Consider the following 115,343-nt stretch of genomic DNA (forward strand, 5'->3'; position numbering starts at 1 on the left):
CAGTATTTCTGTCTTATTTGATTGTTCCTTTTGGACAGAATATTGTCATTACTAACATAGGTACAGGGATATTCTTGTGGATTGCTTTATCTAGCATCCAACCCATTGGCTTGTTAATGGCTGGCTACTCTTCCAATAACAAGTATTCTCTACTAGGGGGTTTGCGAGCAGCAGCGCAATCAATTAGTTATGAAATTCCCTTGGCGCTGAGTGTGTTGGCGATCGTCATGATGTCTAACAGCCTCAGTACTGTAGACATTGTTAACCAACAATCTGGCTACGGTATTTTGGGCTGGAATATTTGGCGACAACCCCTTGGCTTTCTCATCTTTTGGATAGCGGCTTTGGCAGAATGTGAACGTTTGCCCTTCGACTTACCAGAAGCAGAAGAAGAATTAGTAGCAGGCTATCAAACTGAATACTCAGGGATGAAATTTGCGCTGTTCTACCTCAGTTCCTACGTTAACTTAGTCCTGTCGGCTCTTTTGGTAGCAGTATTGTACTTGGGTGGTTGGGATTTTCCCATTCCCATCAATGTTTTGGCTAATTTGGTGGGAGTCAGCGAAGCAAATCCTGTATTACAGGTGGTCAGCGCTGCCTTAGGTATCACCATGACCTTAGTCAAGGCTTACTTTTTAGTATTTATCGCCATCCTCTTGCGTTGGACAGTACCACGGGTAAGGATTGACCAGTTGTTAGATTTAGGATGGAAGTTTTTGTTACCAGTTGGCTTAGTGAACCTACTTTTAACCGCAGCCCTGAAACTGGCTTTTCCCGTCGCCTTCGGCGGGTAATCGGTGATCGGTAATCGGTAATGGAAAAATCATTACCAATTACCTGTTACCAATTACCAATTACCTCAAAAGAGTAGAGAGACACAAAATGCTAAAGTTCCTCAAGCAAGTTGGTGATTACGCCAAAGAAGCAGTACAAGCCGGTCGTTACATTGGTCAAGGGCTATCTGTGACTTTCGACCATATGCGCCGCCGTCCTGTTACTGTACAGTACCCCTACGAAAAACTCATTCCTGGTGAACGCTTTCGTGGTCGGATTCACTACGAATTTGACAAGTGCATCGCTTGTGAAGTTTGTGTAAGGGTTTGTCCTATCAATTTACCTGTAGTTGATTGGGAATTCGACAAAGCTACTAAGAAGAAAAAACTTAACCACTATAGTATCGATTTTGGTGTCTGTATTTTCTGCGGTAACTGTGTTGAGTACTGCCCAACAAACTGTCTATCAATGACAGAAGAGTACGAGCTGGCGACTTACGATCGCCATGAACTCAACTATGATAGTGTGGCTTTAGGTCGTCTCCCCTACAAAGTTACCGACGACCCGATGGTGACACCACTCCGGGAACTCGTTTACCTACCTAAAGGTGTACTTGACCCCCACGACCTACCCGCCAATGCGCCCCGCGCTGGCGCACGTCCAGAAGACTTGGTAGAAAAAACAGAAGCATGATAGTAGTCAATAGTCGGTAGTCAGTAGTCAGTGGCAAAAAATATGAAATAGCGACTGACAACTGACAACTGACAACTAACAACTGACAGAGGAAAAAAAAGTGAATCTAGCGGAAGGAGTACAGGTTGTTTCCTTTGGCATACTAGCTACGATGTTGATTGGAACCGCCCTTGGTGTGGTGCTAGCATCCAGCATCGTCTATTCTGCCTTTTTACTGGGAGGTGTATTCATCAGTATTGCTGGAATGTACCTGTTGCTAAATGGTGATTTCGTCGCCGCCGCCCAAGTGCTGGTTTATGTTGGGGCGGTAAACGTGTTGATTTTGTTCGCTATTATGTTGGTGAACAAGCGGCAGGATTTTATACCTTATCCTAGCGCTGGCATACGGAAAATTTTGACGGCGATCGTCAGCGTCGGATTATTCGCGTTGTTAAGCACTATGGTGTTAGCTACACCTTGGGCTTACTCGACCACTCCTAAAGTAGGAGATGGTTCGATCATTGTGATTGGGGAGCATTTCTTTAGCGACTTCTTGCTACCTTTTGAACTGGCTTCTGTTTTGTTGTTAATGGCGATGGTGGGAGCAATTATTTTGGCACGTCGTGAGTACCTGCCTGAAGTAACACCATCTGACTTACCTCAAACCGTGTTGACATTACCAGAACGCCCCAGAGAATTAGTAGGCGCTGGTAGCGAAACTCAAGAGTAACAACAAGCCAGATTTTCACAAGGAAGACAAAGATTCATGCAACTTCAGTACTTTTTATTACTCGCAGCAGCTTTATTTTGTATTGGCATCTACGGTTTGATTACCAGCCGTAACGCTGTACGCGTGTTGATGTCAATTGAATTACTGCTGAATGCTGTTAATCTGAATTTAATGGCATTTTCCAACTATCTTGACTCAACATTAATTAAAGGTCAGGTTTTCACAGTGTTTGTGATTACCGTGGCAGCTGCTGAAGCGGCGGTTGGTTTAGCGATCGTGCTGGCCATTTATCGCAACCGCGATACCGTCGATATGGAGCAGTTTAATCTCCTGAAATGGTAATTGCGTGTGCAACTCAAGCAGGTAATCATTGCTTATAAGGCGCGAGATTCCCAAAGCAAACGTTGGGCAGAACTCTGCGCCAAGCAGCTAGAAAATCGCAATTGTCAGGTCTTAATGGGACCTAGCGGGCCAAAAGATAACCCTTATCCGGTATTTTTGGCTTCAGCTAGTCAACCAATTGATCTGGCAATTGTCTTAGGTGGTGACGGCACTGTCTTAACTAGTGCCAGACATTTAGCCCCAGCTGGTATCCCCATTCTTGGTGTCAATGTGGGGGGTCATCTGGGCTTTTTAACTGAGTCAGTTGATGAATTTCAAGACACAGAGAAAGTTTGGGATCGTCTATTTGAAGACCGCTACGCTATTCAACGGCGGATGATGTTGCAAGCGGCGGTTTATGAAGGACACCGAACGAATTTGGAACCAGTTACGGAACGATATCTTGGGTTAAATGAATTTTGCGTCAAACCAGCCTCAGCTGATCGCATGATTACCTCTATTCTAGAAATGGAAATTGATGGTGAGGTAGTAGATCAATATGTAGGCGATGGATTGATTATTTCCACACCCACAGGTTCAACTGGTTACACCGTTTCTGCAAGTGGCCCCATTATGCACGATGGTATGGAGGCAATTACCATCACGCCTATTTGCCCTATGAGTCTTTCTAGTCGCCCTCTCATACTTCCCGCAGGTTCTGTTGTCAGTATCTGGCCTTTGGGAGACTATGATTTAAGTACCAAATTGTGGATGGATGGGGTTTTAGCTACTTCAATTTGGCCTGCACATCGCGTTGATATCCGTATGGCTGATTGTCGGGCAAAATTTATTGTGTTACGGGAAAATAATTCCTACTATCAAACGTTGCGAGAGAAATTACTGTGGGCTGGTACTAGGGTTCGCTACACTAGTACTCAACACAATTGAGTAATTTATTTTGTAATTTTTAATTCGTAATTCGTAATTAATCATGATATTACGAGTTACGAATTTTACTGAATCAGAACTTACACAATTGGCACAATAGTAGGGTGCATCAGATGTGAAAAATTCCTTAATTTATACGAAATTATTGGGTCTGATGCACCGTACAGTTAGTTTGATTATGACACTTGCGTTAGCCCTATGAATATCATTAGAGGGTCAACAGTTATCTAAACTTGATATTCAGAAAATTCTGTATCCTAGTGCCAGATTTTAATGATAATTTGGGTGCATAATAAAACGACATTGCAACTTTTAACCTTTTGGAGCAAGTTGTTTTCCAAAACTGCATGAATGTCGCTTTGACACGCTAATACATAAAATGCTCTGTTTGTATAGCAAGTAAATCACAAAAGTTAGTATATTTTCACATCTTTAAGTTGGAAGACAGATGGAAATTTCATATCACCACATCAAGTACCCACTTCGTCCTCCCACTATTATCCAAGATTTTCCTATCCTAGAAACTGATAGATATATTCTTAAACTTGCTGAAACCGAAGAAGAATTAGCATCAATTTTTTGCTTAAGGTTTGAAGTTTTTAATGTGGAGTTAGGTTTAGGTTTGGCTGATTCTAATTTGACTAAAATGGATCAAGACGAATTTGATACAGTTTGCCATCATTTAATGCTAATTTCCAAACTTACGGGAAAAACTATAGGTACTTATAGAATGCAAACCTATAAAATGGCTTCTCAAGGATTAGGATTTGATGCTGCTGATATATTTGAACTGAAAACTATACCTGAATCTGTATTAAAGGTTTCTGTAGAGGTGGGACGCGCTTGTATTGCTAAAGAATACCGCAGTTTTCAATCTCTTTTATTATTATGGAAAGGGTTAGCAGACTATCTTATTTTGAATTGCAGTAAGTATTTTTTTGGATGTGCTTCATTACTAACACAATGTTCTTGGGAAGCTGCTTGTGCTTATCACTATTTTGAAAAACATAATTTGATACATAAGGATATTTTGGTATTTCCTCATGCACAATTTTATGTAGATATTCCACACAAATCCTCTGATGTTTGTCGTGTAGATATTCCCAATATTTTGCAAGCGTATCTAAATGTTGGAGCAAGGATTTGTAGTTTACCAGCAATAGACCGTGAATTTAAAACTATTGATTTTTTGACTATAGCTAACATTAAAGAATTTACCAGATGGAATTATCCAAATATATTAGATAAATAGGCTCCAACAATTCATAAATAATTCTTGAGAAATATGCGGCATATAAAACTCGTGCCGAGTTGGTTGCGGTTTTTAATGATTTTACTTTTAGTAATGTGTATACTATTCCGATTTGTATATGTTGAGAGGAAGGTATATTCTTTAGATGAAAGCTATACTTCTCTAAGGATCTCTGGCTATACTTTAGCTGAAGTAAAACAGCAATTATTTAACAATCAGGTAATCTCTCAGGAAAGCTTTACAGAATTTCAAAGCCCCAATTTGAATAAAAATATTAGTGACACAGTGATGTCTCTCATAATTGAAAGTCCAGAGAAATCACCGTTATATTTTATAATAGCTAGATTTTGGGTGGAAAGATTTGGCAACTCTGTAACTGTAATTAGATATTTATCAGCACTAATTAGTTTATTAGTTTTCCCGTGCCTTTATTGGTTTTGTCGAGAGTTATTTAATGTAACTTTATCGCTGCCTAGTTTAGCGATCGCTCTCATGGCTAACTCACCCATGCACCTAGTATACGCCCAAGAAGGCAGGGAGTATATCCTTTGGTTAGTGACTATCATACTTGCTAGCACTGCATTACTAAGAGCGATACGTCTGCAATCAAACCAGAAATCAGATCCCTTCACAACCTGGGGAATCTATGTGATTACACTGACACTGAGTTTGTATACTTGCTTGTGGACTATCTTTGTGGCGATCGCTCATGGTATTTATGTAGTGTTAGTTGCTAAACTACGCTTGAACGAAACTGTTAGATATTATCTGATAGCCACGATTTTCGCTGTTTTCGCATTTTTCCCTTGGTTATTGGTCGTTTTTGCTAAGTTCTTTCAATTTGTCCTCTCATCAGATGGTACAAATAATTCAGACCCAAATATCATACCCCTAATTCCTTTCTTACTCGTACAGATGAGTAGGAGTTTTTTTGATTTAAATATTAGTTTAGATAATCCAATTAATTATTTAATATCCGCTATTTTTTTAATTTTAGCCGCATATGCTATTTATTTTTTATGTCGCACAACTAACTACCAAGTTTGGCTATTTATCATTACTTTGATTGTAGTACCTGCTTTGCCATTAATCTTACCAAATTTGGCTTCTGGTCGCATTAGTCCGGGTTGCGAACCCTATTTACTACCGTCTTATTTAGGCATACAAATTATTTTTGCTTACTTACTCGCTACACAGATGTATAACGGTAAGGTGTCACATCGAAGAATCTGGCAAATAGTTATTGGACTATTAATTATTTGTAGCTTAATTTCTTCCAGAGTGTATTACCAAGCAGACACTTGGTGGAGTAAGGGCGTAAGTTCCGGTAATCCTCAAATTGCTAGATTTATTAATCAAAAATATCGTCCATTATTAATTACTAATTTTTCTGAGATTAATTATGGCAATGTTGTTTCTTTAAGTTATCTTTTAGAACCAAAGGTGAGATTTCAATTAGTACCGGATCAAACTGTGCCTATCATACCTAATGATTTTACTGATATTTTCCTACTCAACCCCACAAATGCTTGGCGGTTGCAAATAGCTAGAAAGTATCAGTTAAAGCCAAATCTTGTCTATGGAGATGACTATTACTTAGTTTGGAAATTAGTTCAACCTACCTCGAACGGGGAGTTTTAAATTACGCTTTGTAGTACTAATTCCTCGTGCTTGGTTCTTGTGGAATAATCTCTGTAACTACACGATCGCCAGAATTTCCACCTTTAACCACTATATTTTCCGTATCCAGATTACCGACGGCTGTTTCACCTTTAAATGTTAGGGCTGGATCAACTTGTCGATAAACTACATTGTCTTGGGCTTCCACAAGTTTTCTGTCAAGATACCATGTTAGTTTTTGAGAGTTGAGAGTCTGACGACGTTTCCCCACAGCGTTAACATTTCCTGTTAAATAAGCTGTTTTTTGCGGTATTCTCATTTCTCCCTGATTGGCTGTCACCGTTAAGTTCTCCACACGTTGGAATATACGGATAGGGGATTTGGTCGTGACTGTTTCCGTGTTCATATTCCAATTCATGGAATTACTAGTTATTTGGGCTGGTGGTTCTAGTAAATCTATTTGGGCATTTTTATTAATTGTGGCAATCTTGGTTTTTAAGTTTACTTCAGCCGAGTTACCCCGACCGCGATCGCTAATTTGGTTGTTTTTGTAGCGATCAATTTGAATTGGGCGATCGCCTATTAGTTTTTGTTCTTGAATTTGCCAAATCAAATGTTCAGTACGCATCTGCATTTGGGGATCAGCAGAGTTAGCCACTACTTGACCAGAAAACTCCATTCGTTGTTCGCGGGTTTTTACTCTGGCTTCCTGGGCTACTGCTTGTACTTGTTTGTGAGTACCATTAATTTTATTACGAACAATCAATAAGTCTTCTTGAGGTCGCCATTCCAATTCATTACCGTATAAAACAATACCATTTTTGGGATCTGTAGCCACTATTTTGCCTTTGAGAAATAATTGCTTACCATCTTGTTCGATGTCAGCTTTCTCGGCTTTGACTTGATAAACTACTTTTCCATCTTGATAAAGTTCCCCATAGGGGCTTTCGGCTTCACCTATTTGTTTTTCTTTGGTATATTGTGCCTGTTTCGCCTTAACTCTCCAAACTGGTCTACCAACTTCATCTGCTTGTTCTAAGATGACATCAAAGAAGGTCAAATTACTCTCTCGGTTAGTCGTATCAGAATTATTTGATTGGGTATTATTGGGAGATTTAACCCCACAAGCAACTAAAGCAATAATTAAAAAAATAGTCAAAGGTAGGTGATACCAATTTACTTTCTTGAATATCATGTCTAATTAAATAATTGTATGGTCTGTTGGAGTTGGTAATTGGTAATGTTTAATTTCTCCTTTACCTTACCGCAAGCTATTTTTAAAATCAAAGCAAACTGCTATCAAAAACAGAAGCGGGGGGAAGTTTTGTTGGTTCCCCCCGTTGGTTTAAGTTTATACTTTTTTGTTGTCTAGCTTGTGAAAAGGTCATTAATCCTGCATTTCTAGGTGTCCGTCGCTATCTCTGGGATCATCTAAAAAACCCATGCTAGATAAAGGTCGATAAGGATAGCTTTGGCGAGGAGTTTTCTGGATATCTTCTTTGATAGCCTCTAAATCAATATAGCGATCGCTCACATTAATTAAGCTATCACTAGTCATAGAGCGTAAGCTCACAACTTCTACCCGCACGCCACGATAACTAACAGAATTGACTGCATAAGCCAGATCCCCGTCACCACTGACTAGTACAGCCGTATCGTAAGAATCAACTAAAGCCATCATATCTACAGCTATTTCTACGTCTAGGTTGGCTTTTTTGGAACCGTCTGGCAACTGTACCAAATCTTTAGCAATCACACGGTAACCATTACGGCGCATCCACAACAAAAACCCTTGCTGCTTTTCATTAGTTCTGTCTACACCGGTGTAGAAAAAAGCCCGCAACAGTCGAGAACCACCAGTCAAACGACATAGCAATTTCGTGTAATCTATTTCAATTCCTAATTGCAAAGCAGCGTAGAATAGATTTGACCCATCAATGAAAATGGCAACCCGCCCTCGATTTTCTAAAACCTGTTCTGGTGTAAATATTGAATCATTTTCCAAGTTATTCAACATTGATGTCATACCTCAATTTTATCCTTGTTATTTCTGATACTAATTATCAATTTTGATTTTTTAGATCGACTTATGATAATTTTTCGGGGCTAAGATACAGTTCAGCCCCGTTGATTTTCTGGGAAAAGAATTAAGAAATTGAACTGAATTGGCTTTAAGCAAAAATTAAAAGCAATTAAACGTTTTTTGTTTGTTCTATGCGTTTAAAAATGGGTTGGGGTTGACCCAACTGCTGTTTATTAGATAGCAAACCCCATTGTGCATGAATCGCAAAAGGAGTAATATCAGTTTGTTCATTAAAGTTGATCCCAAAGCCCAGTTGCTGATAAATACTGCTACTTATGTTGGGAATCACTGGAGAAAGAAGATAGGCGGCAAGTCTCACAGATTCTAAAACAGTGTACAGTACTGTTTCTACTTCCTGCTGTCGGCCTTGTTTATATAACGACCAAGGGGCTTGATCATCGATAAACTTATTACTGGCTTGCACCAGTGAAAGCACGACCCCACAAGCTTGATTAAAAGCTAACACTTCGTAAGCTTGTTTGACCTTTGCTCCTAAATCTACACCCAATGCTTTCAACGTATTTTCCGCAGGAATATCTTCATTGGTAATTGATAACGCATAATTAGCGCAGTATTTTTTCACCATGTTCAGGGTGCGATTGAGCAAATTACCTAAGTCATTTGCCAAATCTGCATTCAGCACATTGATGAATCTAACTTCATTAAAGTCGCCATCTTTGCCAAATTCGATTTCCTTAAGGAAGTAATAACGAACTGCATCACTACCATACTGCTGGACTAGTCCTACAGGATCTATAGTATTACCTAGACTTTTGCCCATTTTTTGACCATCTTTAGTCAAAAAGCCATGTCCAAAAACTCTATCTGGTAAAGGTAAGCCAGCAGATAACAGCATTGCTGGCCAGTAAACAGCATGAAAACGTAAGATATCCTTACCAATGAGGTGCAAGTTGATTGGCCACCATTTTGCTAGGGCATTTTCTAAGGTTGGTTCGTCTTGTGGATCTAACAATGCTGTGACATAAGCTAGCAAAGCATCGAACCAAACATATAAGGTATGCTTTGAATCTGTGGGTACTGGAAAACCCCAATCTAGATTTACCCGCGAAATGGAAAAGTCTTGCAAACCTTGGCTAACAAAGTTGAGGACTTCATTACGTCGGCTTTCCGGCTGGATAAAATCTGGATGAGACTTGTAAAACTCTTCTAATTGAGTTTGATATTTTGAGAGACGGAAAAAGTAGTTTTGTTCGTCTCGCCACTCAACTTCTTTATTAACATGAATAGGGCAACGATTTCCTTCTAGCAGTTCCCTTTCTTCTTTAAATTCTTCACAAGATACACAATACCAGCCTTTTTGCTGTCCTTGGTAGATGTCGCCAGCCTGCCACACCCGTGCAAAAAATTCGTCTACAATGGCTTTGTGACGGACAGCCGTAGTTCGACTGAAGCGATCGTATTGAATATTCAACAATTGCCACAAACTCATAAAGCTGGGGACAATTTCGTCACAAAACTCTTGTGGTGCTTTTCCTAAACTCTCGGCTGAACGCTGAATTTTTTGTCCATGCTCATCTGTACCTGTTATCAGCAGCACATCACGCCCTAATAGCTTCTGAAACCTCGCCACTGCGTCTGCGGCCATTGTTGTGTAGGCACTGCCAATGTGAGGAACATCGTTTACATAATACAGAGGTGTTGTCAGTGCAAATGTTTTTTCTGATTTATTCACTAGATTCATGCAAAATAAAAAATTAACTTATAAAAACGTTTTATATCTTAACTTCTATCAACAAATTTACGCAATTATATGATAATAGCTCCTTTTGCTGAAATAACACTTTAATATTAGCAAATTTACCATCCAAAGTCTTATTTTGTAATATCTATAAATCCAACTAATCCCTAGATAAAAGACTGAAATCAACTACTAATAATATTGGATAATGTTTTCGTTGCATTTATGGTGATGAAGAACACAAATCTTCCAAACTACGGAATTTAGCGGCTTTTGTGGATAAAACATTTCTACCTTAAGACGGTCAACGTATGGGTGAAGAAATGTAAAAATTAAATCAAGATAAACTGCGATATTTTCCCAAAAAAATACATTGTTCAGGCATGAGTGCAAATAACCCCCTAGATATTTCTCGGATATTCTTAAACACACTCTCTACTAAAATGTTTCGCTATTACGAGGATCGCATTCCCCAAGATGCTAGTTTGTTAATAGTGAGCAATCACCGCAGTTTTATGGATGCACTAACGTTAATGGCGGCTTTATCGAATCCGATTCGTTTTGCTTGTCATCACTATATGGGACAAGTGCCAATATTGCGGGAGATTGTCACAGGACAATTGGGTTGCTTTCCTTTAGAAGAAAATCAACATCGTCAGCAAAGCTTTTTTGTGCAGTCACAAAAGCTACTACAAACAAAACAAATGGTGGGAGTATTTCCTGAAGGTGCTGATCCGATGGTGAAATATACTCCAGCCAATGAAGTAGGGGAATTTCGCAGGGGCTTTGCTCATCTAGCGTTACGTTCTCAAGTCAAGAACTTAGCAGTGTTACCAGTAGCGATCGCTTCCTTAGAAGAGAGTAACACTGCGGCTTTTCCCCTAAAATTATTGAGTTTGTTCGATCCTTCCGAACCATTATTCAATCAATATGGCTGGCATCCCCTGGTAATCTATCATCGGGTGGCTGTCTTAGTCGGTCGTCCTTATTGGATTACAGCCCAACATCACCACCAATATCACGGCAAACAGGCGAAAAATGTTGTGGCTGAACTAACTACACACTGCCATGATGAAATCGCTACTTTACTTGCTCAAGGTTGTTATTAAGTAGAGCTTACTCATGAAAAAAACAAGGGTGTAGGGGTGTAAGGGTTTAAGGGTGTAGGGGTTTAAGAATAATCAGCCAGTTGTTTAATTTACTAGCAAATCTTTTTTTATTTTGAATTTTGCGAAAAGTTCTGTAGGCGGGTTTCCCGCCGTAGGAAACTTTTCAAGACGAATTTTGAATTGATTCATTCCTAGATTAACCTCTAGGAGCATCATTAATTAATCAAAGTATCTTCAAAAAAGTTTTATACAGTCCAGGCTATGATTTTAACTGGACTATAAAGCTTTATCCTTGTATTGTCCTATCGATACAAAGTATAAGCTTGACATAGGGTAAAGTTTATAAAAACAGCAAATAAAATTTGAATTTTACAATGCCAGACGTTGAACTAAAGCCGTGTTTCCTAACTCCTAGACGAGTACGACCTGAGTATCCGTTGTTCGTCTATTTGCCGGGAATGGATGGAACTGGTCAATTATTGCGATCGCAAACGGCGGGGTTAGAAATTGGCTTTGATGTCCGTTGTTTGGCGATCCCCCGCCAAGACCTCACTAGCTGGGATGTCCTCACTAATAACGTCCTAGACTTAATTCATGCAGAATTAGAAAAAAGTTCCCAAAGAGCAGTCTACTTGTGTGGTGAGTCTTTCGGGGGTTGTTTGGCGATGAAAGTAGCCATTAAATCGCCCCACTTATTTAAACGTCTAATTCTGATTAATTCGGCCTCAGCTTTTAAGCTACGTCCTTGGTTGGATGGGCTGTCTCAACTGGTGCAATTAGTCCCCGAATGCCTTTATGATGTGGGCGCATTAGGTTTATTACCATTTTTGGCATCCTTGCAGCGTATCTCTCGGAATATTCGCCAAGAACTGCTAAAAACTATGCGTTATGTTCCTCCAGAAACGGTGCTTTGGCGGTTATCTTTATTGCGAGAATTTGATGTCAGCGATGAGCAATTGCGTTCTCTGACTCAAGCAACATTGTTAATTGCTGGTGGCAGCGATCGCCTGTTACCATCTGTCAGTGAAGCTACGCGCCTAGCAAATATTATCTCTCATTCTCAGAAAGTGATTCTACCCAACAGTGGACACGCCTGTTTGCTAGAGCAAGATGTGAATCTCTATGAAATTCTCCAAGTTAATAACTTTTTAGAAATTAAAAGCCCCAAAATTTCTCATCTCAAAATTCCCCAACAAAAAATTTGATATGTATAACGTTTTCTCTCTGTGTCTCCGTGGCGGAAATATTAAACCCTAGAGATACAGAGAATTGTCCTGGTTGATAGATGTCAAGGCTTGCAATTATCGACTACAACCAAAATAGAGGGTCTGATAAGGATGACGACAAGCAATGCCAGACAAACCACCCGCAAACATAGAAAAAAATACTAAACCATCTGTAATAGATGCTGTTGCTCAACTTGGGCAAGCAACGGTTAAGCAAACGCAAAACTTATTTGAGCAAGGTACTCAAATAACAGGTAACTTCATCAACCATCTCAGTGATAATTGGTTGATTAGAAAAATTTCCGGATTTCTGAATCTTAATTGGCTAATTGGGGCAAGTGACAATGTAGATTTAGAAAAAGTCGCAGCCTCAGTTAACAAACTCAAACAAAAGTATCCTCAGGAATCACCAAGCCAAATTGCCCACCGCATCATGATGGACAAAGCAGCTAAATCTGGTGGAGTAGGTCTAGCGAGTAGCATTTTACCTGGAGTAGCCGCAGCCTTATTTGCAGTGGATTTAGCCGCAACAATGAAATTGCAGACAGAAATGCTTTATCAGATTGCTGCTGCTTATGGGCTTGATTTAAAAGATCCTGCTCGAAAAGGGGAGCTTTTAACAATTTTTGGTTTAGGCTTGGGTGGAAATCGTCTCCTCAAAGCAGCCGGATTAGCCTTACTAAGAAATATACCCTTTGCTGGTGCGGCGATCGCTGCCAGTTCCAATGCCACACTCAGCTATTCTTTAGGGTATGCAGCTTGTCGATTTTACGAAGCCAAGTTAGACGCTGCAACATCCCTCAATTCCCCAGAAACATTGGCAAACTTAAAAGCCGAGAGCGAGAAATATTTAGAAAAGGCGATCGCTCAAGAAGCCATCATGGATCAGATATTAGTTCACATGATCCTGGCCAGCCATCCAGAGAAAACTTGGGAAGAAATCTTACCAGACTTGCAAGTTGCCAACCTCAGCCCCACATCCTTAGCAGCCATCAAGCAAAACATCAAATCACCCCAACCGTTTGAGCAACTGCTGAACCAATTAAATCGTGATTTTGCCGTCCCCTCACTAGCCCGTTGTCGCAAAATTGCCGAACTAGACCATCAGACTAAACCACGAGAGCTAGAAATAATCAATGCGATCGCCAAGAAATTCGATATTGGTCAATAGTCAACAGTCAACTGTTATTTTCCTCTAGATCAATACTTCCCTTGATCCCTGCTTGTCTGCTTCTTTATCTCTTCCCAATCCCCATTACCCCTTATCCCCAGTCCCCAATCCCCAACCCCCCTATCCTGAAACAAAATTTTTGAGCAATACTGGTACAGGAAGGCATATATACATAGATAAGACCCCAACATGGCAATTCAACTGAGTGATAAGCCTCTACTAGAATGGGCAGGCGATACTTTGGCGATCGCATTATTTGAAGATGCAGTCGAGTTAACTGGTGAACTAGCGAGTTTAGATGAAAAGTTTGCTGGTATTTTAAAAGAACTAATTGCCGAAGAAGAATTTACAGGCAAAGCCAACAGCACGGTTTTTACTCGTGTGAGTGCTAATATCCCAGTCCGGAAAATAATTTTGGTGGGTTTAGGCAAAACTGAAGCCTTCAACATAGATACCTTAAGACGTGCGGCGGCGGCTGTAGGTAAAGTAGGCAAAAAACAAAAAAGCAAAGTTATCGGACTGAGTTTTCCCTTGTGGAATAATGACCCTACAGCCTCATCCCAAGCAATTGCTGAAGGTGTGCAGTTAGCGCTCTATCAAGATAATCGTTTTAAATCAGACCCAGACGATAAAGGTTCCCAAGTCGAAACAGTAGAATTACTTGGTTTTGCCGGACAAGAAGCAGCAATTAACCGAGCAAATCAAATCGTCTCTGGGGTAATCTTGGCTCGCCAATTGGTAGCAGCACCAGCCAATAGCGTCACACCAATTACAATGGCAGAAACGGCTCAACAGATTGCCCAAGATTATGGTTTACAAATAGAAATTTTAGAGCAGGAAGATTGTGAAAAACTAGGCATGGGTGCATTTTTAGGAGTTGCCCTCGCCTCAGATTTACCGCCTAAATTTATTCACTTAACCTACAAACCAGAAAGCACACCCAAGCGGAAACTAGCAATTGTTGGTAAAGGTTTAACCTTCGATTCTGGTGGACTCAATATTAAAGGCGCTGGTAGTGGTATTGAAACCATGAAAATTGATATGGGAGGTGCAGCCGCTACCTTAGGTGCAGCCAAAGCCATTGCCCAAATCAAGCCAAATGTAGAAGTTCACTTCATCTCAGCCGTAACCGAAAACATGATTAGCGGTAAGGCTATGCACCCAGGAGACATCCTGACAGCATCCAATGGCAAAACCATCGAAGTGAACAACACCGATGCCGAAGGGCGCTTAACTCTAGCAGATGCCCTAGTCTATACCGATAAATTGGGATTAGATGCGATCGTTGATTTAGCCACCCTCACCGGTGCCAATGTCATTGCCTTAGGTGATGACATTGCTGGTTTGTATACTCCCGATGATGCCTTAGCCGGGCAACTAGAGCAAGCGGCTAGCGAATCTGGTGAAAAGATTTGGCGGATGCCATTAGAAGAAAAATATTTTGAAGGACTAAAATCTGGCATTGCCGACATGAAAAACACCGGGCCTCGTCCTGGTGGTTCCATCACGGCTGCTTTGTTCCTCAAGCAGTTTGTCAAAGATACCCCGTGGGCGCACTTAGACATTGCCGGGCCAGTTTGGGCAGACAAAGAAAACGGCTATAACGGCCCAGGTGCAACTGGTTATGGCGTAAGGTTGTTGGTTGATTGGGTATTGAGTGAATAGGGGTTTAGGGGTTTAGGGGTTTAGGGGTTTAGGGGAAGGAATAAAGATAAATTTCTTTTCCCTCACACCCCTACACCCTCACACCCCTACACCCTTACACCCCTATTCACAATGTGCTATCTTGGGCTTGCCGTTAAAACTTGTTGCAATTGTCACAAGAGAAATGCGGTGGTGAGAAAGTTAAGATTTTTCAGCCAAGCCATCTGGTAAAATTTGTAAGGTTTCTAGAAGCTTTGAGCAATGGGATCGACTTGCGTACGGATAGCAATTGACGCAATGGGAGGGGATCACGCACCCAATGAAATCGTAGCTGGCGCTGTGCGAGCAAGCGAAGAATTGGGTGTGAAAGTACTATTGGTGGGTGATCCCCAACAAATTGCATCTGCCTTGCCACCAAAAACTAATTTGGAGCGGGTGGAGATCGTTCCTGCTGAGGAAGCGATCGCAATGGATGAGGAGCCTTTGAACGCGGTAAGACGCAAGCGCAAGGCTTCTATTAATGTGGCGATGGATTTAGTCAAGCGAGAACAGGCGGATGCCATATTCTCGGCTGGCCATTCTGGCGCAGCTATGGCATCAGCTTTACTCCGCTTGGGACGATTACCAGGAGTTGACCGCCCCGCAATTGGTACAGTGTTTCCCACCATCAAAGCTGGCAAACCTGTACTGATATTAGATGTGGGAGCTAATGTAGACTGCCGTCCTAAGTTTTTAGAGCAGTTTGCTGTGATTGGGTCAATTTACAGCCAGTATGTCTTAGGGACAGGGGAACCACCCAAGGTGGGTTTGTTGAATATTGGCGAGGAAGATACCAAAGGTAACGAATTAGCCTTACGTACTCACCAACTATTGAAGGACAACCCCAACATCAATTTTATTGGTAATGCCGAAGGGCGAGATGTACTTTCCGGCGAATTTGACGTGATTGTGTGTGATGGCTTTGTCGGCAATATTTTACTCAAATTTGCGGAGGCGATCGGCGGAGTAATTCTGCAAATCCTCCGGGAAGAATTGCCCCAAGGCTTACACGGTCAAATCGGTACAGCCATTTTAAAACCCAACCTGACGCGCATTAAGCAGCGCATGGATCACGCAGAACACGGTGGTGCTTTGCTGTTAGGGGTATCAGGTGTTTGTCTAATTGGTCACGGTAGCTCTCAAGCGCCTTCAGTATTTAATGCCATTCGTATGGCAAAAGAAGCTGTAGATAATCAAGTGATGCAACAACTGCAATCCCAATATGAAATTCTACACAGCGCCAGCGATTAGCATCAGTTCTGCGGGTTATTAGTCAAAAGTAAATGACTAATGACTAATATCTACAGACGTTCTATACAACGTCTCTAATAACTGATAGCTTGGGAGACTAGGAGTGCAAAACTTAGGCATCGCAATTACCGGAAGTGGTTCAGCAGCACCTGAAACTTCCCTTCACAACGAAGAATTAAGCCAACTGGTAGAGACATCAGACGAGTGGATAAGTACCAGAACGGGAATCCGCCAACGGCGTTTAGCCCTACCGACTGAATCATTAAGCAGTCTGGCGGCGGCAGCTAGTAGACAGGCGATCGCCTCGGCTGGAATTACAGCATCCGATATAGATTTGATTTTACTGGCAACTTCCACACCTGACGATCTGTTCGGTACTGCTACTAAAATCCAAGCTGAATTGGGAGCTACTAAAGCCGTAGCTTTTGATTTAACAGCAGCCTGTTCCGGCTTCGTCTTTGGTCTAGTCACAGCAGCCCAATTTATCAGAACTGGCGTATATCAGAATGTACTGTTGATCGGGGCTGATATCCTCTCCCGTTGGGTAGATTGGCAAGACAGACGTACTTGCGTGCTATTTGGTGACGGTGCTGGGGCTATTGTATTGCAGTCCAACCAAAGCGATCGCTTATTAGGATTTGCCCTCAAAAGTGATGGGACACAAAACCATTATCTCAACCTAGCTTATCAAGGCACTGCCCAAGAAATTCTCCCCAACATCAAGATCACTCAAGGCACATATCAACCCGTAACCATGAACGGCAAAGAAGTTTACCGCTTTGCTGCTCAAAAAGTCCCAGAAATCATTGATAAAGCTTTATTTGAAGCCAATATTACTGTTGACCAAATCGATTGGCTACTACTACATCAAGCAAATCAACGCATTCTTGATACTGTAGCTCAACGCCTAAATATTCCTGCACACAAAGTGATTAGTAATCTTGCTAATTACGGCAATACCTCCGCCGCATCCATCCCCCTAGCCCTAGATGAAGCCGTGCGAGAAGGTAAAATAAAACCCAACGATATCATTGCTACATCCGGCTTTGGAGCCGGTCTAACATGGGGTGCAGCAATTTTCCAATGGGGAAGATAATCAATTAAAAATTCAAAATGCAAAATTCAAAAATTGGATTGTTCATTTTGAATTTTTAATTTTGAATTTTGAATTAGAGCGAAGCGACTGACAAATGACAAAAACCGCATGGGTGTTCCCCGGACAAGGTTCTCAAGCACTGGGGATGGGAACAGACTTACTAGATATACCAACTGCCAAAGAAAAATTTGCTCAAGCTGAAGCAATCTTAGGTTGGTCTGTAAGCGAAATCTGCCAAAACGAAGAAAAATTATCACAGACACTCTACACCCAACCCAGTCTTTATGTAGTAGAGAGTATCCTTGCAGACCTGACAAAAGAACGGGGACACCAGCCAGATTTAGTTGCTGGTCATAGTTTAGGAGAATACATCGCACTTTATGTTGCTGGCGTTTTTGAGTGGTCGGCTGGTTTAAAACTAGTCAAGCGACGAGCTGAACTCATGGATAGCGCCGCAGGCGGCATGATGGCGGCTATGATGAATTTTGACCGCGAACAGTTAGAAACAGTAATTGCCCAGACTCCTGATGTGGTGCTAGCAAACGATAATAGTCCAGCGCAAGTTGTCATATCCGGTACTCCAGAAGCTGTGCAGACAGTGATGTCCCAAGTCAAAGCCAAGCGTGCTGTCCCGTTGAAAGTTTCGGGTGCATTTCATTCACACCTGATGAATACAGCTGCTGTGGAGTTCCAAGAAATTCTGGAAACTGTAGAATTTCAACAGGCTAATGTACCCGTATTATCGAATGTCGAGCCAGTGCCAGCAGTTGATGCCACAATTTTAAAACAACGCCTCAGCCAACAAATGACTGGTTCAGTGCGCTGGCGAGAAATTTCTTTAACATTACCAGTCAACGGCATTGAGAAAGTTGTGGAAATCGGCCCCGGCAATGTACTAACAGGTTTGATTAAACGCACTACTGCTAATTTAATTTTAAAAAACATCCGCAACGCTGCGGAACTACTAAATTAGATACTGGGGATTAGTGAAATAGTGCGGCGAGAGGCTTTCCCTTTCTTCGAGACGCTACTCAAAAATTTTTTCCTTTTCACCATGCCCCTGTTCGGACTTCCCTGCGGGACGCTACGCTTTGGCGCAACCTCTATGAGGGAAGCCTGCCCCAATTCCCAATTCAAGGCAAAAGTAAAAAGGCAAAAGAAAAAATCTTTTACCTTTTTACTTTTTACTTTTTACTTTTTTATCCCCACTCCCCAAGTTCTTATGTCCCGAACCCGCGAACCATTGATTAGTCTGGCACTTTACCATGCCTTCAAGTGGTCAGTTGTTAGTCCGATGTTACACGCTTACTTTCGGGGTCGGATTTATGGTGTGGAAAATGTCCCCCAATCAGGCCCTGTAGTAGTTGTGAGTAATCATGCTAGTTATTTTGATCCGCCCATCGTCTCTAATTGTGTGCGTCGTCCAGTGGCATACATGGCGAAGCAAGAATTATTTGAAATCCCTGTTTTAGCCCAGGCGATTAAATTATATGGTGCTTACCCAGTTAGTAGGGGAAGTGCCGATCGCAATGCCATTCGTGCAGCTCTAGAATATCTGGAAAATGGCTGGGCTGTTGGTGTATTCCTGGAAGGTACTCGCACCCCTGATGGTCGTATTAGTGACCCCAAAAGAGGCGCAGCGCTACTAGCAGCTAAAGCAAAAGCGCCGATATTACCTGTATGTTTGTGGGGTTCGGAGAATATTTTACAAAAAGGTTCCTCGGTACCTCGTGCAGTGCCTCTAACAGTGAGAATTGGTAATTTAATTGATACTCCCAGTTCTACTAATAAAGACGAGTTAGAGTCAATAACACAAAAGTGTGCCGCAGCCATTAATCAAATGCACGATTTAGGGCGCTAAGTATCCACTGGGAAAAAATCTGCTGAAAGTAGGTAGCGATCGCTATTTTATTGTTGTATGTTGAAAATCAATTAATCAACTTTTTTTTACACAGTATATGAGCGGTATTGAAGCCAAAAACCTGTGGCATCGATTAAATAATTTGGCACTAGTCCGCTTTTTGCTGTTAGTTGCGGCTGGTTGGGCTATCGTACAGCTTCTGGCTTACTTTGAGACAGTAATTGTCATTTTTACGTTTGCAGCTATTTTGGCTTTTTTACTGAGCTACCCTGTACAATGGCTACGCCGTTTTCTCCCCCACAACATTGCAGTTGTTGTAATTTTCCTAATCAGCATAGTGATTTTAGGAGGATTACTGATTACTGTCGGTATAGCAATTTTATCCCAGGGTCAACAATTAATTGACAGCATATCTGCTTTCTTAACTTCTTTGTTACCTTTTTTGGAAAGAGTAGAGGGTTTATTACGTAACCGCAATCTACAAATAGATTTAAGTGTAATTCAAGAACAATTGCGAACCCAAGCTGTATCAACACTAGTTACGAGTTTGGCAATTGTGCAACAATTTCTCACTAATTTTGTGACATTTATTTTAATTGCCGTCGTAGCTTTTTTCATGTTGCTAGACGGTGAAAAGCTTTGGAACTTTACTCTCAAAATAATCCCGCAAAAACGCCGCATTAGATTTACAAATATTATGCGACGCAGTTTTCTAGGATTTTTTCGCGGTCAGTTATTATTGTGCTTATTCTTAACAAGTTCAACATTCATTATTTTCTTATTATTACAAGTACCTTTTGCTTTAATACTGTCCGTAATAGTGGGAATACTAGATATCATTCCCGGTATTGGAGCTACTCTAGGTGTGGGAACAATTACTTTAATTGTCTTATCTCAAGATGTTTGGTTAGCATTAAAAGTATTAGTTGCTTGTGTAGTCCTCCAGCAAATTCAAGATAATTTAATTTCTCCTCGCATTATGCAAGGAGCGCTAAATCTCAATCCGGTAGTAGTATTTTTTGCTTTATTAGTAGGTGCTAGAGTCGCAGGGCTATTGGGTGTTTTTATCTCTATCCCAATCACGGGAGTTATTGTATCTTTATTTGAAATTGATGAGATGAAATCTGAAGTTTAGTTATTAGTCAAGTCGCTTTTATTCAGTTCAAAATTTAAAAAAGGTCATTAGTTATTGATTTTTCCTTCTACCACGCCATACCTTTAATTCTCATCTTCCATTTAATGTAAAATCGAAAGATGAGGATAAGAATGGAGAATCATGTCAGATTTAAGAACAGAGTTATCAGAAACTATAGATGAATCAGAGTGGGAATGGCTAATTCCTCATGCACAGAGAGACGCGGTGATTTTAGTATCACTAGACTTGAACTTGCTGGATGTGGGAGAGGCGATCGCTAGTGATAATATACCTTCAGTTCAACGATGGATTGATGAGCAATTAATTAGTAAACCGTCTCCTGAGCAACTGGGAGAATGGAACATCAATCAGCAAAAAAGATTTAACACCCTGATAATACAGCCCTATGTTTTGATACAGGAAATAGCAGTATAGGTTATGTAACTCCCACTGCTAAGGCCATAAAAAAAGGTAGGTGGGAGAAAAGGAAACTATTGATTATTAACGCTTATGTTTCTCATCCGCACCCGTATAACCAGTAGCCACCCATAATAAAGCCCTGGCCCCATCACGCAAAGATTTTTCAATTGGTTCAGGAGAGTTTTCTGAAGGAACTGAGATTGGTTTAAAGGTAATTCCGCGACTACCTAAAACTATTTCGCCAATGATACAGGCGCGGCGCATATGGAAATCAGACGTAATTAAATAAACGCTTTTGATACCACGAGATTGTAACTCGTCAATTAATGTAGTAAAATTTGTTACAGTGTCTACCGCTTCATAGTCTAGATGTAATCGCTTGGTATCTATACCAGCTTTCTTAAATACCCGTTTAGTGTAGACAGGTGGACTACCTCCAGAAATCCAAATTGGTAGATTTGGGTGCTGACGAGCAAAACTAGCAGTAAACTTTTCTCTTTCTAGATTTCTAGTCGAACCACCTAAAACTATTACGGCTTGGGGTTGTGTGTAGGCGTTTTTAGCTTCTTGGTATCCAAACCACATTAATAGCGGTAAAAATAGCACCGCAAACGAAAATGATTTACCTCTAAACAATAGATTATTCTTCAAGGCTCTATAACTTTGTTTGTTGAGGGCGTTATTTTCTCTCAAAATAAGAAAAATATCTATGTAAGTTAGCAGACTTTGGCGAAATTTACCCTGGCAGGAATACCGTCAAGCTAATTCATCATTTAATGTGTATTAGCACAATGTTTCCACATAATTAGTCATTATCCTACATACAGGATTTCTGACTAATTATTTGATTTAACTATTTTGTGGTGACGGGACTGGTGCGACTTGAACGCACGACCTAGCGCTTAGGAGGCGCTCGCTCTATCCAACTGAGCTACAGCCCCAACTATGAAGCATATACAATGATAGCAGTAGTTTTAACTAGACTGCCAAGAATTGCTCCAAGAATCACCACCTATTTCTAAACCACAAAGATAACTGTGTGCTTTCAGGATGACCAGAGGATTTTTCCCTCGGATTTGTCGTAACTCTACATTCAGTTTTCCTTGCATAGTGTCTCGACAGCAGTATTGCAAACCCTGGACTGTAGGCGCACGTAGGTCTGTACCCGGTAGATGGGTAGTTCCTGTTAATTCAACCTCATAATCTGAGTTTTTCGCTTTCATTTGCCATCTACCCCAAGGCTGAATATTCCACTCTACTTTCGAGTTCCAAGGAACGAATTCGTAAAATTTGCCTTGATAATGTAACCCAATCATGGCTACAGATTCCATCCACCACAGTACACCGCGTCTACCACCACCAGCAGTTAAAGCTAAGTCAGGTTCGCCATCAAAGCTGTTGCAGTTAAGCCAAAACCATTTTTCCGGAAAAGCACCACCCCAATTTTTTTCCCCGTAAGCTGGCGCATTCTGGAATTGGTAGATTTTGCCATTCCAATCAATCCAGCCGGTAGCCAAGCCATGAGCCATCAAAATTTGCCATCCTGGTTCAAAAATCTGTAAAAAGGACAGCCACCCAGCCGTCGATTGCTGGATACTATTTTGATTTCCCCAGCCGTATATCGGTTGAATTTCGTAACGCCAACGGCAATAGTTACCTGTAGCAGGGTCAGTGATTACGCCTTGATTGAGGGTGGCTGTAGCTTGGTATCCTTGCTGTACATGGCGTTCAAACTCTGCTGGTAACAAATAAATAGGTTTGGTGTTGAGGTTTGTTTCGCCCCAATGACCCAAAGCCAGAACATCTGAGCTAGCCCAAAATTTGTTGACATTGGGAAAAGTCCGACAAATATATTCATCATCAGCACCAAGGACTTGAGCTGCACCACCACTGTAGGGTTTACCGCCAATAGGGTCTTCGATGGAATACATGAAAGCAAAGGTTTGACCACAGTCTGGTAAAGTTACACGGTAATACCAACCTTCAAAGAAACGGCGACTACTACCGTCCCAATGGTATCCGCTATGGGGAGTTTGCAGAGTTTTGAACATTGTAGGCGATCGCACTTACGTTTCGATTAGCAAATTTTTGAAAAAGTCGGGAGTGTGGTGATTCACAAACGATTTTAGAGATTTTATCTCATAAAACCTCTTGAGAGTTTAGTTAAGATAGATTTACGTAGTTATATTTTTTAGTATGCGCGATGTCTAACGACAAGCCGCGAGATGGTTTACAACTTGATATCAGTCATGCTTATGAAATTCTCGGTTTAAAACCTGGTGCATCACAAGTAGAAGTAAAGCAAGCCTATAGAAAGCTAGTTAAAATTTGGCATCCCGATCGCTTTGTTGATGACGAGCAAAAACAGCAAGCCGAGACAAAAATTAAACAAATTAACGCCGCTTACAACAGAGTTAAATCTGTAAAACTAACTGTTGAGCAGCCAGCTTCAGCTACGCCTCCACCAAAAAAGCCTGTGAAAGCATCGGTTAATCGTTGGGGTGCAGAGACTTTTTACAACTGGGGTGTGGAAAGTGTGGACAAAAAAGAATATGAAGAAGCGATCGCCTATTTTACCCAAGCAATTCGCCTCAACCCCAGCTACATTGCAGCCTACAAATACCGAGGATTCATTTGCTCTCAATTGGGTTATGAATATAGAGCGAGTTCCGATTTAAATAAAGCCGCACAGTTGGAAGGGAAAATTCCCAAAGCCACTTATGTATCATCACCAAGATATAAGACCAAGCCTAAATCTCTGCTCGCAAGATTATGCCAGAAAATCAAAAGACTACTAAAGCTTAAATAGATATTAAGTAAAAATTCAATATTCATAAAACAACAGTGGAGTATTTTTACTGTACCTTCAACATAAGTAATCAATATCACACAACCATAAAAACATTAGCTAACGGGGAAAAATTACTGGATATTTATGTCAATAATTAGAAAAATCCAGCAAAATTCCGCTTATATTCATTCTTTCGATGTATTGAGCTTTCACCTCAAGGTAGATCCGTTAGTAAAAGCTAAGAAGTTATTCTGAGGATACTTAAAACAGAGTTACAAATTGAACAGTAAATATATCAAGGGTTAGTAAGTTCTTTGATATTTACTAAAACTTGATATTGCCAATATGAAAATAAGGAGTGGAACGAGAAACTATGACTAATCCTAATGAGCGTGAAACTTATAACCAAAGCGTTAACCGTGATGTTTACACTGATAGCAATGGTAATACTCACACTAACGTAACAAGAACAACGGAAACACCAAATAATTCTTATCGTAATGGTTATGTCAATGGACGTAATATTGAACGTAACTATCAAGTCGAACGTGATAATGAAAATGCAGCTAATGGGCTGATTCTTGGTATCTTATTAACCTCCTTAGTGGGTCTGATTGCTGGCGCATTTTGGTACTTTAATCAAAACGATGCAGCCGTTGAAACTAACACACCAGTAGAAAGTCCTGTACCTGTTAACACTAGTCCTACCCTATCTCCTCAACCACAACAAACAACAATTATTGAAAGAACTAGAGAAGTTCCTGTAGTCATTCCCCAACAACAAGTCCCACCTTCAACAACAAATTCTCAGCCACAGGTTAATGTAACTATTCCACCCCAGCCGTCTGCAAGAGAGACAGCACCTACTATTACTCCTCAGCCAACTCAAACTAGCGCGCCTACTACAAATACACAACCCAATTCCTCTCCAACGACTACACCCGAAGCTAGAGACCAATCACAAAGTGGCGTGAATAGCAGTTCTTCTAGTGCTGATGATGCTAATCAAAACAGCAATCCTGGTCAATAACAACTCAATTATCGGTATTTGGGGAACCCAGTAACGTTGGCTGTATTCCTCTCCTAAATATTCCTAAGGGACTTCCAGATAAGAAAATATCCAAAATGTGGTGTGTGTCAGTGCGATAGAACCTAACTATACTCAGAAATTATTCATACTGACGCACCCTATCAAACTATCAATTTCGGATAATTTATTTTTTGGTGTTCCCTAAGACTGGGGAAAGTACTCAGCTAAGGCGGAAATTTTAAGAAAGATTTCTAAAATTATTACAGTAAATCAATGGTATTGAAGTTTAGTAAACAACTACACCACTGGAAAAAAATGGTGCTACATTAAGAGCAAGGTACAAAAAGGTTAAAAGTTCATTAAAAAATCTTAGACTTAGGGTCTGTACCTCCTCGCTCTAATGTTTTAAGTATTCGCAATTCTAAACTCGTTGGTTGCATCCTCATTGAAAGTGTTTTCTCCTTGAGTGTATTGCTTTTTATGGAGGTGTTGAACTTACAGCCAGAAATGCCTGCCTATTGGAATCAAGGATGCACGGTTTTAGAGATGTTTGATTGCGGATAATGTCCACCTTAGTTGAGTTGTTTGATTCTGTTTTTTCCTATCTTCTCTGAACAATCGTATATTTACCAAACCGCCATTTGCTAATGAGATTTTCTATCTTAGCTGATGGCGGTTAATTTTATTAGTAATAAAAATTTGAGTTGATAGAGGAAAGCAAGAGGTGGAAGCTGAAAAAGTTGATTGCAAAACTCTTTTGATCAGTCTGTTCTGGGCTAAGTTAAGGTAATTACAGTCACTTCTGGCGGACAAAATAAGCGCCCAGGACGATAAGTTCCTAGTCCACGATTAACATATAGTTGGTTGTTTGTTACTTGATGAAATCCCTGCGCCCATTCCCAATAGCGTACAACTTTTGAGCAGTCTCCTAGTAAAAATGGTACCCAACGCCGCAGTTTTCGGGGGGCTTTTTTGAGAAGCTTTTTATAATGATAAACAACAGGGCCAATACCAGGAAGAACTATATGTCCACCATGAGTATGACCAGATAGTTGTAAATCAACTCGCCATTGTTCCAATATTTTCGCAGTATCTGGGTTATGAGATAAAACAATCCGGGGCGTAGTTGGATCGAGTTTGTTCATAACCGATGCAGGATGAAATTCTTTTGACCAATAGTCAGCCAGTCCGACTATTGGTAATTCATGTCCCAAAGGATAAGCAATTTCATTCCACAGAACATTAACGCCAATACTTGTTAAAGCTTTTGTTATTAAAGTTTGAGAGTGACTGTAGTGAATATCATGGTTGCCTAGTACAGCAAAAATACCATAACGACTTTGTAAGTATTTAAGTCTTAATGCGAGTTGGTTAATTGGTGTAGGATCATCGGTCACATAGTCACCAGTTAATAGTATTAAGTCTGGTTCAGCTTCGTTAGTAACTGCGATCGCCTCCTCTAACATTTCTTCTGATAGCCGCAAACCATCATAATGAAAATCCGACAACTGTACTAGCTTTATACCTTGTAAACTTGGTGAAAGATTAGCAATCTTAACCGTTATTTTATCTACGCTTAAACGTCCTGTAAAAAACCAGTGCATAATTTGCTAGAACTCCTCATACCAGCGCCTACAGCTTATCAAAAATAAAACTAATAACTTAAAACTTAAAGAAGCTTACAATAACTCTCATTTAATATCAAAAACTAGTATCCCAGGGCATGATCTTTAATTTACAGTTAGATTTTTGCGGCAATTTTCGTCTTTTCCCAGAGGTGGCTGACTTACATCACGATGAAACGACACCCGATATCTGAGAAAATCAGGTGTTTATCATCTAAATTACTCAGCTTCCAGTGTAATTACGGTTAATTCTGGAGGACAAAATAAGCGTCCTGGTAGATATGTTCCTAAACCACGATTTACATATAGCTGGTTTTTGCCAAGGCGATGTAAGCCTTGTAACCATTCTGGATGACGTACTATAAAATAATCTTTGAAAAGTAATGGAAAAAGTCGCCGTATTTTTCTTGGTACTCTGCGGACGATTTTCTTGTGATAAGGTAACACAGCCCCAAGGCCAGGAATGACAATTTGCCCTCCGTGAGTATGGCCGGATAATTGTAAATCTACTCGCCAAGCTTGTAGCATAGCTGCGGTGTCTGGGTTATGGCATAAAACTATGCGCGGTGTGGTGGGTTCTAATTGCTTCAAAAGCAAGTCCGGATTAAATTCCCGATAGTAATAATCAACGATTCCCACTATGGGTAATTCTGTTCCCAAGGGATAGGCGATTTCATTCCACAGAACCTGAATACCAGCTTTCGTCAATGCTTGGGTGATTTCTGTTTTGGAATTTTTCTGATAAAGGTCGTGGTTACCGAGAATGGCGTAGATACCTGCATGACTTTGGAGTTTTTGCAGCTTCTTGGTTAGTTGATGAATAGGTTGTGGGGTAGTAGTGACGTAATCACCAGTGAGTAAAACTAAATCTGGTTGTATTTGATTACTAACTGCGATCGCTTCTTCTAACATTGCTTCCGACAGACGTAACCCATCGTAATGAAAATCTGATAGATGCACCAACTTTTTACCTTGTAGCGATGCAGACAAGCCTGCAATATTCACCGTCAATTGTTCTACACTCAACGGGCCAGATAAAAAACGGTGCATAGGATTGGGAATGGGGAATTGGTACTGGAGACTTGGGAACTGGGTAATTTTTAGATTTCCGACTTGGGATGAAAAAATCTAAAATTTAAAATCGCAAATCCAAAATTCACTGGGGATTGGAAGTGAGGATTTGTTAATCAGCACTTACTTTTGAGTACATACTGAACATTCTCAGTTATATTTTCAGTAGCATTGAATTGTTATGGTTTCTTCTCCTGTGTCTAATAATAATCTTCCAGTTTTATAGCTAATCAGCTACAAATGGAGTAGTGTGAGCAACTACCTATGAAAAAATCTCTAAATTCATCGAGGTATAAACTGTCTGATGTTGTAACCTGTAAAGATGACATTTACTTTTCTTTACAAAGGATTTTGAAAGAAATCGCTCAAAATCTAAAACATGGAAGCATCATTTGAAGTCACCCTACAAATGGCGATCGCTGTTTTTGCAGGCATCGGCGCTCAAGTCCTAGCGGCTTATTTGCGTGTACCCAGCATCGTCATATTGCTGTTGTTGGGCATTTTTCTAGGTGCTGATGGGGTTGGGTTACTACATCCCCAATTACTCGGTACAGGGCTGGAAGTGATTGTTGCCCTAGCAACGGCAATCATCCTGTTTGAAGGTGGGTTGAATTTAGATTTACGCGAATTAGGTAGAGTTTCTATCAGCCTGCAAAGGCTGGTCACCTTAGGGACGCTAATCACCCTCATTGGGGGTAGTATGGCCGCCCATTGGCTGGGTGAATTTCCTTGGAATATAGCTTTTCTCTACGCGTCTATTGTTGTGGTTACAGGGCCTACGGTCATCAGTCCTCTGCTCAAACAAATCAATGTAGACAGGCAAGTGGCGACGTTATTAGAAGGCGAGGGAGTTCTCATCGACCCAGTGGGAGCTATTTTAGCTTTTGTGGTGTTGGACACCATCGTTAACGGTGATGCAGACCCAGTAAACGCCATTATCGGTTTACTCATGCGCTTGGGTATTGGTGCAGCCATCGGTGCGGCTGGTGGTTATTTCATGAGTTTGATTTTCAAACGCGCCAATTTTCTTTCGTCTGAGTTAAAAAACCTAGTGGTTTTGGCGGTGCTATGGAGCTTATTTACTCTAGCGCAGATGATTCGCAGTGAATCGGGTGTAATGACAACTGTCATCGCTGGGGCAGTATTCGCTAACTCTTCCGTACCAGAGGAACGTTCCTTACGCAGTTTCAAAGGTCAACTGACGATTTTGAGCGTTTCTGTCCTCTTCATTCTGTTAGCAGCTGATTTATCCATTGCCAGCGTGTTTGCTTTGGGTTGGGGCAGCTTGTTTACTGTATTGGTCTTGATGTTTGTTGTTCGCCCTGTAAATATCTTGTTCTGCACTTGGAACAGTAACTTAAACTGGCGACAGAAACTATTTTTAAGCTGGGTTGCGCCTAGAGGAATTGTCTCGGCATCTGTTGCGTCCTTATTTGCGATTTTGCTCACTCAGCGCGGGGTCAATGGTGGTGATTCCATCAAAGCTTTAGTTTTCCTCACCATTATCATGACGGTGGTTTGTCAAGGATTAACAGCTGGTTGGGTGGCGACTTGTTTGGGCATCACTTCCCAAGAAGCTACAGGTGCAGTGATTGTTGGTTGTAATCCTTTGAGTCTGTTAATTGCCAGATTTTTCCAAGAACGGGGGGAAAATGTCGTTTTGATTGATACTGACCCAGATTGTATTGCTCAAGCAGAAACGCAAAATCTGCGGGTGATTGCTAGCAGTGCGCTGGATGGCGAGGTATTAGAAGAAGCTGGACTGGCATCGATGGGAACTTTTTTGGCGATGACTAGTAATGGTGAGGTAAACTTTGTTTTAGCCGAAAGGGCAGCCGAGGAATTTAATCCGCCCCGCGTTTTGGCTGTTTTCCCCCGCGATCCTCAGGCGAACGGTTCGACTAATAATAAAGTCCAACAAGCTTTTGTTTCTGATTTGCCGATTAAGATTTGGAACGAATATCTGAATGATGGACGGGTGAAGTTAGGCACAACTACCCTGAGCGAATCGGAGTTTACTAGTCAACAAGAACATATTCAAGAAAAAATTCGGACTGGGGTGTTAGTGCCGTTGTTAGTAGAAAGGGAAGAACGCCTACAAATTATCCCAGCAAACCAAGAATGGGAAGTAGGCGATCGCATTATCTACCTATTACATGACCCCAGACCGAACCTATTAAAACGTTTATCCGGTGCTAGTCAATCCACACCTTTAGTCTTAGAAACTTTACCAGAGGTGGAAGAAGTACCTTTAGCAAAGGCGCTTTAACTTTCAGCTAGCGACACTTGCTTGTTTCAGTTGCATAACTTCCTCCCTCGTTTCTGCGTACATTTGCCGTTCTTGCCACAATAAAGCTGACAAATGTACCACAGCAAAAATTATCGCTGCAACGGAAATAAAATAATTGTGGAGTGTGTACAGGTGCAGGACTGTCAAGCTGCTAATAGCTCCGCCACCGGTGAGGATATCTCTCAACAGTGTACCAACAGCGGGAATCGCTTCAATATTGCCCAACTCGATATTAAAACGCCAATATCCTTCTTGATTCCAATCTAAAATCATCGCCGTCCAATCCAGACCGATCGCACTCAAGGTAAAGAAAATACCACTTACCCAAGCAATCAGCCAACTCTGGCGGAATTGTCGTCCCAAAAACATGATGACTATTTGGACTAAGGCGATCGCAATCATGGCATTACCAGCAATATCATGAGACCGATGAAACAACCAGCCATAAGCCACTTGCGTATCAATCATTCTCAACGATCTATAGGCTCCGCCTGCTGTCGGCTCGTAATTAAAAGACAATAAAATTCCTGTAGATACATAAATCAGGCACAGGGAAAGAATCACGACCGATAATATCGTTGCTATTCGCCGCAAAATCCTATCAAACTGGGTGTTTTGCATAGTTCACCCCTCCTGGTTATTTGCATAGTATGTATTTTCTTAAATTTTAGCTTAAGAAATATTAATATATTTGTATTTCTCATAAAAATAATTTACTTTTCTAAACAGAAACTCCTATACCCCTACACCCATTTACAGCAAGAGTTTCACGTTTTCTTATTAACAATTCATCATTAACCCAAATACTGCGTCCAAGCCTTCAAGGGTTCTGGAGAGCCATACCAGATCCCTGGATTTCTAGGAGAATGTCTAACACCTTCAATCACCAAATTTTCTGCCCCTATCAGGTGAGCAGCCGCAATCGGCGTAATTCCATCACCCCAAGTGTTACCAGTACCGCAAGTTAACTGATAACTGCTATAAGCTAACCAGCCACCTCGCCTTCTCTCGCCAAAAACAGTCTTTCCCGCCACGCAAACGTAACGGACATTTTGGTAAAAAGCTCCGGGGTAATTGTTGTTAACAAAATCTAGATTCCACCTCGTCCAGCGTTCTTGGCTGATGTGGGGTGTACCAAGGGTGACAAGAGTAGCCACCAGAGGATGGGCATTCCAGAGAGAGGTTTGCGCCTTACCCCTGGCAGCATAAGGTTTTTCACCCAAATAGATCCGAGAAATCCAACCGCCGGCAGAGTGACCAATTAAGTTAACTTGAGTGGCGTTATGTTCTTGTAAAGCTTGTTTGACTGTCTTGTCAAGTTGTTGTATGATGGGCGCGACTGACCTACCACCAATCAAAGGCAACCAATCCCGCCTTCTCAGAGGTACTGTAACTGTGGGAAAACCCAATTCTTGTAATGAGGTGGCTAGTTGCTGATAAGCGATCGCACTTTCTAAATATCCAGGGACAATAACAGTAGGTAATGGCATCTGAGAGCGATAATTTTGGGTTTTCAAATAGGGCAGCAACAAATTTTAGAGTAACGGAAATTATGGTCAGGAAAATAGCAAATTCGGCCACAGTTTCCAGATAACCAGAGGTGATAATATATCGCGGCTTGCCAAAATCTTACAGGGACTAGGGGCTAGGGTATCTTCTTGCGGATATATTCATTTAGGTGGATGCGATCGCCCCAACAGCTAACTACCCTATGTGTAAGCTTTGGATAGTGCAGATCAAATATTTTCCATAGCTTCCTTGGCAAGCGCAACCAGACGACAAATCACAACTAATACCCACAGCATAGTAAAAAAGAAAAAATTAACAAAGTGGCTATTTTCGCCTGTTTAGTGCCAACATGGACAGTTATCATTTTTAAAAGGGCGCATTTATTGCATTCAAGATAATATTTTTCTGCTAGTCAACCGCAACCGAGCCGAGTGAACGATAACAGTTATGTCTTACGTCTCCCTGTTAAAAAATATACCAGACATCTTAGGACAGCCAACTGGGATAGCTGCAATAGCCTCTCTTGGCATCCACGGTGCCATTGCGTTGATTGTGCCATTGATGCCAGTTGATTCTAATAAATCTAATGAATCATCACCAAAATCAGTTGGTGTTTTAGAACTCAGTCAAGCAGACCAAAGCCGTTTACCACAAAGTGCAGATCCAAATCAAGTTGGTCTGCAAGCACAACTCCCTCTACAATCACAATTTCCGCAACAACCACAACTAGGTAATATTACTAGCTTTAATAATCAGACAGCTGTTTTACCTCCTTTACCGCCACCGATTACCCCACCAATTTCACTACCACCGGTTTACACAACCCCTGATAATTATCGCATTGCCTCCTTACCCAGAAGCCAACCTCTGAGGCAGTCACCCAGAAGGGATTTGCGATTTGATAACTCCGGTTTTAGCGCTATTGGAGAAAAATTTACCCCAACAACCCCTCCCAGTTTTAATGAGAGGGAAGTAATACCAGAAACATCTAGGTCTCTACCTGTAGATAGATTACCGGAATTAAATGCGGCAAAACTCCCCGATGATTTACCGCCCAATCCCCCCAGTAATACAAATCCACCAGTGGCTGATTCTGGTAGTAATGCAGCGACAGTGGCTCCAATAGAACCCCAGGTAGCTCCTATTGTCCAAGCTCCCAAAGCGGGTGATAATTTAGCTTTTGCTAACGAAAGTATTCCCCAATGGCAGCAAGGCTCTACACTCAAAACACCAGAATTACCTTGGCAGAATCCTCAACAAAGATCAGAACAAGGATTGATTGCTCAGGTAAACTCATACGAAGACCTACGTAAATCCCTCCAGCAAGCGTATCCAAATTCCCAAGAAAAAGCAGTTATTCGCAGTACAGTTGCGACAGATAAACCGGGTGTTGAAGGTACTGTTTTAGGTTTCTTGGTAGTTGATACAGAAGGCAAAGTTTTAGATATCAAGTTTCAAGACAAAACTGTTTCTCCCGACTTGCAATTAAAAGCAAGGGAATATTTTACAAAAAATGCTCCTAAGGGAGACAGACAAATTAGTCGTTATCCTTTTAGCTTGAGTATCCAAAACAACAGCAATAATACTGCGGTGACTGAAGATAAAAATCCTGGTGTGGTTATTCCCAAACCAGCTTCGACTCCGTTAGTCAATCGTACTCAACCAACAACAGCACCAATCACCACTCCTAAGCCTTTACCACAACTCCAACTGAGAGAAGCTAATCCTCAACCTTCAGCACAAGTACAAATCAAAAAAGACCAACCTACTCAGACACCAACTGTTCAGGCTTCACCTGAGATGACATCTGGCAAAAATCAGCTATCTTCAACGGTGGAATCTAGTCAAACACTTCTAGAAAAGCTGCGTGAGGCTAGAAAACAGCAACAGCAAAGACAAGAGCCTAATTCTTCAGACAGATAAGGCTGGGGAATGGTAAGCGGGGAGTGATGAGTAATTATTACTATCTCAACTCCCACTAACTGACATCACGCACCAGACTGTTAAAATCGCGGCTATAGGAATTAAGCCTGCTTCTCAGCCCGACTTACAGTTTTTCAGAAATGGTGCAAGATGTCAGCTAACCTTCTTTTTCCAGATTTGACCAGTCTTTTTCTGCTTTTTGAAAAATATAAGCAGCCACTTCTAGAATTTCTTCAGTACTTAATTTGTCTTTAAAAGCAGGCATGGCGTTTTTGCCATACTGTACCTGATGGATAATAGCCTGGATTGAGTTGGTCTCATAATCTTCCAGGTACTTTAATAGTGCTTCTTTTTTGAGTGTTTTTTCAGAAATAAGTATGTTACCACCACCAATGTGGCAGGAAGCGCAGTTATTATTAAAAATTTTTGCCCCGGTTGGTAGTTCGGCTGCTAGGGCTGGACTGATAAATGTAATTTTAAATGTAGCGATCGCCAGCAATAATAGTAATAAAATTATTCTCAAAGCATTTTCCTCTCAATCAGTCTCTAGCAAGTTATGCCAGCAGTACCAAAATCACCTATGCCCTTATGGGTAATCGATTCTGGAAATTAGGGACTCTATGGTGAGTATATACTTTAATCTCAGAGAATAACGATTCGAGGAAAATTTACCCAAAATTTACGGTGACAAGTCCATTCCTGACTGCGCTAATCCGCATTTGTAACTTTTGGCTGGATAGGACTAGCCACCACTATTAATTATGGGTTCTGGCTCTTAGCTAGTTTTGCAGGGGAGCCAAGAAAATCATCTACTTGCGTCAGCGTTATTGCTAGCTGGCGACGGTGATTTTACCGACCATACCAGCGCCACGGTGAGGTTCGCAATAGAAGCTGTAGTCACCTGCGGGTGCATCTGCTGGGAAGGTAGTGCTGGTGCTTTGGCCAGGACTCATTAACAACTGTTTGTGAGATAAAGACTTAGCTAAATCAGCACTCTTAGCCGGGTTGAGAGTAGCATCAAACACAACATTATGGGGAGGAACTTTGTTGTTTAAAAATTCAACTGTGTCGCCTGGCTTGATTGTTAATTTTGCTGGTTCAAATACTAACAGTCCTTTATCGCTGCCTAGTTTTACTGTGTATGTTTCAGCCGCCGCAGAGGGGGTAAACACAGCAAAGCTGCTAACAACTAAAAGAACAGTTAACACAGCTAAACTTAAGCGTCGCAAGCTTGCCGCAATCAATTTCATGGCGTTCTCCTAACCTGTAGTTTTATTTTTCTTATTTCATTTTAAATAAAATCGACACCAAATATGACAATCTGTCGTACTTCGGGGAAATTTTTTTTGAGATCGCGATAAATTTAGGGAAAAAGGCTCTGCGATCGCTAAAAATCACTATAATTACATGGCACTAAAAGATTTATGGCTGAAAATACATTGGTATATGCAGCCAGAGAAAAAATTAAATTTTTTATTTATGTGATGTTGCTATGCTTTATGAACTGCATTACGGCGATTAAGAGTTCAGTGAGGTACAAGACTAGGGTTTTTAAACACGAAGGGGGGCGGAGATTGCCCAATTTTATTATCTGTTTACTCAGTACCTCAGCAAAAAATCTGAGTACTGTGTTCTGAGTCCTGTATAGTCTGGGAATTAGGAATGCCAGTTTAAAAACTTACCACTCCCATTAATCTCAGCGCCCAGTACTCAGTACTCAGTACTCAGTTAAGTTCACAGGCTTTAGTAGTAGATTTTGCCGCCGCCCCACTTGTCGCCAAGAATTTTTGGTTGTAGTAGAATATGACCTGCGATAGATTCTAGGTCTTTATCTGTTAGATTTCGCATTGCAGTGAAAATATCTGCACTCTTGATGCTGGGGTGTATTTCGGAAATTTCCTCTACCCCATCGTAGGTGGTGGGGTTCTTCATATAGTCCACCAAACCTTCAATATTGTTACGGTTGGGTGTAGCTAATGCCAGAGCTTCTGGTTCAAGTCCCACGTTCTGGTTTGTTTTGGTAACACCGCCAACGTGACATTGGGCGCAAGCATATTGAAATAGACGTTTTCCTTCTTTTACTTGTTTAAGGCTAAGAGTTACAGTATCACCCTGAGCATTTAGTGGAACTGTCCGGGTAGCTTCGTCCAGTTCCAAAGCAGTTGCGCTACCGACAATCAACTGAAACGTCAGTAAAACAGTAGCCACAACAACGCCAATAAGTCTTCTAAACATGTTTCCCCTTAAAGTTTTTGACGCTCAACACAGCTAATAAAACAAGACTCAATCTCAATTGAGACAACACTTTGGCTACAGAGTTACTGTAGTCGGCTATCTCTGCGATGACGTATCCGCCAGCCAGAGGCAGTTGGCTACGCCCCATTGCAGGTAATCGCTAGGTTTACAAAACCCATAATGTTCGTTAACTGACATATGAGATTAAGTCGCTGTAATACCAATATCATGTTAGGAGTGCAATTTGTCGCCTAAAATTGGGGACTGGGGATCAGGGATTGAGAAGGTGGGGACTGGGGAAACACTGGAGAATAACTTTTGACTATAGACTCATAACTAATGTCTATCCTTTACCACCTGTAAAAGTGGCGCTTTGGATAAAGTAGCGATTAAAGAAGGCATAAATACTTAAAGCTGGTAAGGTAAACACCATAGAAGCAGCCATAATGTAGTTCCAGTAGCTGATATATTGACCTTTAAACGTGTTCAAACCTAAGGGTAGTGTAAACATTTCGGGTTCAAATAAGATCACTACTGGGAGCAAAAAATTATTCCAACTGCCCATGAAGACAAAAATAGCCTGTGCTGCGAGTGCTGGTTTCGCTAGAGGTAAAATAATGTAACGGAAAATTCCTATGGTGTTTAAGCCGTCTAATTGTGCTGCTTCTTCTAGCTCTTGAGGGAAATTGATAAAAAACTGTCGCATCATAAAAATAAAGGTGGCATTAACCATACTAGGTACAATCATGCCTTGGTAAGAATTCAGCCAACCGATCGCCTTTAAAATCAAAAATGTAGGAATTAACGTAATTTGGGCTGGTACGGCTAGCACCGCCAAAATTAAGAAGAACCAAAAATTCTTACCAACAAAGCTGAGTCTGGCTAAGGCATAACCCGCCATTGAGTTGAATAGTAAATTAAGTAAAGTGACGCTGACAGCAATTACCATGCTGTTAAACAGCCAACGTAAAAATAATGGTTCTTGTAGAAAAATTTGTCTGTAATTATCCAGGGTGAAATTTTGAGGTAAGAAATTTGGCGTACCACTAACAATTTCTGATAAGGGCTTGAAAGATGCCGAAAGCGCCCACAGAAAAGGAATTAAGGTGATAACTGCATAGGTAGTTAATAACACATATAGTAGTACTTTAGCCAACGGTAAAGAACGAAACATAGGTAAGTATAACAATGTAAATATTTGTAACTGAGATAAGCCAGGGGTTAGAAGGGAAAAACTAATCACAACTGACCAATTACCAATCACCCATTACCAAATTCAGTGACTAAGTTGACATAACTAGCAACTTTGGTTAAATCTACATTTCCACCACTGATAATCACACCAATTCTCTTTCCTTGTGCTTTGACTACATTTTCAAGTAAAGCGGCTGCGGCTAATACGCCTGTGGGTTCAACGACTATTTTCAGCCGTTCCCAGAGGAAAAACATGGTGCGAATAATTGCTTCCTCTGATACCGTCACCATATCATCAACGTATTGTAAAACTAGGGGAAATGTCATCTGTCCCAGGCTAGGAGTCCGCGCACCATCAGCGATAGTATGGGGATTTGTGACGGTTTGTAGGGTTTTGGTGTAAAAGGAACGAGTAGCATCATCAGCGAGTGTTGGTTCTACACCAATTACGCGCAAATTAGGTAAAAGAGCTTTAGCGGCGATCGCACAACCGGAAATTAATCCCCCACCGCCACAACAAACTAACAGCAAATCCAGTTCACCAATTTCTTGCACCAGTTCTAATGCGGCTGTACCTTGTCCAGCGATCACATGGGGATGATCGTATGGAGGAATTAGGGTTAAACCGCGATCGCTTGCGAGATTTTGCGCCAATTCTTCCCGATTCGTTTCTTGGCGATTATATAAAATTACCTCTGCACCGTAACTTTTGGTAGCTGTTTGCTTGATGACAGGTGCATCATCAGGCATGACAATAGTTGTGGGGATGTTGAGTAACTTACCTGCAAGGGCGATCGCTTGTCCATGATTCCCCGAAGAAAAAGTCAACACACCTTTGTGTTTTTGTGTTGGTGATAGCTGTGCTAAGGCATTATAAGCACCCCTAAATTTAAAAGCACCTGTGCGTTGAAAATTTTCGCACTTGAAAAAGACTTGATTATGAGTGCGATCGTTGACAGTTGTGGAAGTTAACACAGGTGTGCGATGGGCAATACCAGCAAGACGCTGCTGTGCTGCTTGCACATCAGTTATGGTTACAGAGTTAAGCTGTGACATCTATGGCAGTTTTTCAAGAGATTTACTCTTTATTCTCAGATGGAAGAGTATAACTGCCAATCATTCCTTCAGGAGAGAAAATCAAGAATTAGGAGACCCACTTTCTAAACATATCGCTGATTAAATTCATACATCAAATCTACCCTTCCCTTACGCAACATTGCCGGATCTAATCTTTCTGTAGTGTTACAAGTCATCAAGATAACTAAACGCTGCTTGAGATGAATACCCGCTTCATCAATGACACTCTGGTATAAAGTCCCGTCTAATAAACTTAAAATATGCTCTGTTTTGTTGTTATATTGAGCAACTTCGGAAGCACGATTTTGAGCTAAATTATCTGCTTCATTGATGATGATGCAAATTCTTTCTAAATAAGTTGGTGGGACAAAGTTGGTAATAGCATCATGATCCAAAATAAAAATCACATACCCTAAAGGTACAAGAATTTCTTTAGCTACAGCTTGTGTCCATGCGGTTTTTCCTGTTCCTGGTTCTCCGTGGACTACAACAGCTAGCTGATTTTGATTGAGAATAGCCTGTTGTACTGCATCAGTGAAACTTTGAATATCTATAGGAAAAGTCCTAATAGGAAATTGGCTATGAACTTTCCCGACACGGCTTTGATAACCACTCAGCATGACAGCTAAATCCTGAGTGGCTTTGTTTACTAATGGTGAGATATTTTTGGACATTAAAGTGTATTGTCGCCGCCCGCGATCGTAGGCTTCAACTTGTAGCCAAATATCATGCCTTGACCAATAAGCATAAACAGTATTAACGACATCTATACGTTCCCAATTAATAAACTTTTCTACAGGGTAATAAAAATCTCTTTCTGAGTAATATTGAGTTATGACATCAGGACGACCTAATAATTCTAAAAGTCGCAATACCGTAATTTCTTGTAGTCGGTTGAGAACATAATCAATAGGAATACTATTACGGCTCACAAATTGATGTATGGGTGTTTCTGTACTCAAAACATCTTTGTAGCGATGGTCTGGTGATTGAGGATCTGGTGTAATGTAATTCCAATATTTCTCAATTTCGTAGCGGGTATTTTCAGATACTAAGCTTAATAAATTAGCCCACCAGGTAAAATTCTTTCTACCTAAAACCTCAGCAAAATTACTAGCTACACTTAAGGATTTTTGCGTTAGTTCTCGTGTATCACTATGTATTAATTGCCATAAAAACCCTAAATCTAAGTCTCGATTTAATGGTCGCCAACCACTGGATAGTAAGTTTTGTCTATTTTGATTGTTATTACTATTATCGTTATTTCTAAAATAATCAAATTCCATATTTACCAAAAAAAATCACATTTGTTAGACAGGTTTAAAATTGATATTTGCTCGTAATACATACATTATTGGCTTTAAGTTAGGTTCCATATATAGTTATATAGAACTAGTATTTGATTTCTGAAATATACGTACGGTGGGTAATGCCTACCGTACCATGGTTTTGGTGGGCAATGCCCAACCTATAGATACTTAGATATTTTCACAAATCAAATATGATTCCTATACTACTGTACTCGTACATGAATAATTTCGACGGCTTTTGGTTGATTGTAATGAATAAAAAAACAAAGTGCAACATTTAATTTGCGTAGCCATCACAAAAGCGAAGGGGTAAATTCCAGTTATTAAAATCATTAATCAGCTTTTATAGGCTAATGATTTTCTGTTAGTAATTATTTATTTATACCATTGTTTGTTTTTCATAAAAATGGGCAATAACTAAAGATTAACAACGCCGAATATTTACACTCACATTTACTATTAATGAATGGAATTTGTTTCTCTTAATGTAAGCTTTTTGCTTGGTTATGTGGTAGATAAACTATCAAAAATCTAAGGATAAATAACATTTTATACTATGAAATTTTCACTAATTCTCAATAATCCATTATTTTTAGCTATGGCATATTAGTTACCTTGTATTATGTGCAAGTAATATCATATTACATATATTACATAAAGGCAATAGGCAAGTGCATATTCCAGAATTTGCTACTGGCTACAGAATGGTACCAGATAAAAGCGTTATTTTCGCTACAGTTACTTGAGTATTTATCCTTGCTGAAAGGTAGCTTTAGTTGTACTGAAATCAATAACACTAAGGATGACACAGTAAAACCGAATTTTTTATAACAAGTTATCATGAAGTTACGAAGAAATATTCCTGTAGGATTGCGTATAATCAATCGATAGATGTCTGCTCAACTGATAAAACTAAAGCTCTTACACCTGTGAGTTATCGGTCTCAACGAAAATTATAAATAGGCAATAGCAAAATATAAGCCAATATCAAAATTCAGCCTAATATATTCTTTACGTTATATTTTGTCTGTTTCCACGATATTCAACGATAAAATCCAATGGCATCTTCATGGAGAAGAAATGTATCTAACCAATTCATTCATAAGTGATAACAAGAAGCACTACTCTCAGCAGCCTTTAGTTTTGGCAGTTGAAGATCACGATGACAGTCTTTTGCTGATTAGTTATGCCCTTGAGTCAATTGGTTGTAGATTCATTTGCCAAAAAGACAGTTCTGCAACTGTATTGGTGGCAAAAGAGTATCAGCCTGATTTAATTATGTTAGATATTTTATTACCTGGTTTAAATGGGCTGGAGGTTGTACGTCATCTGAAAGAAGAACCTCTGACTCAGGAAATCCCCGTAATCGCTGTGACAGCGTTAGCTACAAAGGAAGACCAAAACAAGATTATGAAGGCAGGCTTTGATGAATACATCTGCAAACCATACATGATTGAAGACTTAGAAGCAGTTATACACAGAATTTTGTGCGGTAAATTTTATCCACATTCAGCTTATCAACTATGTCAAGATTAGGGACAGGGGGCATGAGGAAGAATATCTTATCTCATGGCTCAGCACTCCTTTAACTAGCTATTTAAGTAGAACAAGGTAAATAATCAAACGTTTGTAGTGAGAACTTCAGTTCTCAAAAAAAACTCAATTCTATTGTTATTACATTATTTAACAGATTTGTTTTTTCAAGTCGTTCTACTTAGTAGAGTAGGTGATGTCAGTGAAAAGTAATATGGTCGAAAATTGGTTTTTTAAAGCACTTACTCTAACATCATTGGTGGTAGCGATCGCCTTTTTCTTTCATACTACGCCAGTATCAGCTAATCCCGTTCCTTCTAACCCCCAGGGGTTTTTACTTGGGGCTTTGCAATGGATTGATAGTTTGGGAACAATGGGAGCGCTCGCTTTCATAATACTGTACATTATTGCTACAGTCGCTTTTTTACCAGGGTCAATTCTCACTTTAGGTGCTGGCGTTGTCTTTGGTGTAGTTTGGGGTTCGGTGTATGTTTTTCTGGGTGCAACTCTCGGCGCTACGGCTGCTTTTTTAGTGGGACGGTATTTAGCTAGAGGTTGGGTTGCTAAAAAAATCGCTGATAACAAAAATTTTGCGGCTATTGACAAAGCGGTAGGTAGAGAAGGCTTAAAAATCGTCTTGTTAACCCGATTATCTCCTATATTTCCTTTCAATTTGCTAAATTACGCTTTTGGGATTACCGGAGTTGCCCTAAAAGACTATTTCATCGGTTCCGTAGGAATGATTCCCGGAACCATCATGTATGTTTATATTGGTTCTTTAGCAGGGAACCTGGCTATGATTGGTACAGAGTCCCAGCCCAGCAACCCCACAGCACAATGGGCGATACGGATTGTGGGTTTTATCGCTACGGTGGCTGTGACAGTATATATTACTCGCGTTGCTCAGAAAGCTTTAGAAAATGAAGTTTTGTAATTTATAAGACTTATACCAATTCTCTATGAAGTTGCGCCAAATCAATGATGTAGAGACGTTCCATGCAACATTTCTACAGTCCAGAATAAAGCACCTCTTCATTAAGAAACGGTATTGCACACAGGTTGCCTGTTGAGAGCTGGTTTGTAAAGAAAATCTAAAGGAAAATTGGATGAGTTAAAGTGGATTTTAAGCTAGATCGAGTTGCGTGGTTGTACTGGATGAAGCAAAGGAAAAATTATCCCAATTAGAAGTGATCTGGGTAGGTCAAGGCTATTCTGGTAAGAATTTTGCCAATGCTGTCAAGCAAGTCTGTGGCGAGCAGGTACAAGTGGAAATTATTGCACGAACCGCCAACACTTTTGAGCAATTGCCTAAGCGATGAATTGTAGAGCGCACTTTTTGGATGGTTGAGTCGATTTCGGCGGTTGAGTAAAGATTATGAAGTCTATTCCGAAGTCAGTGAAGCCATGATTTATGGTTCTTTGCTTCGTCTCATGGTTAAGCGATTAGCTGCTTAATATTTACTTTACGAATCAGATATAACAAAGTAAAAAATTATTTTCCCTAATTAGCCTCTAAGCGTAACACCAGCATTGCCATTCGGGAATTACAACGTAATTTGAGCCAAAACTTAATAAGGGTGCAAGGGTTTTGAAAACTACACCCCTACACCCTTATACCCCTACACCCCTAATTCTAGTGATGATGGTGATGATGATGTACAGCTAATTGTGGGTTGATTGCCACTGCTTGCTCATGCTGTAACTCAGCAATCTGAGCATTTGCCCATTCAGCCGCCATTGCTAGAAACTCTGGATTGTCATTCACACAAGCCATCTGCACATAATCCACACCAGAATACTTCTTCTCTAAATCATGAATGATGTGGTGTACATCTAACAAAGTTTCGTGGTTTTCTGTAGCAAAGCCAATAGGCATAAAGATAATAACCTTGGCACCCAATTGAATCAGGTTTTTAGCTGCTTGCTCTGCGTTGGGTTGCGTCCACTCAATTAAGGGGGTGTCATGATTCAGCCAACCCACGGAAATAAGGGGATACTTATAAATTAACTCTTCCCGTACCAGATCATACAACGCTTGACTTTCGACAATTCCAGAGGTGAAACCTTTGGCTTTGTGAGGACAACCGTGATTCATCAATACAATGCCAATTTGGGAAGGTAAATAAGCTGTGGCTAAATCAGCGTTAATTTTCTCTTCAACCAGATGAGCCATTAAATGTATGTATTCTGGCTCGTTATAAAAGGAAGGTATGTAACGTAATGCTTTCAGCCAATGGTTTTCACCATCATTCGTCTCAGTTAGAGCGTTGTTAACTTGTTCAATAGCAATCCCACTGGTGAAAATGGAATCAACAACTAGTAGGGGATAAATCAGAATCTTATCAAAACCTTGACTTTTGATTTCCGCCAAAACTTGGTTAGGTAAAAAGGGAGCGCAGAAATTAAAAGCTTTGAAAACTTGTATACGATCACCCCATTTTGCTTGTAAATTTTGTTCAATGCCAGCACGCTGCTTTTCAAAGATGGCGTTGTGAGGGGAAATAAAATCGTGGTGTTGATGTCCCCATTCGTGACGGTCAAATAACGCCAGTAACTTTGCTAACGGCGGATAAATCCAAGTCGGTACAGGTGCAAATTTTGCTGTCAGTAGATTGAGAGCCTGTTCGTTATAGTTAGCAAAATCCTCGTAGCTTTCAACTTCACCATAACCCATGAGCAACACGGCTACTCGGTCTTGGGTTGATAAATGTTCCTGTGTATTTTGTAGTTTTTCCGGTGTGGCAACCACAATCAGTTCCTCGATATATACCAGAATGGCAAGCAAAATTTGTAGCTACAAAATAGCCATATTGTTTGCCCACCTAGTAAGTTATTATCCTATCCCCCTGGATGGGATAACAACAAAAGTGACAATAATATATCAAAAGACATACTGGGCTTAATACTAGGTACTGAGTAGTGAAAAATATTTAACACTATATGCTGTGAGGAAGAAATGTTGACTGTTGACCGTTGACTGTTGACTAATGACCAATGACCAATGACAAATAACTATAATTTATAAATGAGCATTATTATTTGCCCTGGAATCCATGACTCAGATTTAACTGAAAGCTTCGTGTCAGGGTGCTTGGGTGCATTCTCTGGTAGCTCAATTAGTCAAAAGCCAGTAGAGATACTTGTTGTTCCCGTTGCAGGGGTTTTGACTTTATCATCACTTCATATTTTGCAGTTTTTACACGATCGCTTGGGGAATAAGCTAAAATCGCCAGTTATATTCATCAGCTTCAGTGCTGGCGTAGTAGGAGCGATCACTGCTGCTTGGCAATGGCAAAATTGGGGGGGTCATGTCAAAGCATTTATTGCCATAGATGGGTGGGGTGTACCACTGTGGGGAAATTTTCCCATTCATCGGCTCAGTCACGATTATTTTACTCATTGGAGTTCATTGTTATTAGGAAGTGGGCAAACTAATTTTTACGCAGAACCACCCGTTGAACATTTAACCATGTGGCGATCGCCCCAAACAGTACAAGGCTGGCGCTCTGATTCATCAGTAGAGAACGCTACCTCAAAAATCCGTCTAACTGCGTCCGAGTTTTTACACTCATTGTTAAGAAACTATGAAGCAAAATAGTCCGGAAAATAGTCCAAGTATACAGGAGGGAAATATTGAGTGATGAGAAAATAAGGGATGAGAAAAGAAGCAAGGGAGTAGAGAACAGGCTTCCGCCGTGAGCGTCAGCCGAACGAAAGCAAGGGGAAAATTACGAAAAAATCCAGATTTTTCCAGTACCCAGACCCTAATCCCTAGTCCCTACTTACTCAAAACTTCTTTATTTTGAATTGATTTCTCCCCACTCTCTATTCCCCATCTACCCTAGTTAATAACCGAACTTCCCATGTTTCCCACTGAACCTGCTGCTGTTAATAATGGGTTTGGCGCACTGCTCAAAAACCGTGGTTTTATGCTCCTGTGGATTGGGCAACTAATTTCCCAATTAGCAGACAAGGTTTTTTTTGTGTTAATGATTGCCTTGTTGGAAGTGTACCCAGCGCCCTCTGGATTACCAGAAAATTCCATGTACTCAACTCTGATGGTGGCATTCACGATTCCAGCAATTTTGTTTGGTTCAGCCGGCGGCATTTTTGTAGACCGCTTGCCCAAAAAGTTGATCATGGTTGGCTCCGATATTGTGCGTGGGCTTTTGACCTTGTGTTTGCCATTTTTACCCAGAGAGTTCCTGATTTTACTCATACTCACCTTTGCTATTTCCTCAGTAACACAGTTTTTTGCTCCTGCTGAACAGGCGGCAATTCCTCTGTTAGTAAAGCGAGAAAATTTAATGGCAGCCAATGCCTTGTTCAGCAGCACCATGATGGGAGCTTTAATAGTTGGTTTTGCTGTAGGAGAGCCAATTTTGAGTTGGTCAAAAAGCTTGATGGGGGAAACTTACGGTCAAGAACTAGTGGTAGGGGGGTTGTATATCTTATCGGGGTTGCTCATGCAGCCCATAAAATTTACAGAACACAAATCCCATCATGATCAACTAACTAGCTCTCATCCCTGGGCTGAATTTACCGAAAGTATCCGTTACCTCAAAAAGAATCGCTTAGTCTTAAATGCCATGCTGCAACTCACAACCTTATATTGTGTATTTGCCGCATTGACAGTATTAACCATTCGGTTAGCCGAAGAATTTGGTTTAAAAGAGAAACAGTTTGGTTTTTTCCTAGCAGCAGCAGGCGTAGGGATGGTAATGGGTGCAGGAATTTTAGGACATTGGGGTGATAAATTCCATCACAAACCCTTACCTTTAATCGGATTTCTGATGATGGCAATGGTTTTAGGTGTATTCACCTTCACCCACAATTTGGCGCTAGCTCTAGGACTATGTGCAGTTTTGGGTATAGGTGCGGCCTTAATTGGTGTACCCATGCAAACTTTAATTCAACAGCAAACACCACCAACAATGCACGGTAAAGTGTTTGGTTTTCAAAATCATGCTGTAAACATAGCCTTGTCGTTACCTTTAGCAATTACCGGCCCTCTAACCGATGCTTTGGGTTTACGGGTAGTTTTGATGACAATGAGCGCAGTTGTAGTAGTTGTTGGTGTTTGGGCTTGGAAAAATACCCGTAGAGTTTTGCAAGATGTAATTTAGTCCCTACTAACCGTTACCCATTACCCCCTCATACTCTGTATCTATCATCGTCATACTAAAGAAAGAAATTTAATTCATAATTTGATTGAACTTTTCTATTAATATTGAAGTACTGACTACAGAATTCCTGCATTAACTTAGCTATCATCTGAGGTTTGACCGTGACTGTGAGCTTGCCTTCCCCGACTAGTCCCTCACAAACAGAGAAACATACTCAGTCTGTTAATTCGCCATCGGTGGTTGTGACACCACAACGGGTAACTGGTGGCTTCGCGCTACTTGATAGCCTGCTGCGCCACGGTGTTGAGTATATCTTTGGTTATCCTGGTGGGGCGATTCTGCCGATTTATGATGATCTGTATAAGGTGGAAGCAACTGGCAGCCTTAAACATATTCTAGTGAGACACGAACAAGGGGCAGCTCATGCTGCTGATGGTTATGCTCGTGCAACCGGAAAAGTAGGTGTATGCTTTGGTACTTCTGGGCCTGGGGCAACTAACTTGGTGACAGGAATCGCTACAGCCTATATGGATTCGATTCCAATGGTGATTGTCACTGGGCAAGTACCCCGGAAAATGATCGGTACAGATGCGTTCCAAGAAACCGATATCTACGGTATTACTCTACCCATCGTTAAGCATTCCTATGTAGTGCGTGACCCCCAAGATATGGCGCGAATTGTGGCAGAAGCGTTCCACATCGCCAGCACAGGCCGTCCAGGGCCAGTGTTAATTGATGTGCCTAAAGATGTGGCTTTTGAACAATTTGATTATGTGCCTGTAGAACCAGGTTCAATTAAATTACGCGGATATCGCCCCACGGTGAAGGGGAATCCACGCCAAATTAACGCCGCGATTGAATTGATCCGCGAAAGCCGTCGTCCTTTACTATACGTTGGTGGTGGAGCGATCGCATCCGGCGCTCATGCAGAAATTCAGGAACTCGCCGAATTATTTAATATCCCCGTCACTACCACCTTGATGGGTATCGGTGCTTTTGATGAACATCATCCTTTATCTTTGGGGATGTTGGGGATGCACGGCACAGCTTACGCTAACTTTGCTGTGACTGATTGTGATTTGTTGATTTGCGTCGGTGCGAGGTTTGATGACCGCGTTACCGGCAAATTAGATGAGTTTGCATCCCGCGCCAAAGTTATTCATATCGATATTGACCCCGCCGAAGTTGGTAAAAACCGCATTCCTGAAGTCCCTATTGTTGGCGATGTACGGAAAGTTTTACTTGATTTGTTGCGTCGTTGTAAACAAACAGGTGCCAAAAATACCCCCAACCAAAACCAAGAATGGCTCAACTTAATTAACCGTTGGCGGGAAGATTACCCTCTAGTAATTCCCCAACATCCAGACAGCATTCCCCCACAAGAAGTAATTGTGGAAGTTGGTAGTCAAGCACCCCATGCTTTCTACACCACGGATGTTGGTCAACATCAAATGTGGGCAGCCCAATTCCTCAAGAACGGCCCCAGACGTTGGATTTCTAGCGCAGGCTTGGGAACGATGGGTTTTGGTTTACCTGCCGCCATTGGCGCTAAAGTGGCCTTCCCAGATGAACAAGTAATCTGTATTAGCGGTGATGCCAGTTTCCAAATGTGTCTGCAAGAGCTTGGCACTGCTTCACAATATGGAATAAATGTCAAGACCGTAATTTTAAATAACGGTTGGCAAGGGATGGTACGCCAATGGCAGCAAGCCTTCCACGGCGAACGCTACTCCTGCTCAAATATGGAAGTAGGGATGCCAGATGTGGAGTTATTGGCAAAAGCCTACGGCATTAAGGGTATTGTAGTTACGCAAAGAGAGCAATTGAAAGATGCGATCGCTCAAATGTTAGCCTACGATGGCCCAGTTATTTTGGATGTCCGCGTCACAAAAGACGAGAACTGTTACCCAATGGTAGCTCCTGGTAAGAGTAATGCTCAAATGATTGGCTTACCAAAGCAACCACAAAGGACCAGTGTTGAACCAGTTTATTGCAGCCATTGTGGTACGTCGAATTTACCTAATCACAATTTCTGTTCTGAATGTGGGACTAAGTTGTAATTCATTTGCAGTTACATAATTGATTGTGATGACGCAGGGTTTTATGTACCCTGCGTTTTTTTTCAACACAGGGAAAACCAAAAAATAAACCATTTGTAGAGACGCGATTCATCGCGTCTTCACATTCACCCAATGATGTTTTGCCATCATTAATTGAACTGATATTATTCCAAATTTTGAATGGATTCCCCTCCCGCTTCCTCAAGCAGTACGAGGAATCCGTTCAATTTCTGCGTAGCCACTGAAAATTAACCTGTCTCCTTCCGTTTCTAATCGGTTTAGCCGCATTTTCACGCCATCAAGGTCAAAACGGTCTAAATCGACCATATTATCTAAAATCTCCGCCAATGCTAGGCTCAGGGTTTGTGATATTTCTCGTTGTGTTTCGGGAACAGCACCCAGTTCAACTTTGGGATCTTGAAAAGAAATACGGCGGCGCTTTTCGACAGCCACCGTTAGAGTCATGGTAATGGGGATCAGTTCTCCGCTACCTAAATCAGCCTGAGCTGTCAGTCTGAGGCTATTTTGGGGTAATAGTTGTATCTGAACTTCGGTAAAAGAGACTGGTTTACCATCAGATAATTCAGTTAAGGCGGGTACAGTTAAGTTGACTAGACGCTTTTGTACTAGTTCAGCTTTAAAGGCCTGATTAATTCCAGTTTCCGATAAAATTACTTGAGCGATCGCCTGTGTTGGCTGCTTGAGATTCAATTTACCACTCAAAACAGCACCAAAGTCAATAGACACAGCATCCGTCTCAAAAGACATCTCCTCTACTGCAAACTCTCTACGGATGACTAAGCCGCGTCCGCTCATTTTGAAGCTATCAATGCTACCTTGCAACAGCTTGCTAGAGGGGAAGCAGCGCACAAAGACTTCTACTGACTCGCTTTGGGAAAACAAGTGGCGAATCGTTTGGCTGGCTACTGTATTGAGCATTCTCTCGCCCCAATCAGTGCCTTTAGGATCTTGTAAACCAGTAAGTCCGCCGAACATTTGGTTGTGGGTCTCTAGAAGTTCTTTGTACTCTTGTAACAAAATGTGAAGATTTCAGCAAGTCCTTGGGGATTCATTGTGCTGATACCAAGACTTGATTTTACTGATTAATGGGCAAGAAAAAGCATTTGTGAAAGTCTCATGATTACTCAGCAAATGCAGACAAAATCATACAGTGCAAAGACGCTGCACGTTTGTGCTTTTCCCACTTAGTGGTATGCGCCTTTGCGCGAAAATAGCAAATATCTCCTACTCAGCCACTAAAAACAATCTCAGCCCTAGCGACAACCCAAAGATTCACGGGTATCAACACCAGTCTTAGAATTCACCCCACTGGCCTTAACACAGAGTTTTTTCACCTCTGTTCCATCTAAAACCGCATTAGTAAAATCTGCCCCACTGACATCAACATTATCAAAAACAGAACGTAGCATCATGGCATCAGTCAAAACAGCATCGCTTAAATCAGCATTTTTAAACCTTGCCAGATAAGCTATACCGTTACTAAAATCCACACCATGCAAATTAACCCCCTCCAGCACAGTCCCGTTAAATACACCACCACGTAAGTCAGCATTGCTAAAATTGGCATTCTCTAAATCTACATTGGTAAACTCAGAACCAATTAAACTTTGACCAGAGAAATCCTTTGCCTTCAGTTCATCACCAGCTGAACGGGTGATACTAGACGAACTCGCAGCTTGCGCTGACCCAGGAAACAGAAATAAAACCATCGCTAAAACAAAACTAGCCACTACTCGCCAATATTTCATAACGTATTCTTAATAAATCTCAACACTCCACCATTATTAAACATTAAAGGGGAATGGTGAGTAGAGAGTAGAAAATCGTGGGTAAGACAATTTCTCACTCCCTATTAATTGAAACCATCACGTAGGATATTAAATGTTGAAGTGCGATCGCATAAGCAAAACTATCTGTGGCTAATCAAAAAGACACTGCCGAAACCTTAGCGAGAACTCCTTTGTATCAACTGAGTCTAGAACTCAACGCCCGTTTGACCAGCTTTGGCGGGTGGGAAATGCCAGTACAATTCAGTGGGATTACCCGCGAACACGAAGCAGTGAGAAATGCTGCTGGGATGTTTGACATATCTCACATGGGGAAATTTACCCTCCAAGGTAAAAACCTGATTTCTCAACTCCAAGGTTTAGTTCCTTCAGACTTGAGTAGGTTGCAACCAGGACAAGCCCAATACACCGTGTTGTTAAACCCCCAAGGAGGAATCATTGACGATATCATTGTCTACTACCAAGGTGAAGACAACAGTGGTATGCAACAGGCATTTATCATCGTCAACGCAGCCACCACCAGTAAAGACAAAGCATGGATACTGTCACACCTTGACCAAAATCAGGTGCAATTCCAAGACATATCACTAGCAAAAGTCTTAATTGCCGTCCAAGGGCCAAAAGCCATTGACTATCTCCAGCCTTTTGTGCAGCAAAATTTACAACCAATCAAAGCCTTCGGACATCTAGGAGCCACAGTACTAGGTCAAGCAGGTTTTATAGCCCGTACAGGTTACACCGGGGAAGATGGCTTTGAGATTTTGTTAGACCCAGAAGTGGGAGTGGAGTTATGGCGTAGTTTATCTAATGCAGGTGTCATTCCCTGTGGCTTAGGTGCAAGAGATACCCTGAGGCTAGAAGCAGCTATGGCACTCTACGGTCAAGACATCAATGACAACACCACTCCTCTAGAAGCTGGGTTAGGGTGGTTAGTTCATTTGGATACCAAAGGAGATTTTATTGGTCGGTCAGTTTTAGAACAACAAAAGGCCACAGGAGTAAAACGCCGCCTCATAGGTTTGCAAGCCCAAGGACGTAACATCGCCCGTCATGGTTACCAAGTTCTCTCAGACGGTAAAGTAGTAGGCGAAGTGACTAGCGGTACTCTATCGCCTACACTAGGTCATCCCGTTGCTTTAGCCTACGTCCCCAGCAAACTAGCAAAAGTTGGTCAACCCCTAGAAGTCGAAATTCGCGGTAAAGCATACCCAGCCGTTGTAGTTAAGCGACCATTTTATCGTTCAAGTCAGAAGGGCTAGAAAATCACGATTAGGGTAAGCAGAGGGTCTAAAGAGCGAAAATTTAGCCTATCTCCAGCCCCCAATCTAAAAATCAATGTTGACCTACTGAATGTGTTGTAAGATACTCAATCACAGTATGGTCATTAACTAAATATGGTCTTAATTACTTTGGGACGCTAATTGTTTAATATTTCAGAGGAAAAGAAATGTCGTCGTTTGAATACCCTCAAGATTTAAGATATTTGGATACTCATGAATATGTGAGGTTAGATGGCGAAATCGCTACTATCGGTATTACAGAATTTGCTGTAGATCAATTGGGTGATGTGGTTTTTCTAGAACTGCCAGATATTGGCGATTTACTGACTAAAGGAGACACTTTCGGCACAATTGAATCAGTCAAAGCCGTCGAAGACTTGAACGCACCAATCACAGGAACAGTTGTAGAACGCAACGAAATTTTGATTGAATCTCCCGACGCAGTTGCAGATGATCCCTACGGTGAAGGATGGTTCTTGAAAGTACGTGTGAATGACCCTGACGAAGTAAATGATGCTTTGACGGCAGATGAATATCGTGCTGAGGTAGAAGGGGAATAGTTAGGGGTTTAGGGGTATGGGGGTATAAATATTTGAAACCCGTATACCCGTACATCCTTACACCCTTACACCCGGTCTCAATAGAAAATCTGGATGCGTAAGTCCTAAATTATTGATGAATCATTCAAGAGTTTATAAAATACCCCTAACAGGTAGGGGTATTTGTTGCAAAATATTAAATAGTTACTTCTGGAGTTTAATTTAGTGGTATCTTATGCCTCTATTCGTCAGTCTAGCGATGAAGCTGACTCTACCGTGGATGCTAGTCAAAAGCTAGACGCAAGGAAACAAGATTTAAATAATTTTATACAAAGACATATAGGCCCATCATCGGCAGATATTCAACATATGCTTGATGTGTTGGGATTCTCTAGTCTAGATGACCTGATTGAGAAAACAGTACCAAGCACAATCAGACTGCATAAAAAACTACAGTTGCCAACAGCACAGACTGAGTATGCAGCCCTGGCAAAGTTAAAACAAATTGCTTCTAAAAATCAGGTGTTTCGCTCATACATTGGTATGGGATATTACGATACGATTACTCCTCCAGTAATTGGGCGTAATATCTTAGAAAACCCTGGTTGGTATACTGCTTATACTCCTTATCAACCAGAGATTGCCCAAGGGCGGCTAGAAGCACTGCTTAATTTCCAAACCATGATTATCGATTTAACAGGGTTGGAAATTGCCAATGCTTCCCTACTTGATGAAGCGACAGCCGCCGCCGAAGCCATGAGTATGAGTTATGGTGTGAGCAAAAATAAGGCCAATGCTTATTTTGTCTCTCATGATTGTCATCCCCAAACCATCGACGTTTTGCAAACACGGGCTAAACCCTTGGGGATTGAGATTATTATCGGGGATCATCAGACATTCGATTTCCAAAAACCAATTTTTGGTGCAGTCTTACAATATCCTGCCAGTGATGGCACAATCTACGACTACCGAGCTTTTATTGAAACAGCTCATGCTCAAGGTGCATTGGTAACGGTAGCCGCAGACCCATTAAGCTTAACTTTACTTACCCCTCCTGGTGAATTTGGGGCTGATATTGCCGTAGGTAGCACTCAGCGCTTCGGTATTCCCTTGGGGTTCGGTGGGCCTCATGCGGCGTATTTTGCCACTAAAGAAGAGTACAAGCGGCAAGTTCCAGGGCGAATTGTGGGGGTATCTAAAGATGTCAACGGTAAAACTGCCCTGCGTCTAGCTTTGCAAACCCGCGAACAACATATCCGCCGCGAAAAAGCTACCAGTAATATTTGTACAGCACAGGTATTACTGGCAGTGATGGCGAGTATGTACGCTGTGTATCACGGCCCAGAAGGACTAAAGCAAATCGCGGAGAATATTCACCAGCTAACCGTGACTTTGGCAGAAGGACTAAAACGTCTGGGTTACAAAATTAGTTCCGAACATTTCTTTGATACTCTGCGGGTAGAGTTAGGAACAAACAATCTGGAAACTATTCTGGCAGGTTGCCAAGCCCGCAATATTAACCTGCGGATTTTTGATGAGACTGCTGTAGGTATTTCTTTAGATGAAACTACTACACCAGAAGACCTCATCGACCTCTGGCAAATCTTTGCTGGTGAAGACAACTTACCCTTTACCCCAGAAGAACTAATATCTTCTCTCAACCTCCCTCTCCGCAGCAGCAGCTATCTGACGCACCCCGTCTTCAACCGTTATCACTCAGAAACGGAGTTATTGCGTTATCTGCATAGGCTGGAAACTAAAGATTTGTCTCTAACTACATCGATGATTCCCTTGGGTTCCTGCACGATGAAGTTAAACGCTACATCGGAGATGATTCCCGTAACTTGGGAAGAATTCGGCAGAATACATCCCTTTGCGCCCTTAACCCAAACGCGGGGTTATCAAATTCTCTTCCAACAACTTGAGGCGTGGTTAGCAGAAATTACTGGATTTGCCGGGGTTGCTCTCCAGCCTAATGCTGGTTCTCAAGGAGAATATACAGGACTTTTGGTAATTCGTCAGTATCACGAAAGTCGAGGAGAAACACACCGGAATGTGTGTTTAATTCCTACTTCCGCACACGGGACAAACCCAGCAAGTGCGGTGATGTGTGGGATGAAGGTTGTAGCTGTTGCCTGTGATGCCGGAGGTAATATTGATATTGATGACCTCAAAGCTAAGGCAGAAAAACACAGCCATGAACTGGCGGCGTTGATGGTGACTTATCCCTCAACTCACGGAGTGTTTGAAGCGGGAATTCAAGAAATTTGTGCTGTGATTCATAGTCATGGTGGCCAAGTTTACATGGATGGGGCAAATATGAATGCCCAAGTGGGTATTTGTCGTCCAGGGGATATTGGCGCGGATGTTTGTCACTTGAACTTGCACAAAACTTTTTGTATTCCTCACGGTGGCGGTGGCCCTGGTATGGGTCCAATTGGCGTTGCATCCCATCTTGTACGGTTTTTACCTGGACATCCGGTATTGGGGAGTGGGAAAAACCCGCAAAATATTGGTGCTGTGGCTGCTGCGCCTTGGGGAAGTGCTAGTATTTTGGTGATTTCATGGATGTATATTGCCATGATGGGGGCGGATGGATTGACCCAAGCAACTAAGGTGGCAATTCTCAACGCTAATTACATCGCTAAGAGATTGGAAACTTACTACCCTGTGTTGTACAAAGGGCAAAATGGCCTCGTTGCCCATGAGTGTATTTTAGATTTGCGCGCCCTCAAGAAATCCGCCAACATCGAAATTGATGATATAGCCAAGCGTCTTATAGACTACGGTTTCCATGCCCCTACTGTCTCCTGGCCTGTGACAGGTACAATCATGGTAGAACCCACAGAAAGCGAATCGCAAGCAGAATTAGACCGTTTCTGTGATGCCTTGATTGCCATCCGCCAAGAAATCGCCGCCATTGAAGCAGGTAAGATGGATACCCACAATAATCTCTTAAAGAATGCACCCCATACGATTGAAAGTTTGATTGTTGGGGAATGGCTTCATCCTTATTCCCGTGAACAGGCGGCTTATCCCGTGTCTTGGACAAGGGAGTATAAATTCTGGCCCAGTGTGGGAAGAATTGATGCAGCTTTTGGGGACAGAAATTTCGTTTGTTCTTGCCTGCCAATGGAAGCTTATAACTAATTCGTAATTAGGAAAAGGGAACTGGTATGAGATGTTGCTCAATTAACTTGGACGTTAGCCAAAAATAAAGTTCTTTTGGGGTGGGTAGGATACCCACCCTAATATATTGGCTAGTAATTTAACGTGAGTCTGCAACGGGGGAAAAGTTCCGGGAAGGGCAAAAGAAGCAAAGTGAAGCCGGGAGAAGAAGATACTTAAATTATTTTTAATTATTTTTTCGTGAAAAATCATATCGAAATATGCGCCTAACACAACGCCAGTTGCTACAACGGAGGGAACCTCTGCAACGCACTGGCTCCCCTACAGAAACTTTATTTTTGTTTTATAAATAAGCTCTAAGATTAGTTTCTTTAACTATCAAAATATACCAATTCCAATAGCCTTCAATTGCAAAGTAGGGAAACCTCCACCGCCTATATGCCACCTGCGGCTTTCACCGATTTGTTAGACTGTTGACACCAGGATTTTTCAGTCAAATCTCTGATAACGCCAGCAGACGAGGCTATTCATGCTTACAAGTACCCTACTTCTCTCAAACCAACTCCCTAACCTGCAATATTCTTCTACACCAGAGCGATTCGATGAAACCTGGGAAGCCCCCTTGGCCACCCTCCTGGGTCTAGGAAGAGCAGCCGGTGCGGATTTTATTGAACTTTTCCTAGAGCGTCGCAACTATATCAGTAGTTTGGCAGAAGACGATACAATTACCAGTATTTCGCCCAGTCTAGCTACAGGTGCAGGAGTCAGAGTGTTTCGTGGCAAAGCAGATTGCTATGTCAGCACCAACGATTTATCTTTCTCTGGCTTGAAAGCAGCCTTAGAAAAAGGTCTATCTATTCTAGGCTTACAATTACCAGCCCCTAACGCTTTTATCCCAGAAATTAACCTGGAATTACTCAGAGACTATGCCACCAAACGCGGCAAAGACGCTTGGCTGCCTCTGTGCAGTTCTATCCGTGAAATGGGAGAAATCCTACTTGATGGTACAGCCTACCTGAAGCAAAAAGCCAACCACATACAATCACGCCGTGCTAGTTATTTTCGGGATTGGCAAGAAGTATTAGTTGCAGCCAGTGATGGCACATTTGCCCGTGATATTCGCCTAACTCAATCGGTAGGATTTAACCTGCTGTGTGCTGATGGTGCGAACCGTGCTTCCATTGGTGAGCGTGCAGGTAATACCAGCGATGCTAACTTCTTGAGGACTTGGGATTATCAACAAGCTGCCGAGCAAATTTCGGAATCTGCGGGAAAAATGCTCTATGCAGATTATGTGGAATCAGGTACTTACCCCATCATCATGGCGAATCACTTTGGTGGTGTAATTTTCCATGAAGCTTGTGGGCATTTGCTAGAAACTACACAAATAGAACGTAACACCACGCCTTTTGCTGATAAGAAAGGTGAGAAAATTGCCCATGAGAGCCTCACAGCTTGGGATGAAGGAAGAGCCGATAATGCTTTCGGGACAATTGACATGGATGACGAAGGTATGCCAGCCCAAAGAACCCTACTAATTGAAAAAGGTGTTTTGAAAAACTTCTTGGCAGATAGAACAGGCTCTTCCCGCACCGGACATCCGAGAACTGGTAGTGGCCGCCGTCAAAATTATACTTTTGCTGCGGCTAGCCGGATGCGTAATACTTACATCGCCACTGGTGACTACACAGTTGAAGAATTATTTGCTTCTGTAGATAAAGGTATTTACTGCAAAAAGATGGGTGGCGGTAGTGTTGGCGCTACTGGTCAATTTAACTTTAGTGTTGATGAAGCCTATTTAATTGAAAACGGTAAAATCACAAAGCCATTAAAAGGCGCAACTCTCATCGGCGAAGCAAAGGAAATTATGAATAAAATTTCCATGTGTTCCCAAGATTTGGAACTTGCGCCTGGGTTCTGTGGCTCCGTCAGTGGCAGTATTTACACCACTGTAGGACAACCACACATCAAAGTTGATTCCATCACAGTTGGTGGACGTTAATAATTTTAGATTTTAAATTTTGGATTTTGGGTTGTGAATGAGTAGGAGTTTAAAGCCAGTATCTGTAGGTCAATGTCCACCAAAATTATTTTACGGTGGGCATTACCCACCGTACTAGCGTAGCAAGCTTAATGTATTGGGTTGAGTAATCATAAAATAGTTTTATTTGGTACTAGCTAGGTTTTTTAATTCCAATGTTTTTAGGCTGATGTGCTACTACATATATTTCTTAGGCGAAAAACGTAATTCATAATATCCAAAAATCCGAAATTTGATTTACTTGTCAAAATCCAAAATCTCAAATCAAAGATTGGCTATGCCGAACATTAATGAAATCGCTACTTATGCCCAAGACAATGCTCAAAAGCTGGGCATCCAAAAATTCGATATTTATGGCTCAACTGTAGATGAAACTAGTGTACAAGTTGACCAAGGTGAGCCAAAGCAAGTCAAAGCTTCAAATCGTTCTGGTGTAACTGTACGCGTCTGGAATGAAGACAATACCATAGGTATTACTAGCACCACAGATGTAGATCCCAAAGGGCTAGAATTAGCTTTAAAAACGGCTTATGAAGCTAGTTTTTTTGGTGTCAAAGAAAATGTTCCTGATTTTAGTCCAGAGGCTACTGTTCCTCTTGCTAATACGTTAAATGAGAAAGCGCCTCAAGCTCCTGTTTCGGAACTAATAGAAAAATTGCTAGTGGCTGAAAAAGAACTGCTGGCTGCTCATCCGGCTATCAAAGGTGTACCTTACAACGGCTTGGCACAAAGAGATATTGATCGATTTTATCTCAATAGCCAAGGTGCTTTAAGAACTGAGTCTGTTTCTTTGTCATCAGTTTATCTGTACAGCAAAACTGAAGAGGAAGGGAAAAAACCACGCAGTGCCGGTGCTTACAGAATCAACCGTAGCTTAGAAAATTTGGATATCAATGGATGTATCCAAGAAACTGCTGAAAAAACTATTAGTCATCTCAATTACGACAAAATTAAAACTGGTAAGTATCGGGTGATTTTTTCACCGGAAGCCTTTTTAAGTTTGCTAGGGGCTTTTTCTAATTTATTTAATGCCCAAAATATTCTTGATAAACAAAGCTTATCTACTCCCGATGATTTAGGCAAGCAAATTGCTTCGCCTTTATTATCGGTTTATGATGATGCTTTGCACCCTGCGAATATAGGTGCAGAAAGTTTTGATGGCGAAGGTACACCTACTCGTCAGATTAGACTAATAGAAAATGGGATTTTAACAGGATTTCTTCATAGTGCTGGGACGGCAAAAAGGTTGAATACTCAACCTACAGGTAATGCTAGTATTGGGGCGAAAGTTAGTGTTAGTCCTAACTTTTATCATGTGTTTGCTTCTGGGAATTCTGAGGAGAAATTTAGCTTAGAAACAGCAGACAATGTAATTTTGATAGATGATTTACACGCTTTGCACGCTGGTGTGAAATCTTTGCAAGGATCTTTTTCTCTGCCCTTTGATGGTTGGTTAATTAACAAAGGTGTCAAAACAAGTATTGAATCAGCAACAGTTGCTGGTGATTTCTTAGAACTTTTGAAATCAATTATTTACGTAGAACCAGAAGTGGCTTTAACACCTGGTGGTGTGGCTCCGAAAATTTGGGTGGAGGAATTATCAATTACTGGTGAATAAATTATGCCAAATTGACTGTTGGTAGGGTGCGTCGGTATGAATATTTTCTTGGTACAGCTAGTTTTTTTCGCAAGTAGCGCACCCTGCTGGAATGAAATTAATAAAATAGGATATTAGACGTAGGTTGGGTGGAGTGCAGCGCAACCCAACCCAACACATATCAGGGTGTTGGGTTACGCAAATCCTCCACCCAACCTACATTTTTTTCTACATTTTAGGCTTGTCACGCCACTACTGGTACGGCAAGGCTAACTCTGTTCTTGAGGAATTTGTCCGATTTGGGCTGTGAGTTTTTCTTTATCCAATCGGCGCTTTTTAGCGTAAAGCTGAATTGTGACTGCCATAAAGATAATCAAGGCAAAAATTAGCCAAGCAGTGAGATCCGTAGGCAGATTATTCTTAAACACAGCCAGCATTACGATAACCACTAGCATCACTGTTGGTGCTTCGTTCAGCGCTCGTAACTGCTGACTACTCCAGCGACATTCATCGGCGGCTAACTTCTTCATTAACCGACCGCAGTAATGATGATAACCAAGTAATAAAGCAACACACAGCAGCTTAAAGTGTAACCAACCCTGTTTTAAGACTTCTGGTTCCGTACTCACTAAACCGATCGCCATTGCTACTGTCACCAACATTCCTGGTGTAGTGATAATGTTGTAGAGGCGCTTCTCCATAATTTGATACTGATTTTTCAGTATCGTCCGTGCTGGTTCTGGTTCCTGGTTAGCCTCCACATGATAGATGAATAACCTTACCAAGTAGAACAACCCAGCAAACCAAACCACAATCCCAATAATATGAAATGCTTTAAACCAGGAATATGCCATGAATGCAACCTGCCTTTATCTATCTGTTCTTGAATGATTGCAATTACCCTCATTATCAGGTTACGGCAAAACTCCATCCGACATGTTGGATAGATAAAGAACTTAGGAATGGAGAGAAGTCAATAGGACTTACGCACCCAGATTTTCTGTTGAGACCTAGTCTAAGGGTGTAAGGGTTTTCAACATTTACCCCTATACCCCTATACCCTTCTCCAAACCCATGATCTTTCGTTTTCATGGGTAAGTCCTAGTCAATTCCAAATGCAAACACTCCTGGGGAGTGGGGATCGGTAAATTTTATTCTCTGCTCCTTGCCTCCTAATCAGCTGTTTGCGTATCTGCTACCTTATTTGTCGTCGGTACGACTAGCACTTTGTCAACGCGGTTGCCATCCATGTCCATGACCTCAATTCGCATACCTTGCCACTCAAAATGATCGGCGGCGGCGGGAATGCGGCCAAGATGGGTAATGACGAAACCACCAAGGGTTTGATAGCTACCCCGTTCTTCAAAGTCCCACTCCTCAAGATCAAACAGTTCAAAAAAGTCTTCCACGGCTAACATTCCATCGAGTAGCCAGGAACCATCCTCTCGTTGCACAGCTTGGGGTTCTTCTTCCCCATCAGCAGAAGGTACATCGCCAACAATTTCGCTCATGATGTCGTTAAGAGTGACTAATCCTTGAATTACGCCGTATTCATCGACGACTAGCGCCATGTGAGTGATGGTTTGCTTAAATAACTCTAAAACTTTTAAGCCACGGGTGCTTTCGGGTACGAATACAGGCTGGCGCAATCCCACTGTTAAATCTAGGGAATCGCCTCTAAGACTTCTGGCGAGTAAGTCGGTGACAGGAATGATTCCTAAGACGTTATCCAGTCCTCCCTGACATACGGGATAACGGGAGTAACCGTTTTCGCTCATTTTTTGGCGATTTTCTTCGGTTGTGTCTTCCAAATCTAACCAGACGATATCAGGACGGGGTGTCATAAAGGAACTGACAGGGCGATCGCCTAGACGAAAAACTCGCTCTACCATATCCTGTTCTGCTTCCTCAAAGGTTCCCGCTTCCGTACCTTGTTCAATCAGGATTTTAATTTCTTCTTCCGTGACTTGTGGTTCTAGAGAAGGCGTAATCCCCATAGTTCGCAGTACCATGTCCGTAGATGCACTCAACAAATGCACCGCCGGAGAAGCCAAAGTTGCCAAAGCACGCATAGGAATGGCAACAACAGCAGCAATACGTTCAGGACTGTTTAAGGCCAGACGCTTTGGCACTAGTTCACCAATAATCAGCGATAAGTAAGTAATAATCAAAACTACGATACCGAAGGAAACTGGCTCACTATAAGGTGATAAAAATGGCACGAGCCTGACGTAAACTGCTAGTCTGCTGGCAATTGTCGCTCCTCCAAAAGCACCTGTCAGGATACCAATGAGAGAAATACCTATTTGTACGGTAGAGAGGAAATTATTCGGTGATTCTGCCAATTTCAGTGCAGCTCTTGCCTTGGGATCTCCTTGATTCGCAAGTTGCTGTAGCCTTACCTTCCGTGCCGAGACGATCGCCATCTCGGACATGGAAAAAATGCCGTTAGCAATAATTAGTACCAAAATAATTAAAATTTCAACAGTTATGGAAGACATGATGATGAATTGCCGCTATATAGAGCGAACTTAGCTCAATCCTTAGTATCTAGTATTAAAGGTTTTCTCATAAACTCTTTAACTATACATAAAGTAGTAGGTTTTTTTTCAAGGAGACGGGAGTGGGGAGAGAATACCTTACTTAAGAATCAGCATTTTTCATGGATTCCTGAATTTGTTGAGTATTATTCTTCCACAGAAATATTAAGAGGAGTGTTTAACACTTTTAAAATAGTTGACATAGGCTACCTCTCTATTTTCTGTTCTGCAACGACTTCCTAACTTATGGCTTTTTCTTCTATTGTGCGTGCCTTGGCGCGATCGCCACTCACCACTGAGTTACTTTCTAAGCTCAATCGCCAGCAAGATTTGCGATTAAATGGCATTCCCCGTCTGCCTAAGGGCTTGGTGGCTTCGGCTTTGGCACAAAATTCTGGCAATAATTTGTTTGTGGTTTGCGCCACTTTAGAAGAAGCTGGACGCGCTTACGCACAGTTGGAGGCGATGGGATGGCAAACAGTACATTTTTACCCCACTTCGGAAGCCTCTCCCTACGAACCATTTGACCCGGAAACGGAAATGACTTGGGGTCAGATGCAGGTGTTGGCTGATTTGGTTAAAAGTCAACCCTCCGGGTTCGGCAGTTCGCAATCGACGGTAACCGCCAAGACTGCGACTGCCTCACAGTCAACAGTCAACAGTCAACAGTCAACGGTCAATGGTCAACAAAATAAAATAGCTGTTGTGGCTACTGTTGGGGCGTTACAACCCCATTTACCACCACCAGATGCTTTTATTCCTTTTTGCCTGACTCTGAAGCGGGGGCTGGAATTTGATTTAGAGACCTTCAGTGAGAAGATTACCATTTTGGGCTATGAGCGTGTTCCCTTGGTGGAAACAGAAGGTCAGTGGAGTCGGCGGGGGGATATTGTGGATGTGTTTCCCGTTTCCTCAGAACTACCGGTACGGTTGGAATGGTTTGGGGATGAAATCGAGCAAATTCGGGAATTTGACCCCAATACTCAACGCTCGGCGCTTGACAAGATAACAGAGATTGTGCTTACACCCACAAGCTTTACGCCTATTATCACTACAGCCCTGGAGGAGAGTGCTGAGTATCAAGTCCTAAGTGCTGATTCAGAAATTAATTCTGCACTCATAGAAGGTAGTCGGCGGTTTTTGGGTTTAGCTTTTGAGCGACCTGCATCTGTTTTGGATTATTTACCGGAAAATACCTTAATTACAATTGATGAGCCAGAACAGTGTCATGCTCATAGCGATCGCTGGGTGGAAAATGCAGAGGAACAATGGTCCCTGGGAACAGGAGAAACGGATCTGGGAAGTGTACAATTACCCAAAATTCATCGGTCTTTTGAGGAATGTTTGGCTGATGCGACTCGATTTAAAACCTTATATTTATCGGAACTATCGGAAGAAAATAGCGGGGTGAATTTAGCTAGTCGGTCTGTGCCGGTAACACCCCATCAATTTGCTAAACTGGCAGACACATTAAGGCAAGAGCGCGATCGCAATTTCTCGATTTGGTTAATCTCGGCTCAACCTTCCCGTTCTGTTTCTCTATTACAAGAACACGATTGTCCGGCGCAGTTTATCCCCAATCCCCGCGATTACCAAGCAATTGACAAGCTGCAAATCAACCACACCCCCGTAGCGTTGAAATATTCTGGTCTGGCGGAACTGGAGGGTTTTATTCTCCCTACCTATCGCCTAGCAGTCATCACCGACCGGGAATTTTATGGTCAACACTCCCTAGCTACACCGAATTTTGTCCGTAAGCGTCGTCAGGCGGCTTCTAAACAAGTTGACCCGAATAAGCTGCGTCCAGGGGATTATGTCGTTCACAGGAGTCATGGAATTGGTAAGTTTGTCAAGCTGGAGAGTCTGACAATTAACGATGAAACCCGTGATTATATCGTTGTCCAGTATGCTGACGGTCTTTTAAGAGTAGCGGCTGATCAAGTGGGTGCTTTATCTCGGTTCCGCGCTACGGGAGATAAACCGCCAGAACTGCATAAGATGACGGGAAAAGCTTGGGACAATACCAAAAACCGCGTCCGCAAAGCGATTAAGAAATTAGCAGTAGACTTGCTGAAATTATATGCAGCGCGATCGCAACAACAAGGTTTCGCCTATCCCCAGGATATGCCTTGGCAAGAGGAAATGGAAGATTCTTTCCCCTACCAAGCCACAACCGACCAGCTAAAAGCCGTCCAAGATGTGAAACGGGACATGGAAAGCGATCGCCCAATGGATCGCTTAGTTTGTGGTGATGTGGGTTTTGGGAAAACGGAAGTAGCGATTCGCGCCATCTTCAAAGCAGTGACCTCTGGTAAACAAGTCGCTTTACTTGCACCAACTACCATCCTCACCCAGCAACATTACCACACCATTAAAGAACGCTTTGCCCCTTACCCTGTGAACGTCGGCTTATTAAATCGTTTTCGCACAGCCGAAGAACGGCGGAACATTCAAAAGCGATTGGCGACTGGTGAGTTAGATATTGTGGTTGGGACACACCAGCTTTTAGGTAAAAGTGTCAACTTCAAAGATTTAGGACTGTTGGTCATAGATGAGGAACAACGCTTTGGGGTGAACCAGAAGGAGAAAATTAAGTCCTTGAAAACCCAAGTTGACGTATTGACTCTCTCCGCCACCCCCATTCCCCGCACCTTGTATATGTCTTTGTCTGGGATTCGGGAAATGAGCTTGATTACCACACCACCCCCTACCAGACGACCAATTAAAACCCATCTTTCACCCAGAAACCCGGAAAGTGTCCGCAGTGCTATTCGTCAAGAACTTGACCGTGGCGGACAGGTATTTTATGTAGTTCCACGGGTCGATGGGATAGAAGAGATTACAGCCAATCTGCGGGAGATGGTTCCCGGAGCCAGATTTGCGATCGCTCACGGGCAAATGGATGAGAGCGAGTTAGAATCAACTATGCTCACCTTTAGTAATGGTGATGCAGATATTCTGGTATGTACCACAATTATTGAATCTGGGTTAGATATTCCCCGCGTCAACACCATCTTAATTGAAGATGCTCACCGCTTTGGCTTATCCCAACTTTACCAGTTACGGGGAAGGGTAGGACGAGCAGGAATTCAAGCCCACGCCTGGCTATTTTACCCCAAACAACGAGAACTATCTGATGCCGCCCGGCAACGACTACGAGCAATTCAGGAATTTACTCAACTTGGTTCCGGCTATCAACTAGCCATGCGCGACATGGAAATCCGGGGTGTGGGTAACTTGCTGGGTGCAGAACAATCAGGGCAAATGGAAGCGATCGGTTTTGATTTATACATGGAAATGTTAGAAGAATCAATCCGAGAAATTCGCGGTCAAGAAATTCCCAAAGTTGACGATACCCAAATTGACCTCAACCTCACCGCTTTTATCCCCGCCGATTACATTACCGACATTGACCAAAAAATGAGCGCATATCGTGCGGTAGCGGCGGCTAAGTCCAAAGACGAATTAACCCAGATTGCAGCTGAGTGGAGCGATCGCTATGGTACTTTACCAGTCAGCGCCAATCAACTCTTGCGGGTAATGGAACTCAAACAACTAGCGAAAAAGTTAGGTTTTAGCCGCATCAAACCAGAAAGTAAACAGCACGTTGTTCTAGAAACCCCAATGGAAGAACCTGCATGGAATTTACTTGCGGCGAACTTACCAGAACACCTGAAAACCCGGTTTGTTTATTCTCCAGGTAAAGTCACAGTCAGGGGTTTAGCAGTCCTCAAAGCCGACCAACAATTACAAAGTTTGATTGATGCGTTAGGGAGAATGCAGGGAGCGATCGCAGAAGCAGCTATTGTTTAAACAGTCAAGTTTTCAGGAACTTTTCCATAATTACGGCTGATATTCTTAGAGGATTTTCATAAAAATATCATGGTCAATTCAGAGTAAAGCCTCATGCTAGTAGAGCGCCAAATTTTAGGCCTTGCTGAATCCAGATATGAATCAATTCAAAATTCAAAATTCAAAATAAAAACCAAAAATTCCCTCTCTTTCTCTCCGCACCTCTGCGCCTCTGCGTGAAATAAATTCATCTTCTCACTCAGCAACGCCAGATTTTCCTATTTTCGACTCGATCAATGTGCATAACCCGATGACAGCAAATCTCACCCAAGAAGAACTTAGATTACAAGCAGCCAGGGATCACATAGCTCATTGGCGTAGATGGGGACCATATTTGAGCGATCGCCAGTGGGGAACAGTGCGCGAAGATTATAGTTCTCATGGGAATGCGTGGGACTATTTCACCCATGATCAAGCTCGTTCTCGCGCTTACCGTTGGGGTGAAGACGGGTTATTGGGGATTTGTGATAATCATCAACGGCTTTGTTTTGCGATCGCTCTTTGGAATGGTGAAGATTCTATTCTCAAAGAAAGAATTTTTGGTTTAACGGGAAATGAAGGTAATCATGGGGAAGATGTTAAAGAATATTACTTTTATTTAGATAACACCCCCACCCATGCTTACATGAAGGCTTTGTATAAATATCCCCAAACAGCCTTCCCCTACTCCCAGTTAGTAACAGAAAATCAGCGCCGCAATCGTCGGGATGCAGAATTTGAACTGATAGATACGGGTGTATTTGATTATGATAAATACTTTGATGTATTTGTTGAATATGCCAAGAATACTGCCGAGGATATTCTCATTCAAATTACGGTAATTAATCGAGGAACAGAAGCCAAGACACTGCACTTATTACCTACGATTTGGTTTCATAATACTTGGTCTTGGAATGGAGATACAAATAAACCTATTTTGCAATTAGTAAAATTAAGTGATGATTTTCAGACCATAGCAGCCCACCATCAAACTTTAGGTGAAAGATGGCTATACTGTCAACAACCAAATGAGATTCTTTTTACAGAAAACGAAACAAATATACAGAAATTATTTGGTTATCCTAATACATCTGCTTATGTTAAAGATGGAATTAATGACTATATTGTTAACGGCAAAAAATCAGCAGTAAATCCTGAACAGGTGGGAACAAAAGCCTCTGCCATCTATGTGTTAACAGTTGGTGCAGGTGAAACGCAGATTATCAAATTAAGACTATCTGATACACCTGATTTGATTGAACCATTTGGACAGGAATTTAGTATAATTTTCAGTCAACGCCAAAGGGAAGCAGATGAATTTTATCAGCGCGTTACGCCATTTCAATTAAGTGAAGATATGCGAAATGTGCAGCGACAAGCATTTGCAGGAATGCTGTGGAGTAAGCAATTTTATCATTACATCGTCGAAGATTGGCTAAAAGGAGACACCCACACACCAAAGCCACCACCAGAACGCCGCAATGGTAGAAATAAAGAATGGTTTCATCTCTACAATGAAGATATTCTCTCCATGCCAGATAAGTGGGAATATCCTTGGTTTGCTGCTTGGGATTTAGCATTTCATACCATCCCTTTGGCAATGATTGATCCGGATTTTGCTAAGTACCAATTAGATGTTTTAACACGGGAATGGTATATGCACCCCAACGGGCAAATTCCGGCTTATGAATGGGCTTTTGGTGATGTTAATCCTCCTGTTCATGCTTGGGCAACTTGGCGCATATATAAAATTGAACAGAAAATTTATGGACGAGCAGATAGACAGTTTTTAGAAAGAGTATTTCAAAAGCTGATGCTCAATTTTACCTGGTGGGTAAATCGTAAGGATGCTGAAGGTAATAATGTCTTCCAAGGAGGGTTTTTAGGATTAGATAACATTGGTGTATTTGACCGCAGTGCAACTTTACCTACGGGCGGACATATTGATCAATCTGATGGTACAAGTTGGATGGGAATGTATTGTTTAAATATGTTAGCCATTGCTTTAGAATTAGCCAAGACTAATCCTGTTTATGAAGACATTGCCACTAAATTTTTTGAACATTTCCTTTACATAGCTGATGCTATGAATAAAATTGGTGAAATGGAAGCTAGTTTATGGAATGAAGTAGATGGTTTTTACTACGATGTGCTGCATCTACCTGAACGACAGATTACCTTAAAAGTGCGCTCAATGGTGGGACTAATTCCCCTATTTGCTATTGAAACTATTGAACCAGACACATTAAAAATGCTTCCTGGCTTTAAAAAGCGGCTGGAGTGGTTTATCAAAAACCGTCCAGATTTGCGACAAAATGTCGCTTGTATGGAAACAATAGGCATAGGCGCTAGAAGATTATTGGCAATAGTTTCACGGGATAAACTAAGACATATCCTCCAAAAAATGCTCGATGAAAGTGAATTTCTTAGCCTATATGGTATTCGCGCTCTTTCGAGATTTCATGCAGAACATCCCTATAAATTTGATGTCAACGGTTCTCAATTTCGTGTAGATTATGAACCGGCTGAATCTAGTAGTGGTTTATTTGGCGGTAATTCTAACTGGCGGGGGCCTATTTGGTTTCCGGTGAATTTTCTCTTAATTGAATCTCTGCAAAAGTTATATTATTATCTAGGAGATGATTTTCAGGTGGAATGTCCTACAGGTTCTGGTAAGATGATGAATCTTTGGGAAGTAGCATCAGAATTATCCCAAAGATTAACTAGAATTTTCTTAAAGGATACTTCTGGTAAACGTCCTGTTTACGGTGCGACAGAGAAGTTTCAAAATGACACACATTGGCGTGATTTGATTTTATTTTATGAATATTTTCATGGTGATAATGGAGCAGGAATTGGTGCGAGTCATCAAACAGGATGGACAGGTTTAGTCGCTAAATTAATTCAGCATCTGGGTGAAAAATCTTTGTAGAGACGCGATAAATCGCGTCTCTACAAACATGAATCGTGTCTGTACTAGAATCCCCACAAACATGAATCGCGTCTGTAATACAATCCCCACGTCTTCAAGCTGGAGACCATATCAAATATCTTCCTCAGCACCCATACCAGCATAATCAGCCATTGCTTGACTACGACGGCGGCTCATTTTTTGTTCGTAAGCATCGTAGGCAATGCAAATCCAAATTAAGGTCATGAAGAGAATGTTTTTGTTAAAGCTTTCTGCACCATTGGGAAATAGACTACCTGCGGGAACAATACCAAATGCGAGAATGATGCTGAATGTCATGAGAATCAGTAGTAAACCTGTCCACCGCACCCAATAATTGAGGGCAAACAAGGCTCCCAAGACGATTTCTACTAAAGGTAACGACCAAGCATAAGGAACTGCTATTAACCAAGGTAGCGGCCCTACACCTTCCCATCCGGGGGGAATTCCAGGGCCAATCATTTGCAGTTTTTGAGTGATCACTGTTTGGTAGAAACCGTTAGGAACGCTGAAATTTAAGTAGTTGGCAATACCTGAGAGGAAGAAGAAAAAACCGATGGTAATTCGATTGACGCTAACGGCTGTGTGGAGGTTGAGTAGGTATTTCATCATAAATTTAGCGGCGGGGTGTGAGGTGATTGAGTAAAGTGGGAACGCCTGTCCAACTGAGGTTTTGCTGAAATTGGGTAGGTTGGGCTACTCGCCAAACTAGGGGGGTGGCAAAAATTAGTGCTGCTGCGGTGGTGGCGACTCCAGATAACCACGGTGTTTGTCCCAGCTGCATGGGGGTAGCAGCACGGTGACGCTGAAATAATTCATCTGTTAGCCACTCGGTTGTAACTTTCAGGTTATGAGTAGAGTTGGGTAGTAGTTGTAAATATGTTCCTTCGCGAATCAAATGGCCTGCTTGTCCTTTGATTTGCACTTTGTTGAATAAGTTAGCAACGCCTTCGTTGAGTCCTAATTTCATCAAAGTGCCACGCAGTTGGACTTGTACGGGAACGGTTGGTTTGTTTTGGCTGATTCGTTGGAGATTTTGAGCGATCGCAATTCCTTGTTGATAAGCTACTTGAGCTGTGGGTGGCTGGGGATGATCGCTATCCATAGCACAATCACCCGCCGCGAAGATTTCGGGAAAATTAGACAGTTGCAATGTGGGTTTTACCAGTAACCGCCCTCGATTTTGAGAAACGGGTAATTCCATCAGCAAAGGATTGGGTGCAGTACCAGCAGTCCAAGCGATGGTTCCTGCTGGTAACATCTGTATTTGCTCCTGTCGCCGATACTCTACACCTTCAGATGTAATCTTTGTGACAGCCGCATCAAATAAAAAATCCACGGGAATGAGGCGATTTTTCATGGCGCGTTCAACTGTGCAGCGTAAATGGCTATTAACATCGCCTTTGAGAATTTCCCGACTGCGGTTGACCAGGACAACATGAATTTCACTACCATCGCCGCCCAACTCGTCGTACCAAATGGGCAGTAAATCGGCTAAGGTACAGGCCAATTCAATACCAGCTGGTCCAGCACCAATGATGGCAACAGTTAACAGTAAACGACGATGTTCTGAGTCTGGTGTTTGAATGGCTTGATATAATTTGCGACGCAAGTGTTGGCGGAGTGCGATCGCCTGTTCCCCAGAGGTAAAGGGCATTGCATATTCTGCCGCACCGGGAGTAGCAAAATAAGTTGTTTTGCTACCGAGTGCTAAAACCAAGTTGCTGTAGTGGAAAGCTTGACCAGAGACTGTATCAACTCTCTGCTGATGTATATCAATCGATTGCACCGTGTCTTGGACAAACTTAACTTTGCTACCAGCTAACAGCTCTTGATAACGAGGATAGACCTGTTTGCTATGCAGCTCACCGCTTAGTAATTCATACAATAACGGTTTGAAACTAAAGCGATCGCGCTGTTCTATTAAAATAATCGGATAAGAGTAATTTTGCTGGCTTAAGTGCAGAGCCGTAAACAGTCCAGCAAAGCCAGCACCCAGGATGACTGTGGGATGAGATGCTTGCTGCATAAGTATTAACAGTTACTTTAGAGAACTGCTCTTAGTATTACGGCACTCACTCGATCTTAAGTGATGCAGTCCTAAAGCTTGGCTGAGAAATTCAAGGGAATTTGCAGCATATTTTTTATCCCTTTCTCAGCAATAATTTAGATTACCCAATTACTTGAGGATTTTTATATGAAATAGATTTTCGTCGAGTATTTATCTTCGTTGAAACAAAACCTCACATTTGATAACAATAAAGGGAGCAACTTTTGAGATTGCTTAAATGTGAAGAACTTTCTTGTAATACTACATTAAGAAAAAATTAGCATCTAACCAAAAGAAGTTTTTTTATCTGATATGATAATCTATCTGGAGACGAGTACCTAAAACTTGCAAACTAGCTTAGGTTAAGTATAAGCTCTGCAACAAGTATTAGTTGTCGCAAGTCATTTTCATGCCTAATATTCCTATTTCTGCATTACTACGTTTTGGAATTGTCATATTTTCTGTCGCACTGGCTTGTGCGCTAATGCTATTGTTAGACCCTTGGCTAGGGATGACCAGTACTCCTTTTTTATTATTCTTTAGCGCTGTCATGTTCAGTGCTTGGTATGGAGGTTTTTGGTCAGGAGTGTTAGGAACTTTCTTATCTGTAATACTTAGTAATTACTTCTTTTTTCACCCAAGATATACTCTCTCTATTGATACTGATAATGTAGTTATCATAGGGTTATTTGCTGTACAAGGATGGTTTTTCAGTTTTATCTGTGAAATCTTGAGAAATACCAAAAAGCAAGATGCAGTTAATTTACAGAAACTTAGGCAAAGCGAGGAGCGATTTCGATTAGCTTTGAGCAATTCTGATATCGTGGTTTTTCAACAGGATCGAGATTTGCGGTATCGATGGATTCATAATTATCAAGGTGTAGCCTCTGCTGAAGAAATCATTGGTAAGTCAGACAATGAATTGTTCCCCGCTTCAGTGGCAGAAAAACTAACAGCCATTAAGCAAAAAGTATTAGAGAAAGATGTTTCTGTCCATGAGGAAGTGTCCGTAATTTTTCACGGAAAAGTCGTTTACTATGATTTGTTAGCCGAACCCCTGACAATTGACGGTCAAATCCAGGGTATTACCTGTGCAGCAGTAGACATTACTGAACGCAAGCGCTCAGAACTAGAGAAAGCTAAATTACAGAGTAAACTCCAAAAAGCTATTGAGCAGCAAGACGAATATCTAGCATTATTGAATGCTTGGCTGGCTAGCTCCCCTGTAGCCCTAGCTTTTTTAGATACAAAACTACGTTACGTTTATACTAATGAAGCTCTGGCAGCAATTAACGGTGTACCCCAAAGTCAACACATTGGGCGCACTTTGAGGGAAGTATTGCCAGAATGGGCAACACAACTGGAGCCTATTCTCCAACAAGTAATGGCAACCAAGCAGCCACTCGTAAATCAAGAAGTATGTGGGGTAACCTATCCATCAGGAGTACATCGTTGTAGCTTAGTGAACTACTATCCAGTATGTTTACCAGATGGAAAACTGCTGGGGGTGGGAGTGACGGCTCTCGATATTACAGAACGAAAGCAGGCTGAGGACGCGCTACGGTACATTGCCCAAACCAGTAACACACTCTCCAGTTCTTTGGATTACGAGCAAACTTTGGCACAGATTGCGAAAATATCCGTCCCGCAACTAGCAGACTGGTGCAGTATTGATATTATCAACCAAGATGGCTCGATTCGCCGCTTACCTATTGCTCATGTAGACCCAACAAAAGCAGAATTGGCAAGATTATTTCAGGAATATGCACCACAATTAGGGAGTGGGAGTTTAGTTGCTAACGTATTACAAACTGGGGAACAGTTATTAGTTGCAGACTTACCTGATTCTCCTTTACCAGCAGATCAAAATGAGGAAAATCTGGAGTTGCTGCGGCAGATAGGAATTAAATCACTCATGCTTTTACCCTTAATAGCACATGAGCAAGTGCTAGGATGTATAACCTTTGTTAGTGCTGAATCAGGTCGTAGCTACAATCAATCTGACTTAAGCTTAGCCAAAGACATTGCCTATCGTGCTGCCCTAGCGATGGAGAATGCTCAACTGTATCGAGATGTTCAACAAGCTTTAAAACATTATGCTGAATCATTGGCGCTTTTAGATGCCTTGTTGGCAGGCGCACCTGTAGCAGTCTGTTTTTTGGATAAGGAATTACGATATCTCCGCATTAATCAAGTATTAGCTGATCTCAATGGCTTGAGTATAGAAGAGCATCTGGGACGAAAATTTCAGGATGTTTTACCCAAGATGGCAGAGCAATTTGAAGAGCAATTGCAACAAGTATTGGAGACGGGACAACCTCTGCTGAATTTGGAGGTTAGTGGTGAGGCGCTAGGAAGACCAGAAATTAATAGCTATTGGTTAGGTAATTATTACCCAGTCTACGACGGCATGGGCAAAACAGTAGGCATCGGGATTATCCTGGCAGATGTGACAGCTACTAAGCAAGTAGAAATTGCTCTGCGAGAAAGTGAAGAACGCTTCCGAGCCATGTTTGACCAAGCGGCTGTGGGCATTACCTTAGTTACCTTAGATGGTCAATTTCTGCAAAATAATCCGGCTTTGTGCGACATTACCGGTTACAGCTCTGAAGAATTAAGTCAGATGAAGTTTCCCGAAATTACTCACCCTGATGATGTGGAAGCTGATTGGGCATACGCCAAGCAAGTATTAGCCAAGGAAATTAATGGTTACTCTCTAGAAAAGCGTTATCTTCGCAAAGATGGCACGACTGTTTGGGTGAATCTGACTGCATCAGCCGTATGGAATGAGCAGGGAGAACCTAAATATGCGTTGGGTATTATTGAAGATATTAATGAGCGCAAGCAAGCAGAAGCCGCACAAAACTTTTTAGTTGAAGCCAGCACTATTTTAGCAGCTTCTTTAGATTATGAGGTTGCCCTGAATAATGTGGCTCATTTGGCAGTACCTACCATTGCTGATTGGTGTGCTGTAGATATTCTCCAAGCTGACTGGTCGATTAAACGTGTAGCGATCGCCTGTGTTAATCCTGCAAAACTGGAGATTATAGAAGAAATTCGCCGTTCATATCCAACCAGAACCGAGGGCAAACACCCGTTTCGAGATAAACTCCTCAAAGGAGCATCGGCTTTCTATCCTGAACTACCAAACTCAATTTTGGTAGAGATAGCACAGGATGAACAACATTTACAATTATTACAAAGCTTGGAAATGCGATCGCTGATGGTGGTTCCCCTTTACTCACGGGAGCAAATATTTGGGGTCATTTCCTTTGTTACTGGTAGTTCAGGCAGGCAACTCAAACAAACAGATTTGGCATTGGCAGAAGATATCGCCCGACGAGCAGCTACAGCCATTGATAATGCCAGACTGTATCAGGAAACTCAGCAGGCGAAACAAGCCGCCGAGTTAGCAATGAGTCGAATGTTACGTTTACAAAGCATCACAGCAGCGCTCTCCGAAGCCCTCACGCCCCAACAAGTTGCTGATGTGGTAGTAAATCAAGGATTAGCAGCTTTGGGAGCATCTGCTGGATCTGTGGTTCTGTTGACTGAAGGCGGTACTACCCTGAAAATCATTCAAGCCATCGGCTACCCAGAATCGGTGCAAGATGCTTGGGAAACTTTCCCCCTAACTGCAACTGTACCAATTGCGGAAACCGCCAGGACAGGGGAAGCGATTTTTTTAGCTAACGTCACAGAATTTGCCGCCAAATATCCACAAATTGCTAACGTCCCCTCCCTCACGGGTAATTGCGCTTTTGCTTGTATTCCTCTCATCGTCGAACAGCAGACAATTGGAGTGATGGCATTAAGCTTTGCCACAGCCCAAAAATTTAACGAAGAACAGCAAAAATTTATGTTGACATTGGGTCAACAATGCGCTCAGGCGATCGCTCGCTCTCAACTTTATGAAGCAGAAAAAAATGCCAGAGCTGTAGCCGAATCCACTAACCGGATTAAAGATGAATTTTTGGCGGTTCTGTCCCACGAATTGCGTACCCCCCTCAATCCCATCATGGGTTGGGCTAAGTTACTCCGCACGCGCACATATAAGGAAGAGACCATCAAGCAAGGTTTGGAAACAATCGAGCGCAACGCCAAGTTACAAACTCAACTCATTGACGACTTGCTGGATGTTTCCCGCATCTTACGCGGTAAGCTGAATTTGAATGTCTGCCTAGTAGATTTGAGAAACACAGTTCAAGCTGGGTTAGAAACAGTCCGTTTAGCCGCCGAAGCAAAATCAATAGCAATTCACACAATCTTGAGTGATGAACCTGTACAGGTGATGGGTGATGGCGATCGCTTGCAACAGGTCATCTGGAATTTAGTCTCGAATGCCGTCAAGTTTACACCGTCGGAAGGACGGGTAGAAGTGCGTTTAGAACAGGTGGGACGAGATGCCCAAATCCAAGTGATTGACACAGGTAAAGGCATTACACCAGAATTTTTACCTTATGTCTTTGAATACTTCCGTCAAGCAGATGCCAAGACAACCAGGGTATTCGGTGGCTTGGGTTTGGGATTGGCAATTGTCCACCATCTTGTAGAATTACACGGTGGTACAGTAGTAGCACAGAGTGCCGGAGAAGACCAAGGAGCAACTTTTACTGTCAAGCTACCCTTGCATAAAAGTGCTGATTACCAAGTGCAGAGTGCTAAGTCTGCGGTTACAGAACTAGAGAATCAAGACTCACTATTGGCTGGTGTGCAGATTCTTTTAGTTGATGATCAAGAAGATGTACGGGAATTTTTTAGCTTTGCTCTAGAACAGTGTGGGGCAACAGTAACTGCGGTAGCATCAGCCATAGAGGCATTGGAAGCCCTAGCACGCTCAAAGGCAGATGTACTGTTAAGTGATATTGGGATGCCACAAATTGATGGTTATATGTTGTTGCGGCAAATCAGAAAATGGTCGCCAGAACAAGGTGGACAAATTCCAGCGATCGCTCTGACTGCCTATGCTGGAGAAATTGATCAAAAACAAGCCATCGCCGCAGGCTTTCAAAAGCATATAGCTAAACCCGCCGACCCAGTAGAGTTAGCTGAGGCGATCACCCAACTCATCGGGCGCAAATAAACCTCATTGGATATTTTATTGTTCTTTGAGTTGCAAGCCTGCTTTTAGGAGATCAAAATTTTCGGGAAAATGAGTATTGCGATCGCAATCAGCCTTTTCTAATTTTGCACCCTGGAGGTTGGCTTGGCGGAGATTGGCAGACATTAATAATGCGCCTCGCAAATCAGCATCTTGTAAATCAGCTTGGCTCAAATCGGCAAAGCTTAAGTCAGTTCCCCTAAGGTTGGCTCCTCTAAGGTTAGCTGTACTTAAATCAGCGTAGCTAAGGTCAGAGCCTTTGATATCTACATTTTGTAAATTAGCATCGCCCAATTCAGCGCGGTTAAAATCACGCCTTCCCGCAGTGTACATCTCAATGAGAGTAGCTACTGTACTAATGGGCTGTTGATAATTGACTTCAGACATAAAACAGCCGTCTTTGTTAAATCACATAAATTTATCATAGAGCTGGTGATGTGCAGAATATTGGCAAACATGACATAAGTATTATTTTTGAACCTCACACCACTGGGGATGGCGTGATTCCTGCTTCTAGGAGCTGCGCTTGAATTACTTCAGTTCAAAATATTAGTAAAGATGTTTATTTGTAATTCTGATGAGAAAACGCAAAGCCTCATTTACTGCTGCCTCGGTAGGAAAAATTTCTGCAACATCAGGCTGTAAACGAACGGTAATCCTTTCCATCTTCTTGTGTCCATGTTCCTCTTTCCTGATACCGTCTGATGGATATTCATTCTCTGAGAAACGCTCTTGCAAAGATTGTTCATTTAATTTGTTAGCCAGTGCTTCCCAACTATTGACTTTCAAATTAAAGTGACTTTTAGCTTCACGCAATGTTTTAAACTGTTGTTTCAGAATATCAACCTTATAAATCTGCCTTGGAAAAATCTGGCTTTCTTGCTCAAGGTCTTCCTCAACCATCTCAACTACTTCGTTAATTAATCGCTCATGATTTTGCGAAATTTGAGCAGCAGCATCTAAAATACGTGATGTTGCTTTTATTTGTACCTCAGTTTCTTGCTTGAGGCGATCGGCAATACTACGAATTTGGTTTCCCAATGTTGCTTTGTTTTGTGTGGCTGGCACTGATTTTTTACCCATGAGGATACAACTTTACTCAGAAAGTATCTCTTTAATAGCAAGCCAGATGCGTCTAAATTTTTGCACCATACCGACCGGATTGCTTGCTGTTTCTTCATCAGCCGAATCAACTAAAGATTGAATCCGATCCATACGCTCTGCTACAACGTACAAGCTGTTGACAGCTTCTTCCTTACTAGCCAAAGATTCACGCAATAGCACAACCATTTCCGCAATTTCTCGCTTTAGTTTTTCGTTCTCGGCTTTACGACGAGTTTCCCAGCCTTTAATACTAGCTTTAGAACGTCGCTCATACTTGAGTTCCGCTTTGGCTTCATTGTATAAAGTCAAATACATTTCTCGCTCAGAGTTTGCTGTCTCATATTGGGTAAATAATTCATTTGCTCTAGTTTTTTCTTCGTTGTAAAGGCAGAGAGTTTGCTGATATCTTTGTTGTTCGTCAAGATAAAGCTGGTAATTGTGGGTCACACGCTCTTTGAGATCATTAGCTTCAACTTGATAGGTTTGAAGTGTTTGCTGAACATGAACTAGTTGAGATGCTGCTTCCTCATTTTGTTTAGCACGTTCTTGCCATTCATCACGTTGAGCGCGGACAGTCGTCAAGAGCTGTTTAAGCTCATGGGGTGAAGCTGGTTCTTGTTGACGTGAGCGAGGATTATTAACTGAATTGTCATGATTAGAGTCCCGACGATCCGATCTCCGCATTGCCATAACTCAGCTTCCTAATTGAGTATTTTTTATAGATAATCTTAAGAGTTAAGTATAGCTGGTATTAACTAATTCAGTATGTGATCAGGATCATCTGTTCAGAAATATTGTTGACTGCATACTTCACAAACTTTCTCTCAGCCATTTCTCATGTAAATAGCATATTCTGATGGCAGGTGGTGATAAAAGCAAGTTCAGGAATCTTTTGCTGGTTGGTTGTTGTATGACATTATCCTTAACTATTTAAAGTAACGCTGAAAACTGAGGTAATTTAATGGTTCCCAAAGAGCAGACTCGATTCAATAGGAAACATAAACTATTACTTATGGGTTTGGCAATTGCTGTGCTGATAGTTATAGCACGACAATTTAACATTCAGTCACTTTTTCAAACATTAATATTTTGGGTGCAAAGCCTGGGATTTTTTGGGCCGATCGCCTACATAATTATTTACAATCTGGCAACGTTATTATTTATCCCAGGTTCTATATTGACCTTAAAAAGTGGTTGTTTATTTGGTGTATTTTGGGGTTCAGTTTATGTATTAATAGCAGCAACTACGGGTGCAATATTAGCTTTCATCATCGGACGATATCTGTCACGGGATTGGGTTGTGCGACAGATAGACAAGTATCCAAAGTTTAAAATGATTGATCAGGCTGTAGCCAAGGAAGGATGGAAAATTGTGCTGTTAACTCGCCTTTCTCCGGTCTTTCCTTTTAATTTATTGAACTATGCTTTTGGTATAACTTGTATATCTTTAAAAGACTATATATTAGGTTCCTTGGGCATTATACCTGGGACTATAATGTATGTTTATATTGGTTCTTTAGCTGGTGATTTAGCTCTGGCAGGTACGAATCATCAAGCAGTTACACCGGAAACACAAATTTGGCAATGGATAATGCAAGGATTGGGACTGATAGCAACTGTGGGTGTGACTGTATATATCACTAAAATTGCACAAAAAGCTTTATCTCAAAAAGTGGTAACAGAGGAAATAATCAAGAGTCAGGATACGAATTGAAAATTAAGCATTCAACAAGAACTTTATAGTTAAAATTGCAGATTTGGTATTAAGTACAACAGGGTAAATAATTAAAGGTTTGCAGTGAGAACTAAAGTTCTCAAACAAGGACTAAAGTCTTTAATACGAACTGAAGCTTAGTATTTTTACATCACTTAATATGGGTTGGTATTTTCAAGTCGTTATGTGACAATACTTTGATCCCTTTTTCATGGGTTCTGGTGTACGCAGTTCATGATGGCGACTTATTTTAAACTTCGATATTCCCACGGATTGACAAATTTAGGATCTCCCCAAATTCCTATTTGTTGTTGTTGGGCTTTGGTTTCGGCTTGCTGCACGATCGCTTTGCTGGGACACTTGCTTAAATAAGGGCGATACACTTTAGCTAAACCTTCTTGTATGAGTACTTGCTGTACAAAAGTGCCATCTGTTAATCTGACTTCGGCAACTTTACGTCCATAACGATCGCTATCAGTAATATTCAAGGTAACGCGATCGCCTCCTTGTTTCACCAATTGCTGTACCCGTTCTCGTGCTTTCACACCCCAAGTAAATTGATTGCGATCTCTAGCACGTTTACTTTGCTTTTCTTTATTAGAGTGGGCAATTTCTGGCGCATCCATACAAGCAAACCGCACAGTAACTTTCTTCCCTTGGGCATCTTTCACAACTAATGTATCACCATCGCTGACTCTTTCTACTGAATCCCCACTCGCACTAAACAAGCGATCGCAACCCATCAAACATAACAAAATTATCCCTGTACTCAGTAATATCAGCGCTTTTTTAATTGACTTATTCATTACCCAATCTAACAACGGATTTCTTATACCAATTCAATTAATGATTGCAAAACATCATTGGGTGAAGACGCGACACCAGTCGCTACAACGGGGGGAACCCCCGCAACGCGCCGGCTCATGAATCGCGTCTCTACAGATGGTTTATCAGCTACCCGCTTAACGTTCTACTTCATGTACTTCCTTGGGAACTCCAGCCGTTAATACCTCATGTCCTGTAGCTGTTACCAGGACATCATCCTCAATGCGAATCCCAATTCCCACCCAACGCGGGTCTGTTTCTGGCTGGTCTTCTGCTAACTTTGTATCTGGGACAATATATAATCCTGGTTCCACCGTTAATACTTGACCTGGTTGTAAAATCTGCGGTTTATCGTCACCGTGTTGGTAAACGCCTACATCATGAACATCCAACCCTAACCAATGGCTAGTACGGTGCATATAGTAAGGTTTATATTTTTCTTCCTCAATCAATTTGTCAACCTCACCCCTGAGGATACCAATTTCTACTAAACCTTCTGTGAGGACACGCACGGCGGCATCGTGGACTGATTTAAAGGAGTTCCCTGGTTGTACTTGAGCGATCGCTTGTTTTTGTGCTTCTAGTACAATTTCATAGAGGATTTTTTGTTCTGGTGTAAACTTACCGCTTACTGGGAATGTGCGAGTAATATCTGAGTTGTAATAGCCATAAGCACAACCAGCGTCGATTAATAGCAAATCTCCATCCTGCATCTGGCGGTTATTTTCGATGTAGTGGAGGACACAAGCATTTGCACCAGAAGCCACAATCGACGGGTAAGCAGGTCCCATAGCCCCCCGTAGGCGAAATATATGTTCTATTTCCGCTTGAATTTCGTACTCATAACGCCCAGGTGCAGAGGATTCCAGGGCTTTATTATGGGCTTCAGTGGCGATCGCCGCAGCTTGACGCATCTGAATTAACTCTAACTCACTTTTGATCAGCCTCATGCTGTGGAGGATGGGGCCTGTATCTTCTATTCCTATAGGCCCTGTACCCCGCTTGGGATAAGTCCGCAGCAATTGTTGGTAATGGCTGAGAATTTTGTCATTAAAATTGCGATCGCGTCCTAAATGATAGTAGATGCGATCGGCTTTTTCTAGATACTGGGGTAATTTCTCATCTAATTCAGATATGGGGTAAGCCTCATCTGCACCATAAATTTCCTTGGCTGCATCTACCCCACACAAATAACCAGTCCAAACTTCTTTGTCTCGATCCTTGGGTTGGACAAACAGCACAAACCGATGTTCTGGATGATGCGGCGCTAATACGGCTACTGCTTGCGGTTCGTTAAAACCAGTCAAATAGAAAAAATCACTATCTTGGCGATAAGTGTATTCGACATCGTTGTGCATCACCGCCATCGGCGCACTGCGAAAAATCCCTGTACCACTACCAATCTTCGCCATTAATTGCTCACGACGCTGCCGATATTCTGCTTGCATAACCGTTAATTTTGGGAATCTTCATATATTTTTACACTTTTGGCAACTATGTATGTCTGAAAGTCGCTATCTTTCAGTAGTTGCTAATTTAAGTATTTTAACCAATATTTATTTCAACTCAAGTGTTAGTACAAAAAATCAGTCATCTTTGAGATATTTTGTGACTTACACTGCTTTATTCAGTTTTATTAAAAATTGCTGATATAACTATTAGTTTTTTTCTTTGTTTAATTGCCTGATAAACAAGAGCCATAAGATCACCAATTTCTTAAAGAAGTCGGTGATCTATAGATATCAGGACATAAAACTGATAAATGTCTAAATATGTTGACATGAAAAGTCATCATTTTAGGACTTAAAAAGTGTCCAAAATACTCTTGATATTTTTAGGAATATGTTTAAAATTAGCCACAAGAATTATCTGTAAAATCTGATATTTCCCCAAAAGTAGAACTGTAGATACAATATTTTTTTAACTTGGAATAATGTTATTAACTGACAGAAACCAACATAAATTTTCAGCTAAAACTTTTAAGACAACAAGTTTAAGAAACCATCATGCAAGAAACGCAAAGCTTTTCCAAGAGAATAGATAATTCGCTTAATACATCTTTTGCAAGATCAGCATCTTTGGTATCGAGTGCTTATGTAAGTGATTTAAATACTGAGCTACCATCATCTAGTAATAGCTCTGCAACAACACAAGTAGATTTGCCAATTTCCATTCCTGGTTTGAGTGCCAACCCAAATCCTAATCCTTACTTAACTAGCGCAGCAATTTCACCTGATTTCAACGGCGATGGTAAGGCAGATAAGGTTTGGGTTAATACTCAAACAGGTGAAATTAGAGTGAGGTTGATGAACGGAACAGTCACTCAAGAAGAAGCCTCTTTAGGAACATTTGATCTGAGTGTCTGGACTTATAAAATCGCTGACTTTAACAGTGATGGCAAGACTGACTTCCTGTTACGGAACAATGCAACAGGCGAGAATGCGATTGCGATCATGGATGGAGCTAGAGTTGCTAACTTTGTTTATCTAGACAAAGTTGATCCAGGTTGGAATGCTAGCATCGGTGATTTTAACGGCGATCGCAAAACCGACATCCACTGGAATAATACTCAAACAGGTGAAAATGCAATTTGGCTGATGGATGGCACAACCGTTGTCAGTGCCAATGTTCTGGATACCACAACCCCAGGGTTGAGTGCCACTATTGTTGACTTCGACGGAAACGGTAAGAGTGATATCTTCTGGCGAGATACAACCACAGGTGCAAACTCCGTTTGGTTTATGGATGGTATCCAAGCTACCAAGTATGATCTACAAGCACAAGACGCATCTTGGTCTTACAGCCTTGGCGATTTCAACGGTGACTTCACTACTGATCTTCTCTGGCGTAATACCGTCACTGGTGAAAACAAAATTTGGACAATGAATGGCATTTTTGTCACTGAAGGTACTTTAAACACCCTCAGTTCCGATTGGACAGCCAACATTGGTGATTTCAATGGTGATGGCCGCACCGATATCTTCTGGAACAACACTACAACTGGTGCAAACACTGCTTGGTTAATGAATGGTACATCCGTTACCAGTGAAGCCTTTCTACCAAGTAGAAGTCCAGGTTCTAAGGCGTATATTGGCGATTATAACAGCGATGGCAAATCTGATATTTACTGGCGTGATCAGGCAACCGGTACAGATGCCATCTGGACTATGGATGGTACCTTGGCTACTGAAACTCCTGTTACAGATGCTCTGACTCCAGAGTGGTACACAGCTTAGGGGTGTAGGGGGGTAGGGGTTTAGGGGTTTAGGGAAGAGACATTTACCCAGTCCCCAACCCCCAATCCCCAATCCCCTCATTAAAACTTGTAACTCAAAACCTGAACTGTACTAGTTTCAGGTAAATTACCAGAACTAATATTAATACTGTCGCTATTACTACGACGCACAGTTACGCCCTGCATTAATGTAAGAAATTCATCCAGTGGGGCAATATCGCAGGCAGCCGGATCAGCTGCTTGTGTACGGTAATGAGTAGGAATGACCAGTTTGGGATTTAATGCCTCAATTGCTTGCTTTGCTTCTTGAGCATTGTAAGCTTTATCACTACCACCTACTGGGACTAACAAAACATCAGGTCGTCCCATAAGGATTTTTTGCTCAATGGAAATGGGTGCAGCAGCCCCGCCTAAATGTAGGATATTAACTCCACCCTGTGTCCATTTCCAAGCGGTATTCATCCCGAATTGTCTACCATTTTTGCGATCGTGGGCTATGGAGATGCCTTGAAATTTTATACCTTTAAAGTCATAAACTCCGGGTTCATATACAAGTTTAGGATTACCTGGTAACCCATCCACGGCCCCTTCATCCAACAATTGACTACTAATTAATACTAAATCTGCTGTCACTTTTGGTGGACGATAACGCACTGTACAGCCAATCGTCCGAAATGGGTTGACAAGAATCCTCGCCCCACCACCAGTAAACAGAAAACTGGTATGACCCAACCACTGCACCGATAAACCGCTAGATTGTGCATCGGCTTGGAAGTTTGAACCAAGGGTAGAGACAAAAGCTGTGGCTAATCCCGCCCCAGCATAGCCTAGCAACTGTCGTCTTTTCATTAATTATTCTCGTAACTGTAACTGTTCCAGAAAATTTCGTAGTAACTGTTTTCCTAAAGATGTTAAAACACTCTCTGGGTGAAATTGGACTCCTTGAATGTGAGGATAGTTCCGGTGTCGCACTCCCATAATCGTACCATCATCTACCCAAGCAGTAATTTCTAACACTTCGGGGCAAGTTGGGCGGTCAATTACCAGACTATGATATCTGGTAGCAATCATAGGATTCTCTAATCCTTGAAAAACCCCGACCCCAGTGTGAGTTACCTGAGAAGTTTTGCCGTGCATTAACTCTGGAGCAGAGACAATATTACCACCAAATACCTGACCAATGCTTTGATGGCCTAAACATACGCCTAAAATTGGCAGGTTAGTACCGAGTTCTTGAATTAAATTTAAAGATATACCTGCATCTTCTGGACGACCAGGCCCAGGAGAAATGACGATCGCATCAGGATTTAATCCTCGGATCTCATCTAAAGTTATCTTATCGTTGCGAAAAACTTGAATATCTGATGCGACAGGGAAATCAGATGCTAGTTCTCCCAAGTACTGCACCAAATTATAAGTAAAGCTGTCGTAATTATCGATGACTATAATCAACGCTCATAGCTCCTGGTTACTAATCTCACCATGTTTAGTTTTTACCAGATTTGAGTTGCTATAAACGTCATTGTTACAAATTAGAGACTGGGGATTAGTAAATGAGGATAAAGACGATGGAATTTTACCCGCTCTTTTTTGGCTTTTGAGTGGGTTTAACTATATTAATAATAGGGATTTAATCGGGTGTCAGCACTACAAAGCTGAGATAATTAAAACTACTAAGGGTGGAAGCAACAGGGTTGCAGCAACTAGCACTGCTACCAAAGCAGAAACTAGTACTGCACCTGCGGCACAGTCCTTGGCAATTTTGGCTAACTCGTGGTAGGTCTGTTTTACAGTCAAATCTACAAGAGACTCGATCGCCGTATTCAACAATTCCATTACCAGGACTAAGCCGCTAGTGATACCAATAATGGCTATTTCTACAGCTTGCAAATGTAAGAAAATACTTAAAGCGATCGCTAAAGTACAAACACTCACATGAATGCGAAAATTTCGCTGAGTTTGAAAACTATAAGTAATTCCAGCCCAGGCATATTTAAAGCTAATCAATAAATTAGTGGCAACTTGCCAAGAAAGTTCCCGTTCTTTCATTACTAGTGATGGTAGGCTGTTTTGCGTTGGTGGCGGGGAGACTTGTTGGGACATAGGCTTAAAAATAAAAACTTGGGATAGGTTCAGTGAGAAATCTTCGCCGATTTTAATCTGCTACGTGGTTTTAGGCAATTTTCTCTTAAAGTTTTATAAAAGCATGGTTAAGGATAAATACTCAAAAAACGGCAAAACTTTAATAATTAATGTTTATCTTGATACCAACAGCATCTAGTAATACTACTTGTTGTTGCAGCATTGCTATTAAACTTTCTTCATCAGGATGATCCCAGCCCAACAGGTGTAATAAACCGTGAGCCGTTAACCAAGCTAACTCAGTTGACAAACTATGCTCTTGTTGACCAGCTTGGCGCTGCGCCGTATTGATGGAAACAACAATATCACCTAGATACAAAGGTTCTGCCACCATTTCCGGATTTTGCGGCAAATCTGCCTCTAAAGCCGCAAAGGCTAAAACATCTGTAGGTTTGTTTTGCTGACGATATTGGGCATTAATCGCTTGAATCTCTGTATCATCTGTTAGCCGCAATCCGATTTCGTAGCTTGGTGCAGGCGGAAGAGAAGAATCCAGAATTTCTAACCAGCGATGAAACCAGTCTTCCCAAGTTGCAGAGGAAACCTGACTATCTATATATCCAGAAGCCTGAGCAGCTTCCGGGGAAGACTCAAGAAAACAGTCTTGTACATCTAGTTCAACTTGTACCAAATACTCACTCTCCTCACTCAGCACTTTAGGTTTTTGCTTACGATTAGCGAGTTAAGTAAGCAAGGCCTACGAGAACAGCTAAAAGACCTATGGCTGTCAGGACAAAATGTTTTGCAGAAGTACCACCCTTACGCACCATATTTCTCATGGCAAGCTTGACGTAGCTGGGTTGGGACTCTGTGGAAGGAGAATTACTCATAATGAATAAATCACGAATGCTTTTATATATAAATGTAACAGGTGATGGTGAGGATTGGGGACTGGGGATTGGGGACTGGGGATTGGGGACTGGGGATTGGGTAAATTTTTCTTCCCTTACACCCCTAAACCCCTAAACCCTTACACCCCTAAAACCCTAATTTCTAACTAGCTTCACCTTCTACAACTTGATTCTCCTGACGTAGATAGGCTTGGATGAACATATCTAGTTCACCATTCATCACATCAGCGATCGCAGTTGTTTCTGCATTGGTACGTAAATCCTTTACCATCTGGTAAGGATGGAATACGTAGTTACGAATTTGGTTTCCCCAAGAAGCTTCTACCATATCGCCGCGAATTTGGGCAATTTCTTGAGCTTTTTGCTCTTGAGCAATAACCAACAACTTAGCTTTCAGGCGGGCGAGGGCTTTCTCTTTATTTTGTAGCTGGGAACGTTCTTCCGTACAGCGTACAGCAATGCCTGTGGGAAGGTGAACCACTCGCACTGCTGTTTCTACTTTGTTGACGTTCTGTCCACCTTTACCACCAGAACGAGTTGTAGTGATTTCCAAATCTTTGTCTGGAATATCCAACTGCACCGTATTATCTAATTGCGGCATAACTTCCACCCCAGCAAAACTAGTTTGCCGCTTGCCGTTGGCGTTGAAAGGGGAAATTCTCACTAAGCGATGAGTGCCTGTTTCTGACCGCAAGTAACCGTAGGCATAGCGACCAGTAATTTCTAAGGTGGCTGATTTAATTCCCGCCTCATCACCTTCTGACTCTTCTGCTAAAGCTACCTTGTAGCCTTGGTCTTCAGCCCAACGGGTGTACATTCTCAGCAACATAAATGCCCAATCTTGGGCATCTGTTCCGCCAGCACCAGCGTTAATCGTTAATACTGCCCCTTCCGCATCATAGGGGCCAGAAAGTAACTGTTGTAATTCCCACTGGTCAAGGTCTCGATTGAGCTTAGTGATAGTAGATTCCGCTTCTTGCAATAGTGCTTCGTCGGTTTCCAACTCCAACAACTCAACCACCGCCCTAGTATCTTCTAGATTGGCGTGCCACTGATGATATCTTTCTAAGTGGGCTTTGAGGTCATTAAGTTCTTGCAGCGTTTTCTGGGCTTGGTTTTGGTCATCCCAAAATTCCGGCTGTGCTGCAATTTGTTCTAGGTCTTGAATTTTGGCTTTGAGTGCAGGTACGTCAAAGATAGTCCTGGGTTTTACCCAGGCGGCTAGACAACGTTTCGATTTCGCGTTTCAGTTCTAAAACTTCCATAAAGCTCGCTCAGAATACAGCGCTTTGGATGATATTGTATTTGATTTTTTGATTTTAGCGGTAATTGGTCACGTCACGTCGCTTCGCTCCGAATTCAAAATTCAACCCCTACACCCTTACACCCCGTCTCACAAAAAAACCTGAACAGTTACGAGAACAAGTTCAGGATGGAATTTGTAACAATTTTTTTAATCAAAAAAATATTAAATTCGACGCTACATCTTTAGTTATCTATGCTTCTTCTGAGTTCTCGCTCTTATGTCCTGGGGAAGATTCATAGAGTGCATCCAATTGTTGGCGTGCATCTTCTACATTAATTGAGCGCATTACCAACAGAGGTTCTTTGATGAATTTACCTGCACTATCCAATAATTCTGGATGTGGAGCTACCCTTCTGCTGGAAGATAAATAACCGTAGCCTCCCTGATTTACCACTTGTGAGTTTCTGGTTGAGTAATTCCCTCGTGATCCTTCGCGATCAAAACTAAACATGATTAAGTTGCGAATTAAATTGGCAACCGCTATAACAGCAAGAATTGTAAAAGCTAGAATGTAAAGCAGGTGTAACATCGGATTTTCCTCCAGGGACAGCAATTTTTAAAAATCTATACTTTAAACTCTTTTTTTCGCCTTTTTATTACCATTGGCGAGAATAAATACTTGACACAATTGAAGTGCATTTATGTCTATGTATGAAAATTTGTCAACATTATTAGAATAATGGTAACAGAGGATACATTATTTTTTAATTAAAATAATGTTAAGGATTTAGTCGCACCACTGCAAGCTATGTAATTTTTGCCATCGATTAGGTTGGCTGCTGAGAACGAAAGCGTGCTGCCACATTCCAACATTCAGTTACTAATTGATGCCAAGGTGTCATCGTTGCCATATCGATTCCGACTTGTCCTTCAGTCGCGCTAAACAGCATTTTTGCTGTGTTTAGTTCTTCTTGGGCTTGCTTAACTCGCAACAGTAAGTCTTGTTGCGCTTGTTCATCCATAAATGAGAGCCGTTCTGTTTCCAAAAAGCTACGCGATCGCGTAAACCAATACTGGAAATCGTCTAACAACGGTTCTAGTACTGTTTTTAGCAGATCAGTTCCCGGTAAGTTCGAGTCTGACATAAATGAGAGAGATACTTCTAATTTCTTTATCAATATTAACTCTATTTACGTTTCTTAACATTACTATACGCTATCTCTCAAGAAATATCTCATGTTATTAGTAGGTATAAATAAAAAACTATACTCAGTAGCTTGGTAGATGTTGGCAGTTGATTGTTTCGATTATGTTGAATGAAAAAACCTCAGATAATCTTTAGAATTTAAAGATAGTCATTGTCATATTCCTCTGATGCAAAAGTACCTTGATGACGAAGGAAAGCTTACACAGCAGGAAGATAAGCTCATGTTATATTTGGGTAGATTTTGAAAACTTCAATTGATCAGTTACTCTTGCAGTCACTTCGCTAATGGTTCAGCAGCCAATGTCGCCTAATCAAGACCCCAACAACCAGCCAGAACAACCAGAAAAAATCTATTTACCGCGTACCAGCGAATCAGAGACATTGAAAAAGATTCGCCACACCGCTTCCCACGTAATGGCAATGGCAGTACAGAAACTGTTCCCTAAAGCGCAAGTGACAATTGGCCCCTGGATTGAGAATGGGTTTTATTACGACTTTGATAGTCCAGAGCCATTTACTGATAAGGATCTCAAAGCCATTCAAAAAGAAATGGTGAAGATCATTAACCGTAAGTTGCCAGTGGTGCGGGAAGAAGTGAGCCGGGAAGAAGCGGAACGGCGCATTCAAGAAATCAAGGAACCTTATAAATTAGAAATCCTGGCAGATATTAAATCAGAACCGATCACAATTTATCACCTGGGAAATGAGTGGTGGGATTTGTGCGCCGGGCCTCATGTGGAAAATACCAAAGATTTAAATCCCAAAGCAATTGAATTAGAAAGCGTGGCGGGTGCTTATTGGCGGGGAGATGAAACCAAAGCCCAATTGCAACGGATTTATGCTACAGCTTGGGAAAGTCCAGAACAACTGGCAGAGTATAAGCGCCGCAAAGAAGAAGCCCTACGCCGTGACCACCGTAAACTAGGTAAAGAACTAGGATTATTTATCTTTTCTGAGCAAGTGGGGCCTGGTTTACCCTTGTGGACACCCAAAGGTACCTTGCTACGCAGCACCTTAGAACAATTCCTGCAACAGGAACAGCTCAAGCGTGGTTATTTACCTGTAGTTACCCCCCATATTGCCAGAGTAGATTTATTTAAGACTTCTGGACACTGGCAAAAATATAAGGAAGATATGTTTCCTTTAATGGCGGAAGATGAAGCAGCCGCAGCAATTGAGCAAGGCTTCGTCCTCAAGCCAATGAATTGCCCCTTCCACATCCAAATATATAAGAGTGAATTGCGTTCTTATCGGGAACTACCAATGCGCTTGGCTGAGTTTGGGACTGTTTATCGCTACGAACAGTCAGGGGAATTAGGCGGTTTAACCAGAGTACGCGGTTTTACTGTTGATGATTCTCACTTATTCGTGACCCCAGAACAGTTAGACAGCGAATTCCTGAATGTTGTGGATTTGATTTTGTCAGTGTTCAAGAGTCTGCAATTGAAAAACTTTAAAGCTAGACTCAGTTTCCGTGATCCAGCCAGCGATAAGTACATCGGTTCTGATGAAGTTTGGAACAAAGCCGAGGGTGCAATCCGTCGTGCGGTGGAACAGTTGGGGATGGAACACTTTGAAGGAATTGGGGAAGCGGCCTTTTACGGGCCGAAATTAGACTTTATTTTCAGCGATGCTTTAGAAAGAGAGTGGCAACTAGGAACTGTACAGGTAGATTACAACTTACCAGAACGCTTTGATTTAGAATACGTCGCGGAAGATGGGACTCGCAAACGTCCTGTGATGATTCACCGTGCGCCTTTCGGCTCCCTAGAACGGCTGATTGGGATTTTAATTGAAGAGTATGCAGGGGATTTCCCCCTATGGTTAGCACCGGTGCAAGCCAGATTGTTACCTGTAGGTGAAGCCCAGTTAGACTTTACCAAAGATGTAGTAGCAAAATTGCGATCGCTAGGGATTCGTGCCGAAGTTGATACCAGTGGCGATCGCCTGGGTAAACTCATCCGCAACGCAGAGAAAGATAAAATACCCGTAATGGGGGTAGTGGGAGCCAAGGAAGTAGAAACCAACTCCTTAAGTATCCGTACCCGTGCTTCCGGAGAGTTAGGAGCTATACCTGTGGATGAAGTGGTGCAGAAGATGAAGGATGCGATCGCTAACTACGAAAACTTTTAGTAATTACTCAGCTGGGTATGACCCAGCTAGAAAAACTCAATCTATTAAGTATGAAAGAAGATAAAGTCCAATATCTTTTGCCGCAATTATAAACTCTAATCTGATTTTAGGGCGATTTTTCTAGGCGATCGCTCCCATAGTTTTCCAGACTAATCTAGAATTAGACTGGATGAATTTGCTACACCTTGCCACTCATATCCGATGCCTAGCCTCAAACTCTCGCTGACTGGATTGCAAATCATCAAACAAGCTCGAAGCGAAAAAGGTTGGACAATTGATAATCCATGTTGGTTAGAACAAGCAAGTCAAGTGCTTGAGCCTGGGCGTAACTGGGAAAATGCGGAGGTTTTTGCAGCCGGGGTATCTTTAGCCACCTGGAAACGCTTCCTCAAAGGTGATGCGATCGATGCGTCGGTATTTAAAGCCTTTTGTCAGGTTTTGGGATTGAATTGGCAAGACTTAGTGGAACGTCCCCCTAACTCATTCATCATTGGGACAACCCAAATCCCCAATATTCCCTTATTTTTTGGACGACGTTATGAACTGACAACACTCAGCCAAGCAATTGAACAAGGAACACGCCTAATTGCTATTACAGGGATTGGGGGTATGGGGAAAACGGCTTTAGCCACAAAGTTAGTAGAAAGCAGGTCATCTCATTTTTCTCAAACCCTATGGTTTTCGTTTCACCACAACCCACCTGCCAAGGATAAAATACCAACTTTAGTACCACAAACCCTGATGGTTTTTGATGGTTGGGATGGCATTTTGGGGGGTAATCGAGGGGGACAATATCGCCCAGAATATGAACCATACGCAGATTTTCTCCGCACAGTGGTACAAACTACTCATACTAGTTGTGTAATTATCACTAGCCGAGAACAACCAGAAGGGTTAAATATTTTAGGCGCTGGGGGTGCAGTGATTTTCCCCCTTGGTGGACTAATGGAAGGTGCTATTGAGCTTTTGCAGCATCATCAACTGACTTTTAATGCTCAACAGTGGATTACGCTAGTCAATCAATATGGTGGTAATCCCTTATTTCTCAATATGGCGGCTAATTTCATTCATGAATTATTTGCTGGGGATGTGGGAGAGTTTTTAGCTTCTGGAACCTTAGTGGCTGGAGAATTTGCCCCCCTCGTAACACAATGGCTGAAGCAGATTTCTACTTTAGAACAAATACTGATCAAATCTTTGGCTACAAAGGTGCAAGGATTCACTCGCCAAGAGATACTACTACACTTAGCAAGTCGCGCTGCCAATGGGGATATTTTAGCAGCGCTCTTATCTTTAAAGCGAAGAGGGTTGATAGAAACGATGAAAGATGGTGAATTAGAACGCTTTTATTTACAGCCTGTCATTCTCAAGTGTGTGCAGCGTTTATTTTAACCACCACCACCGCCGCCACCGCCGCCACCACCGCCACCACCGCCACCACCACCACCACCACCTCCTCCTCCTCCTCCTCCTCCATCACTGCTTCCATCACTTCCGTAACTAACACTAACACCACCACTTCCACGGAAAAAGAAAATAAAGAATAAGAACAGTAAAAATCCCCACAATATCAACTGACTCCCATCAATAAAAGATTGTGAACTTTGCCAGATAGGAGTTTTTATCTCAGTCCCCGTGGGATCAAATTTCACCTGAATTTCTAATTCTTCCCCTGGTTCCAGAGATGTTTGAGCAACAGCCTCAACTGTATTTGCATCTACTTTACGGACGTTGGCAGCTACACCAAAGCTTTGGAAATCTTTGATATTATTAGCCAATTGTTCAGGAAATTTTACTCTGACTCGTGCCTGTTTAATAGGGGCTTGACGGTCAGCAAAAATGGCTTTCCAATAGACTTGAGCATCATTATCACTTACGTGTAATCCACCTACAACGCGATATTTTAAGACAAAAGTATGGCTTTCAGGCGCTTTAAGTTGATGTTTCCAACGAATCCAAAGTTGGTTATTTTCTGTACCTGTTTCGCTGGGTAATAATTGACCATTCTCTGATACTGATACTTCGGTAATTTGGTCTACTTTATCTAGGGGAATGTAACGATAGCGCTGGTTTTTATAGTCTCCGGTAAATGTATATTTCTGAGTTTCGGTAACGTACATATCACCATTAGTTTGTACGGCGATATCAACATTCATAAATTCCCAATAGAAAGGCACTGATTGAGCTTGGACATGATTGAGAGAAAGCCCAAGACTACAAAAAAGAGCGACGCAAAATAGACACAATCTTTGGATGCTTTTAGTCCACATAGTTTGAATCATTGATTACTATTAGTTAATTTTGAATTTTGAATTGATTAATTCCTGGCGTTGGGTGGCTAAAAACTTTCATTCTTTTTGCACCTCTGCGTGAGATAAATCGCCCTCCAAATAGATAACATCCACCTGCTCAACGTGCTGTGTTTTACCATCCAGCAAACAACTAATAGTCATATCTCCCATGACATTGATTGCAGTCCGACAGCGATCGAGAAACCAATCCACTGTGATTAAGAGGGCAATATATTGAGTCGGCAATCCTACCGCCGTAAATACCAGAGTCATTGTCACCAGTCCAGCTTCAGGAATCCCCGCAGCGCCCACAGAAGCGATAATGGAGGTGAATACCACCATCAATTGTTGGGGTAGATTTAAATGGAGTCCCAACAGCTGACCAACAAATAAAGCAGACATGGCTTCATATAAAGCCGTCCCATCATTATTGAAATTGCTACCTACCAAAGCCCCCAAAGATGCGGAAGATTCCCTCACGCCGATTTTCTGCATCAAAGCTTGGAAGGTTACAGGCATGGCGGCTGTGGATGAAGCGGTAGAAAAAGCTGTTAACAGTTCATCGCTACCACCACGGAGAAACCTTTGGGGACTTACCCAAGAACCAAATTTAACTCGGAGTGTATAGTAAATTCCTTGGAGAAATAGCCCAATTAATACGGCGACAATAAAGGCAGCTAAGGAGATGAATGGTTTAAAACCTTGTAAAGCGATGGTTTTGGCGACAATCCCAAATACGGCGATGGGAACTAGAGCAATTACCCATTTCAACACTGCCATCACAGCCTCAAACAATAAGCCAATTAGTTGTTCAATGGGTTGATAATCGTTCTTTTTTTGGGCAACCTGCTCAGTTTTGATGGCGCGCAAAACCACTCCAAAAGCCAAGGCCACGAACACTAGTTGAATCACATTGTTATCCACTAGGGGCTGTAGTATGGAAGGGGGAACTATATCTTGCAGTAATCCCCAAGGGTCTAGGGTTTTGTTTGTCGGTGCAGCGCCAAAGGATGCAACTGACCACCAACGCCCAGGCTGTAACAAATTGGCAACCAATAGTCCGATGATAATTGCCATGAGGGTATTGCTCAACAACAATATTGCCAGTTTTCGTCCTGAACGCCCCGGAATATGTACTGTCAGAAAGGCGTGGAGAATGGCGAGTAAAATTAACGGTGTGGCTAAAGCACGTAGGGCTTTGAGGATTAAATTGCAGGGGATGGTGAGATGATTGATTAAGTCGATGAAATTGGGATTTGGGTTACCTGCACCAAATAGGATTCCTACGACTACGGCTAGAATGAGAGCGATCGCAATCTGCAATGATAGAGGAAAGGTCTTCGAGAACACAAAGCCTTTGGAGTCACTCATAATCTTATTGATAAATTGTGGATTACTTTAAACTGTTACTGTTGTCTCACCGCAGATATCGACTACATTGACAATCCAAGCAGTATTTGGGAGCAAACGTTTCATGGTTTTCTCGATTATGCTTGTGTATGTTATCAATATCCTTGAATTAGTTGCTGTATACTAGTCAAGTTTTAGCTCACCACACAACTGATATAAAATTGAGCTTGACAAATTAGGGGTATAGGGGTGTGAATTTTTGAACCTCTTACACCCTCACACCCAATCTCAATAGAAAATCTGCGTGCATAAGCCCTAAAGTAATGGAAAAGGCTTTTTTTAACAGGTTGTAGTTTTAAAATACGTATATTGTTTGTCGGCTTTTTGTCTTTACTTTATGGCGTACTGCATCAATCCCGATTGTTCGCAGCGAGAAAATTCTGATACTAGTGCAGTATGTCAAAACTGTGGAACGCCACTCATACTTCAAAATCACTATCGGCTTAGGCATCTGTTGCAAACTGATAGACGTAGCTATACAGAAGTATTTGAAATCGAAGATTTAGTTAACCGAGATCAACCTAAAGTTCTCAAGTCGCTGAAAGAGGTAACGCCGCAACTAGAACGACTTTTTCAGCAAGAAGCGTCGATATTGCAGACTTTGCGGCATCCTGGTTTACCTATTGGTGAAGCACTATTTCCCCTGGTTTTAAACACAGGTCGTCAATTATGGTGTTTTGTGATGGAGAAAATTCCTGGTGAAGATTTACAGACTTGGTTATCTCACCATCAATATGTGACATCCTATAAAACAGCATTAGATTGGCTCAAACAACTAATGCAAATTCTCCAATTCGTACATCAGGAAAAGTTTTTCCATCGGGATATCAAGCCAGCGAATATTATGGTTTGTCCTGATGGGAAACTGGTATTAATTGATTTTGGTGCGGCGCGTAAAGTGACACAAACCATTATCAACCGTGAGCCTGTCACTATAATTAATTCCCTTGGTTATACTGCACCCGAACAACGTGATGGTCATGCCGTTGTGCAGTCAGATTTTTATGCACTGGGTCGGACTGTAATCTATTTACTCACAGGTATTGACCCAACAGGCGATCGCGTCCAAGATTTACTCAATTGGTCTAAATACATTCAAGACCCAAAAACTCCTAAAAAATTCATCTCTTTGCTTCAGGCGATGACGGATTCTTATCCCCACCACCGTCCGCCTACAGCACAAGCAATTCTCGCAAAGATTGAAAATATTGAGCAGCATTCGTACCCATGGCCAAAATTATTGTTGGGTGCGGCTTGTGGTCTGTTGTTGCTGTTCGCGGGGAAATCCTTATATCAGGAAATTACATTACCTCGGACTTGTGACAATATACTCAATGATTATCTGAGTTGTGGAGAAGAAAGCCTCACTCCTAGTAGCTTTTGGGGTAATAGTCAGCCGCCACCAGCAAAGCAATTGGGAATGGAAGAGTATCGCCATCAAAATTTTGAGGCAGCTGTAAAATTCTTAGAAACTGCTTTCCAGCAAGAATCAGATCCAGAAACCTTAATTTACCTAAATAATAGCAAGATTCACCAGCAATTTCCCGTAAATCAGATTCATACTATCGCTGTTGCAGTCCCTCTAGAACGACGCACTGATATAGGTCGGGAAATACTCAGGGGTGTCGCACAAGCTCAAACTGAGGCACTAAAACAAGGTCGAGCTTTACGCATTATCATTGCTGACGATAGTAATCGGGAAGATAGCAGAACTGGCAATAATGCCCGTAAAATTGCCCAGCAGTTAGTCAAATATCCTGATTTAATCGCTGTTTTGGGTCACTATAGCAGCGAAGCCACCAAAAATTCCTTACCGATTTATCGCCAAGCCGGAGTAGTGTTAATTTCTGCCACTAGCACTTCTCAAAATCTCAAAGACCCTTTTTTCTTTCGTACTGTCCCCAGCGATCGCATTGCAGCCCAAAAAATGGTAACTTACTTGCTGTCTGAATTGAAACAGAATCAAGTAGCTATCTTTTATAGTCAAGGTAGTGAGTATGCTGAATCTCTTTCCCAGGCTGTTCGAGAAAGCACAAAATCTCTTCCTTTGAAGGTGATTGATCATCAAGCGGCTTTTAATTTAGCCAGCGATCGCTTCAATGCCATAACAGCGTTAAATCAAGCTCAAACCCAAGGTGCAAAGGCAATTGTCCTAATTCCTGATGCCGGAGTAGGGTTATATAATGCAATTCCCAATGCCTTACGAGTGATTCAGACGAACATCAATCAAGTTTGGATTGTTGCCGGTGACAGTCTCTACAGTTCTGACTCCTTCAAATCAGAGAAAGTTTTTTCCTCACCCGAAATCCAATACACAGCTTGGGCAGTTTTTTGGCATCCCCTTAACGAGATGAATTCAACCTTTGTCAAGGAAGTCCAAAACCTCTGGAAAATTGATCTATCCTCTCTTCTCCGCAACACTGACATTACTTGGCGAACAACAACCAGCTATGATGCAATGTTAGTTTTGAGTCAAGCCATCACCCAAAATCCTACTCGCCTCGGTATTCAAAAAACACTCAGCCAACCCCAATTTTCCGTTACAGGTGCAACAGGAGTAATTCAATTTGCAGGAAGCGATCGCCAAAATGGAAAAATTACGATGGTAAGATTCCAGCGTAATTGTGATGATAATGGTTTTGTTGTTATTCCCAGCGATCGCTCTTTACAATGTCGATAGTTGGTATGTTAGGTATGATTATGGAAGCGATCCCTACAGCAAGTCATGGAAAACGAGCCATTGGTTAGATTCCACAAGCTAGTACTAGATAGGCTGTCAGTATTATATTATTCTCAAGATGCCCAACAAGTCTTCTCTGGAAATGCTCCTTTTTTCCAGTATTGTCTAACCTTTACAGCCGCTCTTTGGAAAAGTGCTTGTGAATTTTGAGTTGATGTTTCTTGAAGTTCCTTAACCTCTCCATTAGATTTGTCTAGCCACAGCGCCCCAAGATCATCTTCATGGGGACCGAAGAGGTAAGTAACCCCGCGTTCATCCTCTTGTTCTTTTAAAATCAATACGTAAAAAGCCATAGCTCATAATGTTGTCTATACATATTGTTTACTCTATTTGTAACTCATTTAAGTTAATTTCTATTATCCTTCTGGTGGACTCCATAAACGACCAGAGCGTATAGTTGCATGATGAGCCGTTCTGTAGTCGGTATTAAAAATCACCTCAAACCTTGACTCAAAGTATTCATGTTCCAGTAAGCGTAAATCTTCAGCCAGATAATTACCTTGTTGTAATCTAAACCACGCATCAGCTATATCTGGATCAGGATCAAAGTAATCAAATCTATCATCTAATTGATGTTGGCGATAAAATACATGATTTTTTATTCGTCTAATGCGAAACTCTGCCCAACCCGTATGAAGTGCAATTTCTGATACATCATCAGTATTACGACGTATAGCATTGTATGCTTCAGGCGCATATTGCTCCCAACGTTGTAGATATTCCATTGTTATAGTTTTAATATATTATTTTTTTATATGTAAATATAATAACATCGTTTCATGATGAATTGGGTTTATTTACTAATATTAGCTTGTTGAAAATCAGACAATTACTCTTCTCTCAAATAATCAGTACGGTTCCATTTTTCTGGCATTGACTATTAACTAATGACTAATTGAGCAGTTACGTGGGATGCTGGTTGATTGGTAATGTGAGTAGTCCATAGTTCAAAAGCTAATGACTATTGACTAATGACTGTTAGGTGAGTATTTATAAATGTCTGTTGTTTCTTCTGTCACGGTTAAGGTTCCTGGCACAACTGCTAACTTGGGGCCTGGTTTTGACTGCATCGGTGCAGCCTTGACTATATATAATCAATTCCAGTTCACCCGCCTGGAAACGAGTGAGTTAATTATTCAAGCCACAGGCGCGGAAGCTGAACGCGTACCAACTGATGAGAGTAATTTACTTTATCAGGCGTTTGTCAAGTTATATCAATATATAGATCAGACACCACCAGGGGTAAAAGTCGAGATTGAGTTGGGTGTACCACTGGCGCGGGGTTTGGGGAGTTCGGCTACGGCGATTGTTGGAGGTTTGGTGGCGGCGAATCGATTGGCGGGTGAGCCGTTGTCTCAGGCGCAGGTGATGGAATTAGCGATCGCCATTGAAGGACATCCTGATAATGTCGTACCCGCGTTGGTGGGGGGATGTCGTCTGGCGGCCACCGGTGCTATGGGTTGGGAAATTTGTGATGTTCCCTGGCATGGTGATATTGTCCCAGTGCTGGCAATTCCCGATTTTGAATTGTCCACCTCAGAAGCACGGCGAGTTTTACCAACAGAATATAGTCGCGCAGATGCGATTTTTAATACTGCTCATTTGGGGTTATTGTTGCGCGGCTTGCAAACAGGTAAGGGAGAATGGTTAAGGGCAGCTTTACAAGATAAGTTACATCAGCCCTATCGCCAAGCTTTAATTCCTGGTTACGATGCTGTGAATACTGCGGCTGTGGCTGCTGGTGCTTACGGTATGGTGATTAGTGGCGCGGGGCCGACACTGTTGGCTTTAGCGGATGTATCTCATGCGGCAGCTGTTGCGGCGGCAATGTCCACAGCTTGGCGAGAGGCGGGAATTAAGGCTGTAGTGCGATCGCTTGCTCTCGATACTCATGGCGCAACTTAACAATTCAAAATTCAATATGAAAGAACTTAATCCCAGCTTGCCTTTAAAGCAAATTCAGTCGGAGATGACAGCACTCCAGTCGCAAATTCAGGTGCTTGAGCAAGAACGTGCTGCACTCACTATTAATAATGATGTAATGACTCATGAGGATGATTCGCCTTTCGCCATTGTGGAAGCTTATCGTCGCCAAGCTAGGGAAAATGCCCAACTATTTGCGGAAATCAAAGGCATAGAAGATGCGATCGCCGCTTTAGACACACAACTACAACACAAAAAAGCTGAATTAGCGCGTTTGCCAAGGAGACAGCAACAAATTAACCAAGAGCAACAATTAGAAGCAGCGAAAGAAGTGGCTCAAGTCCATGCGGAACGAATCAATGAAATAGCCCAAGAACTGGCAGCAGAAATCCGTTTGCTCAAAGCCTGCGCTGATCAACTCAGTCCTTTATATTGGCAGGTTTATTACAAACCCTTTATTACCGGGTTCAAAACCATCTCAGTTCCCTATGTCCGTTCAGATGGGGCAGTTTGGACAATTGTCAATCGCATTGTTTAGGGAATCTTGAAAAATTACTCCCCTAGAATAGAGGTAATACAAAGATTTGTAACGGTGGTTGGAGCCACCGTTTTTTATTGACGTTACAAAAGTTTATGCCTAGAATGGGCTGGCAGGCAATTACCATGAGTATTTATTCCTGATTATCATGAGAATTGCAGAATCATTGAGTATAAATTCTTATCTATAACCAAAATTTAATTTTCCAGAGATAAATAAAGTTTACAAAAGTAACAATTCCTTAATATAATGTAATTAAAAGCGAAAAGAAAAAACGATTGTCAGAAGTGATGAATCTCATTGAGTTTCCCTGGCTAACAGCCATAATTGCCTTACCCTTGGTGGCAGCCCTAGCCATCCCCATAATTCCCGACAAAGAAGGAAAAACGGTTCGTTGGTATGGATTGGGTGTAGCCTTTGCAGACTTTGCCTTAATGATTGCCGCCTTCTGGCATTATTACGACTTCCAAAGTTCGACATACCAATTTGTAGAAAAATACCATTGGCTTCCTCAAATAGGTTTGAATTGGTCTGTAGCAGTTGACGGCTTATCAATGCCCTTACTGTTGTTAACAGGCTTAATTAACACACTCGCAATCTTCGCGGCTTGGAAAGTAACCAACAAGCCGCGATTATTTTATGGATTGATGCTGGTGATGTACAGCGCCCAGTTAGGGGTGTTTGTTGCCCAAGACTTGCTACTATTCTTCCTCATGTGGGAAATCGAGCTAGTTCCTGTCTACCTGCTGATTTCCATCTGGGGAGGCCCCAAACGCCGTTATGCAGCGACCAAGTTCATCCTTTACACTGCTGCTGCTTCTATATTTATTCTCGTAGCTGGATTTGCACTTGCATTCTCTGGAGATACAGTTACTTTCGACATTGCAGCTCTGGGAATGAAAGAATATCCCAAAGCGATTGAATTATTAGCTTATGCAGGATTTTTAATTGCCTTCGGTGTAAAATTGCCAATATTCCCTCTCCACACATGGCTACCTGATGCTCACGGTGAAGCATCTGCCCCTGGTTCCATGATTCTGGCTGGTGTGTTGCTGAAAATGGGTGGTTATGCCCTCATCCGCTTCAACATCGAAATGTTGCCTGATGCCCATGTTTATTTTGCGCCAGTCTTAGCAATCTTAGGTGTAGTTAACATTGTTTATGGTGCTTGCTGCGCCTTTGCTCAAACCAACCTGAAACGCCGCCTAGCTTACTCTTCCATCGCCCACATGGGATTTGTGCTAATCGGTCTAGCTTCCTACACAGAAATTGGTGTGAGTGGAGCAGTGTTACAGATGGTCTCCCACGGTTTGGTTGCGGCTAGCTTGTTCTTCTTAACTGGTGTGACTTACGAACGTACCCACACCTTATTGATGGACAAAATGGGCGGTATTGGTAAGGTGATGCCCAAAACCTTCGCTCTTTACACAGCAGGCGCAATGGCTTCTCTAGCCTTACCCGGAATGAGTGGCTTCGTAGGAGAGTTGATGGTGTTCATTGGTATCGCTACCAGCGATGTCTACAGTTCCAGCTTCAAAGTCGTAGTTGTTCTACTGTCCGCAGTGGGTGTAATTCTGACTCCAATTTACTTGCTGTCTCTATTGCGCCAAGTCTTCTACGGCAAACAAAGCGAAGAGTTACATCTTGATGCTTTCATCCCTGATGTGAAACCTCGTGAATTGTTCATCACCGCTTCTTTATTACTTCCCATCATCGGTATCGGCTTGTATCCCAAATTGATTACCCAAACCTATGATGTGAAGACTGTAGAAATAGCAGCCCACGCTCGTCAAGTGTTACCAGTGGTTGCAGGACAACAGCCATCAAGCCTGTACTCCCAAATTTTCACTGCACCAACACTGGCTAATGCTGAAGTTGAAAGTTTAGTTAATATCTCTAAGTAAATATATCTCTCAGCAATGGTGCTGAAAGTAAATCCTAAATATGACGGAAACTAGGGGTGGTTGCCAAACTACCCCTAAAATTTTGTAAAAGTGGCGAGAAACTCCATCCTTTCATGGGTAGTAGAGGTTGCTCAAAGCGTCGATGCAGGTAATAGGTAATGGGTAATAGTTCAATTACCTATTACCAGATTCCTCACCCACCAGGAGATGAGATAATTTATTTTGGTAAATTTTTAGACCATTCCTGAAAATCATGTTCGTACGATTCTCCGCTAGTTTTATAAGCTTTTATACTAGAGAATAATAAACCTAACCCCCAACCCAATAGGGGAAAAATCGCCCAAAAATAGCCAGGGCTTGTTAACAGATTCAAAACAAATAAAAATCCGTTGACACCAATAAAAGTAATCAGGTGTGTTTTAAATTCTTCTCGTCGTTGGGCGTGAAATCTCTGGCGTTTTTTATCTCCTATTTCTTGGCTCAACCATTCTTGTTCAGCAGCTTGCAAAGATGCGGATGAAACTCCTAGCTCTGAGGCGATTTCTATAATCTGCTGGCGTGAAATTTCTCCCTGTTGCTGACGGGCAAAAGCTTTTTGGAGAATCTGTTGCATTTGTTCTGAATTGTAAGTCATATAAATACCCAAGAGGATGAAAAAAGCTAGGAAGATTAGGCGAATTTTGAAACTTTAGCTACAAAACCATTAAAAATATATTGACCCGTTGTTACTAACAGCTAAGACCAACATTTTATATTTAAAAAAATAACCAATGCAGTAATTGAAAACACAAATATAAATATATTGAGTTTGTTCTTATTCGTGGGAATTTCCAAGAGATTTTAAAAATTTGTATATTTGGGAACAAAAAAATATTATATAATCCTCATTACTTTCTAATAAACTATTGCTACCTGGGTTAGTTTTAAATTTAAGTCAAGCTTGGGAGAACATAAATAAAGATACACAGCAATAGTCCAAACTTTTTTTAGAAAAATTGAAGCATTTTAGTTACATTATAAAACGTATGAGAAACACTTTAGATGATATAGAAAAAGCTATTAGTAACACTCGTAAAGCAATTGCTAACTTAACAGCACAGCAAAATCAATGTCAGAATCAATATACAGAAACAAAAATAGTATCTCAGTCTGCTCATGATGAAGCTTTAAAAGCTGCTTATGACGGTGACTCATCCTTGGCAATTAAGGCTTTATCTCAGGAGGTAATTCAAGAAAAAATTGCTACCTTACTTCACTCGCAAATCAAAGAACAATTAACAATTATTGAACTTCTAAATAATAACTTATCAATTTTGAATAACATAAAGTTTGCCTTAGTAAAATGCCTTCAAAATGAACCATCTCAGAATAACAATACTCAATCATTAGCTGCAAACTCACGTAGAGAACATACTGGAAAAGATTTATATAGTAACGAGTTTTCATCAGAGGATCTTCTTATTGAAAGAGTTAAAAAAGTAATTTCTGAAAAAGAATCTATAGAAGTAGAAAATATTAGCCTGGTTCACTCCCTTGTATTAGGAGGAACTTTTGGATCTTTCCTATCATCATCGACTAACTATGATATTCCACCCAATGACCTAAATATGGATAACCTAGATGCAATAGAATTATTAATGGCTATAGAAGAAGAATTTGATATTGAAATTTCTGATGCGGAAGCCGAGATGGTAAGAACAGTTCAAGAATTAGTGAATATAATTTTATTCAAACTAAGTTGAATTTGTTAGTCAATATATGCCAAGAAAAAGACATAATATCAGCTTTTTATTCTCCCTTAAAACTACAATTGACTGAGTTTTCTGCTAGCTAATAAAGTTACATAAAAGTGATTTTGATGTCTAAAATTTTCGTGGTTTTGGATATAGCCAGGAACTAAACAATCGGCTCACTCTAGGCATGACAACATAAGTTAGCAGCACAACCATAGTAACTGTAATGATCAACGAAATAATAAAGGGGGGTAAGCCACCCAGGAGAGGCGTGATAAATGTATTTAAAAAATTAATCAACACATATACAGATGCCCAAGTTAGTAAAGCTGTTTTATAGCGTGGTGGTGTCTTTAGTGGTTGGCCGGGAAGAGAAAACCAAGCTTCTAAGCCATTGATTTGCTGAACTTGGGGTTCAGACTCTACCAAAGTTTTGGCTTGATTTAGCCAATATTGGCGATCGCGCGATGTCATCCATGCCTTAAGATTTTCATAGCTGTCAAATCGAAAGATAATCACGTATTCTGTCCGCACTCCGAGTTGAGGGCGAATCACATTGGTTCCCATATGACCAGGGTAGGTTCTGGCAACAGTGGTAATATCTTTCAGCCAAGCTTCGTATGCTGTTTCACAACCTGGTTTGACAACTTGTGAAATGACCACTGTAATAATTTGCTCGTCTTGTTGCATTTCTATTGGTACTAATCAGAGTGGAAGTAAGGACGCACGGTGTGCGTCCCTATAGATTATTGAGGTGTAGCAAAGATTTTGTGAATTGGTATAAATACGACTCGTTTCTGGTAATTTTTAAACAAAAATATACCCAGTTTTATTGACTTCCAAGCGCACAACGTTTGCAGGGACAACTCCTGTGGGAGGAGGTAAAAACATCCCACCGTTGGTGACGACATAGATAGCGGTGCGGTCATCTGGACTTTGACCAAAGGCCACAGATGTACTACCAATTACACCTTGCTCGGCTTGAGCAATAATAGTTGTACTGCCATCTGTGCTGATTCTTACTACACTGTTATAAATGTGCGTTGCTCCGTAAAGATTGCCTTCCACGTCAAATGCAAAGTCATCAATATTAGTCTGCTTAACAAAGATTTCTGGCTCACCTGGGACATCTGCTATACCAAGGGGAATCCGCAGCAACAACATTTTTTCTGTATTGGAAACATATAGTTTATTACCAAAACGTTTGATGCCATTGGCGGCGGGGATGGGGTTATCTGCATTGCTACGAGCCAGCAAAGGATGTTCCAACCAAATCGATGCGTTGGGTTGAGCGATATCAATTAGCCAAATTGCACCGCGATAGGAATCTGCTGTTAAGTACCGATTGTCTGATAGAGGAGTGATACCGTTGAGGAATATGGCATCTGGCAAGGTCAACAAGGTTTCTACTGTACCATCTTTTGCAACTAGAGAAACTACGGGTACAGAATCAGCATCCCATCCTGTGACGACTAAACCACTATTGTTAGTAAAAGCTATACCACTTACTTTGCCTGGAACGCTGGTATGAATCTGCTGATTTCCATCGGGGGTGATGCGGACAATCTGACCGATTTCATGATTGGTTACGAAGATTGTACCATCGGCAGCGATCGCCAAATTTTCGAGAAAGGTATAAACAGGGAACGAGGTAATAACCTTGGCTGGAGCCAAATTAATCGGTGTTTGTACGTAAATAGGGGGTAACCCTGGGGAATCTGTCATATTAACCTACCACTGTAATTGAACTGGGCCACCAAACTTCCGCATCTCTGCAAAAAACTGGCCTTGCACTCCTCCATCCGGTAAGGTTGCCAAATAGACGGCTGTTTCTGCTCCCTCTTCTGCTGTAAACGGAGCATTATCACCCCCCATATCTGTTTTCATCCAACCAGGAGAATAGGCGTTCACCAGAATATTCGTACCTTGGAGTTCCTTAGCTAAAATCGCTGTGATGCCATTTACACCTACTTTAGAAAGTCTGTAAGATGGCGCTAAAGGATAATAATCATCGGAAATTGAAGACAGAGAAGCCATTTCTGTGGAAATATTGACGATGCGACCGTAGTTTTCTACCTGCATCAACGGAATTAATGCTTGAGTAATTCTCACTACCGCTAAGACATTAGTTTCCCAAGTGACACGCATTGTTTCCAGTTGCACAGTTAGTAAGCTGGATTCTTCTGGCTTAGTTGTGGGATTTATACCTGCATTGTTGACTAAAATATCTACTTTGCTATAGGTCTCACGCAACCATTTAGTAAACCTCTGAACACTCACATCATTAGTCACATCTAGAACACAATAATCTGCATCCAGTCCTTCGGCAGATAATTGCTGTTTGGCTGCTAAACCATCAGCTTCATTACGACTCGTCAGAATGACATGGAGACCAATTTGGGCTAATTTACGGGAAATAGCATATCCTAGACCTCGATTACTGCCAGTTATCACCGCAATTCTCTTTTGTTCCGTCATTTTTGTGACCTAAAGAATGCTTTTAGGTTTACTGTACTGAGATGTTATAAATTAAGCAAATTGATTGCAGCGATATATTTTATTAATGAAATTAATAGATTTATCCTCTATTGACCTCAACCTACTAGTTACGTTTGAGGTGCTTTTTGAAGAGCGAAGTGTCACAGTAGCCGCCCAGCGCTTGTATTTAGGACAACCAGCCATGAGTGCGGCTCTTGCAAGGCTACGCATACTATTTCAGGATGAATTATTTATCCGTATTGGTCGGGAAATGCAACCGACAGCAAAAGCTCTAGAAATTGCTCCAGGTATATCAGTTGCGCTTCAGCAGATTCGACAGACATTAGAATCTAGCCAAACCTTTGACCCAAAAACTTCTAAACATACCTTTGCCATTGGTAGTTCGGACTACACCAGCTATGTTGTTCTGCCCAAGTTGTTGGAAGTTTGTCGCCAGGTTGCACCAAGCATTGATTTTCGACTAATTGGTTTTGAGAAAGATAGTGTAGGAGACCTGTTAGAACAACGAGAAATTCATGTTGCGTTGGGTTTGTTTCAAAATCCACCCCGACAAACGAGACAAATGCCATTATTTGAAGAACACTTTGTTGGTCTTTGTCGCCGTGGACATCCTGTTGTCACTCAGGAGAATATGACACCGGAGACCTTTGCTTGTCTCCCTCAAGCTCTTTTTACTCTCCGAAGAGATGATATTGGTGAAATTGACAAGGTGCTTGCTCAATACAATCTTCAGCGTCGAGTAGTATTGACTACCCCCCACTTGCTCATCTTGCCAACTGTCATTTCATCTAGTGACTTAGTGACTGTCATTCCTTCACGACTGGTAACACCATTTGCTTACAAAGATACACTAGAAATTTTTGAACTTCCTGTAAAAACTGAACCTTGGATGATTTCTATGTTGTGGAGTAAACTTACAGATCAAGATCAAGCGAGTATTTGGTTACGGCAGATGCTCAAAAGTGTTTGTGAAGGAATTTAAGCTAAATCGCCGCATAATAAGCTTCATCTACTTTTAATGTTGTCTCTGTGATGAATTTGGCATCATCGGAAATCAGCAAAGGGCGTTGCTGATTAGTGGGATGATTTTTGTCGGGCTACGCTCCGCTAACGCTAACACGCATACCGCAGGCGGAACCCATAGGGTAGACGCATACCGCAAGCGGAACCCTTACCCCTACGGGGAAGCAAGCTACGCGTTAGCGTCTCCGTACCCTACGGGAAGCAAGCTACGCGCAGCGTCTCCGACAGGAGAAGGAGAAGGGTAGAATCAATATTCTGCTTTGTAACACTTGGCATATAGGGGAAATTTAAGTTGAGGATTTCTAGTAACCTTGGAACATAAAGATTATTTTTCTAACAAGATATTATGAACTTCTACTTTGTTTATCACAATATTTCGCTTGTACGGGAATGCTAAATCTGATATTTAAGAAGTGATAATATGCTTAATATTCCCGGTTATACTATCAGCGAAGAACTTTATGATGGTTCCAGAACCCTAGTTTATCGAGCTATTCGACAGGCAGACACCTTACCAGTGGTAATTAAACTGCTGAAAAATCCTTATCCCAGCTTTTCTGAACTGGTACAGTTCCGCAACCAATACACCATCGCCAAAAATCTCAACTATCCCGGAATCATCGCCACCCATAGCCTAGAACCCTTACATAATGGCTATCAGTTAGTAATGGAAGACTTTGGCGGAATTTCTGTGAAGGATTATTTCGTCCACAATCATTATGTCGCGTCTCTAGATAAATTTTTACAAATAGCGATCGCCCTATGCGACATCTTAGACATACTATATCGTCAGCGCATTATTCATAAAGATATTAAACCTGCCAATATTCTCATTAACCCAGAAACGACACAGGTTAAATTAATTGACTTTAGTATAGCCTCCTTGCTTCCACGGGAAACTCAAACTTTAATCAATCCCAACGTTTTGGAAGGAACATTAGGTTATATTTCTCCCGAACAAACTGGACGGATGAATCGTGGGATTGACCATCGCACTGATTTTTATTCTTTGGGGGCAACTTTTTACGAACTATTGACAGGAAAATTACCATTCCCCTCAGAGGACGCAATGGAGTTGGTACATTGTCATCTGGCAAAAGCCCCAACTTTAGTACATGAAATTAATCTAACAATTCCATCCGTACTCTCAGACATTGTTAACAAACTCATGGCGAAAAATGCGGAAGACCGCTATCAAAGCGCATTAGGTCTGAAGTATGATTTAGAAAAGTGCTTAGTCCAACTGCAAGAAACGGGTAAAATTGAGAGTTTCCCAATTGCTCAGAGGGATGTGTGCGATCGCTTCATTATTCCTGATAAATTATATGGACGAGAAGCCGAAGTAGAAACCCTACTCCAAGCATTTGAGCGCGTCAGTACCGGTAACACCGAAATGATGCTGGTAGCTGGGTTTTCGGGTATTGGGAAAACAGCCGTAGTCAACGAAGTTCATAAACCCATTGTTCGACAACGGGGTTATTTTATTAAAGGCAAATATGACCAATTTCAGCGTAATATTCCCTTTAGTGCTTTTGTACAAGCATTCCGGGATTTAATGGGGCAGTTGTTGACAGAAAGCGACGCTCAAATTCAGCAATGGAAAAGTCAGATATTAGCAGCCGTTGGTGAGAATGGACAGGTAATTATTGAAGTCATCCCCGAATTAGCAGGAATTATTGGTCAACAACCGCCAATCATAGAACTATCAGGAACTGCTGCCCAAAATCGGTTTAATTTATTATTTCAGAAATTTGTCCAGGTATTCAAAACTCAGGAACATCCCTTAGTGATGTTTTTAGATGATTTGCAATGGGCAGACTCCGCATCTCTCAACTTGATGCAGTTGTTGATGAGTGAATCAGGAGGGGGATATTTATTATTAATTGGGGCTTATCGAGATAATGAAGTTTCCGATGCCCATCCATTGATGTTCAGTTTGGCAGAAATTAGAAAAGCCCAAGCCACCATCAATACTATTACCCTTGCGCCCCTGAGTCAATCTAGTTTAAATCAACTAGTGGCAGATACCCTGAGTTGTTCATCGGCAATTGCCCAACCATTAACTCAATTGGTATATCAAAAAACCAAGGGAAACCCCTTTTTCAGCACCCAGTTTATCAAGGCGATATATGAAGATGGACTCATTACATTTAATGGGGATGAGGGAAATTGGCAGTGCGATATTGTGGGAGTTAAAGAGTCATCCCTTTCCGATGATGTTGTTGAATTCATGGCATTGCAGTTACAGAAATTGCCACAGACAACACAGAATATTCTCAAATTTGCGGCGTGTATAGGGAATAAATTTGATTTAGGAATTTTGGCGATTATTTGGGAAAAATCATTAACTGAAACCGCTACAGCCTTATGGAAGGCATTACAAGAAGGATTGATTTTACCCCAGAGTGAAGTTTATAAATTTTATGTCGATAGGGAAATACAGGATGAAGTCAAAGGTTCACAAACTGTTACCTACAAATTTCTCCACGATCGCGTCCAGCAAGCAGCATACTCATTGATTCCCGCAGAGCAAAAGCAGTATACCCATTTCCAGATCGGTCAATTGCTGTTGCAAGGGTTATCTCAGGGGGAACAAGAAGAACGGATTTTTGACATTGTCAATCAGCTGAATATGGGGCTAGATGTCATCACTAGCAATGAACAGAAACAAGAACTGGCGCATCTAAACTTAAAAGCTGGACAAAAAGCCAAACTCTCAGCCGCCTATCAAGCTGCTTACGACTATTGCACCATTGGGATGAGTGTATTATCGCCAGATGCTTGGCAGCAAGACTATCCACTCATGTACAGTTTGCACCGTGATGCTTCAGAAGCCGCTTATCTTTGTGGTAAATTTGACCAAGCCGAAGCCTTGTATGCAGAAACACTCACCTATGCTCAAGCCCCCCTTGACCAAGCCATAGTTTATCGCATACAGATGACACAGTATCAGCTCCAGGGACGAAATGCTGAGGCGATCGCTATTCAACGTCAAAGTTTACAGATGTTAGGATGGACAATCCCCACACAACCGGAGATGATACAAGCTGGCCTAGATGCGGAAATCGCCACAGTTCAGCAATTTCTAGAGCAGCATACCATTGAATCCATTCTTGCCGCCCCCAAAATGGTAGATCCCAGCATTGCCGAAATGCTGCGAATTTTACAAATTTTGTTCTACGCCGCCTGGCTCGATGGTCAAAGCACCTTAGCATTGCTAGCACTCGCCAAGATGACCACGCTGTCATTACAGTATGGTAACAGCGATATGTCTCCCTTTGGTTATGCCGGCTATGGCTTGATTGCTAATGGTGTATTCAAAGACTGCGCCACTGCTTATGAGTTTGGGGAAATGGCAGTACAGCTTTGTGAACAGTTTGATAATGCTGATGTGCGAGGGATGACAAATTTCATCTTTGCAGCTGATGTGCATAGCTGGAGTCGTCCCATTCGAGAGGCAGATACATACTATAACAACGCCTACCAATATGGGATGGAAGCGGGAAACTGGCTAACAGTAGGCTTCATGATGATGCAGAGTGGTTCCGATCGCCTAACTTATGGTAAACATTTAGATGATTTGTATGCGATCGCTCAAAATCATGCAGCCTTTCTTCATCAAATCAAAAGCTTAGATAACCTAGATGCTTTAACAGCAGGAGTTCTGCAACCAATTCGCCATCTCCTGGGGTTAACAAAAACGCTCTTCACCTTTGATGATGACGATTTTAGTGAAGCTGAATATTTGCAAAAATATGCCAATGCTCCCTATCACTTATCTTGGTTATATTCCGTTAAAATTCGCCATGCTTATTTATTTGACCAAAAATCCACCTACTCCGATTTAATCCCCCAACTGAGCATGATTGAAACCACTATTTCCAGTCATGCAAAAGTCCCTTCCAGCGTTTTTTATGTGGCATTAATGCACCTGGCGCTAGCTGAAACCGCTACCGAAGCATCTGAGCGTCAACACCATTGGCAAGCACTCCTCCCCCTAGAAACAAGCTTAAAGCGTTGGCTAAAAGCTTGTCCTGAAAATATCCGGCACAAGTTCCTCCTCATTCAAGCAGAAAAAGCCCGAATTAAAAAACAAAAAACCAAGGCTATAGAACTTTATGAACAAGCAATTAGCCAAGCTCAAGCAAATCAGTATGGCTACGAAGAAGCTTTAGCTAACGAACTTGCAGCTAAATTCTATCTCGACTGGGGTAAAGTAAAAATTGCCCAAGTATATATGCAGGAAGCCTGCTACGGCTACGCCCGTTGGGGAGCCAAAGCCAAAGCTCATCACCTAGAAAAAACCTATCCCCAACTACTCAAACCTATTCTGCAACAGCAACGAATCAACTTCAACCCCTTGGAAACTATTACCTTTCGTGGGGCCACTTCATCTACTCATACTACTACTACTAGTAGCACAAATATTTCAGAGATTCTGGACTTTACTTCTGTTCTCAAAGGCGCTCAAGCTATATCTGGCTGTATTGAATTAGACGAACTGATTGCCAACCTCACCCGGATTATCCTCGAAAATTCCGGCGCGAAAAAATCTGTACTCATTCTTCCCCTAGAAGAAACTTGGCAAGTTAAAGCAATTACCTCGGTTAATCAAGAGTCAAGTTCTCACACTAATATACAAACTATCCTTTCCTCACAATCAATAGAAGATTGTCAAGATATACCCCCAAAAATTATCAATTACGTAAAAAATACCCAGAAACCCCTGATTATAGACAATTGCCAAACAGATATTCCTGGGGTAATTGGGGAATATATGCTAGAGCATCAGCCAAAAAGTGTATTATGCACACCAATTATTCATCAAGGTCATTTAGTGGGAATTCTCTACTTAGAAAATGAACTCACAAGTGAGGTATTTAATAGCGAACATTTGCAAGTAGTCAATCTACTTTCTTCCCAAGCAGCAATATCACTAGAAAATGCCAGACTTTATCAAAAAGCCCAACAAGCATTACAAGATTTACAACAAGCCCAATTACAAATTGTCCAAAGTGAAAAAATGTCGGCACTGGGTAATTTAGTTGCTGGGGTAGCCCATGAAATGAATAATCCTTTGGGCTTTATTGCTGCCAGTCTTATGCAAGCTCAACCAATCATAGCTGACATTACCGAACACTTGAAGCTCTATCAAGAAAATTTGCCCGACAAGATTGAGAAAATCGCAGACCATGCCCAAGAAATTGACTTGGAATATATTTTAGAAGATTTGCCGAAGATGATTGAGTCGATGACAATGGCTTGTGAAAGACTCAAAAATATTAGTACCAGTCTTCGCACTTTCTCTCGTGCTGATAGAGATTATAAAGTACCATTCAATATTCATGAAGGTATTGAGAGTACAATTCTCATTTTAAAGCATCGTCTAAAAGCTAACGAACAACGTCCAGCAATTGAAGTAGTAACAGAATATGCTGATTCACCCATGATTGAATGCTTTCCAGGGCAAATAAATCAGGTATTTATGAACATTCTGGCAAATGCCATTGATGCTTTAGATGAGGCAAATATGGGACGTAGTTTTGCGGAAATTCAAGCAAATCACAACAAAATAATGATTAGAACCTTACTAGAAAATCAGCAAGTGAAGATTACTATTGCTGATAATGGGAAGGGAATGAGCGAAGAAGTTAAAGCCAAGATATTTGACCACTTATTTACTACCAAAATGGTAGGAAAAGGAACGGGATTAGGATTGGCTATAGCTCAGTCTATTGTGGTAGAAAAACATGGCGGAACGCTGACAGTAAATTCTACCCTTGGTGAGGGAACTGAATTTGTCATCTCCTTACCGATTTTGGATGAGTCCCAAAATTAGGGACTTCCAGATGAATAAATTTTAAATGTAGGGTGTGTCAGTGCAATAGTACCTAACTGTACTCAGAAATTATTCATACTGACGCACCCTACCAAACATTCCTCTGCTTTTACTCTTTATTAATGATTGTTATACATCCTTGGGTGAAGACGCGACGCCAGTCGCTACAACGGGGGGAGCCCCCGCAACGCGCTGGCTCATGAATCGCGTCTCTACAGATTGTTTATTTGTCACATTCTTTTTTTAAATTGGTATTACCTTGATGTTTTGGTGCGTAGTTGTCCACAAGCAGCATCAGCTTCTAAACCACGAGAATAGCGGACACTCACAGCAATATGTTGTTGTTGAAGCACTGTGAGGAACGCTTGAATACGATCGCCACTAGGGCGTTTATAGTCCACTTCTGAGATAGGATTATAAGGAATTAAATTAACGTGATTTTGAAAACCTCGTAGATGCTTTGATAGTTCTAAAGCGTGTTCTGGCAAATCATTCACGCCAGCCAGCAGGATATATTCAAAAGAAATTCGTCTGCCTGTGATAGCTACATACTCTCGACATTCAGCCAGTAAATCCTCAATGTGATAGGAGCGAGCGCTGGGTATGAGTTGTTCGCGCAGTGCTTGGTTGGGAGCGTGGAGACTCACCGCCAGAGTCACTTGTAGATGATGTTCGGCTAATTGACTGATGCGATCGCGTATCCCTACAGTGGATAAAGTCAGCGATCGCTGGCCAATACCCACATCTTGATTTAAGCTTCTCAGCGCAGCCAAAACATTCTCTGTATTCAACAACGGTTCACCCATCCCCATGAATACAACATGGCTCACCCGTTGCTGAAAATCTTCTTGGACAGTGAGAACTTGATCAACAATTTCATGTCTTTCGAGGTTGCGTTTGTAACCACCTTTACCAGTAGCACAGAAATCGCAAGCCATCGGACAACCTACCTGGGTAGAAACACAGACTGTCAACCGCTTGTCTGTAGGAATACCAACGGTTTCCACGATTTCACCGTCGCTCAGTTGTAGGAGATACTTAACGGTCCCATCCGAGGCCACAGACCGATGGTGAATGGTAGAACGTCCAATGGGGACATCGGCAACAGCAGCCCGCCATTGTTTAGAGAATACAGAAATATCAGTGAGCGATCGCACTCCCTTGTGATAAATCCAATCGTGCAACTGCTTACCCCTATAAGCAGGCTGTCCTTGCTGCTGCACCCAACTAGTTAACTCCGTGACTGAAGCGCCGAGCAGGGGTAAACAAGGTTGTTGTGGCTGAGATGATGGAGTTAGTTGGGTAACAGGCGTAGCAGACATAAGAAATCACAAATTAATTCTGAATCTCTATCCTACAACTTTCATAGGAAGTTAGTGGCGATGTTAATACTTCAAAAGAAGTGCATTTTTCTGCATAGGCATCGAATTTGTCTTTTTATAGAATGTGTGGATACCTTGCCTAGTTGGATTTCTGTTCGGGTAGCGTAGCCATACTCACTTGCGTAGTTAAGACGTGGGAAGGGAAAGAGAGCAAGGAATACAAGTGTGGGTAATTTTCTGGCACATATCAAGTTACCCTAACAAACATCAAATAGTTGTGTGATCAGACAAACCATTGCTCTTGAATAAATATATTCTTAATATTTTGTCTATTGAGTACCATATATACTATCTGAAATGAAACTATTAGTAAAAGCACTTACATGGATACAAAGTTTAAAACCTAGCGACTTACAAGAGCCAAATAGAGACTTTAACTATATAAAACTCAAAATTTTCACAACTGAAACTAGTGAGCCTAATTGTGAATATACACAAATAATTAAACATTTAATTATAGATAGAGATATAAGTATGGTTAATGTTGATCAATTGATAATGAGCCAAGATTCACCTCAATCATCCACACTGAAAATTTTAGTTGTTGATGACCACCAGTTAATTTTAAGTGGAACGCTGAATGTACTACAGCAACAATATCCAGATGCAGCGATCTCCACAGCAAAAACAGTAGTTGAGGCGCTGACACAGATGAGAAATTCTGCGTTTGATTTGATTGTCATGGATTTATCAATACCCGAAAAAACTGGTGCGATCGCTTATATTGATACGGGTATCAATTTGCTACAACAGTTAATCCAGGAATATCCCCAACAGAATTTTTTGGTACAAAGTAGTTATGTCAAGGCTTTGGTCAGGATCAAACACGAAATTGACGAGCATCAAGGTGGCTTTGCGATCGCTGATAAGGGACTATGCGAATCTGAGATGATAGTTCGAGCTAATTTAGCACTACAAGGGGCAACCCACACCAAAGACATCAAAACTGGATTAGAGCTGAAGCCAGAGTGGTTAGAAGTACTAAAATTAGCTTTTGAAGAAGGTTTAACAGATATAGCAATCTGCAAACGGATTCACAGATCCGAGCGCGCCGTGCGTACATACTGGACGAAGATTCAAGATGTACTTGGCATTTATCCAGAACCAGGAAAAAATATGCGAATTCAAACTGAAATCCGCGCTCGACAAGAAGGATTGATTGATTAGTTATTATTTATTGCTTACTTATGTTCCGGCTTAATACAAGAAAAATTAAGCAAGAAATTATTATTTTGCGACAGGTAGCTATACCTGGAATGACTGTTTTATTTATTATTATAATTGCCAGATTATCCGGTTTATTGCAGGGCTTAGAATTGATATTATTTGATACTTTTTTACGGTTGCGCCCAGCCGAAATTACTGACCCAAAAATAGTGATTATTGGAATTAATGAAAATGACATTCGTAGTTTAGGAACTTACCCGGTGCCAGATGCAGAAATTGCTTCATTGATTCAAAAAATTCAGATTTACAAACCCGCAGTGATTGGACTTGATATTGTAAAAAATGTCCCAATAGAACCAGGACATCAAGAACTTATCAAAGCATTTCAACAATATCAAAACCTGATTGGTATTGAGAAAGTTTTACCACCTGACGAAATTTCTCCACCACCAAACCTACCACCAAAACAAATAGGTTTTTCTGATGTAATCGCAGATAGAGATGGTAACTATCGTCGCTATTTACTTTTGACCGCCTCACCCCAAAATCCCGAAAATCCCCAAGATGATAAATATTCCCTAGCCCTAAGATTAGCACAAGGTTATTTAGCTACTAAAAATATAATTATAGATACGGGAAAATATAATTCTTATATTCGATTTGCTGATATAGAACTGCCTATATTTTCTGCAAATACTGGTGGATATGTAGGAGAAAATGATACTGGCTTAAAAATGCTAGTTAATTTTCGCAGTGGTAAGCAACCATTTCGGTTTATTTCTCTAAATGATATTAAAAGTAGTAAATTTGATCCAAATTGGCTCAAGCAAAAAATAATCATAATTGGTGTAACTGCTGCTAGTAGTAATGATTTATTTAATACTTCAGCAACTACTAGCTCAAAAATTCATAGTCAAATTTATGGAGTCGAATTTCATGCCCATGTTACTTCGCAAATAATTAATGCAGTTGTCAATGATAGACCATTATTAAAAGTTTGGTCTGACGGGTGGGAATATTTATGGTTAGTGATTTGGGGTGTGACAGCAATAATTATTGCTAGAGTGACAGAGACTTTTCGCAGAAATTTATTAACTATTATATTAATAATATTTTGCTTAATAAGTATCAGCTACTTACTCATCTTATTAGGTTGGTGGATTCCTCTAGCACCGACTTTACTAATTTTAGGAATTAACGGTTTGGGAATCAGTGTCTTTGCTTTTCATGAATATAAACAAAATCAAATAAAAATACAGCTAAGTCAACACACTATAGAGCATACATTTACACTTATTCATAATGGACCGTTACAGACTTTAGCTAATATATTGAGGCAGGTAGGTACAGACAACTTACAAAACGATAAATTAATATTGCAGTTAGAAAAACTTAATTCTGAAATTCGTTCTATCGGTGAATATTTAAGGATCGAAGCATTAACCCCCAATGAAAGCTTGCGCTTAGGTAGCCGTGTCAAAATTGACTTAAAAAGACCAATCCATGAGCTATTTTACGAAGTATACACAAGTACTATTGCCAGAGATGATTTAGAGTATTTCTATAACATTAACGTCAAAGTCCGCACATTTGAGCCTATAGATGAAAAATACTTAAATATAGAAAAAAAACAAGAGTTGTGCCTATTTTTGGAAGAAGCTTTATGTAATGTAGGAAAACACGCCAAAGGTGTCAAACGAATTGAAGCCATTGGTAAGAAAGAACGAAGTTCATATACTTTGATGA

General features: G+C 41.5%; 92 protein-coding genes, 1 tRNA gene and 1 pseudogene (2 of these 94 cut by a window edge). 49 read left to right on the forward strand and 45 right to left on the reverse strand.

What is annotated here, in order from left to right:
- The 7 genes from nuoH to GSQ19_RS19295 all read left to right on the forward strand — a co-directional run.
- On the forward strand, positions 1-794 hold the 3' portion of the coding sequence (nuoH, locus tag GSQ19_RS19265) for an NADH-quinone oxidoreductase subunit NuoH (protein WP_011319470.1). The gene continues 325 nt to the left of window position 1, outside the view; only the last 794 of its 1,119 coding nucleotides appear in the window; its start codon lies off the left edge, out of view; its stop codon occupies positions 792-794.
- Positions 795-882: 88 nt separating this feature from the next.
- On the forward strand, positions 883-1,467 hold the full coding sequence (gene ndhI, locus GSQ19_RS19270; protein ID WP_011319471.1) for an NAD(P)H-quinone oxidoreductase subunit I: 585 nt from the start codon (positions 883-885) through the stop codon (positions 1,465-1,467).
- Between the two features lie 100 nt (positions 1,468-1,567).
- The gene (locus GSQ19_RS19275; RefSeq protein WP_011319472.1) at positions 1,568-2,176 is read left to right on the forward strand and encodes an NADH-quinone oxidoreductase subunit J; all 609 of its coding nucleotides are present in this window, start codon (positions 1,568-1,570) and stop codon (positions 2,174-2,176) included.
- Between the two features lie 36 nt (positions 2,177-2,212).
- Positions 2,213-2,518: an NADH-quinone oxidoreductase subunit NuoK gene (gene nuoK, locus GSQ19_RS19280; protein ID WP_011319473.1), complete on the forward strand. Its 306-nt coding sequence runs from the start codon at positions 2,213-2,215 to the stop codon at positions 2,516-2,518.
- 6 nt (positions 2,519-2,524) lie between these two features.
- Positions 2,525-3,445, forward strand: coding sequence for an NAD(+) kinase (locus tag GSQ19_RS19285; RefSeq protein ID WP_010994404.1), 921 nt, complete (start codon positions 2,525-2,527; stop codon positions 3,443-3,445).
- 448 nt (positions 3,446-3,893) lie between these two features.
- Complete coding sequence (locus tag GSQ19_RS19290) at positions 3,894-4,697, forward strand: GNAT family N-acetyltransferase (RefSeq protein ID WP_011319474.1); 804 nt, start codon at positions 3,894-3,896, stop codon at positions 4,695-4,697.
- A gap of 33 nt (positions 4,698-4,730) precedes the next feature.
- Positions 4,731-6,338, forward strand: coding sequence for a glycosyltransferase family 39 protein (locus tag GSQ19_RS19295; RefSeq protein ID WP_011319475.1), 1,608 nt, complete (start codon positions 4,731-4,733; stop codon positions 6,336-6,338).
- A gap of 16 nt (positions 6,339-6,354) precedes the next feature.
- Here the strand turns inward: GSQ19_RS19295 and lptC are convergent, their stop codons facing one another.
- The 3 genes from lptC to metG form a co-directional block, all read right to left on the reverse strand.
- A complete protein-coding gene (gene lptC, locus GSQ19_RS19300; protein WP_011319476.1) occupies positions 6,355-7,512 on the reverse strand; it encodes an LPS export ABC transporter periplasmic protein LptC in 1,158 nt (385 codons plus the stop codon).
- Between the two features lie 192 nt (positions 7,513-7,704).
- Entirely contained in the window at positions 7,705-8,334 is a 630-nt protein-coding gene (locus GSQ19_RS19305) for a LabA-like NYN domain-containing protein (protein ID WP_010994409.1), read from the reverse strand.
- A gap of 175 nt (positions 8,335-8,509) precedes the next feature.
- Positions 8,510-10,102, reverse strand: a complete 1,593-nt coding sequence (gene metG / locus GSQ19_RS19310; protein WP_011319477.1) for a methionine--tRNA ligase — start codon at positions 10,100-10,102, stop codon at positions 8,510-8,512.
- Positions 10,103-10,482: 380 nt separating this feature from the next.
- Here metG and GSQ19_RS19315 point away from each other — a divergent pair, with 380 nt between their 5' ends.
- From GSQ19_RS19315 to GSQ19_RS19360, 10 genes are all read left to right on the forward strand, one after another.
- Positions 10,483-11,208: a lysophospholipid acyltransferase family protein gene (locus tag GSQ19_RS19315; RefSeq protein ID WP_011319478.1), complete on the forward strand. Its 726-nt coding sequence runs from the start codon at positions 10,483-10,485 to the stop codon at positions 11,206-11,208.
- Between the two features lie 374 nt (positions 11,209-11,582).
- Complete coding sequence (locus tag GSQ19_RS19320; RefSeq protein WP_011319479.1) at positions 11,583-12,413, forward strand: alpha/beta fold hydrolase; 831 nt, start codon at positions 11,583-11,585, stop codon at positions 12,411-12,413.
- A 145-nt stretch (positions 12,414-12,558) separates the two neighbouring features.
- On the forward strand, positions 12,559-13,605 hold the full coding sequence (locus tag GSQ19_RS19325) for a hypothetical protein (RefSeq protein ID WP_011319480.1): 1,047 nt from the start codon (positions 12,559-12,561) through the stop codon (positions 13,603-13,605).
- A gap of 189 nt (positions 13,606-13,794) precedes the next feature.
- Positions 13,795-15,270 (forward strand): leucyl aminopeptidase, encoded by a 1,476-nt coding sequence (locus tag GSQ19_RS19330; protein ID WP_011319481.1) that lies wholly within the window; start codon positions 13,795-13,797, stop codon positions 15,268-15,270.
- Between the two features lie 240 nt (positions 15,271-15,510).
- Entirely contained in the window at positions 15,511-16,539 is a 1,029-nt protein-coding gene (gene plsX / locus GSQ19_RS19335; RefSeq protein WP_011319482.1) for a phosphate acyltransferase PlsX, read from the forward strand.
- Between the two features lie 103 nt (positions 16,540-16,642).
- Positions 16,643-17,635: a beta-ketoacyl-ACP synthase 3 gene (locus GSQ19_RS19340; RefSeq protein ID WP_011319483.1), complete on the forward strand. Its 993-nt coding sequence runs from the start codon at positions 16,643-16,645 to the stop codon at positions 17,633-17,635.
- Between the two features lie 94 nt (positions 17,636-17,729).
- Positions 17,730-18,608, forward strand: coding sequence for an ACP S-malonyltransferase (gene fabD / locus GSQ19_RS19345; protein WP_011319484.1), 879 nt, complete (start codon positions 17,730-17,732; stop codon positions 18,606-18,608).
- A gap of 249 nt (positions 18,609-18,857) precedes the next feature.
- Positions 18,858-19,496 carry a lysophospholipid acyltransferase family protein gene (locus GSQ19_RS19350; RefSeq protein WP_041456809.1) on the forward strand — a complete coding sequence of 213 codons (639 nt, stop codon included), beginning with the start codon at positions 18,858-18,860 and terminating at the stop codon, positions 19,494-19,496.
- 97 nt (positions 19,497-19,593) lie between these two features.
- The gene (locus tag GSQ19_RS19355) at positions 19,594-20,631 is read left to right on the forward strand and encodes an AI-2E family transporter (protein ID WP_011319486.1); all 1,038 of its coding nucleotides are present in this window, start codon (positions 19,594-19,596) and stop codon (positions 20,629-20,631) included.
- 141 nt (positions 20,632-20,772) lie between these two features.
- Positions 20,773-21,066, forward strand: a complete 294-nt coding sequence (locus tag GSQ19_RS19360) for a DUF2288 domain-containing protein (protein WP_011319487.1) — start codon at positions 20,773-20,775, stop codon at positions 21,064-21,066.
- Positions 21,067-21,132: 66 nt separating this feature from the next.
- Here the strand turns inward: GSQ19_RS19360 and GSQ19_RS19365 are convergent, their stop codons facing one another.
- The 3 genes from GSQ19_RS19365 to GSQ19_RS19375 all read right to left on the reverse strand — a co-directional run bounded on the left by GSQ19_RS19365 (position 21,133) and on the right by GSQ19_RS19375 (position 23,102).
- The gene (locus tag GSQ19_RS19365) at positions 21,133-21,636 is read right to left on the reverse strand and encodes a YdcF family protein (RefSeq protein ID WP_011319488.1); all 504 of its coding nucleotides are present in this window, start codon (positions 21,634-21,636) and stop codon (positions 21,133-21,135) included.
- A gap of 282 nt (positions 21,637-21,918) precedes the next feature.
- A tRNA-Arg gene (locus GSQ19_RS19370) sits at positions 21,919-21,992 on the reverse strand.
- Between the two features lie 33 nt (positions 21,993-22,025).
- Entirely contained in the window at positions 22,026-23,102 is a 1,077-nt protein-coding gene (locus GSQ19_RS19375) for a tocopherol cyclase family protein (protein ID WP_011319489.1), read from the reverse strand.
- A 152-nt stretch (positions 23,103-23,254) separates the two neighbouring features.
- Here GSQ19_RS19375 and GSQ19_RS19380 point away from each other — a divergent pair, with 152 nt between their 5' ends.
- Entirely contained in the window at positions 23,255-23,860 is a 606-nt protein-coding gene (locus tag GSQ19_RS19380) for a J domain-containing protein (protein ID WP_011319490.1), read from the forward strand.
- 355 nt (positions 23,861-24,215) lie between these two features.
- A complete protein-coding gene (locus GSQ19_RS19385) occupies positions 24,216-24,872 on the forward strand; it encodes a hypothetical protein (RefSeq protein ID WP_011319491.1) in 657 nt (218 codons plus the stop codon).
- Positions 24,873-25,648: 776 nt separating this feature from the next.
- Here GSQ19_RS19385 and GSQ19_RS19390 read toward each other — a convergent pair.
- Positions 25,649-26,476, reverse strand: coding sequence for a metallophosphoesterase (locus tag GSQ19_RS19390; protein WP_011319492.1), 828 nt, complete (start codon positions 26,474-26,476; stop codon positions 25,649-25,651).
- Between the two features lie 240 nt (positions 26,477-26,716).
- Positions 26,717-27,547, reverse strand: a complete 831-nt coding sequence (locus tag GSQ19_RS19395; RefSeq protein ID WP_011319493.1) for a metallophosphoesterase — start codon at positions 27,545-27,547, stop codon at positions 26,717-26,719.
- A gap of 400 nt (positions 27,548-27,947) precedes the next feature.
- Between GSQ19_RS19395 and GSQ19_RS19400 the strand changes: the two genes are divergently transcribed.
- Complete coding sequence (locus GSQ19_RS19400; protein ID WP_011319494.1) at positions 27,948-29,837, forward strand: cation:proton antiporter; 1,890 nt, start codon at positions 27,948-27,950, stop codon at positions 29,835-29,837.
- 3 nt (positions 29,838-29,840) lie between these two features.
- Here the strand turns inward: GSQ19_RS19400 and GSQ19_RS19405 are convergent, their stop codons facing one another.
- Both GSQ19_RS19405 and GSQ19_RS19410 read right to left on the reverse strand, forming a co-directional pair.
- Complete coding sequence (locus GSQ19_RS19405; protein ID WP_011319495.1) at positions 29,841-30,479, reverse strand: cytochrome b N-terminal domain-containing protein; 639 nt, start codon at positions 30,477-30,479, stop codon at positions 29,841-29,843.
- Between the two features lie 173 nt (positions 30,480-30,652).
- Complete coding sequence (locus GSQ19_RS19410) at positions 30,653-31,348, reverse strand: esterase/lipase family protein (protein ID WP_011319496.1); 696 nt, start codon at positions 31,346-31,348, stop codon at positions 30,653-30,655.
- A gap of 466 nt (positions 31,349-31,814) precedes the next feature.
- Between GSQ19_RS19410 and GSQ19_RS19415 the strand changes: the two genes are divergently transcribed.
- Positions 31,815-33,290, forward strand: coding sequence for a hypothetical protein (locus tag GSQ19_RS19415; RefSeq protein ID WP_011319497.1), 1,476 nt, complete (start codon positions 31,815-31,817; stop codon positions 33,288-33,290).
- Between the two features lie 157 nt (positions 33,291-33,447).
- Here the strand turns inward: GSQ19_RS19415 and petJ are convergent, their stop codons facing one another.
- The 6 genes from petJ to GSQ19_RS19445 form a co-directional block, all read right to left on the reverse strand.
- The gene (petJ, locus tag GSQ19_RS19420) at positions 33,448-33,813 is read right to left on the reverse strand and encodes a cytochrome c6 PetJ (protein ID WP_011319498.1); all 366 of its coding nucleotides are present in this window, start codon (positions 33,811-33,813) and stop codon (positions 33,448-33,450) included.
- A 307-nt stretch (positions 33,814-34,120) separates the two neighbouring features.
- The gene (petE, locus tag GSQ19_RS19425) at positions 34,121-34,540 is read right to left on the reverse strand and encodes a plastocyanin (protein WP_011319499.1); all 420 of its coding nucleotides are present in this window, start codon (positions 34,538-34,540) and stop codon (positions 34,121-34,123) included.
- A gap of 493 nt (positions 34,541-35,033) precedes the next feature.
- A complete protein-coding gene (psbV, locus tag GSQ19_RS19430) occupies positions 35,034-35,525 on the reverse strand; it encodes a photosystem II cytochrome c-550 (protein WP_011319500.1) in 492 nt (163 codons plus the stop codon).
- A gap of 343 nt (positions 35,526-35,868) precedes the next feature.
- Positions 35,869-36,699, reverse strand: coding sequence for a carbohydrate ABC transporter permease (locus GSQ19_RS19435; protein WP_041456811.1), 831 nt, complete (start codon positions 36,697-36,699; stop codon positions 35,869-35,871).
- An 86-nt stretch (positions 36,700-36,785) separates the two neighbouring features.
- Positions 36,786-37,775: a threo-3-hydroxy-L-aspartate ammonia-lyase gene (locus GSQ19_RS19440; RefSeq protein WP_011319503.1), complete on the reverse strand. Its 990-nt coding sequence runs from the start codon at positions 37,773-37,775 to the stop codon at positions 36,786-36,788.
- Between the two features lie 104 nt (positions 37,776-37,879).
- A complete protein-coding gene (locus tag GSQ19_RS19445) occupies positions 37,880-39,082 on the reverse strand; it encodes an AAA family ATPase (protein WP_011319504.1) in 1,203 nt (400 codons plus the stop codon).
- 1,104 nt (positions 39,083-40,186) lie between these two features.
- Here GSQ19_RS19445 and GSQ19_RS19450 point away from each other — a divergent pair.
- From GSQ19_RS19450 to GSQ19_RS19460, 3 genes and pseudogenes are all read left to right on the forward strand, one after another.
- A complete protein-coding gene (locus GSQ19_RS19450) occupies positions 40,187-40,642 on the forward strand; it encodes a response regulator (RefSeq protein ID WP_011319505.1) in 456 nt (151 codons plus the stop codon).
- Positions 40,643-40,853: 211 nt separating this feature from the next.
- Complete coding sequence (locus GSQ19_RS19455; protein WP_011319506.1) at positions 40,854-41,573, forward strand: TVP38/TMEM64 family protein; 720 nt, start codon at positions 40,854-40,856, stop codon at positions 41,571-41,573.
- Between the two features lie 196 nt (positions 41,574-41,769).
- A pseudogene (locus tag GSQ19_RS19460) lies at positions 41,770-42,094 on the forward strand (transposase); the annotation flags it as partial.
- Between the two features lie 178 nt (positions 42,095-42,272).
- Here GSQ19_RS19460 and GSQ19_RS19465 read toward each other — a convergent pair.
- Complete coding sequence (locus tag GSQ19_RS19465) at positions 42,273-43,388, reverse strand: ferrochelatase (protein ID WP_011319508.1); 1,116 nt, start codon at positions 43,386-43,388, stop codon at positions 42,273-42,275.
- 276 nt (positions 43,389-43,664) lie between these two features.
- Between GSQ19_RS19465 and GSQ19_RS19470 the strand changes: the two genes are divergently transcribed.
- The 3 genes from GSQ19_RS19470 (at position 43,665) to ilvB (ending at position 47,825) form a co-directional block, all read left to right on the forward strand.
- A complete protein-coding gene (locus tag GSQ19_RS19470; protein ID WP_011319509.1) occupies positions 43,665-44,237 on the forward strand; it encodes a hypothetical protein in 573 nt (190 codons plus the stop codon).
- A 265-nt stretch (positions 44,238-44,502) separates the two neighbouring features.
- Complete coding sequence (locus GSQ19_RS19475) at positions 44,503-45,765, forward strand: MFS transporter (RefSeq protein WP_011319510.1); 1,263 nt, start codon at positions 44,503-44,505, stop codon at positions 45,763-45,765.
- A 161-nt stretch (positions 45,766-45,926) separates the two neighbouring features.
- On the forward strand, positions 45,927-47,825 hold the full coding sequence (gene ilvB, locus GSQ19_RS19480) for a biosynthetic-type acetolactate synthase large subunit (protein ID WP_011319511.1): 1,899 nt from the start codon (positions 45,927-45,929) through the stop codon (positions 47,823-47,825).
- A gap of 201 nt (positions 47,826-48,026) precedes the next feature.
- Here the strand turns inward: ilvB and GSQ19_RS19485 are convergent, their stop codons facing one another.
- Positions 48,027-48,821, reverse strand: a complete 795-nt coding sequence (locus GSQ19_RS19485) for an LmeA family phospholipid-binding protein (RefSeq protein ID WP_011319512.1) — start codon at positions 48,819-48,821, stop codon at positions 48,027-48,029.
- Positions 48,822-49,099: 278 nt separating this feature from the next.
- Positions 49,100-49,594, reverse strand: a complete 495-nt coding sequence (locus GSQ19_RS19490; protein WP_011319513.1) for a pentapeptide repeat-containing protein — start codon at positions 49,592-49,594, stop codon at positions 49,100-49,102.
- A gap of 167 nt (positions 49,595-49,761) precedes the next feature.
- On the opposite strand from GSQ19_RS19490, the gene gcvT reads away from it, so the two are divergent.
- The 5 genes from gcvT to GSQ19_RS19515 all read left to right on the forward strand — a co-directional run bounded on the left by gcvT (position 49,762) and on the right by GSQ19_RS19515 (position 58,240).
- Positions 49,762-50,892, forward strand: coding sequence for a glycine cleavage system aminomethyltransferase GcvT (gene gcvT, locus GSQ19_RS19495; protein WP_011319514.1), 1,131 nt, complete (start codon positions 49,762-49,764; stop codon positions 50,890-50,892).
- A 188-nt stretch (positions 50,893-51,080) separates the two neighbouring features.
- Entirely contained in the window at positions 51,081-51,473 is a 393-nt protein-coding gene (gene gcvH / locus GSQ19_RS19500; protein WP_011319515.1) for a glycine cleavage system protein GcvH, read from the forward strand.
- Between the two features lie 204 nt (positions 51,474-51,677).
- The gene (gene gcvP / locus GSQ19_RS19505; protein WP_011319516.1) at positions 51,678-54,602 is read left to right on the forward strand and encodes an aminomethyl-transferring glycine dehydrogenase; all 2,925 of its coding nucleotides are present in this window, start codon (positions 51,678-51,680) and stop codon (positions 54,600-54,602) included.
- A gap of 508 nt (positions 54,603-55,110) precedes the next feature.
- A complete protein-coding gene (locus tag GSQ19_RS19510) occupies positions 55,111-56,583 on the forward strand; it encodes a TldD/PmbA family protein (RefSeq protein WP_011319517.1) in 1,473 nt (490 codons plus the stop codon).
- Between the two features lie 316 nt (positions 56,584-56,899).
- A complete protein-coding gene (locus tag GSQ19_RS19515; RefSeq protein ID WP_011319518.1) occupies positions 56,900-58,240 on the forward strand; it encodes a TldD/PmbA family protein in 1,341 nt (446 codons plus the stop codon).
- 248 nt (positions 58,241-58,488) lie between these two features.
- On the opposite strand, the gene hemJ is transcribed toward GSQ19_RS19515, so the two are convergent.
- Positions 58,489-59,073, reverse strand: a complete 585-nt coding sequence (gene hemJ / locus GSQ19_RS19520) for a protoporphyrinogen oxidase HemJ (RefSeq protein ID WP_011319519.1) — start codon at positions 59,071-59,073, stop codon at positions 58,489-58,491.
- A 318-nt stretch (positions 59,074-59,391) separates the two neighbouring features.
- Complete coding sequence (locus GSQ19_RS19525; protein WP_011319520.1) at positions 59,392-60,720, reverse strand: hemolysin family protein; 1,329 nt, start codon at positions 60,718-60,720, stop codon at positions 59,392-59,394.
- A 285-nt stretch (positions 60,721-61,005) separates the two neighbouring features.
- Between GSQ19_RS19525 and mfd the strand changes: the two genes are divergently transcribed.
- Both mfd and GSQ19_RS19535 read left to right on the forward strand, forming a co-directional pair.
- The gene (gene mfd, locus GSQ19_RS19530) at positions 61,006-64,572 is read left to right on the forward strand and encodes a transcription-repair coupling factor (RefSeq protein WP_011319521.1); all 3,567 of its coding nucleotides are present in this window, start codon (positions 61,006-61,008) and stop codon (positions 64,570-64,572) included.
- Positions 64,573-64,861: 289 nt separating this feature from the next.
- Positions 64,862-67,522, forward strand: a complete 2,661-nt coding sequence (locus GSQ19_RS19535; RefSeq protein WP_011319522.1) for an MGH1-like glycoside hydrolase domain-containing protein — start codon at positions 64,862-64,864, stop codon at positions 67,520-67,522.
- Positions 67,523-67,633: 111 nt separating this feature from the next.
- Here GSQ19_RS19535 and GSQ19_RS19540 read toward each other — a convergent pair whose 3' ends face one another.
- Both GSQ19_RS19540 and GSQ19_RS19545 read right to left on the reverse strand, forming a co-directional pair.
- Complete coding sequence (locus GSQ19_RS19540; RefSeq protein ID WP_011319523.1) at positions 67,634-68,152, reverse strand: DoxX family membrane protein; 519 nt, start codon at positions 68,150-68,152, stop codon at positions 67,634-67,636.
- 4 nt (positions 68,153-68,156) lie between these two features.
- Positions 68,157-69,569, reverse strand: a complete 1,413-nt coding sequence (locus tag GSQ19_RS19545; RefSeq protein ID WP_011319524.1) for an NAD(P)/FAD-dependent oxidoreductase — start codon at positions 69,567-69,569, stop codon at positions 68,157-68,159.
- Positions 69,570-69,999: 430 nt separating this feature from the next.
- On the opposite strand from GSQ19_RS19545, the gene GSQ19_RS19550 reads away from it, so the two are divergent.
- Positions 70,000-74,673 carry a PAS domain-containing protein gene (locus GSQ19_RS19550; RefSeq protein WP_011319525.1) on the forward strand — a complete coding sequence of 1,558 codons (4,674 nt, stop codon included), beginning with the start codon at positions 70,000-70,002 and terminating at the stop codon, positions 74,671-74,673.
- A gap of 15 nt (positions 74,674-74,688) precedes the next feature.
- Here the strand turns inward: GSQ19_RS19550 and GSQ19_RS19555 are convergent, their stop codons facing one another.
- The 3 genes from GSQ19_RS19555 to GSQ19_RS19565 form a co-directional block, all read right to left on the reverse strand.
- Positions 74,689-75,078 (reverse strand): Alr5209 family pentapeptide repeat protein, encoded by a 390-nt coding sequence (locus GSQ19_RS19555; RefSeq protein WP_010999333.1) that lies wholly within the window; start codon positions 75,076-75,078, stop codon positions 74,689-74,691.
- 162 nt (positions 75,079-75,240) lie between these two features.
- Positions 75,241-75,774 carry a hypothetical protein gene (locus tag GSQ19_RS19560; RefSeq protein WP_011319526.1) on the reverse strand — a complete coding sequence of 178 codons (534 nt, stop codon included), beginning with the start codon at positions 75,772-75,774 and terminating at the stop codon, positions 75,241-75,243.
- A gap of 12 nt (positions 75,775-75,786) precedes the next feature.
- Positions 75,787-76,479: a hypothetical protein gene (locus tag GSQ19_RS19565; protein WP_224311765.1), complete on the reverse strand. Its 693-nt coding sequence runs from the start codon at positions 76,477-76,479 to the stop codon at positions 75,787-75,789.
- A 277-nt stretch (positions 76,480-76,756) separates the two neighbouring features.
- On the opposite strand from GSQ19_RS19565, the gene GSQ19_RS19570 reads away from it, so the two are divergent.
- Positions 76,757-77,509, forward strand: a complete 753-nt coding sequence (locus GSQ19_RS19570) for a TVP38/TMEM64 family protein (protein ID WP_011319528.1) — start codon at positions 76,757-76,759, stop codon at positions 77,507-77,509.
- A gap of 245 nt (positions 77,510-77,754) precedes the next feature.
- Here GSQ19_RS19570 and GSQ19_RS19575 read toward each other — a convergent pair whose 3' ends face one another.
- Entirely contained in the window at positions 77,755-78,315 is a 561-nt protein-coding gene (locus GSQ19_RS19575) for a thermonuclease family protein (protein WP_011319529.1), read from the reverse strand.
- Positions 78,316-78,471: 156 nt separating this feature from the next.
- Positions 78,472-79,782, reverse strand: a complete 1,311-nt coding sequence (pepP, locus tag GSQ19_RS19580) for a Xaa-Pro aminopeptidase (RefSeq protein ID WP_011319530.1) — start codon at positions 79,780-79,782, stop codon at positions 78,472-78,474.
- A gap of 558 nt (positions 79,783-80,340) precedes the next feature.
- On the opposite strand from pepP, the gene GSQ19_RS19585 reads away from it, so the two are divergent.
- Entirely contained in the window at positions 80,341-81,570 is a 1,230-nt protein-coding gene (locus tag GSQ19_RS19585) for an FG-GAP repeat domain-containing protein (RefSeq protein ID WP_011319531.1), read from the forward strand.
- A gap of 80 nt (positions 81,571-81,650) precedes the next feature.
- Here the strand turns inward: GSQ19_RS19585 and GSQ19_RS19590 are convergent, their stop codons facing one another.
- From GSQ19_RS19590 to GSQ19_RS19610, 5 genes are all read right to left on the reverse strand, one after another.
- Positions 81,651-82,418 (reverse strand): MBL fold metallo-hydrolase, encoded by a 768-nt coding sequence (locus GSQ19_RS19590; protein WP_011319532.1) that lies wholly within the window; start codon positions 82,416-82,418, stop codon positions 81,651-81,653.
- Positions 82,419-82,421: 3 nt separating this feature from the next.
- Positions 82,422-83,021: an anthranilate synthase component II gene (locus GSQ19_RS19595; RefSeq protein WP_011319533.1), complete on the reverse strand. Its 600-nt coding sequence runs from the start codon at positions 83,019-83,021 to the stop codon at positions 82,422-82,424.
- A gap of 195 nt (positions 83,022-83,216) precedes the next feature.
- A complete protein-coding gene (locus GSQ19_RS19600) occupies positions 83,217-83,672 on the reverse strand; it encodes a diacylglycerol kinase family protein (RefSeq protein ID WP_011319534.1) in 456 nt (151 codons plus the stop codon).
- Positions 83,673-83,811: 139 nt separating this feature from the next.
- A complete protein-coding gene (ybeY, locus tag GSQ19_RS19605; protein ID WP_011319535.1) occupies positions 83,812-84,342 on the reverse strand; it encodes an rRNA maturation RNase YbeY in 531 nt (176 codons plus the stop codon).
- 43 nt (positions 84,343-84,385) lie between these two features.
- Positions 84,386-84,541 carry a DUF3285 domain-containing protein gene (locus GSQ19_RS19610; protein WP_011319536.1) on the reverse strand — a complete coding sequence of 52 codons (156 nt, stop codon included), beginning with the start codon at positions 84,539-84,541 and terminating at the stop codon, positions 84,386-84,388.
- Between the two features lies 1 nt (position 84,542).
- Here GSQ19_RS19610 and GSQ19_RS30290 point away from each other — a divergent pair, with 1 nt between their 5' ends.
- On the forward strand, positions 84,543-84,677 hold the full coding sequence (locus tag GSQ19_RS30290) for a hypothetical protein (RefSeq protein ID WP_255449113.1): 135 nt from the start codon (positions 84,543-84,545) through the stop codon (positions 84,675-84,677).
- Between the two features lie 27 nt (positions 84,678-84,704).
- Here GSQ19_RS30290 and prfB read toward each other — a convergent pair.
- The 3 genes from prfB to GSQ19_RS19625 form a co-directional block, all read right to left on the reverse strand.
- Positions 84,705-85,827 (reverse strand): peptide chain release factor 2 gene (prfB, locus tag GSQ19_RS19615; protein WP_153228520.1). Its coding sequence is split into 2 segments (ribosomal slippage): positions 84,705-85,754 and positions 85,756-85,827, totalling 1,122 coding nucleotides; the frame shifts between segments, so codons are not numbered across the junction.
- A 231-nt stretch (positions 85,828-86,058) separates the two neighbouring features.
- Positions 86,059-86,397 (reverse strand): DUF2973 domain-containing protein, encoded by a 339-nt coding sequence (locus GSQ19_RS19620; RefSeq protein ID WP_011319538.1) that lies wholly within the window; start codon positions 86,395-86,397, stop codon positions 86,059-86,061.
- A 238-nt stretch (positions 86,398-86,635) separates the two neighbouring features.
- A complete protein-coding gene (locus tag GSQ19_RS19625) occupies positions 86,636-86,953 on the reverse strand; it encodes a DUF2605 domain-containing protein (protein ID WP_011319539.1) in 318 nt (105 codons plus the stop codon).
- 347 nt (positions 86,954-87,300) lie between these two features.
- Between GSQ19_RS19625 and thrS the strand changes: the two genes are divergently transcribed.
- The gene (gene thrS / locus GSQ19_RS19630) at positions 87,301-89,148 is read left to right on the forward strand and encodes a threonine--tRNA ligase (protein WP_011319540.1); all 1,848 of its coding nucleotides are present in this window, start codon (positions 87,301-87,303) and stop codon (positions 89,146-89,148) included.
- A gap of 201 nt (positions 89,149-89,349) precedes the next feature.
- Positions 89,350-90,540 carry an ATP-binding protein gene (locus GSQ19_RS19635; RefSeq protein ID WP_011319541.1) on the forward strand — a complete coding sequence of 397 codons (1,191 nt, stop codon included), beginning with the start codon at positions 89,350-89,352 and terminating at the stop codon, positions 90,538-90,540.
- Here GSQ19_RS19635 and GSQ19_RS19640 read toward each other — a convergent pair.
- Both GSQ19_RS19640 and GSQ19_RS19645 read right to left on the reverse strand, forming a co-directional pair.
- Entirely contained in the window at positions 90,537-91,304 is a 768-nt protein-coding gene (locus GSQ19_RS19640) for a DUF2207 domain-containing protein (protein ID WP_235622518.1), read from the reverse strand. The two genes, GSQ19_RS19635 and GSQ19_RS19640, sit on opposite strands and share 4 nt — an antisense overlap.
- A gap of 192 nt (positions 91,305-91,496) precedes the next feature.
- Complete coding sequence (locus GSQ19_RS19645) at positions 91,497-92,810, reverse strand: dicarboxylate/amino acid:cation symporter (RefSeq protein WP_011319543.1); 1,314 nt, start codon at positions 92,808-92,810, stop codon at positions 91,497-91,499.
- A gap of 376 nt (positions 92,811-93,186) precedes the next feature.
- Between GSQ19_RS19645 and GSQ19_RS19650 the strand changes: the two genes are divergently transcribed.
- Complete coding sequence (locus tag GSQ19_RS19650) at positions 93,187-95,529, forward strand: bifunctional serine/threonine-protein kinase/ABC transporter substrate-binding protein (RefSeq protein WP_011319544.1); 2,343 nt, start codon at positions 93,187-93,189, stop codon at positions 95,527-95,529.
- A gap of 113 nt (positions 95,530-95,642) precedes the next feature.
- Here GSQ19_RS19650 and GSQ19_RS19655 read toward each other — a convergent pair whose 3' ends face one another.
- Complete coding sequence (locus GSQ19_RS19655) at positions 95,643-95,882, reverse strand: hypothetical protein (protein ID WP_011319545.1); 240 nt, start codon at positions 95,880-95,882, stop codon at positions 95,643-95,645.
- Positions 95,883-95,945: 63 nt separating this feature from the next.
- The gene (locus GSQ19_RS19660) at positions 95,946-96,314 is read right to left on the reverse strand and encodes a hypothetical protein (protein WP_011319546.1); all 369 of its coding nucleotides are present in this window, start codon (positions 96,312-96,314) and stop codon (positions 95,946-95,948) included.
- Positions 96,315-96,585: 271 nt separating this feature from the next.
- Here GSQ19_RS19660 and thrB point away from each other — a divergent pair, with 271 nt between their 5' ends.
- From thrB to GSQ19_RS19675, 3 genes are all read left to right on the forward strand, one after another.
- Positions 96,586-97,494, forward strand: a complete 909-nt coding sequence (thrB, locus tag GSQ19_RS19665; protein WP_011319547.1) for a homoserine kinase — start codon at positions 96,586-96,588, stop codon at positions 97,492-97,494.
- A gap of 16 nt (positions 97,495-97,510) precedes the next feature.
- Positions 97,511-98,050, forward strand: coding sequence for a hypothetical protein (locus GSQ19_RS19670; RefSeq protein WP_041456816.1), 540 nt, complete (start codon positions 97,511-97,513; stop codon positions 98,048-98,050).
- Between the two features lie 290 nt (positions 98,051-98,340).
- On the forward strand, positions 98,341-99,954 hold the full coding sequence (locus GSQ19_RS19675; protein WP_011319549.1) for an NAD(P)H-quinone oxidoreductase subunit 4: 1,614 nt from the start codon (positions 98,341-98,343) through the stop codon (positions 99,952-99,954).
- A 217-nt stretch (positions 99,955-100,171) separates the two neighbouring features.
- On the opposite strand, the gene GSQ19_RS19680 is transcribed toward GSQ19_RS19675, so the two are convergent.
- Positions 100,172-100,588, reverse strand: a complete 417-nt coding sequence (locus tag GSQ19_RS19680) for a 2TM domain-containing protein (protein ID WP_011319550.1) — start codon at positions 100,586-100,588, stop codon at positions 100,172-100,174.
- A gap of 391 nt (positions 100,589-100,979) precedes the next feature.
- Between GSQ19_RS19680 and GSQ19_RS30065 the strand changes: the two genes are divergently transcribed.
- The gene (locus tag GSQ19_RS30065; protein ID WP_011319551.1) at positions 100,980-101,696 is read left to right on the forward strand and encodes an acyl carrier protein; all 717 of its coding nucleotides are present in this window, start codon (positions 100,980-100,982) and stop codon (positions 101,694-101,696) included.
- A 120-nt stretch (positions 101,697-101,816) separates the two neighbouring features.
- On the opposite strand, the gene GSQ19_RS19690 is transcribed toward GSQ19_RS30065, so the two are convergent.
- From GSQ19_RS19690 to GSQ19_RS19700, 3 genes are all read right to left on the reverse strand, one after another.
- Positions 101,817-102,377 carry an antibiotic biosynthesis monooxygenase gene (locus GSQ19_RS19690; RefSeq protein ID WP_011319552.1) on the reverse strand — a complete coding sequence of 187 codons (561 nt, stop codon included), beginning with the start codon at positions 102,375-102,377 and terminating at the stop codon, positions 101,817-101,819.
- A 117-nt stretch (positions 102,378-102,494) separates the two neighbouring features.
- A complete protein-coding gene (locus tag GSQ19_RS19695; protein WP_011319553.1) occupies positions 102,495-103,412 on the reverse strand; it encodes an SMP-30/gluconolactonase/LRE family protein in 918 nt (305 codons plus the stop codon).
- A gap of 6 nt (positions 103,413-103,418) precedes the next feature.
- Positions 103,419-104,165, reverse strand: coding sequence for an SDR family oxidoreductase (locus GSQ19_RS19700; RefSeq protein ID WP_011319554.1), 747 nt, complete (start codon positions 104,163-104,165; stop codon positions 103,419-103,421).
- 85 nt (positions 104,166-104,250) lie between these two features.
- Between GSQ19_RS19700 and GSQ19_RS19705 the strand changes: the two genes are divergently transcribed.
- Together GSQ19_RS19705 and GSQ19_RS19715 are read left to right on the forward strand one after the other, a co-directional pair.
- Positions 104,251-105,168 carry a LysR family transcriptional regulator gene (locus GSQ19_RS19705; RefSeq protein ID WP_011319555.1) on the forward strand — a complete coding sequence of 306 codons (918 nt, stop codon included), beginning with the start codon at positions 104,251-104,253 and terminating at the stop codon, positions 105,166-105,168.
- 462 nt (positions 105,169-105,630) lie between these two features.
- On the forward strand, positions 105,631-111,048 hold the full coding sequence (locus GSQ19_RS19715) for a trifunctional serine/threonine-protein kinase/ATP-binding protein/sensor histidine kinase (protein ID WP_011319556.1): 5,418 nt from the start codon (positions 105,631-105,633) through the stop codon (positions 111,046-111,048).
- A 254-nt stretch (positions 111,049-111,302) separates the two neighbouring features.
- Here GSQ19_RS19715 and rlmN read toward each other — a convergent pair whose 3' ends face one another.
- A complete protein-coding gene (gene rlmN, locus GSQ19_RS19720) occupies positions 111,303-112,370 on the reverse strand; it encodes a dual-specificity RNA methyltransferase RlmN (RefSeq protein WP_011319557.1) in 1,068 nt (355 codons plus the stop codon).
- A gap of 357 nt (positions 112,371-112,727) precedes the next feature.
- Here rlmN and GSQ19_RS19725 point away from each other — a divergent pair, with 357 nt between their 5' ends.
- Positions 112,728-113,597, forward strand: coding sequence for a response regulator transcription factor (locus GSQ19_RS19725; RefSeq protein ID WP_011319558.1), 870 nt, complete (start codon positions 112,728-112,730; stop codon positions 113,595-113,597).
- A 20-nt stretch (positions 113,598-113,617) separates the two neighbouring features.
- Positions 113,618-115,343: the 5' portion of a sensor histidine kinase gene (locus GSQ19_RS19730; RefSeq protein WP_011319559.1), read on the forward strand. The gene runs 176 nt beyond the window's last position; the window shows 1,726 of its 1,902 coding nt (coding positions 1-1,726); it begins with the start codon at positions 113,618-113,620; its stop codon lies off the right edge, out of view.

It is taken from the genome of Trichormus variabilis 0441 (genome assembly GCF_009856605.1).
GTDB lineage: Bacteria > Cyanobacteriota > Cyanobacteriia > Cyanobacteriales > Nostocaceae > Trichormus > Trichormus variabilis.

Bases quoted from the DNA above. Each gene is read 5' to 3' on its own strand.
- ndhI (WP_011319471.1), top strand. From the start codon at position 883: ATGCTAAAGTTCCTCAAGCAAGTTGGTGATTACGCCAAAGAAGCAGTA.
- nuoK (WP_011319473.1), top strand. From the start codon at position 2,213: ATGCAACTTCAGTACTTTTTATTACTCGCAGCAGCTTTATTTTGTATT.
- GSQ19_RS19290 (WP_011319474.1), top strand. From the start codon at position 3,894: ATGGAAATTTCATATCACCACATCAAGTACCCACTTCGTCCTCCCACT.
- GSQ19_RS19295 (WP_011319475.1), top strand. From the start codon at position 4,731: ATGCGGCATATAAAACTCGTGCCGAGTTGGTTGCGGTTTTTAATGATT.
- lptC (WP_011319476.1), bottom strand. From the start codon at position 7,512: ATGATATTCAAGAAAGTAAATTGGTATCACCTACCTTTGACTATTTTT.
- GSQ19_RS19305 (WP_010994409.1), bottom strand. From the start codon at position 8,334: ATGTTGAATAACTTGGAAAATGATTCAATATTTACACCAGAACAGGTT.
- metG (WP_011319477.1), bottom strand. From the start codon at position 10,102: ATGAATCTAGTGAATAAATCAGAAAAAACATTTGCACTGACAACACCT.
- GSQ19_RS19315 (WP_011319478.1), top strand. From the start codon at position 10,483: ATGAGTGCAAATAACCCCCTAGATATTTCTCGGATATTCTTAAACACA.
- GSQ19_RS19320 (WP_011319479.1), top strand. From the start codon at position 11,583: ATGCCAGACGTTGAACTAAAGCCGTGTTTCCTAACTCCTAGACGAGTA.
- GSQ19_RS19325 (WP_011319480.1), top strand. From the start codon at position 12,559: ATGCCAGACAAACCACCCGCAAACATAGAAAAAAATACTAAACCATCT.
- GSQ19_RS19330 (WP_011319481.1), top strand. From the start codon at position 13,795: ATGGCAATTCAACTGAGTGATAAGCCTCTACTAGAATGGGCAGGCGAT.
- plsX (WP_011319482.1), top strand. From the start codon at position 15,511: ATGGGATCGACTTGCGTACGGATAGCAATTGACGCAATGGGAGGGGAT.
- fabD (WP_011319484.1), top strand. From the start codon at position 17,730: ATGACAAAAACCGCATGGGTGTTCCCCGGACAAGGTTCTCAAGCACTG.
- GSQ19_RS19350 (WP_041456809.1), top strand. From the start codon at position 18,858: ATGTCCCGAACCCGCGAACCATTGATTAGTCTGGCACTTTACCATGCC.
- GSQ19_RS19355 (WP_011319486.1), top strand. From the start codon at position 19,594: ATGAGCGGTATTGAAGCCAAAAACCTGTGGCATCGATTAAATAATTTG.
- GSQ19_RS19360 (WP_011319487.1), top strand. From the start codon at position 20,773: ATGTCAGATTTAAGAACAGAGTTATCAGAAACTATAGATGAATCAGAG.
- GSQ19_RS19365 (WP_011319488.1), bottom strand. From the start codon at position 21,636: ATGTGGTTTGGATACCAAGAAGCTAAAAACGCCTACACACAACCCCAA.
- GSQ19_RS19375 (WP_011319489.1), bottom strand. From the start codon at position 23,102: ATGTTCAAAACTCTGCAAACTCCCCATAGCGGATACCATTGGGACGGT.
- GSQ19_RS19380 (WP_011319490.1), top strand. From the start codon at position 23,255: ATGTCTAACGACAAGCCGCGAGATGGTTTACAACTTGATATCAGTCAT.
- GSQ19_RS19385 (WP_011319491.1), top strand. From the start codon at position 24,216: ATGACTAATCCTAATGAGCGTGAAACTTATAACCAAAGCGTTAACCGT.
- GSQ19_RS19390 (WP_011319492.1), bottom strand. From the start codon at position 26,476: ATGCACTGGTTTTTTACAGGACGTTTAAGCGTAGATAAAATAACGGTT.
- GSQ19_RS19395 (WP_011319493.1), bottom strand. From the start codon at position 27,547: ATGCACCGTTTTTTATCTGGCCCGTTGAGTGTAGAACAATTGACGGTG.
- GSQ19_RS19400 (WP_011319494.1), top strand. From the start codon at position 27,948: ATGGAAGCATCATTTGAAGTCACCCTACAAATGGCGATCGCTGTTTTT.
- GSQ19_RS19405 (WP_011319495.1), bottom strand. From the start codon at position 30,479: ATGCAAAACACCCAGTTTGATAGGATTTTGCGGCGAATAGCAACGATA.
- GSQ19_RS19410 (WP_011319496.1), bottom strand. From the start codon at position 31,348: ATGCCATTACCTACTGTTATTGTCCCTGGATATTTAGAAAGTGCGATC.
- GSQ19_RS19415 (WP_011319497.1), top strand. From the start codon at position 31,815: ATGTCTTACGTCTCCCTGTTAAAAAATATACCAGACATCTTAGGACAG.
- petE (WP_011319499.1), bottom strand. From the start codon at position 34,540: ATGAAATTGATTGCGGCAAGCTTGCGACGCTTAAGTTTAGCTGTGTTA.
- psbV (WP_011319500.1), bottom strand. From the start codon at position 35,525: ATGTTTAGAAGACTTATTGGCGTTGTTGTGGCTACTGTTTTACTGACG.
- GSQ19_RS19435 (WP_041456811.1), bottom strand. From the start codon at position 36,699: ATGTTTCGTTCTTTACCGTTGGCTAAAGTACTACTATATGTGTTATTA.
- GSQ19_RS19440 (WP_011319503.1), bottom strand. From the start codon at position 37,775: ATGTCACAGCTTAACTCTGTAACCATAACTGATGTGCAAGCAGCACAG.
- GSQ19_RS19445 (WP_011319504.1), bottom strand. From the start codon at position 39,082: ATGGAATTTGATTATTTTAGAAATAACGATAATAGTAATAACAATCAA.
- GSQ19_RS19450 (WP_011319505.1), top strand. From the start codon at position 40,187: ATGTATCTAACCAATTCATTCATAAGTGATAACAAGAAGCACTACTCT.
- GSQ19_RS19455 (WP_011319506.1), top strand. From the start codon at position 40,854: ATGGTCGAAAATTGGTTTTTTAAAGCACTTACTCTAACATCATTGGTG.
- GSQ19_RS19470 (WP_011319509.1), top strand. From the start codon at position 43,665: ATGAGCATTATTATTTGCCCTGGAATCCATGACTCAGATTTAACTGAA.
- GSQ19_RS19475 (WP_011319510.1), top strand. From the start codon at position 44,503: ATGTTTCCCACTGAACCTGCTGCTGTTAATAATGGGTTTGGCGCACTG.
- GSQ19_RS19485 (WP_011319512.1), bottom strand. From the start codon at position 48,821: ATGTTCGGCGGACTTACTGGTTTACAAGATCCTAAAGGCACTGATTGG.
- GSQ19_RS19490 (WP_011319513.1), bottom strand. From the start codon at position 49,594: ATGAAATATTGGCGAGTAGTGGCTAGTTTTGTTTTAGCGATGGTTTTA.
- gcvH (WP_011319515.1), top strand. From the start codon at position 51,081: ATGTCGTCGTTTGAATACCCTCAAGATTTAAGATATTTGGATACTCAT.
- GSQ19_RS19510 (WP_011319517.1), top strand. From the start codon at position 55,111: ATGCTTACAAGTACCCTACTTCTCTCAAACCAACTCCCTAACCTGCAA.
- GSQ19_RS19515 (WP_011319518.1), top strand. From the start codon at position 56,900: ATGCCGAACATTAATGAAATCGCTACTTATGCCCAAGACAATGCTCAA.
- hemJ (WP_011319519.1), bottom strand. From the start codon at position 59,073: ATGGCATATTCCTGGTTTAAAGCATTTCATATTATTGGGATTGTGGTT.
- GSQ19_RS19525 (WP_011319520.1), bottom strand. From the start codon at position 60,720: ATGTCTTCCATAACTGTTGAAATTTTAATTATTTTGGTACTAATTATT.
- mfd (WP_011319521.1), top strand. From the start codon at position 61,006: ATGGCTTTTTCTTCTATTGTGCGTGCCTTGGCGCGATCGCCACTCACC.
- GSQ19_RS19535 (WP_011319522.1), top strand. From the start codon at position 64,862: ATGACAGCAAATCTCACCCAAGAAGAACTTAGATTACAAGCAGCCAGG.
- GSQ19_RS19540 (WP_011319523.1), bottom strand. From the start codon at position 68,152: ATGATGAAATACCTACTCAACCTCCACACAGCCGTTAGCGTCAATCGA.
- GSQ19_RS19545 (WP_011319524.1), bottom strand. From the start codon at position 69,569: ATGCAGCAAGCATCTCATCCCACAGTCATCCTGGGTGCTGGCTTTGCT.
- GSQ19_RS19550 (WP_011319525.1), top strand. From the start codon at position 70,000: ATGCCTAATATTCCTATTTCTGCATTACTACGTTTTGGAATTGTCATA.
- GSQ19_RS19555 (WP_010999333.1), bottom strand. From the start codon at position 75,078: ATGTCTGAAGTCAATTATCAACAGCCCATTAGTACAGTAGCTACTCTC.
- GSQ19_RS19560 (WP_011319526.1), bottom strand. From the start codon at position 75,774: ATGGGTAAAAAATCAGTGCCAGCCACACAAAACAAAGCAACATTGGGA.
- GSQ19_RS19565 (WP_224311765.1), bottom strand. From the start codon at position 76,479: ATGCGGAGATCGGATCGTCGGGACTCTAATCATGACAATTCAGTTAAT.
- GSQ19_RS19570 (WP_011319528.1), top strand. From the start codon at position 76,757: ATGGTTCCCAAAGAGCAGACTCGATTCAATAGGAAACATAAACTATTA.
- GSQ19_RS19575 (WP_011319529.1), bottom strand. From the start codon at position 78,315: ATGAATAAGTCAATTAAAAAAGCGCTGATATTACTGAGTACAGGGATA.
- pepP (WP_011319530.1), bottom strand. From the start codon at position 79,782: ATGCAAGCAGAATATCGGCAGCGTCGTGAGCAATTAATGGCGAAGATT.
- GSQ19_RS19585 (WP_011319531.1), top strand. From the start codon at position 80,341: ATGCAAGAAACGCAAAGCTTTTCCAAGAGAATAGATAATTCGCTTAAT.
- GSQ19_RS19590 (WP_011319532.1), bottom strand. From the start codon at position 82,418: ATGAAAAGACGACAGTTGCTAGGCTATGCTGGGGCGGGATTAGCCACA.
- GSQ19_RS19600 (WP_011319534.1), bottom strand. From the start codon at position 83,672: ATGTCCCAACAAGTCTCCCCGCCACCAACGCAAAACAGCCTACCATCA.
- GSQ19_RS19610 (WP_011319536.1), bottom strand. From the start codon at position 84,541: ATGAGTAATTCTCCTTCCACAGAGTCCCAACCCAGCTACGTCAAGCTT.
- GSQ19_RS30290 (WP_255449113.1), top strand. From the start codon at position 84,543: ATGAATAAATCACGAATGCTTTTATATATAAATGTAACAGGTGATGGT.
- GSQ19_RS19620 (WP_011319538.1), bottom strand. From the start codon at position 86,397: ATGTTACACCTGCTTTACATTCTAGCTTTTACAATTCTTGCTGTTATA.
- GSQ19_RS19625 (WP_011319539.1), bottom strand. From the start codon at position 86,953: ATGTCAGACTCGAACTTACCGGGAACTGATCTGCTAAAAACAGTACTA.
- thrS (WP_011319540.1), top strand. From the start codon at position 87,301: ATGGTTCAGCAGCCAATGTCGCCTAATCAAGACCCCAACAACCAGCCA.
- GSQ19_RS19635 (WP_011319541.1), top strand. From the start codon at position 89,350: ATGCCTAGCCTCAAACTCTCGCTGACTGGATTGCAAATCATCAAACAA.
- GSQ19_RS19640 (WP_235622518.1), bottom strand. From the start codon at position 91,304: ATGAATGTTGATATCGCCGTACAAACTAATGGTGATATGTACGTTACC.
- GSQ19_RS19645 (WP_011319543.1), bottom strand. From the start codon at position 92,810: ATGAGTGACTCCAAAGGCTTTGTGTTCTCGAAGACCTTTCCTCTATCA.
- GSQ19_RS19650 (WP_011319544.1), top strand. From the start codon at position 93,187: ATGGCGTACTGCATCAATCCCGATTGTTCGCAGCGAGAAAATTCTGAT.
- GSQ19_RS19655 (WP_011319545.1), bottom strand. From the start codon at position 95,882: ATGGCTTTTTACGTATTGATTTTAAAAGAACAAGAGGATGAACGCGGG.
- GSQ19_RS19660 (WP_011319546.1), bottom strand. From the start codon at position 96,314: ATGGAATATCTACAACGTTGGGAGCAATATGCGCCTGAAGCATACAAT.
- thrB (WP_011319547.1), top strand. From the start codon at position 96,586: ATGTCTGTTGTTTCTTCTGTCACGGTTAAGGTTCCTGGCACAACTGCT.
- GSQ19_RS19670 (WP_041456816.1), top strand. From the start codon at position 97,511: ATGAAAGAACTTAATCCCAGCTTGCCTTTAAAGCAAATTCAGTCGGAG.
- GSQ19_RS19675 (WP_011319549.1), top strand. From the start codon at position 98,341: ATGAATCTCATTGAGTTTCCCTGGCTAACAGCCATAATTGCCTTACCC.
- GSQ19_RS19680 (WP_011319550.1), bottom strand. From the start codon at position 100,588: ATGACTTACAATTCAGAACAAATGCAACAGATTCTCCAAAAAGCTTTT.
- GSQ19_RS30065 (WP_011319551.1), top strand. From the start codon at position 100,980: ATGAGAAACACTTTAGATGATATAGAAAAAGCTATTAGTAACACTCGT.
- GSQ19_RS19690 (WP_011319552.1), bottom strand. From the start codon at position 102,377: ATGCAACAAGACGAGCAAATTATTACAGTGGTCATTTCACAAGTTGTC.
- GSQ19_RS19695 (WP_011319553.1), bottom strand. From the start codon at position 103,412: ATGACAGATTCCCCAGGGTTACCCCCTATTTACGTACAAACACCGATT.
- GSQ19_RS19700 (WP_011319554.1), bottom strand. From the start codon at position 104,165: ATGACGGAACAAAAGAGAATTGCGGTGATAACTGGCAGTAATCGAGGT.
- GSQ19_RS19705 (WP_011319555.1), top strand. From the start codon at position 104,251: ATGAAATTAATAGATTTATCCTCTATTGACCTCAACCTACTAGTTACG.
- GSQ19_RS19715 (WP_011319556.1), top strand. From the start codon at position 105,631: ATGCTTAATATTCCCGGTTATACTATCAGCGAAGAACTTTATGATGGT.
- rlmN (WP_011319557.1), bottom strand. From the start codon at position 112,370: ATGTCTGCTACGCCTGTTACCCAACTAACTCCATCATCTCAGCCACAA.
- GSQ19_RS19725 (WP_011319558.1), top strand. From the start codon at position 112,728: ATGAAACTATTAGTAAAAGCACTTACATGGATACAAAGTTTAAAACCT.